Origin of the sequence: Tunturiibacter lichenicola (assembly GCF_051013355.1) — a bacterium.
GTDB lineage: Bacteria > Acidobacteriota > Terriglobia > Terriglobales > Acidobacteriaceae > Edaphobacter > Edaphobacter lichenicola_F.
Map to the genome: position 1 here is coordinate 346,029 of NZ_CP132944.1, position 115,343 is coordinate 461,371.

Annotated in this window: 100 protein-coding genes and 2 tRNA genes (2 of these 102 cut by a window edge); 50 read left to right on the plus strand and 52 right to left on the minus strand. The window is 56.4% G+C overall.

Translation table 11 applies throughout. The annotated features are described in order from the left end of the window. On the plus strand, positions 1-1,790 hold the 3' portion of the coding sequence (locus RBB82_RS01410; RefSeq protein ID WP_433973333.1) for a TonB-dependent receptor. 1,645 nt of this gene lie to the left of the window's left edge; only the last 1,790 of its 3,435 coding nucleotides appear in the window; its start codon lies off the left edge, out of view; it ends in the stop codon at positions 1,788-1,790. Between the two features lie 68 nt (positions 1,791-1,858). Here the strand turns inward: RBB82_RS01410 and RBB82_RS01415 are convergent, their stop codons facing one another. Both RBB82_RS01415 and RBB82_RS01420 read right to left on the minus strand, forming a co-directional pair. Continuing rightward, positions 1,859-3,643: a CRTAC1 family protein gene (locus tag RBB82_RS01415; RefSeq protein ID WP_433973334.1), complete on the minus strand. Its 1,785-nt coding sequence runs from the start codon at positions 3,641-3,643 to the stop codon at positions 1,859-1,861. Positions 3,644-3,701: 58 nt separating this feature from the next. Continuing rightward, positions 3,702-4,925 (minus strand): tetratricopeptide repeat protein, encoded by a 1,224-nt coding sequence (locus RBB82_RS01420; RefSeq protein ID WP_433973335.1) that lies wholly within the window; start codon positions 4,923-4,925, stop codon positions 3,702-3,704. 252 nt (positions 4,926-5,177) lie between these two features. Here RBB82_RS01420 and RBB82_RS01425 point away from each other — a divergent pair, with 252 nt between their 5' ends. The 7 genes from RBB82_RS01425 to RBB82_RS01455 all read left to right on the plus strand — a co-directional run bounded on the left by RBB82_RS01425 (position 5,178) and on the right by RBB82_RS01455 (position 15,790). Next, positions 5,178-7,865, plus strand: coding sequence for a glycoside hydrolase family 3 C-terminal domain-containing protein (locus RBB82_RS01425; protein WP_433973336.1), 2,688 nt, complete (start codon positions 5,178-5,180; stop codon positions 7,863-7,865). A gap of 224 nt (positions 7,866-8,089) precedes the next feature. Beyond that, entirely contained in the window at positions 8,090-9,661 is a 1,572-nt protein-coding gene (locus tag RBB82_RS01430) for an aldehyde dehydrogenase (NADP(+)) (RefSeq protein ID WP_433973337.1), read from the plus strand. Between the two features lie 58 nt (positions 9,662-9,719). Then, positions 9,720-11,720 carry a YjhG/YagF family D-xylonate dehydratase gene (locus RBB82_RS01435; RefSeq protein ID WP_433975457.1) on the plus strand — a complete coding sequence of 667 codons (2,001 nt, stop codon included), beginning with the start codon at positions 9,720-9,722 and terminating at the stop codon, positions 11,718-11,720. Then, positions 11,717-12,544, plus strand: coding sequence for a fumarylacetoacetate hydrolase family protein (locus RBB82_RS01440; protein ID WP_433973338.1), 828 nt, complete (start codon positions 11,717-11,719; stop codon positions 12,542-12,544). Before RBB82_RS01435 ends, RBB82_RS01440 begins: the two co-directional genes overlap by 4 nt. 69 nt (positions 12,545-12,613) lie before the next feature. Continuing rightward, positions 12,614-13,879 (plus strand): MFS transporter, encoded by a 1,266-nt coding sequence (locus tag RBB82_RS01445; RefSeq protein WP_433975458.1) that lies wholly within the window; start codon positions 12,614-12,616, stop codon positions 13,877-13,879. 67 nt (positions 13,880-13,946) lie between these two features. Continuing rightward, positions 13,947-14,990: a galactitol-1-phosphate 5-dehydrogenase gene (locus tag RBB82_RS01450; protein ID WP_433973339.1), complete on the plus strand. Its 1,044-nt coding sequence runs from the start codon at positions 13,947-13,949 to the stop codon at positions 14,988-14,990. Next, positions 14,990-15,790, plus strand: coding sequence for an SDR family NAD(P)-dependent oxidoreductase (locus RBB82_RS01455; protein WP_433973340.1), 801 nt, complete (start codon positions 14,990-14,992; stop codon positions 15,788-15,790). The genes RBB82_RS01450 and RBB82_RS01455 overlap by 1 nt, the downstream gene beginning before the upstream one ends. A gap of 9 nt (positions 15,791-15,799) precedes the next feature. Here RBB82_RS01455 and RBB82_RS01460 read toward each other — a convergent pair whose 3' ends face one another. Both RBB82_RS01460 and RBB82_RS01465 read right to left on the minus strand, forming a co-directional pair. Then, positions 15,800-16,870, minus strand: coding sequence for a ComEC/Rec2 family competence protein (locus RBB82_RS01460; protein WP_433973341.1), 1,071 nt, complete (start codon positions 16,868-16,870; stop codon positions 15,800-15,802). Positions 16,871-17,018: 148 nt separating this feature from the next. Next, on the minus strand, positions 17,019-18,494 hold the full coding sequence (locus tag RBB82_RS01465; RefSeq protein WP_433973342.1) for an RNB domain-containing ribonuclease: 1,476 nt from the start codon (positions 18,492-18,494) through the stop codon (positions 17,019-17,021). Between the two features lie 209 nt (positions 18,495-18,703). Here RBB82_RS01465 and RBB82_RS01470 point away from each other — a divergent pair, with 209 nt between their 5' ends. After that, positions 18,704-19,738, plus strand: a complete 1,035-nt coding sequence (locus RBB82_RS01470; protein ID WP_433973343.1) for a polysaccharide pyruvyl transferase family protein — start codon at positions 18,704-18,706, stop codon at positions 19,736-19,738. Between the two features lie 8 nt (positions 19,739-19,746). On the opposite strand, the gene RBB82_RS01475 is transcribed toward RBB82_RS01470, so the two are convergent. The 4 genes from RBB82_RS01475 to RBB82_RS01490 form a co-directional block, all read right to left on the minus strand. Then, positions 19,747-20,802, minus strand: coding sequence for a LacI family DNA-binding transcriptional regulator (locus RBB82_RS01475; RefSeq protein WP_433973344.1), 1,056 nt, complete (start codon positions 20,800-20,802; stop codon positions 19,747-19,749). 214 nt (positions 20,803-21,016) lie between these two features. Further along, positions 21,017-22,675: a hypothetical protein gene (locus RBB82_RS01480; protein WP_433973345.1), complete on the minus strand. Its 1,659-nt coding sequence runs from the start codon at positions 22,673-22,675 to the stop codon at positions 21,017-21,019. 522 nt (positions 22,676-23,197) lie between these two features. Continuing rightward, positions 23,198-25,291 (minus strand): glycoside hydrolase family 127 protein, encoded by a 2,094-nt coding sequence (locus tag RBB82_RS01485; protein WP_433973346.1) that lies wholly within the window; start codon positions 25,289-25,291, stop codon positions 23,198-23,200. A gap of 210 nt (positions 25,292-25,501) precedes the next feature. After that, complete coding sequence (locus tag RBB82_RS01490) at positions 25,502-27,079, minus strand: ribulokinase (protein ID WP_433973347.1); 1,578 nt, start codon at positions 27,077-27,079, stop codon at positions 25,502-25,504. Positions 27,080-27,628: 549 nt separating this feature from the next. Between RBB82_RS01490 and RBB82_RS01495 the strand changes: the two genes are divergently transcribed. Then, positions 27,629-29,566 carry an alpha-L-arabinofuranosidase C-terminal domain-containing protein gene (locus tag RBB82_RS01495; protein ID WP_433973348.1) on the plus strand — a complete coding sequence of 646 codons (1,938 nt, stop codon included), beginning with the start codon at positions 27,629-27,631 and terminating at the stop codon, positions 29,564-29,566. Between the two features lie 131 nt (positions 29,567-29,697). Here RBB82_RS01495 and RBB82_RS01500 read toward each other — a convergent pair whose 3' ends face one another. From RBB82_RS01500 to RBB82_RS01520, 5 genes are all read right to left on the minus strand, one after another. Beyond that, positions 29,698-30,744 carry a UDP-glucose--hexose-1-phosphate uridylyltransferase gene (locus RBB82_RS01500; protein ID WP_433973349.1) on the minus strand — a complete coding sequence of 349 codons (1,047 nt, stop codon included), beginning with the start codon at positions 30,742-30,744 and terminating at the stop codon, positions 29,698-29,700. Then, positions 30,745-31,917: a galactokinase gene (gene galK, locus RBB82_RS01505; RefSeq protein WP_433973350.1), complete on the minus strand. Its 1,173-nt coding sequence runs from the start codon at positions 31,915-31,917 to the stop codon at positions 30,745-30,747. Between the two features lie 35 nt (positions 31,918-31,952). Further along, on the minus strand, positions 31,953-32,492 hold the full coding sequence (locus RBB82_RS01510; protein WP_433973351.1) for a glycoside hydrolase family 88 protein: 540 nt from the start codon (positions 32,490-32,492) through the stop codon (positions 31,953-31,955). A 192-nt stretch (positions 32,493-32,684) separates the two neighbouring features. Further along, positions 32,685-35,267, minus strand: a complete 2,583-nt coding sequence (locus RBB82_RS01515; protein ID WP_433973352.1) for an ABC transporter permease — start codon at positions 35,265-35,267, stop codon at positions 32,685-32,687. Beyond that, positions 35,267-35,989, minus strand: coding sequence for an ABC transporter ATP-binding protein (locus RBB82_RS01520; protein ID WP_433975459.1), 723 nt, complete (start codon positions 35,987-35,989; stop codon positions 35,267-35,269). The genes RBB82_RS01515 and RBB82_RS01520 overlap by 1 nt, the downstream gene beginning before the upstream one ends. A gap of 68 nt (positions 35,990-36,057) precedes the next feature. Between RBB82_RS01520 and RBB82_RS01525 the strand changes: the two genes are divergently transcribed. Further along, complete coding sequence (locus RBB82_RS01525; protein WP_433973353.1) at positions 36,058-36,774, plus strand: arylesterase; 717 nt, start codon at positions 36,058-36,060, stop codon at positions 36,772-36,774. Between the two features lie 3 nt (positions 36,775-36,777). On the opposite strand, the gene truB is transcribed toward RBB82_RS01525, so the two are convergent. The 5 genes from truB to RBB82_RS01550 are packed head-to-tail and all read right to left on the minus strand — an operon-like array spanning position 36,778 to position 40,277. Beyond that, complete coding sequence (gene truB / locus RBB82_RS01530) at positions 36,778-37,650, minus strand: tRNA pseudouridine(55) synthase TruB (protein WP_433973354.1); 873 nt, start codon at positions 37,648-37,650, stop codon at positions 36,778-36,780. Between the two features lie 19 nt (positions 37,651-37,669). Beyond that, a complete protein-coding gene (gene folE, locus RBB82_RS01535) occupies positions 37,670-38,278 on the minus strand; it encodes a GTP cyclohydrolase I FolE (protein ID WP_433973355.1) in 609 nt (202 codons plus the stop codon). Positions 38,279-38,292: 14 nt separating this feature from the next. Next, positions 38,293-38,721 (minus strand): 6-carboxytetrahydropterin synthase, encoded by a 429-nt coding sequence (locus RBB82_RS01540; protein ID WP_433973356.1) that lies wholly within the window; start codon positions 38,719-38,721, stop codon positions 38,293-38,295. Next, on the minus strand, positions 38,718-39,128 hold the full coding sequence (locus RBB82_RS01545) for a 6-pyruvoyl trahydropterin synthase family protein (RefSeq protein WP_433973357.1): 411 nt from the start codon (positions 39,126-39,128) through the stop codon (positions 38,718-38,720). Before RBB82_RS01545 ends, RBB82_RS01540 begins: the two co-directional genes overlap by 4 nt. A 57-nt stretch (positions 39,129-39,185) precedes the next feature. Further along, positions 39,186-40,277, minus strand: coding sequence for a glycosyltransferase (locus RBB82_RS01550; protein ID WP_433973358.1), 1,092 nt, complete (start codon positions 40,275-40,277; stop codon positions 39,186-39,188). Positions 40,278-40,307: 30 nt separating this feature from the next. On the opposite strand from RBB82_RS01550, the gene RBB82_RS01555 reads away from it, so the two are divergent. The 4 genes from RBB82_RS01555 (at position 40,308) to RBB82_RS01570 (ending at position 42,405) form a co-directional block, all read left to right on the plus strand. Beyond that, positions 40,308-40,790: a TlpA family protein disulfide reductase gene (locus RBB82_RS01555; RefSeq protein WP_433973359.1), complete on the plus strand. Its 483-nt coding sequence runs from the start codon at positions 40,308-40,310 to the stop codon at positions 40,788-40,790. A 301-nt stretch (positions 40,791-41,091) separates the two neighbouring features. Further along, positions 41,092-41,430: a hypothetical protein gene (locus RBB82_RS01560; protein WP_433973360.1), complete on the plus strand. Its 339-nt coding sequence runs from the start codon at positions 41,092-41,094 to the stop codon at positions 41,428-41,430. A gap of 65 nt (positions 41,431-41,495) precedes the next feature. Continuing rightward, positions 41,496-41,572 (plus strand) — tRNA-Arg (locus RBB82_RS01565). A 503-nt stretch (positions 41,573-42,075) separates the two neighbouring features. Then, positions 42,076-42,405: a PEP-CTERM sorting domain-containing protein gene (locus tag RBB82_RS01570; RefSeq protein ID WP_433973361.1), complete on the plus strand. Its 330-nt coding sequence runs from the start codon at positions 42,076-42,078 to the stop codon at positions 42,403-42,405. Between the two features lie 121 nt (positions 42,406-42,526). On the opposite strand, the gene RBB82_RS01575 is transcribed toward RBB82_RS01570, so the two are convergent. Continuing rightward, the gene (locus RBB82_RS01575; protein WP_433973362.1) at positions 42,527-43,012 is read right to left on the minus strand and encodes a hypothetical protein; all 486 of its coding nucleotides are present in this window, start codon (positions 43,010-43,012) and stop codon (positions 42,527-42,529) included. Between the two features lie 203 nt (positions 43,013-43,215). On the opposite strand from RBB82_RS01575, the gene RBB82_RS01580 reads away from it, so the two are divergent. Beyond that, the gene (locus tag RBB82_RS01580) at positions 43,216-44,085 is read left to right on the plus strand and encodes a 3-keto-disaccharide hydrolase (protein WP_433973363.1); all 870 of its coding nucleotides are present in this window, start codon (positions 43,216-43,218) and stop codon (positions 44,083-44,085) included. 25 nt (positions 44,086-44,110) lie between these two features. Here RBB82_RS01580 and RBB82_RS01585 read toward each other — a convergent pair whose 3' ends face one another. From RBB82_RS01585 to RBB82_RS01605, 5 genes are all read right to left on the minus strand, one after another. Further along, on the minus strand, positions 44,111-45,427 hold the full coding sequence (locus tag RBB82_RS01585; protein WP_433973364.1) for a glucuronyl esterase domain-containing protein: 1,317 nt from the start codon (positions 45,425-45,427) through the stop codon (positions 44,111-44,113). Positions 45,428-45,614: 187 nt separating this feature from the next. Beyond that, positions 45,615-48,038, minus strand: a complete 2,424-nt coding sequence (locus tag RBB82_RS01590; protein ID WP_433973365.1) for an ABC transporter permease — start codon at positions 48,036-48,038, stop codon at positions 45,615-45,617. Between the two features lie 208 nt (positions 48,039-48,246). Further along, a complete protein-coding gene (locus RBB82_RS01595) occupies positions 48,247-48,945 on the minus strand; it encodes a PEP-CTERM sorting domain-containing protein (RefSeq protein ID WP_433973366.1) in 699 nt (232 codons plus the stop codon). A 485-nt stretch (positions 48,946-49,430) separates the two neighbouring features. Beyond that, the gene (locus RBB82_RS01600; RefSeq protein WP_433973367.1) at positions 49,431-50,864 is read right to left on the minus strand and encodes an APC family permease; all 1,434 of its coding nucleotides are present in this window, start codon (positions 50,862-50,864) and stop codon (positions 49,431-49,433) included. Beyond that, complete coding sequence (locus tag RBB82_RS01605; RefSeq protein ID WP_433973368.1) at positions 50,864-52,483, minus strand: phytoene desaturase family protein; 1,620 nt, start codon at positions 52,481-52,483, stop codon at positions 50,864-50,866. Before RBB82_RS01605 ends, RBB82_RS01600 begins: the two co-directional genes overlap by 1 nt. A 269-nt stretch (positions 52,484-52,752) precedes the next feature. Between RBB82_RS01605 and RBB82_RS01610 the strand changes: the two genes are divergently transcribed. Continuing rightward, positions 52,753-52,829: transfer RNA gene (locus tag RBB82_RS01610), tRNA-Arg, on the plus strand. Positions 52,830-52,911: 82 nt separating this feature from the next. Here the strand turns inward: RBB82_RS01610 and RBB82_RS01615 are convergent. Beyond that, the gene (locus RBB82_RS01615; protein ID WP_433973369.1) at positions 52,912-53,604 is read right to left on the minus strand and encodes a GNAT family N-acetyltransferase; all 693 of its coding nucleotides are present in this window, start codon (positions 53,602-53,604) and stop codon (positions 52,912-52,914) included. 28 nt (positions 53,605-53,632) lie between these two features. Further along, on the minus strand, positions 53,633-54,226 hold the full coding sequence (locus tag RBB82_RS01620; RefSeq protein ID WP_433973370.1) for a hypothetical protein: 594 nt from the start codon (positions 54,224-54,226) through the stop codon (positions 53,633-53,635). Between the two features lie 197 nt (positions 54,227-54,423). Here RBB82_RS01620 and RBB82_RS01625 point away from each other — a divergent pair, with 197 nt between their 5' ends. Genes RBB82_RS01625 through RBB82_RS01640 form a run of 4 tightly spaced genes read left to right on the plus strand, consistent with a single transcriptional unit; the run spans position 54,424 to position 58,879 of the window. After that, positions 54,424-55,698: a Fe-S-containing protein gene (locus tag RBB82_RS01625; protein WP_433973371.1), complete on the plus strand. Its 1,275-nt coding sequence runs from the start codon at positions 54,424-54,426 to the stop codon at positions 55,696-55,698. After that, positions 55,698-57,005 carry an ABC transporter permease gene (locus RBB82_RS01630; RefSeq protein ID WP_433973372.1) on the plus strand — a complete coding sequence of 436 codons (1,308 nt, stop codon included), beginning with the start codon at positions 55,698-55,700 and terminating at the stop codon, positions 57,003-57,005. The genes RBB82_RS01625 and RBB82_RS01630 overlap by 1 nt, the downstream gene beginning before the upstream one ends. Continuing rightward, positions 57,005-58,108 (plus strand): ABC transporter permease, encoded by a 1,104-nt coding sequence (locus RBB82_RS01635; RefSeq protein ID WP_433973373.1) that lies wholly within the window; start codon positions 57,005-57,007, stop codon positions 58,106-58,108. Before RBB82_RS01630 ends, RBB82_RS01635 begins: the two co-directional genes overlap by 1 nt. A gap of 6 nt (positions 58,109-58,114) precedes the next feature. After that, the gene (locus tag RBB82_RS01640; protein WP_433973374.1) at positions 58,115-58,879 is read left to right on the plus strand and encodes an ABC transporter ATP-binding protein; all 765 of its coding nucleotides are present in this window, start codon (positions 58,115-58,117) and stop codon (positions 58,877-58,879) included. A gap of 169 nt (positions 58,880-59,048) precedes the next feature. Here the strand turns inward: RBB82_RS01640 and RBB82_RS01645 are convergent, their stop codons facing one another. The 3 genes from RBB82_RS01645 to RBB82_RS01655 all read right to left on the minus strand — a co-directional run bounded on the left by RBB82_RS01645 (position 59,049) and on the right by RBB82_RS01655 (position 61,347). Next, entirely contained in the window at positions 59,049-59,429 is a 381-nt protein-coding gene (locus RBB82_RS01645; protein ID WP_433973375.1) for a DUF3592 domain-containing protein, read from the minus strand. Positions 59,430-59,438: 9 nt separating this feature from the next. Then, positions 59,439-60,296, minus strand: a complete 858-nt coding sequence (locus tag RBB82_RS01650) for an NAD(+)/NADH kinase (protein ID WP_433973376.1) — start codon at positions 60,294-60,296, stop codon at positions 59,439-59,441. 175 nt (positions 60,297-60,471) lie between these two features. Next, positions 60,472-61,347 carry a neuromedin U gene (locus RBB82_RS01655; protein ID WP_433973377.1) on the minus strand — a complete coding sequence of 292 codons (876 nt, stop codon included), beginning with the start codon at positions 61,345-61,347 and terminating at the stop codon, positions 60,472-60,474. Positions 61,348-61,570: 223 nt separating this feature from the next. On the opposite strand from RBB82_RS01655, the gene RBB82_RS01660 reads away from it, so the two are divergent. Beyond that, a complete protein-coding gene (locus RBB82_RS01660; protein WP_433973378.1) occupies positions 61,571-63,805 on the plus strand; it encodes an AsmA family protein in 2,235 nt (744 codons plus the stop codon). 12 nt (positions 63,806-63,817) lie between these two features. Here RBB82_RS01660 and RBB82_RS01665 read toward each other — a convergent pair whose 3' ends face one another. Beyond that, positions 63,818-64,612, minus strand: coding sequence for a TlyA family RNA methyltransferase (locus RBB82_RS01665; protein ID WP_433973379.1), 795 nt, complete (start codon positions 64,610-64,612; stop codon positions 63,818-63,820). A 231-nt stretch (positions 64,613-64,843) separates the two neighbouring features. Between RBB82_RS01665 and RBB82_RS01670 the strand changes: the two genes are divergently transcribed. Together RBB82_RS01670 and RBB82_RS01675 are read left to right on the plus strand one after the other, a co-directional pair. Then, complete coding sequence (locus RBB82_RS01670; protein WP_433973380.1) at positions 64,844-65,410, plus strand: RNA polymerase sigma factor; 567 nt, start codon at positions 64,844-64,846, stop codon at positions 65,408-65,410. After that, positions 65,407-66,276 (plus strand): anti-sigma factor, encoded by an 870-nt coding sequence (locus tag RBB82_RS01675; RefSeq protein ID WP_433973381.1) that lies wholly within the window; start codon positions 65,407-65,409, stop codon positions 66,274-66,276. The genes RBB82_RS01670 and RBB82_RS01675 overlap by 4 nt, the downstream gene beginning before the upstream one ends. Before the next feature lie 195 nt (positions 66,277-66,471). Here RBB82_RS01675 and RBB82_RS01680 read toward each other — a convergent pair whose 3' ends face one another. Further along, complete coding sequence (locus RBB82_RS01680) at positions 66,472-67,950, minus strand: YncE family protein (protein WP_433973382.1); 1,479 nt, start codon at positions 67,948-67,950, stop codon at positions 66,472-66,474. A gap of 159 nt (positions 67,951-68,109) precedes the next feature. On the opposite strand from RBB82_RS01680, the gene RBB82_RS01685 reads away from it, so the two are divergent. Beyond that, positions 68,110-69,072: a DUF92 domain-containing protein gene (locus RBB82_RS01685; protein ID WP_433973383.1), complete on the plus strand. Its 963-nt coding sequence runs from the start codon at positions 68,110-68,112 to the stop codon at positions 69,070-69,072. Here the strand turns inward: RBB82_RS01685 and RBB82_RS01690 are convergent. Next, positions 69,069-69,743, minus strand: a complete 675-nt coding sequence (locus RBB82_RS01690) for a YdcF family protein (RefSeq protein ID WP_433973384.1) — start codon at positions 69,741-69,743, stop codon at positions 69,069-69,071. The two genes, RBB82_RS01685 and RBB82_RS01690, sit on opposite strands and share 4 nt — an antisense overlap. A gap of 152 nt (positions 69,744-69,895) precedes the next feature. Continuing rightward, on the minus strand, positions 69,896-70,540 hold the full coding sequence (locus tag RBB82_RS01695) for an L-threonylcarbamoyladenylate synthase (protein WP_433973385.1): 645 nt from the start codon (positions 70,538-70,540) through the stop codon (positions 69,896-69,898). A gap of 95 nt (positions 70,541-70,635) precedes the next feature. Between RBB82_RS01695 and RBB82_RS01700 the strand changes: the two genes are divergently transcribed. Together RBB82_RS01700 and RBB82_RS01705 are read left to right on the plus strand one after the other, a co-directional pair. Beyond that, positions 70,636-71,610 (plus strand): TrmH family RNA methyltransferase, encoded by a 975-nt coding sequence (locus RBB82_RS01700; protein ID WP_433975460.1) that lies wholly within the window; start codon positions 70,636-70,638, stop codon positions 71,608-71,610. Then, the gene (locus RBB82_RS01705) at positions 71,607-72,944 is read left to right on the plus strand and encodes a replication-associated recombination protein A (RefSeq protein ID WP_433973386.1); all 1,338 of its coding nucleotides are present in this window, start codon (positions 71,607-71,609) and stop codon (positions 72,942-72,944) included. Before RBB82_RS01700 ends, RBB82_RS01705 begins: the two co-directional genes overlap by 4 nt. A 15-nt stretch (positions 72,945-72,959) precedes the next feature. Here RBB82_RS01705 and RBB82_RS01710 read toward each other — a convergent pair whose 3' ends face one another. From RBB82_RS01710 to lnt, 7 genes are all read right to left on the minus strand, one after another. Beyond that, positions 72,960-73,571, minus strand: a complete 612-nt coding sequence (locus RBB82_RS01710) for a redoxin domain-containing protein (RefSeq protein WP_433973387.1) — start codon at positions 73,569-73,571, stop codon at positions 72,960-72,962. A gap of 163 nt (positions 73,572-73,734) precedes the next feature. Next, positions 73,735-75,849 carry a protein-disulfide reductase DsbD family protein gene (locus tag RBB82_RS01715; RefSeq protein WP_433973388.1) on the minus strand — a complete coding sequence of 705 codons (2,115 nt, stop codon included), beginning with the start codon at positions 75,847-75,849 and terminating at the stop codon, positions 73,735-73,737. Positions 75,850-75,890: 41 nt separating this feature from the next. After that, positions 75,891-76,307 (minus strand): CoA-binding protein, encoded by a 417-nt coding sequence (locus RBB82_RS01720; RefSeq protein WP_433973389.1) that lies wholly within the window; start codon positions 76,305-76,307, stop codon positions 75,891-75,893. Between the two features lie 40 nt (positions 76,308-76,347). Beyond that, positions 76,348-76,872, minus strand: coding sequence for a DinB family protein (locus RBB82_RS01725; RefSeq protein ID WP_433973390.1), 525 nt, complete (start codon positions 76,870-76,872; stop codon positions 76,348-76,350). 48 nt (positions 76,873-76,920) lie between these two features. Further along, positions 76,921-77,679 (minus strand): class I SAM-dependent methyltransferase, encoded by a 759-nt coding sequence (locus RBB82_RS01730; RefSeq protein WP_433973391.1) that lies wholly within the window; start codon positions 77,677-77,679, stop codon positions 76,921-76,923. Positions 77,680-77,788: 109 nt separating this feature from the next. Beyond that, a protein-coding gene (gene prfB / locus RBB82_RS01735; RefSeq protein ID WP_433973392.1) for a peptide chain release factor 2 occupies positions 77,789-78,923 on the minus strand; the annotation gives its coding sequence in 2 pieces (ribosomal slippage) (positions 77,789-78,853 and positions 78,855-78,923; 1,134 coding nt in all). Between the two features lie 7 nt (positions 78,924-78,930). Further along, entirely contained in the window at positions 78,931-80,592 is a 1,662-nt protein-coding gene (gene lnt, locus RBB82_RS01740) for an apolipoprotein N-acyltransferase (protein WP_433973393.1), read from the minus strand. Between the two features lie 73 nt (positions 80,593-80,665). Between lnt and RBB82_RS01745 the strand changes: the two genes are divergently transcribed. From RBB82_RS01745 to RBB82_RS01755, 3 genes are all read left to right on the plus strand, one after another. Continuing rightward, a complete protein-coding gene (locus RBB82_RS01745; protein WP_260740193.1) occupies positions 80,666-80,797 on the plus strand; it encodes a hypothetical protein in 132 nt (43 codons plus the stop codon). A gap of 141 nt (positions 80,798-80,938) precedes the next feature. Further along, the gene (locus tag RBB82_RS01750; RefSeq protein WP_433973394.1) at positions 80,939-83,338 is read left to right on the plus strand and encodes an APC family permease; all 2,400 of its coding nucleotides are present in this window, start codon (positions 80,939-80,941) and stop codon (positions 83,336-83,338) included. 129 nt (positions 83,339-83,467) lie between these two features. Continuing rightward, complete coding sequence (locus tag RBB82_RS01755; RefSeq protein ID WP_433973395.1) at positions 83,468-83,728, plus strand: hypothetical protein; 261 nt, start codon at positions 83,468-83,470, stop codon at positions 83,726-83,728. A 93-nt stretch (positions 83,729-83,821) separates the two neighbouring features. On the opposite strand, the gene RBB82_RS01760 is transcribed toward RBB82_RS01755, so the two are convergent. Together RBB82_RS01760 and RBB82_RS01765 are read right to left on the minus strand one after the other, a co-directional pair. Further along, a complete protein-coding gene (locus RBB82_RS01760) occupies positions 83,822-84,460 on the minus strand; it encodes an SAM-dependent methyltransferase (protein ID WP_433973396.1) in 639 nt (212 codons plus the stop codon). A 20-nt stretch (positions 84,461-84,480) separates the two neighbouring features. Continuing rightward, complete coding sequence (locus tag RBB82_RS01765) at positions 84,481-84,903, minus strand: bactofilin family protein (RefSeq protein ID WP_433973397.1); 423 nt, start codon at positions 84,901-84,903, stop codon at positions 84,481-84,483. Between the two features lie 44 nt (positions 84,904-84,947). Here RBB82_RS01765 and RBB82_RS01770 point away from each other — a divergent pair, with 44 nt between their 5' ends. Next, entirely contained in the window at positions 84,948-86,021 is a 1,074-nt protein-coding gene (locus RBB82_RS01770) for a hypothetical protein (RefSeq protein WP_433973398.1), read from the plus strand. A 12-nt stretch (positions 86,022-86,033) separates the two neighbouring features. Here RBB82_RS01770 and menC read toward each other — a convergent pair whose 3' ends face one another. The 3 genes from menC to mazG form a co-directional block, all read right to left on the minus strand. Continuing rightward, the gene (gene menC, locus RBB82_RS01775; protein ID WP_433973399.1) at positions 86,034-87,164 is read right to left on the minus strand and encodes an o-succinylbenzoate synthase; all 1,131 of its coding nucleotides are present in this window, start codon (positions 87,162-87,164) and stop codon (positions 86,034-86,036) included. Between the two features lie 98 nt (positions 87,165-87,262). After that, a complete protein-coding gene (locus tag RBB82_RS01780) occupies positions 87,263-88,030 on the minus strand; it encodes a GNAT family N-acetyltransferase (protein ID WP_433973400.1) in 768 nt (255 codons plus the stop codon). After that, entirely contained in the window at positions 88,027-88,908 is an 882-nt protein-coding gene (gene mazG, locus RBB82_RS01785; protein ID WP_433973401.1) for a nucleoside triphosphate pyrophosphohydrolase, read from the minus strand. The genes RBB82_RS01780 and mazG overlap by 4 nt, the downstream gene beginning before the upstream one ends. Before the next feature lie 45 nt (positions 88,909-88,953). On the opposite strand from mazG, the gene RBB82_RS01790 reads away from it, so the two are divergent. Further along, positions 88,954-89,193 (plus strand): DUF3311 domain-containing protein, encoded by a 240-nt coding sequence (locus RBB82_RS01790; protein WP_433973402.1) that lies wholly within the window; start codon positions 88,954-88,956, stop codon positions 89,191-89,193. A gap of 123 nt (positions 89,194-89,316) precedes the next feature. On the opposite strand, the gene RBB82_RS01795 is transcribed toward RBB82_RS01790, so the two are convergent. Next, on the minus strand, positions 89,317-90,084 hold the full coding sequence (locus RBB82_RS01795) for an OmpA family protein (RefSeq protein WP_433973403.1): 768 nt from the start codon (positions 90,082-90,084) through the stop codon (positions 89,317-89,319). 247 nt (positions 90,085-90,331) lie between these two features. Between RBB82_RS01795 and uvrC the strand changes: the two genes are divergently transcribed. Next, positions 90,332-92,317 carry an excinuclease ABC subunit UvrC gene (gene uvrC / locus RBB82_RS01800; protein ID WP_433973404.1) on the plus strand — a complete coding sequence of 662 codons (1,986 nt, stop codon included), beginning with the start codon at positions 90,332-90,334 and terminating at the stop codon, positions 92,315-92,317. A gap of 18 nt (positions 92,318-92,335) precedes the next feature. On the opposite strand, the gene ypfJ is transcribed toward uvrC, so the two are convergent. Further along, the gene (gene ypfJ / locus RBB82_RS01805) at positions 92,336-93,244 is read right to left on the minus strand and encodes a KPN_02809 family neutral zinc metallopeptidase (RefSeq protein WP_433973405.1); all 909 of its coding nucleotides are present in this window, start codon (positions 93,242-93,244) and stop codon (positions 92,336-92,338) included. 215 nt (positions 93,245-93,459) lie between these two features. On the opposite strand from ypfJ, the gene RBB82_RS01810 reads away from it, so the two are divergent. After that, positions 93,460-94,815: an APC family permease gene (locus tag RBB82_RS01810; protein ID WP_433973406.1), complete on the plus strand. Its 1,356-nt coding sequence runs from the start codon at positions 93,460-93,462 to the stop codon at positions 94,813-94,815. On the opposite strand, the gene glgA is transcribed toward RBB82_RS01810, so the two are convergent. Then, on the minus strand, positions 94,812-96,260 hold the full coding sequence (glgA, locus tag RBB82_RS01815) for a glycogen synthase GlgA (RefSeq protein ID WP_433973407.1): 1,449 nt from the start codon (positions 96,258-96,260) through the stop codon (positions 94,812-94,814). The two genes, RBB82_RS01810 and glgA, sit on opposite strands and share 4 nt — an antisense overlap. A 72-nt stretch (positions 96,261-96,332) precedes the next feature. On the opposite strand from glgA, the gene rsmA reads away from it, so the two are divergent. Next, a complete protein-coding gene (gene rsmA / locus RBB82_RS01820) occupies positions 96,333-97,160 on the plus strand; it encodes a 16S rRNA (adenine(1518)-N(6)/adenine(1519)-N(6))-dimethyltransferase RsmA (protein WP_433973408.1) in 828 nt (275 codons plus the stop codon). Between the two features lie 33 nt (positions 97,161-97,193). Here rsmA and RBB82_RS01825 read toward each other — a convergent pair whose 3' ends face one another. The 3 genes from RBB82_RS01825 to RBB82_RS01835 all read right to left on the minus strand — a co-directional run bounded on the left by RBB82_RS01825 (position 97,194) and on the right by RBB82_RS01835 (position 99,256). Next, entirely contained in the window at positions 97,194-97,910 is a 717-nt protein-coding gene (locus tag RBB82_RS01825) for a hypothetical protein (RefSeq protein ID WP_433973409.1), read from the minus strand. Continuing rightward, on the minus strand, positions 97,907-98,416 hold the full coding sequence (gene ruvC / locus RBB82_RS01830) for a crossover junction endodeoxyribonuclease RuvC (protein WP_433973410.1): 510 nt from the start codon (positions 98,414-98,416) through the stop codon (positions 97,907-97,909). The genes RBB82_RS01825 and ruvC overlap by 4 nt, the downstream gene beginning before the upstream one ends. Before the next feature lie 69 nt (positions 98,417-98,485). Beyond that, positions 98,486-99,256 (minus strand): thiazole synthase, encoded by a 771-nt coding sequence (locus tag RBB82_RS01835; protein WP_433973411.1) that lies wholly within the window; start codon positions 99,254-99,256, stop codon positions 98,486-98,488. Between the two features lie 402 nt (positions 99,257-99,658). Between RBB82_RS01835 and RBB82_RS01840 the strand changes: the two genes are divergently transcribed. Further along, positions 99,659-99,880, plus strand: coding sequence for a DUF3185 domain-containing protein (locus tag RBB82_RS01840; RefSeq protein WP_433973412.1), 222 nt, complete (start codon positions 99,659-99,661; stop codon positions 99,878-99,880). Between the two features lie 58 nt (positions 99,881-99,938). Here RBB82_RS01840 and RBB82_RS01845 read toward each other — a convergent pair whose 3' ends face one another. Next, on the minus strand, positions 99,939-100,214 hold the full coding sequence (locus RBB82_RS01845) for a metal/formaldehyde-sensitive transcriptional repressor (protein WP_433973413.1): 276 nt from the start codon (positions 100,212-100,214) through the stop codon (positions 99,939-99,941). Between the two features lie 370 nt (positions 100,215-100,584). Between RBB82_RS01845 and RBB82_RS01850 the strand changes: the two genes are divergently transcribed. The 14 genes from RBB82_RS01850 to RBB82_RS01915 all read left to right on the plus strand — a co-directional run. Continuing rightward, a complete protein-coding gene (locus tag RBB82_RS01850; RefSeq protein WP_433973414.1) occupies positions 100,585-102,030 on the plus strand; it encodes a carbohydrate porin in 1,446 nt (481 codons plus the stop codon). Positions 102,031-102,125: 95 nt separating this feature from the next. Next, positions 102,126-103,085 carry a prepilin peptidase gene (locus RBB82_RS01855; protein WP_433973415.1) on the plus strand — a complete coding sequence of 320 codons (960 nt, stop codon included), beginning with the start codon at positions 102,126-102,128 and terminating at the stop codon, positions 103,083-103,085. Positions 103,086-103,147: 62 nt separating this feature from the next. Beyond that, a complete protein-coding gene (locus RBB82_RS01860; protein WP_433973416.1) occupies positions 103,148-103,555 on the plus strand; it encodes an NADH-quinone oxidoreductase subunit A in 408 nt (135 codons plus the stop codon). Then, entirely contained in the window at positions 103,555-104,046 is a 492-nt protein-coding gene (locus RBB82_RS01865; RefSeq protein ID WP_433973417.1) for an NADH-quinone oxidoreductase subunit C, read from the plus strand. The genes RBB82_RS01860 and RBB82_RS01865 overlap by 1 nt, the downstream gene beginning before the upstream one ends. Further along, entirely contained in the window at positions 104,046-105,314 is a 1,269-nt protein-coding gene (gene nuoD, locus RBB82_RS01870) for an NADH dehydrogenase (quinone) subunit D (RefSeq protein ID WP_433973418.1), read from the plus strand. Before RBB82_RS01865 ends, nuoD begins: the two co-directional genes overlap by 1 nt. A gap of 6 nt (positions 105,315-105,320) precedes the next feature. After that, a complete protein-coding gene (locus tag RBB82_RS01875; RefSeq protein ID WP_433973419.1) occupies positions 105,321-105,623 on the plus strand; it encodes a transcriptional regulator in 303 nt (100 codons plus the stop codon). Further along, positions 105,616-106,125 (plus strand): NADH-quinone oxidoreductase subunit NuoE, encoded by a 510-nt coding sequence (gene nuoE / locus RBB82_RS01880; RefSeq protein WP_433973420.1) that lies wholly within the window; start codon positions 105,616-105,618, stop codon positions 106,123-106,125. Before RBB82_RS01875 ends, nuoE begins: the two co-directional genes overlap by 8 nt. Beyond that, positions 106,125-107,441 carry an NADH-quinone oxidoreductase subunit NuoF gene (gene nuoF / locus RBB82_RS01885; RefSeq protein ID WP_433973421.1) on the plus strand — a complete coding sequence of 439 codons (1,317 nt, stop codon included), beginning with the start codon at positions 106,125-106,127 and terminating at the stop codon, positions 107,439-107,441. Before nuoE ends, nuoF begins: the two co-directional genes overlap by 1 nt. 3 nt (positions 107,442-107,444) lie before the next feature. Continuing rightward, positions 107,445-109,847, plus strand: coding sequence for a molybdopterin-dependent oxidoreductase (locus RBB82_RS01890; RefSeq protein WP_433973422.1), 2,403 nt, complete (start codon positions 107,445-107,447; stop codon positions 109,845-109,847). Positions 109,848-109,894: 47 nt separating this feature from the next. Further along, positions 109,895-110,953 carry an NADH-quinone oxidoreductase subunit NuoH gene (nuoH, locus tag RBB82_RS01895; protein ID WP_433973423.1) on the plus strand — a complete coding sequence of 353 codons (1,059 nt, stop codon included), beginning with the start codon at positions 109,895-109,897 and terminating at the stop codon, positions 110,951-110,953. Positions 110,954-111,059: 106 nt separating this feature from the next. Further along, the gene (locus RBB82_RS01900; protein ID WP_433973424.1) at positions 111,060-111,566 is read left to right on the plus strand and encodes an NADH-quinone oxidoreductase subunit J family protein; all 507 of its coding nucleotides are present in this window, start codon (positions 111,060-111,062) and stop codon (positions 111,564-111,566) included. A 2-nt stretch (positions 111,567-111,568) separates the two neighbouring features. Continuing rightward, on the plus strand, positions 111,569-111,880 hold the full coding sequence (gene nuoK, locus RBB82_RS01905) for an NADH-quinone oxidoreductase subunit NuoK (RefSeq protein ID WP_433973425.1): 312 nt from the start codon (positions 111,569-111,571) through the stop codon (positions 111,878-111,880). A gap of 5 nt (positions 111,881-111,885) precedes the next feature. Continuing rightward, positions 111,886-113,928 (plus strand): NADH-quinone oxidoreductase subunit L, encoded by a 2,043-nt coding sequence (nuoL, locus tag RBB82_RS01910; protein ID WP_433973426.1) that lies wholly within the window; start codon positions 111,886-111,888, stop codon positions 113,926-113,928. Between the two features lie 59 nt (positions 113,929-113,987). Then, a protein-coding gene (locus RBB82_RS01915; protein ID WP_433973428.1) for a complex I subunit 4 family protein crosses the window boundary here: on the plus strand, positions 113,988-115,343 show its 5' portion. The gene runs 216 nt beyond the window's last position; only the first 1,356 of its 1,572 coding nucleotides appear in the window; its start codon is at positions 113,988-113,990; its stop codon lies off the right edge, out of view.

Sequence of the window (115,343 nt, forward strand, 5' to 3'; positions counted from 1 at the left end):
GGAGTTCAAGCTACTATCCGTGGAAGAACTCGTATGAGGGTTATGAGTGGCGCGACGATCTCTCATGGACGAAGGGACGTCATCAGCTCAAGTTCGGCTTTAGCTGGCTGCACGATCCCAAGAATCAGCAACTACAGGCGAATACCCAGGGGACCGCGCAGTTCAACAACAGCTCGTTCACCGACGACTCTTATGTAAATTTCATCCTCGGCGATGCTGCCACCTTTACCCAACTCCAGTTTCTCTCCGGCAAACATTGGGTCAACAACAACTACGGCTTTTACGCCAATGACAACTGGCATATCCTTCCCCGATTGACTCTCAACATGGGACTTCGATATGACGGGTTGCCTCATGCCTTTGAGCGTTTCAATCAGTTCGCGAACTTCCTTCCAGGAGACTACGACACTGGGCTGGCTTACCCTCTGAATCCGGACGGTACATTGAACCCCGGTTCGCTGACACCTTTCGGCAGCCAGTCGTTCTACCTCAATGGCATCCGCGAAGCTGGGGTCAATGGTTTTCCCCGCGGAGTGGTCGAGAACAGGTACTACACCTTCCAACCGAGGTTGGGGTTTGCTTACAACCTGTCGGGTAAAGGAACTACGGTCGTCAGAGGTGGCTTTGGGTTGTTCTATGAACGTGTTCAAGGTAACGACGTATATAACGCCGCTTTGAATCCACCCTTTGCCTATCAACCTTCGGCCACCAACGTTTACTTCTCTAATCCCAACACCAGCGCGTTGACTGGAAACACTACATCTCAGGCCTTTCCTTCCACGCTTACTAACCTGTCCTATAAATATCCCCCCCCGGGAACTGCACAGTTCAGCCTGGGAGTTCAACAACAGGTCGCTCCAGCGATTATCGCGGTGGTGCAGTATGTTGGCTCTTTAGGTTGGACCCAAAGCGACACTCGCGCGATTAACACCCTACCTTTGACCGATGCAGCCAACCCGGCGAATCCCTACGACCTTCGTCAGGGAGTCGCTACCGGCAAGCTGAACGCGAATCTATTTCGAAACTACCCGGGTTATAGCGGTATTAACCAGGAAGAAAACAGATCTAACTTCAGCTATAACTCCCTCCAGGCAGGTCTCCGCATGGAGAACATACACGGACTTACCGTGCAGTTTGCTTACACCTATTCTCACCAGATCGATGCAGGGAGCAATGATCTTGGAGGCGTCTCAAATCCGTACGACATTGGGTATGACCGTGGGTCGGGAGCACTCGACCGACGCAATATCTTCAACGTGAACTATATCTACGCGCTTCCACTCTACGCTCATGGCGGAACGACGCTGCAGAGATTAGCACTGGGAGGCTGGGAGATCTCCGGCGTGACGTTCGCTCAATCGGGGACGCCTCAATCTATCACTTATAACGGTGCCGACACCCTCGGCCTTGGCGGCGGCACGACAAACCGTCCTGACTTAGTGGCACATATCTCCTACCCCAAGACGCAAAAAGCATGGTTCAACAAGAATGCTTTTGCGGCTCCACTCGCACCTTGGAATGGCGGCACAAATCAGGGTTTTGGCAACGCCGCAAAAGACGTGGTTGTTCTGCCGGGACTCTTCAACTTCAACATGGCTCTCTTCAAAACCTTCGCATTCACCTCCGAATCAGCAGGCCCGCAACTACAACTAAGGCTTGAAACCTTCAACACGTTCAACCATACAGAATTTCAAAACATAGACTCAGGCTCGACGGATGGGAACTTCGGACAGGTGACCTCTACCTACGATCCCCGTACGTTGCAGCTTGGCGCGAAGTTCTCGTTCTAACGCAATCGCTGCATGAAAAGGGCGCCGAGGCTTCGTTGTCTCGGCGCCCTTTCATTTTTCTAAATGCTTTATGTTTTGTTCGATCTATCCTTCATGCCTTGCAGCGGTGACGTCGAGATACCCTTACCTTCTTTGACAGTTACTAACTGATTGCTTTCGATACCCGGAAAGCGCTCAATGAGCCCGTTCGTCCAGTGGATCTCAAGATCAGCATGTGTATTGTGCCCAAGGCCGAAATGAAGTCTACGATCGTTCACAGAGTAAAAGCTGGACTGCCCCATGACCGCTTGAGCCTGTATCTTGCCACCATATTTCGCTACGACCCTCGAACCGATCGCGCTACGGTTCGACTTCGTCCCAACAAGAAAAACCTTGAGCCAGTTCAGGTCGCTCTTGAGATCGTTTCTTAGCAGAGAGGGCGGCTCGTTCAAATTGATAACGACCATATCAACGTCTCCGTCGTTGTCAAAATCTCCGAAGGCACAGCCTCGACTGCAATGCGCCGCCGAAATTCCCGGCCCAGCTTCTTCGATCAACTCTTCGAACTTCCCATTGCCAAGGTTTCGAAAGATGAATCGTGGTGTCTTCAGCGGGTACTCAGGAAACTCCGCTTCAACCTCTGGATAGACAGAACCCGTTACGACCGCCAGGTCTGGCCAGCCGTCGTTGTCGAAGTCTGCGAACCCAGTTCCCCAAGAGATATACCGAGTCTCCACACCGAATCCAGCGGGTATCGTTACATCGGTGAAGTTTCCGGTCCCATCATTTCGATAGAGCACGTTGGTATCGTCAGAAAAGTGCGTCTTAAAAATATCCAGACTACCGTCGAGATTGTAGTCGCCGACCGCAACGCCCATGCCAGCCTGCTCTGCACCATCTGCACTAAAGGCTATGCCTCGCTCAGCACCTTCTTCTGTGAAGGTGGAGTTATGTCTGTTTTTGAGGAAGAGGCTGGGAGTCGAATCCGAAGCTACGTATAGATCCGACCAGCCATCGTTGCTGAAGTCCGCGGCGATACTGGTCATCGAGTAAGTCCGCTGCGCCGTCGCGATGCCACTCTTTTGAGCGACATCTCGAAACGTCCCATCGCCTTGATTGCGATAGAGATAGTTGCGCGGCATCGGCAACCCTCTGGGTCCGCAGTTGACCGCCACACCTTTGAAGTTGCAGAACGGGTTTGCACCAGGCTTCGGTAGGCGATCTAAATGCAGATCGACATAGTTCGCAACAAAGAGATCCAGATACCCGTCGCGATCATAGTCGAGAAAGGTACATCCCGAGCCCCATCGGGTATTGCCTTCATAGAGCAATCCTGCCTGCTGAGTAACATCGGTGAACGTACCGTTTCCGTTGTTACGGTAGAGCACATTCTGACCGTAATACGTGATAAAGATATCTTCGAAGCCGTCGTTGTTATAGTCTCCAACGGTCACTCCGCTTGCCCATCCAGTCCGCAGTAATCCTGCTTTTTCGGTGACATCGGTAAATGTTCCATCCCGGTTATTTTTGTAGAGGCGGTTGCTGGAATCCTGAACAGGACTTTCCATGCGCGTACCGCACAGTACGAAGATGTCCAGCCATCCATCGTTGTCAAAGTCTAGAAAAGCTACCCCGCAACCAACTGTCTCAATGATGTAGTTCTTATGCTTGAGTCCACCGTAGATGACAGGAAAGCGCAGTCCAGCCTCTGAAGCGACGTCGGTGAAGTGGGCAAGAAAAGGGATGCCGGACGGCTTCCCTCGGGGCAGCGGTTTCAGGTTTCGAGTTGTTACACCCTGCGCCAAAGCAGCTGTCGATGCAGCAGACATCCATAAAAAATCACGGCGCGAGATGCTCGTCTTCGCTCTGCTCATGTTTGGTTCGAGCCTGTGGTTATCTTCCGCATCGTAGCCCCTGTTCAATGAGTCCGCTCTACTTCGGCGCTGCAGCTTCGCCGGACACCTTCTGGATCAATGAGTCTTCTGTCTTCGTGTGCAACTCTTTTGTCTTGGCGAACTCCTGAGCCGCTTTTTCTTTTTGCCCAAGCAGCGTATACAGCCTCGCAAGACGGTAGTGTGCATCAGGTTGTGAGGGATCCAACTTTACGGCGTGCTGAAGCGCAGCAATGGCTTCCTGATTCTTGCCCTGGTTAGCGTAGATGACACCTAGATCGAAGTAGGCCAAACGGCTTTCATTTTGTAATTGAATCGCCTTCTGCAATAACGGCTCCGCTGTCGCGTCGTCATTTGAGTGAAGTGCAATATCGCCAAGATATAAATACGACTGCGCGTAGCCCGGGTTGTTCTGAACCTCCAGTTGAAGCTCCGGCAGTGCTTTATCGTAATCTCGCTGTTTGTAGTACAAGTAGCCAAGCTCAAAGTGGAGGACAGGCTCCTTTGGCGAGATGCTTGCCGCTGTTTCCAACTCCTTGATCGCGTCCTCAGTCTTTCCCATTCCGTCGAGCGCCTCGGCCATCAGCATATGTGCCTGAACCGCATCAGGATTGACGGCAATAATGCTCTTGAACTCAGCCAAAGCACAGTCATATTGATTGCTCCACAAGCAACTCTGGGCAAGGACATTGTGCAGTTCCAGGTTGGAGGGATCATCTCGGAGCGCCTTCTCCAAATATGGCGTCGCCTTCGCATATTGGCGCAGACCAAAATGACTCATGCCCAGCAGTATCGTACTGCGATGGTCATCGGGTCTCTCCTTTGCAAACAACTCGAACGGCGGAATCGCTGCAGAAAAATGTCCCTGCTTGAACTCCGCAAGACCTAGATTGAATGAGACGTCAGGTTGGTTTGGCTTCAAGGCCAGCGACCTACGATATTCGACAGTGGCAGGCTCTAAATTGTCCTGCTGAGCGAGTGCTACGCCCAAACCGCTATGTATCAAAGCATCATTTGGATGCTGCTGTTCCAACTGACGCCATAACAGTTCCGCGTCATGGAATTTGCCGGCTTGCATAAGCTGGGTAGCCTGGAGAGCCTGGTCGTTTTGCCCATAGAGCGAGATCGTCGAGGTCAAAAACAGAGAAATCGTTATCACGCCTCTGAGGCGCTGGCCGTTCCACATAGCATGTTGCTTCCAGAGCTTCCAAAGAGCATTTTGTATCGCCACCCAGTTCAAAGACATCTCGAATGCGAAAGACACGGTAGGTGGATTATCCGCCAAAATTCGGATAGTTGAAAGGCTTGCTTGCGGCAAAGGACGCATTCATGCCAATGCCTGATCAGCCTCGAGCCGCTTCATCGCCTTCAAATAGGAATCGCCGTCCAAGTAATCATTTTTGTGGCGAAATCAATCGATCGATAAAACGTTTTCAGATAGGCAACCTCAACTTGTAAACCATATAATAGCTGCCCTCAGCACTTTCCTCCGACGATTGCAGGAGTACGCCCACGTATGCTTCATCTCCGGTTTGCTAGCGTCTTCTCTCCTATTTTTGCGGCCGTCATATTAGTGCCGCTGTATCTTCACGCACAGCAACCCACCGACAATCAACCGTTGCCGTTCATGAATACAGCACTTCCTACAGACCAGCGCGTCGCGGATCTCATCGGCCGAATGACCCTTGAAGAAAAGGTTTCCCAGATGCGTGACCACGCCGTTGCTATTCCTCGTCTCGGCGTTCCCAAATACGACTGGTGGAACGAAGGTTTGCACGGTGTCGCCTTTTCCGGCTATGCAACAAACTTCCCGCAGGTTATCGGCATGGCAGCCACATGGGACACCAACTTGGTTCATCACATGGGCGATACCATCTCCACCGAAGCGCGCGCCAAATACAACCAGGCGATGCGTGAAGATCATCATGAGATGTTCTTCGGTCTCACCTTCTGGGCTCCAAATATCAATATCTTCCGCGACCCACGCTGGGGCCGTGGCCAGGAGACATACGGAGAAGATCCTTTTCTTACCGCTCGCATGGGCGTCGCATTTGTCACTGGCCTGCAGGGTGACGATCCGAAATACTTGAAATTAATCTCGACCCCGAAACACTATGCCGTACACAGTGGTCCCGAACCTTCGCGCCATCAGTTCAACGTTGACGTGTCGCCGCACGACCTTGAGGACACCTACCTACCCGCCTTCCGTGCCGCTGTCACAGAGGGACAAGCGCAGTCCGTGATGTGTGCTTACAACGCCATCGACGGAGCTCCCGCCTGCGCCAACACGATGCTCCTGCGTGATCACCTGCGTGACGCCTGGCACTTCGGCGGCTATGTCGTCAGCGACTGCGCTGCTGTCGCCGACGTCAACACGGGCCACCACTACGCTACAGACATGGCTCACGCCGCCGCTGCTGCCGTCAGGACCGGTACGGATCTGGAGTGCGGCTTTGGAAAAGGTCAGGCTTACCCGGCTCTTGTCGATGCGGTGCACCAAAATCTCATTACCGAAGCAGAGATCGACACGGCACTGCGTCGCCTCTTCACCGCTCGCTTCCGTCTCGGCATGTTCGACCCTCCTTCCAGCTACGCGTACGGCCAGATCCCGCGTACCGAGAACAACTCACCGGCACACCGCCAACTCTCCCTCCAGGCTGCGCGTGAGTCCATGGTGCTCCTCAAAAATCAAGATCACACGCTTCCACTCAAGTCAGGCGTCGGCCGCATCGCAGTTGTTGGCCCAACCGCAGAGCTTATCCAATCCCTACAAGGCAACTACAACGGACCTCCGCCGTCACCTTCCTATCCACTCAACGGAATAGAAAAGCGCTTCTCCTCATCGAAGATCTTCTACGCCCAGGGCTCAAGCCTCGCCGAAGGCTTCGCTATGCCGATCGAACACACTGCGTTACACCCCGCAAGTGGCTCCGGCAACGGTCTCACCGGCGAGTACTTCAAAACCAAAGACCTGAGCGGCAAGCCAGTCCTTACGCGAATCGACCGCAACATAAACTTCAACTGGGACAAGGTTATTCCCATCAAAGGCCTCCAGCGAGACGATTACTCAGTTCGCTGGACTGGTACCTTCACGCCCCCCGCTGCTGGTGACTACAAACTCGGCGTACGTGTGAACTATTGCTACGCCTGCGAAAACGCGGAAGGCTTCCGCCTCTATCTTGACGGCAAAGTCATCGTCGAGAGCGACGCCAAACACACCGGCGAACGCGGTGCAGTAATCGAGACCTCAGTGCATTTCTCCGGCGTTGAACCGCACACGATTCGGCTGGAATACCTGCACGGCAGCGGTAGCGCTGGCATCGATCTCACGTGGAATCCGCCTGCGGCCGCCCTGCGCGATCAAGCGGTTGACGTGGCAAAACAGTCCGACGTTGTCATTGCCTTTGCCGGGCTCTCCCCGTCGCTTGAAGGCGAAGAGATGCCTGTGAAGCTCGAAGGGTTTAGCGGCGGTGACCGTACAGCCATCAATCTGCCGGCCGTACAAGAAGAGCTACTGAAGGCTCTTGCCGCCACCGGCAAGCCGCTAGTCGTTGTCCTGCAAAATGGAAGTGCTCTTGCCGTCAACTGGGCACAGCAGAACGCCAACGCCATCCTTGAAGCCTGGTATCCCGGCGAGGAGGGAGGAACCGCCATCGCTGAAACCCTCGCAGGAGACAACAATCCGGCCGGACGACTTCCCGTGACCTTCTATTCATCGCTGAGCCAGGTACCGTCTTTCGACGACTACTCCATGAAAGGCCGCACCTACCGCTACTTCGCCGACAAACCACTCTACGGTTTCGGATTCGGTCTCAGCTACACCGACTTCGCTTACGGCAATCTCAAATTCCCCACCTCAGAGATCAAGGCAGGAGACCCAATCACAGTGGAGGCCGACGTGAAGAACACCGGCACCACGGCTGGCGACGAAGTCGTCGAACTCTACCTCACACAACCAAAAGCCTTCGAAACGCCAATCCGAGTGCTCGCCGGCTTCACACGCGTTCATCTCGGCCCAGGTCAGTCTACCCATGTAGGTCTCACCCTCGACCCACGCTCGATTGCTCAGGTTGACGCAAAAGGCGTTCGTGCGATTCTTCCGGGCGAATACACCGTCTCGGTAGGCGGCGCTCAACCCGGCGACGCCACCTCGATTCAAACCGGTAAATTCACCATCCTGGGTAAAGCGGAGCTCGCGAAATAACCGTCTGTAGCGAAACTTTCGTGAAGCCAGCTCATCGAGTTGACGAGAGAAAGCATTGAATCTTTTCCATCAATTTAACGATGCGAACGATACGTGAAGCAACCTATTCATGAGTTCCATGAAAGGGAGATATAGAATCAGGATTCGCAGAACCAGACATGTCGCCAGTCACTGAACGTTCGGACGGCGCCCATAATCAGCAGAACAGTACGGAGAGTAAAGAGATGAAAGTGGAGCAAGTATGGATCGCCGGTGAATGGCGGGATGCAACGTCAACCTCATCTTTTGGCGCGGTGAATCCATCAACCGGCGCTGAACTTCCCGAAAAATTCCCTATCAGTGATTGGGCCGATTGCGACTCTGCACTCAACGCGGCCGTCGAAGCTGCACGAGCGCTTCGCACCGTATCGAACGAAGACATCGCATTATTCCTGGAGGCCTACGCAAATGAAATCGAACGCTCTGCCGGCGATATCGTAGCGATTGCGCACGCTGAAACCGGCCTGCCCGTCAAACCAAGACTCAGTGAAGCCGAGCTTCCGCGCACGGCAACCCAACTCCGACAGGCCGCTGCAGCGGCTCGCGAAGGATCCTGGCAGGACGTCGTAATCGACACAAAGACGAACATCCGTTCGCACTACGCTCCAATCGGTCCCGTCGTTATTCTGGGGCCAAACAACTTTCCCTTTGCCTTCAACGGCGTCTCAGGAGGGGACTTTGCATCCGCAATCGCAGCGGGCTGTCCGGTCATCGCCAAGTCACATCCACTCCACCCAGGCACCAGCAAAATCCTCGCCGAATGCGCTATGCGAGCACTGAATGCAAGCCGCCTTCCCAAAGCGACCGTGCAGATGCTCTATGGCATCTCAAACGAGGATGGCTTGCGGCTCGTCGCCGATCCCAGAGTCGGCGCAACCAGCTTTACGGGGAGCAGGGCTGGGGGATTGCGCCTCAAAGCCGCAGCCGATGCAGCCGGCAAGCCAATCTATCTTGAGATGTCGAGCCTAAACCCAGTGGTCCTACTGCCGGGAGCGATCGCCGAGCGTGGAGAAAAATTATCTGGCGAACTTGCAGACAGCTGTCTCGCAGCCTCCGGACAGATGTGTACCAGCCCAAATCTAATTCTGGCCATTGCAGGTGATGCCACCAGCAATCTTGCGCGAGCACTCGCCGAAACGCTGCAATCGCGCCCTTCCGCGCCTCTGTTTTCCGAGGGTGGACTCAAGGCTTTGGATGAAGGAGTGAAGTGGATCGCCAGTGCCGGTGCGGAGATCGTCACCGGAGGCGCCCGAGTTGAAGGAGAAGGTTGGCGCTACAAAAACACAATGCTGCAAATCACTGGAAAAGACTTTCTCGCCGAACCGGAAAAGCTTCAGCGTGAGGCTTTCGGCAACGCGACACTATTCATCACATTGAATGACGTCCCACAACTTGTCCAACTGCTCGAGACGCTGGAGGGAAATCTGACCGGCAGCATCTACTCCAGCAGCACCGGCGCAGATGACCATCTATACGACGAGGTCGCGCAGGCACTCCGGTTCCGAGTAGGTCGTTTACTCAACGACAAGGTGCCCACAGGCGTCGCGCTTTCTCCTGCGATGGGGCATGGCGGGCCCTTCCCTTCTACCTCTCATCCAGCTTTCACCGCTGTCGGGATCCCGCGCTCGATACTTCGCTTCGGAGCATTGCACTGCTACGACAACGTGCGTGAGGAGCGTCTTCCCGACGCGCTTCGCAATCAAACAACTTTGCCTCAAATATGGCGTACGGTGGATGGCACCATGATCCGAGGATAGCGAAACGATTTGAAATCGCCGGTAATTGACCGCATAGTGAGGGGCTTCAATTCAGGACATATCACTCACCTCCGTACTTGAATCTTCGGACTTCGAACTCAGCGCCGTCGCCACGCATGCGCCAGGCCCTTCCGGCTTTCTCCCCATTACGCCGGAGATGCTGCTCAATCAACCGTCCGGCAATCTCTTCGGCCTAAGCCAAAACGTAGGCATGGGATGGGATCCTAAGCACCTTCTCGGCCCTGAGATTCTCATCCTTAGCACGCACGGCGGCTTACGCGCCGAAGACGGTAGCCCCATCGCACTCGGTCTCCACACTGGCCACTGGGAGGTCGGCTCTCTCGTCGCCGAGGCCGCACGCGAACTAAAAGCCCTCGACGCCGTTCCATTCGCTGGTGCCTGCACCGATCCTTGCGATGGCCGTACGCAAGGCACAACCGGCATGCTCGACTCCCTCCCCTTTCGCAACGACGCCGCAATTGTCCTGCGCCGACTCATGCGTTCGCTGCCGACCAGCAGCGGAGTTCTTGGCATCGCCACCTGCGACAAAGGCCTGCCCGCAATGATGATGGCTCTTGCTTCCGCAGCCGATCTACCCACCGTCCTCATCCCCGGAGGCGTAACGCTACTACCGGAAGATGGTGAAGACGCCGGCAAGGTCCAAACCATCGGCGCGCGCTACGCCCAAAAACAGATCACTCTCGAATACGCGGCAGAAATTGGCTGCCGTGCATGCGCCACTCCCGGCGGAGGATGCCAGTTCATGGGAACCGCCGCCACCGCACAGGTCGTTGCAGAGTCCCTGGGCCTCTCCTTACCGCACTCTGCGCTCGCCCCCTCAGGCCAACCCATCTGGCTCGATGCCGCTCGCCGGTCCGCTCGCACTATTTTGCGCCTAAAACAGTTACAAATTACAACCAGCGAAATCCTCACGGATGCCTCCATCCAAAATGCCATGACCCTCCACGCTGCTTTCGGAGGGTCCACGAACCTGCTCCTCCACATCCCCGCCATCGCCCACGCAGCGAAGCTCCGCCGCCCCACAACCAGCGACTGGGCTCATACCAATCGTCAAGTCCCACGTCTGGTTGACGCTCTTCCCAATGGCCCCTCAAACTACGCCACCGTTCAGGTCTTTCTCGCTGGCGGGACACCCGAGGTCATGCTTCACCTTCGCCGCGCCGGACTGCTCGACACCACAGCAAAGACCGTCTCCGGCGAAACTCTCGACACCTGCCTCGACTGGTGGCATGAGAGCCCTCGCCGCCATACACTTCGCAAGAACCTTCGCGACCAGGACGGCATCGACCCCGACGATGTCATCATGTCACCCGACCGCGCGCGCTCACGCGGCCTCACGTCCACCATCTGCTTTCCCGTCGGCAACCTTGCTCCTGAAGGCTCCGTTATCAAGAGCACCTCCATCGACGCCTCCCTGGTCGATCCCGGCGGACGGTACCGACACCTCGGTCCTGCAAAGGTCTTCACAACAGAAGCCGCAGCCATCCACGCCATCAAGACCGGCCTCATCGTCCAGCACGACGTCATCGTCCTCATCTGCTGCGGTCCAGCCGGGGCTGGTATGCAGGAGATCTATCAGGTCACCTCCGCGCTCAAAGTTCTCCCCTTCTGCAAACACGTTGCAGTCCTCACCGACGCGCGATTCAGCGGTGTATCCACTGGTGCCTGCATCGGTCACATCTCCCCCGAAGCACTCGCAGGCGGCGCCCTTGGCAAGATTCGTGACGGCGACCAGATCGAGATCGTCATCGACCGCACAGCGTTAACCGGACAAGTAAATCTCGTCGGCGATTCGAGCAGTATCTTCAGCTCCGAGGAGGCCGCACAACAGCTCTCTCAACGAAGCCCACGCTCCGACCTAGCCCCTCATCCCTCCTTGCCCGACGACACTCGTCTATGGGCGGCTCTCGTTCAAGCCAGCGGAGGCACCTGGGGCGGCTGTGTCTATGACGTCGACGCCATCACCACTCAACTAGAACGTGGCCGCCAAACCACCAAAGCCACAACAGTCGCAATGCAGAAAGGAACTGCTCTGTGATCCTCTACCGCACCATTCAAGGCCATTTTGTTGAACACGATGGCAGCTACTATTGCATCGACGAACTCTCCTTCGACACCCTCGTCGCCCACGAAGATCTCCAGGCCTACCTGACCTCAGCGATAAAAAGCACACCAGCAGTCCCACCGCCTCCGCCCAACACGATCCTCGCCCCCATCGACCACCAGGAGGTCTGGGCCGCCGGAGTGACCTACTACAACAGCCGTCGAGCGCGCATCGCCGAATCCAAAGACGCTGGCGGCGGCGACTTCTACGACCGTGTCTACTCCGCCGAGCGCCCTGAGCTCTTCTTCAAAGCCGCGGGCCATCGAGTATCCGGCCCCAACGCACCCGTAATGATCCGCCGCGACGCCACCTGGTCTGTGCCAGAGCCGGAGCTCACCCTCCTCATCAACCCTCGCGCCAGGATCATCGGCTACACCATCGGCAACGACATGAGCTCCCGCGACATCGAAGGCGCAAACCCGCTCTATCTTCCGCAAGCCAAGGTCTACGACCGCAGCTGTGCCCTCGGCCCCGGCATTCTCATCCAATCCACTCCCATGCCGACCTCCACGCAGATTCACCTTGATATCCTTCGCTCCGGTCAATCCCAATTCACCGGCTCCATCGCCCTCACCGAACTTAAACGAGATCCTCAGTCCCTCGTCGAGTATCTCTTCCGCGATCAGAGCTTCCCTCACGGCTGCTTCCTGCTCACCGGCACCGGCATCGTCCCACCCGACACCTTCACCCTCCAAAGCAAAGACGAGATTCGCATCACCATCGACACCATCGGCACTCTCGTCAACGAGGTCGCCTAAGCGCCACCAATCGAACCAAGCCTCCACCATCAAGGACCTCTTATCGCGATCCCATCCACGAAGACGCCAATCCCACGCCGCCGATGGCGCATCGCCTGGCTGCTCGGCTTCGGCGTTCTGGTCAACTACTTCGACCGCGTCAACCTCTCGGTCTCTCACGCCGCCCTCGTCACAACCTTCGGCATCTCCACTGTCACCTTCGGCTATCTCTCCGGCGCCTACAACTGGACATACGCCATGTGCCAGCTTCCCATCGGCGTCCTGCTCGACAAGTTAGGAATCAAACGCGTCGGCCGCATCAGCATCTTTCTCTGGAGCATCGCCTCCTTCGCCGCCGCCGTCACCCCCAGCATCGGCGGCTTCTTCGGAGCACGCTTCCTCCTTGGCGTCGGCGAGGCACCAACCTTTCCCTCGAACGCGAAAGCCATCGGCCTCTGGTTCCCTTCGCGAGAGCGCAGCTTCGCCACAGCCATCTTCGATGGCGCAGCAAAGTTCGCCTCCGCCATCGGCGTCCCTCTCATCGGCATTCTTCTCATCAAGGTAGGCTGGCGTTGGAGCTTCGCTGTCACCGGCTTCATCAGCCTCTTCTACTTCGCTCTCTTCTGGCGAATCTACCGCGATCCTCAAGACGATCCCGCACTCACCACAACCGAACGCGACTACATCGCCACCGACGACCGCATATTCGCCGCGAACGAGTCTGGCCACGCCTCTCTCGGCTACCTCATGCGCCAACCCAAGGTCATCGCCATGGTCCTGGGCTTCGGCTCGTATAACTACATCTTCTATCTGCTTCTAACGTGGCTCCCCAGCTACCTGTCATCCGCGCTCCATGTCGATCTCCTGCACTCGTTCCTCTACACGGGCGTACCGTGGCTCGTAGCGACAGCGGGTGACCTTATCGTCGGTGGCTGGCTCGTCGACTTCCTCATTCAACGCGGATGGGACGCAAACCGCGTTCGCAAAGCAACCCTCATCCTCGGAACCGCCTGCGGCCTCGGCATTCTCGGCGCAGCCAACACGCACAGTTCACTCATAGCACTCATCTGGATCAGCGTCTCAATCGGCGGTCTCTCATCCGCTGCCCCCGTAGGCTGGTCCATCCCATCGCTGATCGCGCCCCGCAGCAGCGTCGGCAAGGTCGGCGGTATCATCAACCTCTCAAACCAGGCCTCGGGAATCGCCGCTCCGATCATCACCGGATACCTCGTCGCCGCCCGCCAATCCTTCGCCTTGGCCTTTGGTGTCTCAGCCATCTATCTGCTCATCGGGATCGCCGGATACGCCTTCCTCCTGGGCAGAATCGAACCAATGCCTTCAGAGACGCAACCGTAGTTCGCCGTCGTTACGCAAAGATCGCCAAAGATATACCCTTATTACACGAGGTTTTTAAACACTTACGATGAACGCTCTCCTCCTCTCGGAATACAAACATCTGGCAGTAACGACGCTCCCCGTTCCTGTTCCCGCACCGACGGACATTCTGGTGCAGGTCGCTGCCTGCGGCATATGCGGCAGCGACGTTCACGGATTTGATGGCACTTCGGGACGCCGTATCCCACCTCTAGTAATGGGGCACGAAGCAGCGGGAGTCGTCGCTGCAGTCGGATCGGAGGTCAGCAAGTTTGTCGTAGGCGATCGCGTGACCTTCGACTCCACGGTCTACTGCGGCGTCTGCGCCTTCTGCCGCAAAGGCGAGATAAACCTGTGCGACGACAGGCAAGTCGTCGGTGTCTCCTGCGGAGACTACAGCCGAGCCGGAGCATTCGCAGAGTACGTGGCCGTTCCGGAGCGAATCGTCTACAAACTCCCGGACACTCTGGGTTTTGCCGAAGCAGCTATGCTCGAGGCCGTCTCAGTGGCTCTCCACGCTGTGGCCGTCTCGAAACTGGAAGGCGGCGAAACAGCACTGGTAATCGGAGCAGGCATGATCGGCCTGCTCACTCTTCAGGCCGCTCGCGCTGTTGGCTGTTCGCGCGTATTTGTAGCGGACATCGATGCCACTCGCTTGAAGTCTGCCGCCGAACTAGGAGCAGATAAAACCTTGCTTCTGTCTGGCGCGGAACTGACGAAAGAGATTCTCAATCTAACTGGAGGCCGCGGCGTCGATGTAGTGCTCGAAGCAGTCGGACGAAATGAAACGATTGCCACCGCGATAGATTCCGTCAGAAAAGGCGGAACAGTGACGCTGATTGGCAACATCACACCACAGGTCAATCTGCCTCTACAAAAAGTCGTCTCACGTCAGATTCGCCTACAGGGCTCCTGCGCTTCGTGCGGTGAATATCCAGAGGCGATGAAGCTAATGACGTCAGGAGAGATCCGCGTCGACAAGTTGATTACTGCAGTTGCACCGCTCAGCGATGGGCCAAGCTGGTTCGATCGTCTGCACTCAGGAGAGCCAAACCTAATGAAGATCGTGCTCGATCCACGGATCGGTGCGTAATGAGCAAGAACTTCTTCGATCTAACTGGGCAGGTCGCACTAGTCACCGGTGCCAGTCGCGGCCTAGGCCAATACTTTGCGCGTGCTCTGGCCCGGGCTGGAGCAGATCTCATCCTCACCAGTCGCAAGCAGGAAGACCTCGCCTCATTTGTAGCCGAGATTGAAGCGCTGGGCCGCAAAGCCACGCCGCTGGCTCTCGACGTGCGCGATCAGGGCAGCATCGAACGGATGGCCGTCGCAGCGGAAGAAGCCGTCGGTCAGGTGCATATCTTAGTCAACAATGCTGGTTGCAATGCAAGGAAGCCCGCGCTGGACGTGAGCTGGGATGACTGGAACTTCGTTCTCGACACGAATCTGCGTGGGAGCTTCTTCGTAGCGCAGAATCTCGCCCGACGAATGGTGAAACATGGCTACGGCCGCATCATTAATATAGGTTCGGTCACCAGCGTCTTTGGATATGCAGGGCTGGCACCCTACGGAGCCAGTCGCGGCGGCGTGCGCCAACTCACCATGAGCCTCGCCGATGACTGGGGCAGACACGGCATTACCGTCAACTGTCTCGCACCTGGCTGGTTTCGCACCGAGCAGAACAAGGTCCTCTATGAGGACAAAGAGTGGGTCGCGTACCTGGAAGATCGCATTCCCGTAAAACGCGCCGGACAACCCCACGACCTCGATGGCGCCGTCGTCTTTCTCGCCTCCGAGGCCAGCAGGTACATCACCGGGCAGACTCTACTGGTGGACGGAGGCATATCCACCGGCGCTATGCGCGCTACCGTGGCAAAGCCTCCGAAGACCTAATCCTGGCAACTAACGCGCAGCGTACTTTTGGACAAATCCGGTTCTGGAGTTCACGACCTCGAAGCTGCCGTCCGAAGAGCCTTCCAATTCGAGAAAATGGCCGGCATCTGGACCTTGTGGATTGGCGATGTATTTATCCAACGTGTTGTTTTGGACTCCACCTTCCTCGGAGAAATGAAGTTGCCACAAGGTTTCGAGCCCGGGAGCCTTGGCGATCGTCTGAAGGATCGGAGTCGAGCCGCCCTTCTTTGCACCGTTATCCATAATCGCCACCCGCGCGTGAATCGCATTCACCAATGCGGGGCTAGAGCTCTGAGACCACCCGTGATGCGAGACGATGTAAACATCCACATGACCTAGTTTGTTGGCCGGACACATCAACTGCATCTCCTTGTCCCAAGTGAGGTCTCCAAGATCAAGGAGTTTCAGCTTGCCAAAAGTAATTTCGATGCCAAGAGAGCGTGAGTTTTCCGTCTGATCATCCGGGCGCTTCTCTGAGGCCGCACAGTACTCATTGGGCTGTCCCGCACCGGATAAAGCGCTCGATATCAAATTGCCATCCGAGCTGATCACTGTGGCCTTCATGCCCGTTATCGGCAACACATCGCCCACATGAGCGAGGATTCGCTGTGACTTCCCCGCCGCCAGAACCTTTTGATACTCCGAGTAATCTTTTTCAGTGATTCCATGGTCCAGTTCGCGATTCGGTCCATGGTCGATGAACGTACCAACAGGAATACGCGAGACAAGCTGAGGAACCCCTCCCGCATGATCCTCATGGTAGTGAGTAAGCAGGACATAATCGATCTTAGTAAGTCCAGCCTTCTTCGCCACACTCACAATACGATCCGCATCACGAGAATCGTTGCCAGGCCAACCCGTATCAATAAGCAGCGACTGGCCGGTCGGAGTAACAAAAAGTGTGGACTGGCCGCCCTCAACATCAACGAAGTAGACCTTGAGCCGGCCGTCCCCGGCAGGGCTGGCAGCGTGCGCCATCGACGCAGCCGAAAGCGTCAGGCCGGTCGCTGCAAAAAGCACGGGAACAATGCATCGCAAGAGGAACTTCACTGACGCCATCTTCATCTCCTGATTCTTACTCGTTGACTATCGTTCTATCGAATCTGGCTACCATCCACCGCAACCTTCCATTCTGTAGGGCGTGTATCCAATACTCATCAATACTATTCCGAAGATTCGAGTTGGCCGCGGGAGAAGAAGGACAAACCTATGTTTTAGCGAAGTCGATAAAAGCATGTTCAGGATTGGTGTGAACAAGCGTGACATTAACCCTGTCCCCTACATCCAAACCTGCCGCTCCACGAACCAACATCCCTTCGACCGGCGGATCCAGAACTCGAACGAATGTTCCCTTGTTTGTCACTCCAGTAATAACTCCCCGGAACTGCTTCCCAATGCTGCCAGAGAGAGCAATCGCCGCAACACGCTTGACCATGGAACGCTCAACCTTGCGTGCATCCTTATCGCGCTCATTGCAACGTTCAGCAATAGCTGAAAGTTCGTCATCCGTATAAGGCGGCGGCTCATTGGCGAGCATCGCCTTAACCACTCGCTGGGTAACCAGATCGGCGAAGCGGCGGTTAGGCGCGGTCGAATGCGCGTAGTCCGACGCCGCAAGCGCAAAATGCCCAAGCGGATACGGGTCATCCCCACGAGCAAGAACATACTCTCCCGCACCAATAAGCTTGATGATAGCCAGCGCAAGGTCCGCGTAGTGATCAGGGTCCGCCGCGCGCTGCGCCGTAAGAAAGTTGTTCAACGCCGCAGAATCCGGAGTTGGCGGGAGATGCCCATTATGCAAAGCAGCGAGATCGACAATACGCTGCCACCGTTCCGGCGATCGAACGATCCTGCGAAGACCAGACCGACGCGCCTGATGCAGCTTGAACGCAACAGTCTCGTTGGACGCAATCATCAGGTCTTCGATCAAAGTCATCGCACGATTATGCGTGCTGCTGGTAAGCGACTGAATCTTACCGTCGGCAATCACAGGAACAGCTTCGCCGCGCTGAAAGTCGAGCGCACCATCACGATTTCTCTGCTGCCGCAACGCATCAGTTGCTTCTTCCTGCAAATGCAGCTGTTTCTCCAAAACCTCGCTGGCAGCGACCTTCGCATCCGGCGCAGCATGCCCTTCAAGCCAAGGCCCAACCTTGTTGTAAGTCAGTTGAGCCGTGTTACGAACCATCGCCGAATAAATCGTCTGCTCCGCAAGTTTCCCCTCCAGCGTCACAACGAACTCCGTAACAATAGCCGCCCGGTCCTCATTCTCGTTAAGCGAAGTAAGCCCCGTCGAAAGCTCATTCGGCAACATCGGAAAATTATGGACAGCGGTATAGATCGTCTGCGTCTGATCGCGCGCAAAGTTGTCTAGTGGAGAGCCTTGAGCAACAACCGCCGCAACGTCAGCAATGGCCACCTTGATCCTGATACCGCCGTCAGCCCGTTCAGCAACTTCGATCTGATCAAGATCACGCGAGGTGTCGTTGTCGATAGACGACCAAGGCAGCCCACGCAGATCCTGCTGAGTAGAAACAGGGGCGACGCGCCCGGCAAGAATCGCGGCAAGCTGTTCATCGCTGCCCTTGGGCCGTTGAAGCTGAAAGTGTTCGCGAGTTAACTCCGCAGAAGCTGCTGCTGCCAGATCAAAATGGTTTGTCGACATGCGAAGTAAGGCTAGCATGTTCACCGAAACAACATGATTTGATCAGTTTGTATTGACGCCGCTAAAGCCAATGAAGTAGCCTTAAATAGCTCGTGAAGAATGCATTAAAGTTGGTTACAAAAGGTCACCGAACTCAAAGAGCCAGCAATACTTCGACCTTCCCTTTGTATGCCAGATGAGCGCTTCGGAACGTCAAAGCCACAGAAAAGACTGGATAAACGTCCCTGATGGAAGTTTTCTATTATCGCGATCCGACCGGGAAACTCAACTTTGGCGATGACCTGAACGAGGTCATCTGGCGAGAGCTCCTACCCAAACATCTCTTCAAGGATGACAACGTCATTCTGTTGGGAATCGGCAGCATCTTCAACGCAGACTTCGTGCCATTGTCCCGCACACGCGGCAAACGAATGTTCGTCCTCGGTTCTGGCGCCGGATACTTCGCACTCCCTCCAGGATGGGAGCACTGGACGATTCTCGCGGTCCGCGGCCCTCTCACGGCAGAGTTGGTCGGCCAACCCAAGGTCGCCGCAACTGATTCGGCCGCGCTGCTCTCTGTGCTGCCTCAGATCGTGCGCCTCGCGCCGGAAAGAAACGCAACCCTGTTTATTCCGCATCACTCATCCGCAGACTACGGACAGTGGGATAAGGTAGCTGCAGCAGCCGGGATGACTCTCCTCGATCCGCGCTGGCCAGTGCCAGTTGTCATGGAACACTTCTCTCGTGCAAAGCTCGTCGTGACCGAGGCCATGCACGGCGCGATTGTGGCCGACACACTTCGCATCCCCTGGATTCCAATCACGATCGCTCCCGATACACTGCCCTTCAAATGGCGCGACTGGACTCTTTCGCTTGACCTCCCCTACGAACCGATAACCGTCTCCGCCAGCTCTGGGTGGGAGATGTTGCATCACAGGGTATTGAAAAAAATTGCTAAGAAAAACGGTGTGGTTGCATCCGCATTGGTAAAAGACCTCAACTGCAAAGATGGCCTGATAGCCGATTTCAAAGAACGGTACAAAACCGTGCCTGAGAAGACGTCAGCGCAGATGCCAGTCAAGAAAGCCCCCGGGAAGAAACAAGTTATATCTCTAGCTCGAACTGCATCGTCTCCACTCGACGAGATATTCATCAGCAACGCGGCAAAACAAATACGTCAGATCGCTTCCGGCAAAAGCTACTTAAGTAAAGATAGTGAATTTTCACGCGCCGTCACTCAACTTCAGGAAGCGGTTCACAAATTCATAACCGCGGCAGGCTAGAAGAGACGTCAGCGTGTGGCCTTTGGCTTGTCTTTACTTATCTGCAGATCCGCCATCGTGCCTCGCGGAAATCCCGTTGACTCTCTCACAATAAGATTCGTTTGAATACTGAATTCGCGGTTCTGGGCGGAGTCAGCAGCCTCTTCAACGTGGGCTCGCAACGCCGTGACAGCCGCACGAGCCAACTCAAACCGCGACATCTGAATGGTCGTAAGCGGCGGAATTGTCACCTCCGCGATGTGAATGTCATCGAAGCCGATAACAGAAAAATCGTCCGGTACTCTTAGCCCGGCGCGGTAGAGCTTGTGCAAAACACCTATCGCCGTCATGTCATTCGAGCACATCACTGCGGTCGGCGGCAGCTTGGCATCCAATATCTTCCCCATCGCAGCGATACCGCCCTCCATCGTGTGATCGCCTTCGATGATCGACTGCGGGTCGGGTGTAATTCCACACTCCTGCAACGATTGAGAAAAAGCCGACACGCGCGACTGCGCCGAGTGGAGCTTCATCGGGCCGCTCACAAACGAAATGCTTCGGTGTCCCAACGCAGCCAGATGCTGAACACCTTGCCGAATTCCATGGTGATAGTCCACCTTCAACACACTGATGCTCGGACGCCGAGGCCCTACATCAATAAACACCAGCGGCACTTTACGTTTGGCCAGCTGATCGAGCAATGGCTCTTCAATACCGAAGGTCATCACCGCAACCCCTTCGACCTTGCGCTCCAGCATCCGGCGAATGCAATGCGACATCCTCTTCGGATCGTAGTTTGTGGAGCTGACCAGGATTTCATATCCGTTTTCAACTGCGATGTCTTCAAAGCCCTGAATCAGCTCTGGGAAGAAGGGATTAGTAATCTCCGAGACGATCAGACCGAAGAGTCGGCTTCGGCCCGACACCAACGCACGAGCCTGCGTATTCGGAAAATAATCGAGCTCGTCGATCACCTCCCACACTCGTTTCGCCATCTTCGGATTCACGGTGGGAACGTGATTCATGGCGCGAGATACCGTGGCGATCGAAACATTTGCCGCTCTCGCTATCGTGCGAATATCCATTCGCTCCGGAACTTTACCTTCTGGCTTCGATGTTCGAGTCGTCTTCTTATTGGCCACGCGTCGTCCCTGGGTATGCGTTTACAGCATAACTTAGATACTCGCCCAATCCGCGACCCAATATGAGGTCAGACGCTCAGGCATTTCAGACTTCTCCGGCAAGCGCGCACTCCGGGCAAGCCGTCTGACCTGCCCGTTACTCCCGGCAGTCACGCACTCATCGTTGCGCTTCCTCTTCGTCGTCGTTCTGCTTGGGCAGGTCATCCACATCGAACACCAGCAAATGACGCCCATCCGCATGCACATAGTCGGCTACCGGGGGTACGCAGATGTGGCCTGCCATGACGGGGCTGCGATCGCCCGCCATCTCCGGCTCACGCAGGTCGTAGCAGTTGCCGTGGACGTGGCCGCTTACACTGAGCAACATCGTAGCGTAGTAATCGACCTGAAGGTCGTTCAGCGCCTTCACGAGAGGCTCTTTGCGCTTGATAACCTCTACGAAAGCCGCGTCGCCGGTAAGCCCCTCAAGTTGTACCATCGGCGACGACATAAGGTAGGATGGCATGCCAGCTCCGCCTCCCATCGCATAGCGGCCTGGATGTGCCTTTGCGAAACTCTGCAGCTCGGTAGCCTGCTGGTACAGCAGAAGCTCGGTCGCATTCGGCCGCATCAGGTTGATCAAAATCAGCATCGCAAAGCCAGCGGTAGCCGCCGTAAGCCCTCTCATGACGATCTTGCTCTTTAACTGCTTCCAATCTTCGATCAGCTCTGGTCCAAGGAGCGCAGCAACCGGCACGAGAGGATAGAGGTACCAAGTCCAGATCGGCCAGTCACTCGTGATGGACAGAACGGTATAAAAAAGCAAAGGGTGCAACAGGACGCAGAGTTGTACTCTACGGCCGCCCACTCCGGCGGAGTCATCCTCTCCCGGTCTGCGCAGTAAACGCAGCAGGAAGACTATTCCCATCACGCAGGCGGGCCACGTCAGCAGTACATTAGCCGAACGCACCGCGAGCAGGCTCTTTATCGTGCTCGCCGACGGACTTAAGCCCTCTTTGAGATTCTTGGCGATACCCGAAATCGGCAGGAACGCGCCGAACTCCACACGGTTGAATACAAAGTACGCCGCAACTGGGAGAAGCCCAACACCAAACCATAGAAGGTTTTGAAGCGCCGTCTTCCGCTTCCCTATTGGCTGATACAGCGTCAGCGCGCCGTACATGGCGACCACCATCAGGGCGTCAACTCGGCTCAGAACTATCCCTGAAGCCAGCAACCCGCTGAGCATAGCGTTGCGGGGTGTCTGACTCTCGAGCGGCTGAACAGCCATCCTCTGCCAGAACACCGCAAGAAAGAACAGAGTAAGCGAGATCTCCATTCCGGTTCGGCATGCGACAGCCATGAATGTTATCGAAAACACGGCGAATGCAAGACCATAGCCGCCAGCGAGATGAAGTGTGCTCTGGGTGCGACGCAACGCATAGTAAGCTCCGCACACAAGCAGCCAGACGAGCAGAATTAGCACGACGAAGAGCGATTCACGATCTCCGAAGATGCGATACAGAAGAGCATTGATCAGCAGCCAGAGGGGGTGATAGCCGTTCGTGGGCTGAATACCGTTGAACGTCGATACACCATGCAGAACCAGATTCTTCGCGACAACCAGATAGTAGAAGAAGTCATCTTCGAAAAACGGAAGGTACCGGTTGCCGCCGTGGGCAAACCGGGACAACAGCACAACAAGGTAAGTCCCGAGCAAAGCCACGGGAAGAATGCGGGTCCATCTCGGCAGCACCGCTTGGCGAAAAGAATGTAGGCTGGAGGCACCAGCCGCCTGAGATCGATTTTTTTGTGAGGCGGTCTCAGTTTTCTTCAAGCATTTTCTCCTAAAGACGTTTAGAAAGACTTCTCCCTGCCCCTTTTTAGGAAGTTCAGGGGTCTTCCTCTGCACTCTCGGCTGTTTGCTTATCCCTAAGCTAACATTGGAGGCTTCAATCTCCTCACCAAATCCTCAAACGGTTACCGTTGTGCCTTTGCGGCAAAACTTTGGCACTAGAGTGAAGTGCTCTCGCAATCATTTTATATGCAAATATTTGCATAGGTCCAGATGTTGAAGTTAAAAGGGTTCTTCCGAATCAAAGCGGGATGCATTTGACTCAGACAGGACAAATCGCCACTCAGCACAAAAATAAAGTTCTAAGAGTTGGCGTATTTTTCAGCGTCGAAAAAATGGCCGTTAAGAAACCATCTTTACCATGCAAAGCACCACAAAATGACCACAAAAACACCACAAATTGCACCCCGTTTTCGCAAAAAACCCAGCAAAAACGTCGATTCACCTCGCCATAAAAAAACACGAAAAACAGTCTACAAATCGGCCCATCGCAGGTCCGAAACCCTAAGCGTCCTTATACGGGATCCAGACCTGCATTGGTGCAGGCTTACGATTCGCCCATGCATAGTAAGGAATCAGCCTCACAGTCGTAGGACTCGCCGGCGCCTTTGGCGTAGAAGACTGAAAATACAACGTAGTATCCGTAGCAGTCTTGCTGATCGTCGCCGGATGCGTCAAAACCATGATCCCGTCCAACAGATGCGGCTCAAACTGCGCAGTCGTCTCTCCATCCTCCAACACCGTATATCCGGCGAGATTCACTCCACCGTCATGCTCCGACTGGTCTAAATCTTCCATACAAAACACGATCGGCCCGCGCTGGAAGGCCACTCGACCGCGGTCCTCCGTCACAGCGGGATTCGCCTTCAACAGGTGCGTCGTCATATCAAAGTTCAGGTCTATCGTGTCATCTTTCGACCAACGCCTGCGAATCGCCAGATACTCACCAGGCTTAGCGCCGGCGACCTCCTCACCATTCATCTTGACGCGATTCTTCGTCGACCATCCCGGAATACGGACATACATCACGAAGTCGCTCGGAGTCGCTGGACTCACGGTGATCTTCACCTCTCCATCCCATGGATAATTCGTCTTCTGCTGCACTCTCAGCGCCGTACCGTCATGCAGATGCCAGTTCATCTCCGAGTTGTCGTACAAATGCACAAAGACCCCGTCATCGTTGGTGCTGTAGAAGTACCCGGAAAGCGAAGCGAAGGTGCGCTCCAGGTTCGGAGGACAGCACGTCGTGTCGTACCACGCATTTCGAATCTTCCCATCCACTTGATCTCCATCCCTGCTCTCCCCTGTCGGGTCAAACGCTAGCGGATTTCGATAGCAGTAGGTCCTGCCATCAAGTGACATCCCGGAATTAATGCCGTTGTAGAGCGCGCGTTCGATCACGTCAGTGAACTTCGCATCTCCCGACGCAGCCAGCATGCGCCAGTTCCACATCATGTTCCCGATTGCCGCACAGCTTTCTCCGTAAGCCTGCGCGTTCGGTAGTTCGTATGGATCACCAAAGGCCTCCCCCTCGGCACGAGCACCAACACCACCGTTTACATAGAGTTGATGCGCCGTCAGGTCATTCCAAAGCACATTCAGGGTCTTCCAGTATGCCGGATCGCCGGTCTCCAGATAGTAGTCAGTCGCACCGCAACATGCATACATGGCTCGAACGGCATGCCCTTCGAGCTTTGTACGAGAGGTAAATGGAATCCCGCAGTACATGTAGACGATCTGTTCTGGCTTCAACGGAACGCGTTCGTCGCCATGCAAAATGTATCCCGCCAAAGTGATGTACTTGGGATCTCCGGTTGTGCGCGATAGTTCAATCAATGCCATCTCAATCTCTGGATGACCAGCGACAATGGCCTTCTGATTCGCCCGAGGACCATAATCAGGAATTAGAAAACTGTCCACGAATCGAATCCCCGCGTCGAGGAGCGTCGGATCACCAGTCGCTCGATAATACGCAATTGCACCTTGGAGCAAGTGGCCGATGCAATACAGCTCGTGGCCGGTCGTCTGGGTATCGTACCTCATCCGCAATGGCTTTCTATCGCTGTTGTAGTAGGTATTCAAATACCCGTTCGGTTCCTGGACTGCAACAACATCGCGGATCATCGCGTCTGTCGTCGCTCTTAATTTCGGCTCGTCGGCAATTTGCAGCTGAAAGCCCACAGCCTCGGTCCACTTGTATATATCCGAGTCTGAATAGACAGGCCCCTTCTGCGGTTCTGACAACTTTCCCTTGAGCCGGAGATAGTTATCCATCCGTCCGTGCTCCAAAAGCTCGTCGTGCATACTTGGGATGCTTGCCACTAAGTTCGTCGTACGACGTTGGGACCAGAAACCCGGTTGAATAACCACCGCCCTCACCGGTACCGTTTTCAACTTGGCATGAGGCGAGTTGGAGAGATCGATGACACCAGCATTCTTCCAATCGGGTTTCGGCAGTTTTTGCGATTCACTCGATTGTTCGTCGGTCCCCATCGTAAATAAGCTGATGCCCTTAGGTTGGGCGATCGCAACTGCGGAAGGAATCATCGACACTGTTGCTGAAGCGATAAATCGACGGCGGGATAGCCTGTGTTTCATTTTGGTGCATCTCCTCTCCAAGTTCAGGCGACCGTTTTACCTATGTCAAACCGTTCATCAAATATCACTTAGCCGTTTTGTTGGATTTCTCGAGTTTGCAACATTTGGGCCAACCTTCAAACTTAAAATTATCGAAAACTGCATGTCCACAACTTGGAGGTGCCTATAAAAAATTGGATAGCAATGTCGTGTTCCAGCGGCGCTTCGCAGTTATTTTCGGACGGCAGCAGCAATTCGTCGAAGCTCTGGAAGAATCGCACCTAAAGCGGTTGGAACAGATTCTTCCCGACCCAATGAGAAGTATGCACTTTTATAAAGCACGAACAATTGATCGTAGACTGCGACAGCAGCGGGCTGCGGCAGGTAGGTCTTGTAAGGAAGGCATAACTGCTTTTGTGCCTCTTCAATGCTGTCGTATATCCCTGCGGACAACAATGCAAAGATTCCCGATCCAAGGCTTGTTGGTATTCCAGCTGGTACCAGCAACGGCTTGTTCAATACGTTTGCGTAAATCTGGTTCAAGACCAGGTTGCTTTGAGGAATACCGCCAGCATTAATAACTCGCTCCACAGGTACACCATGGGCAGCCATTCGTTCGAGGATAATGCGCGTGTGCAGCGCAGTACCTTCGATGGCCGCGTATAGTTCGTCCTGTGCGGTATGCAGGAGGTTCCAGCCGAAGGTTACTCCTCCAAGCTCTGGATTCACGAGCACAGTGCGGTCCCCGTTGTCCCAGCTCAATCGAAGTAGACCCGTCTGGCCTGCAGCATAATTTTCTAGCCCATTTGCAAGCTCAGCTACCTTCATTCCAGCGCGGCGAGAGATCGCTTCGAAGATGTCGCCAGTTGCAGACAGACCAGCTTCGATGCCAGTGAAATGTGGATGGACGCTGCCTGGAACTACACCGCATACGCCTGGGACAAGCTCGGTTCGAGTGGCCATCGCGATGATGCACGTGGAAGTGCCGACAACATTCACAACATCACCCTCACGGCAGCCGGCGCCGATAGCATCCCAATGAGCGTCAAACGCACCGACCGGGATTGGGATACCCGGTCTCAGCGTCAACTCCTGTGCCCACTTCTGGGAGAGTGTCCCGGCAGAATGATCGGAGGTGAAGCAGTCTCCGTTGAGCTTTTCGCGAACTCCCTCGAAGAGCGGATCTACCTTCAACAGGAACTCTTGCGAAGGAAGACCACCCCACTTCGGATTCCACATCCATTTGTGGCCCATGGCGCAGACGCTGCGTCGTACCTTGGCAGGATCAGTTACTCCTGCAAGCGTTGCCGCAACCATATCGCAGTGCTCAAAGGCACTGGCGAAACGTTCTCGCTTGTCTGGATTGTGTCGAAGCCAATGTAGGAGCTTCGCGAAACCCCATTCGTGCGAGTAAACGCCTCCGCACCAGACGATGGCCTCCAGCTTTTCTTTGTGTGCGAGCTCAGTAATTTCACGCGCCTCCCCGTGCGCACGGTGATCGCACCACAGGTAATAGTCATCGAGTGGTTGCATTTGAGCATCCACCGGAATGACGCTGGATCCTGTGGTATCGAGTGCGATAGCAACAATATCTTCGCCGCTAACGCCGGTCTCTTTGAGCACCTTGCGTGTCGCTCGTACCAGCGCCTCCATTTGTTTGTCGTGTGATTGTGTGGCAAAGTCGGGATCCTCTCGCCTGCGCTCCAAAGGGTAATCGGACGAGGCCGTTCCAAGTCGGCCACGCTCATTGTCCAACAGCGTTACTCGGACGCTTAAGGTTCCGAAGTCAACTCCTGCAGCTATAGCCACAACTCCATCCCTCCAGAGCCTCTTTCAGCTTCCATTCTGCGCCCATCAAAGGAATCCCTTCCACGAAGATATCTCGCAAGGGCTTCATTCGAAGCCCTACATCGGAGATTGCGAAGAAGCGCACCAAAAAGCCCCTTTTCAGATATGTTTTATTCAACCGGCCAGCACATCGGCTAAAGTCACTAGCTTCACCGTATAGAGCGCTAAGGAAAACGTTTTCACGTTACTCGAACCTCTCGGCAACTGTCAATCATAAAGCGGACTTTTACCCTCACAAGCATGTGCGGCTATATTTGGAAAACTTGTCGAGATGCTTATTGACGATGGTAGTTCAAGTCTAGTATGTTGCTTTTTCACTGTCGACTTTCTGTTTTTGCCCCACCTATTGAACTCGCCTCATCTAAAGGTCCTTTCGTAAACTGATCCGCCGTAATGACACAATGCGCTGCAATAATAAACAGTGACGAAAACGTTCCCGGACAGTAAGCGTTTTCACAACTTATTCCGAACCACGGAGAGAGCCTGACAATGAACGTAGCTTCGATGACCATGAGTTCGAAAGTTGAGCATCTACAGCGAATCTTCCTGAATATCGGATTGTTATTGTTTACCGGCACTCTCATGACAATGCCTTGCGGCGCGCAGCAGGCAGCGGCAACACTCAATATTCAGATCGACCATCCCGCTCATCCGGTTAGTCCCACGCTTTATGGCTTAATGACCGAGGAGATTAACTACTCTTACGACGGCGGATTATACGCAGAGATGGTGCGAAATCGCACGTTTCAGGACCGAGGCTTTGGAGGGGTAGCTCACTGGAACATCGAGCATTTGGGAACTTCGGATGCAACGATGTCGGTCGACGAGACGGAAGGTCCGAGCGCTGCGCTGCCCCACAGCCTGCTAATTGAAATCAAGCAGGCCGATTCGGCGAGTCTAGCAGGCGTGCGGAACGAAGGCTATTGGGGGATGGCTTTGCGTCCCAATACAAATTACAAAGGATCGCTCTACGCGAAGGCGGGTTCCTCCGAACTTGGCCCGCTGAACATTGCGCTGGTAAACGACAACACAGGCAAAACAGTGGCTAGCACCACGGTACAAGCACTTTCGACGGAGTGGAAACGCTACGAGTTCTCACTGACCACGGGAACTATAGCAACTTCGTCGGAGAACCATCTTTTGCTAACGGTTGGGCATGCGGGCAAGGTTTGGCTCGATCTGGTTTCGCTCTTTCCCCCGACGTACAAAGATCGCGTCAATGGGAATCGACCTGACCTGATGGAGATGATGGCGGCTATGCACCCGAAGTTTTTGCGACTGCCAGGCGGCAATTATCTTGAGGGAGATCAGATTGACGAAAGGTTTGACTGGAAGAATACGATCGGTCCGCTTGTCGATCGACCGACACATCGAAGTCCGTGGAACTATCAGTCGTCAGATGGAATGGGCTTATTGGAATTTCTGGAATGGACTGAAGACCTGAAGATCCAGACCGTACTTGCGGTGTACGCGGGATACTCCCTGAAAGGTGACCATATTCATCCCGGCCCTGCGCTGACGCCGTTCGTCGAGGATGCCCTGGATGAGATTGAGTTCGCTACCGGAGACACATCAACAAAGTGGGGGGCTGTGCGAGCAAAGCTGGGCCATCCGGAGCCATTCCCCATCAAGTACGTCGAGATTGGCAATGAGGACTGGTTTGACCGTTCGGGCAGCTACGAGGGACGTTACGCGCAGTTCTACAAAGCCATCAAGGCAAAATATCCGCAACTCGAACTAATTGCGACTGCACCTCTGAAAGGGATGAAGCCGGATGTACTCGATGATCATTATTACAAGCGCGCCGACGAGTTCTTCGAAGATGTGAAGCACTACGACACTGTAGACCGGAACGGACCTAAGATATTCGTTGGTGAGTGGGCGACACGCGAGGGATCACCGACCACGAATATGGGCGCGGCACTTGGTGATGCAGCGTGGATGACGGGCATGGAGAGAAACAGCGATTTGATCGTCATGGCTTCGTATGCCCCCTTGTTTGTCAACGTAAACCCGGGGGGGATGCAGTGGGAATCGGATTTAATCGGTTATGACGCGCTGAACAGTTATGGAGCTCCCAGTTTCTACGCGCAGTCGATGTTTGCGGAGTTCCTTGGAACTGAAGTGCCGGTTTCAACCGTTCAAGGTGGAGGCCCACGCTTCTTTTACTCAGTAACGCGGGATGCCGCAAAAGAAGTGATCTACCTGAAATTAGTCAATGCTTCGTCAATTGCTCAATCCATCGACGTCGAAATTACGGGCGTAAACAGTGTCGACAAGAATGCAACCCTGGTGACGCTCGATGCCGAAAACCTTGCCAAGACGAACACGATAACGGCTCCCACCCGTGTTGCTCCCGTGAAGTCGGCAGTCAAGATTACGGGCGCAAAGTTCAACCATACTATGCCGCCCTATTCCATCCAGGTGCTTGAACTACACGCCAAGTAGCTTGTTGCTTGAGGTCTGCAGTTTCTCTCACGAACAGTATGCCGAGCTAATCGAGTGTCGATCTGGATCGACACTCGATTGATGGATCGCGAAGTCTGGATGATGCGGTTGCTCGTCAGTTCCTCCGCAACTTAAGCTTTCGAAACTCGCGAACTTGCTTGTCGCAAAGTCTCAGCTGCGGATTCAGGGGTGATATCTCTTTGAGGCGATCCAAGCAACTCATATCCAACCATAAACTTGCGAATGCTGGCCGATCGCAGTAGCGGAGGATAAAAATGGGCATGAAATTGCCACTCCGGATGCTCTTCCCCGTCGCATGGCGCAGGATGGAGTCCCATCGAATAAGGAAACGGAGTGTCGAAGACCTCGTCATAGGTCGAAGTAACTGCTTGTAAGACTGCAGCGAAATCAGTCCTCTCCTCTTCCGTCAAAGCTTGGAGTTCGGTGACATGACGTCGAGGGAGAATCATTACTTCGAAGGGCCAAACCGCCCAGAACGGAACGACTGCGAGGAAACTCGCGTTTTTCGTAACGACACGCTTGCCGAGCGACTCTTCCAATTTCTGGTACTCGCACAACAAAACAGAATGGCTGTTGGCATGGTACTCTCGCTGGCCAGCCAACTCTGACACCACTTCATTCGGGATCGACCGACTGGCCCATAGTTGTCCATGTGGATGCGGATTGCTAGCCCCCATCATTGCCCCACGATTTTCAAATATCTGTACATAGGAGATGTCTTCCCGCGCACCTAACTCCTGATATTGCTGTGCCCATAGGTCTACTACCACACGTATGTCTGCTACCGACATCTTCGCTAAAGTGAGATCGTGGCGCGGGGAGAAGCAGATCACACGACAGATCCCGCTCTCACCCTCTGCCACCAGCAATCCCTTATTATCCTCATCACTTGAAAAGCGAGGAGAGTCTAACTTGAGGGCCGCGAAGTCATTTTGAAAAACGTAGGTGCTCGTGTATTTGTCCGTTCGGACGCCACCTGCACGAATATTTCCAGGGCACAGGTAACAATGAGGATCGTATGTCAGGGCGACCTCTGCAGCCTTGGCCTCGGTCTGCCCTTGCCAAGGTCGCTGAGTGCGGTTCGGTGAAACGAGCACCCATTCACGTTTTAGGGGATTAAACCGCCGATGAGGATTTTGCTGAGCTAATGGATTCACTTATGCACCGCCCTTAGCGGCAAGCTCGAGGGCTCCATCTGAAGGTTCACACACAAAACATTCCGCCTGAATTCCCGTACTCGTCGAGTACTCCCGTTTTAGCGTCTCGACAAATCTTTCAGCTTTATCCGCACGCACCACATTCACCGTACACCCGCCGAATCCACCACCGGTGATTCGCGCGCCAAAACAACTCTGCTGCTCCATTGCGATGCGGACGAGTCCATCAATTTCAGGACAACTTGCTGCGAAATCATCCCTCATACTCTCGTGGGCGAGGACCATTAATTCTCCAAATTTACCCATATCACCATCCAGAAGAGCTTTCCGCGCATCGAGAACGCGCTCGTTTTCAGTGATGATATGCCTACATCGCGAAAAACTTTCCTCAGTCATTTTTCCTTTACAAACTTCAAGGTCTTCAAGCGTCGCGTCACGAAGTAGCTCTATTCCAGGCCGCTCACGCCGCAAGATGTCCTGCCCCACTTCTACCTCGTCGCGTCGATTTCCGTACTCACCTGTCGCCACTGCGTGTTTTACCATCGAGTTGCAGATGACAACCCGTACCTGGTCAGGCAGTGGCAGCAGTTCGAAGGAAAGCGATCGACAGTCCAATAACATCGCACGATGCGCAACCGCGCCAGCGACAACAAACTGGTCCATAATGCCGCTTTTCGCGCCAACGTACTCGTTTTCTGCCCGTCGGCACAGCGTTGCAACCTTCTCAAGCGGCAATTCGATCCCGGAATGGCCGAGCAACGCCATAGCCGTGGCGACCTCTATTGACGCAGACGAGCTTAATCCGGCCCCCAACGGTACATTGCCCATTAGGCTCACATTACAGCCTGCCATAGAAATTCCAGCCTCAAGCAGAGACCACAGAACCCCGGCAGGATAATCACTCCAACGCCCGCTAGCGGCACGCGCTAAAGAAGCAATTTCGAAGGAAACCTCTTCTTCATAGTTGGCTGAGTAAAAAACAGCGAGTCCATCCTGCCGTCCGCTGACCACAGCGATGGTTTTAAAATCGATCGCCATCGGCATCACCAAGCCGCCGGTATAGTCAGTGTGTTCCCCGATCAGATTTACCCGCGCAGGCGCGGCATAGATAAGTCCTTCATGTCCAAAGCGTAGCCGATGCTCCTGCAGCGCCCGCTCTTTCTCCACCTTCATTCACGACACCAGTTATTTGGAATTACAAGACAGGATTATCCTACAACGCCGGAGCCACTATCTCCGCTTGCGCCCGTTTCCGGCGGCAAGTGGAGCGACTCCCAAGCGGCGGATCTCGCTACCAGCCAAGAGAAACGCACCCACGCCATAGGTGTAACTCGCAGTCGCTTTAAACGGGGCCGGCTCGGCGCCCGTTTGCTGAATGCATCCCAAACGGCCATCCGAATAGATGTGTTCAACCATGCCAGCCCAGGCTTTTTCAACGACTGGCCGGTACATCTTCGCGTCCAAACACCTTGATTGATTCCCCAGGCCAGCGCGTAGGTAAACAGTGCTGATCCTGACACCTCGGGTTGAGAGTAGTTGTCAGGATCGAGCAATCCGGCCCGCCAAAGTCCGTCCACCCCTTGAAGCGAAGCCACCCGTTCTGCCATCGCCTTCAACTGTGTTGCGTACTTTCGTCGCGCTGGATCGTCCGGCGGGAGATACTGCAATGTCCGTACAAGACCGCCCATCACCCACCCGTTGCCTCGCGACCAGAACATCTTCTTGCCGTTCGCCTCGGTCCTAGTCAAGAAATCAGCGCCCTGAGCGTAGAGATTTCACCGCAGTTCTGGGCAGTCTGATTCGCTGACACTCCTTCGTCCATGCGAACCAACCCTCGGTCTGCGGCCCAGGCCGCCGCCTACGATTTTCAAAATGATCAAGGGATTGATGAACAATCTTTCGAATATGGAACTACACCTAGCTGAGAAGCTCTATAGGGTTTATTCCTCCCGGAGAACTTCAAGAGGCTTTCGTCCCAGAATGCGGTGACTTGCGATCCAACCCGTAGCAACCGTCAGAGCGGCGGTCCCCACCAGAGCTCCCACCGCCCAACCCCACTGGAAATGGTAAGCGACCGTAAGGCGCGTCAGCAGCACCCGCGCAATGATGTTTGCAAAAAGCACACCAACAAAGCCAGCGACTAGCCCCAGCACAGCGAATTCGATGGAAAATACAGTGGCGATGCGCCCTCGCGTCGCACCCAGCGTCTTAAGCACGACGACCTCTCGAATTCGGCGATATCGCGTTCCTGCGATCGAACTGGCGAGAATAATAATGCCGGCAAAAATGGAAAACGTGGCGAGAAACTGAATGACATATGTAATTTGAACGACTACCGCACGTACCGTTTCGAGAGCCTGAGCGACGTTGATCACAGTAACTGTTGGATACGCATTGTAGAGAGCGCGCTGCAGTTGGTCGACATGATTTGGGTCCGCATGAACGCCACCGTACCAGACGACAGGCAGGCCAGCGAGAGCAGGCTGAGGCAGAATGAACTCCGCCCGCGAGTATGCATGCTGGCCATCGGATTTGGTAAGCGCCACGACGGAGGCAATGAACTGGGTGTCCTGCGCGGCGAAGGTGATGTGCGAGCCAACATGGACTCCTAGTCGCTCAGCCTGCCGCTGTTCAACCGCTACGACCGGACGTCTTTCGTCAGCGACCCACCAGTTCCCTTCTACCGTTTTTGTGCCGGGAGGTGCTGTATTCGACCAGGTGAGATTAATTGAGCGCAACATTCGCTTGGGAAAGTTCTTCAACTTTGCCTCGTTTGCCGGCACACCATCGATCTCCATGATCCGAGATGAAACCACGGGAAGCAACTCGGGCGGGGCCGTCACACTTTGCTGCGATGTCAGCAGCTTTCGGATGCCAGCAACCTCGTCGTTCGTAATGTCGATCAGGAAGACGTTCGGCAGATTGGGAGCCGCCGATACATGAAGTTCCGAGACGACAGCCTGCTGGACAAGATAAACAGTCATGATCTGCATCACGCCTAACCCAAGTGCAGCGAGCAGTGCGGCAGAAGGGTTACCTGGGCGGTAGAGGTTTGCCAGACCATGTCGAACCGAGGACGTTAGATGAAGTCGGGTCTTTGAAAGAAAAAGTCTCAGCCCCGCGAGGACAGCAACAGACGCAACCAACAAAACTATAAGCACGGCGACCAGACCCGCTGAGAAGACCTCGCCAACAACGACAGAGTCGCTCAGCGTGGTCGCAATCGCTGCGAGGCCGACGAGAATCAGCAGGGCAGCTCCCAGTTGTGCCAGATTTTTTGTGATCTTGCGCCAGATCGCGGTCACAAAGGGATCATCGTTGTCTTCAACGGCTCTGCGGAGAATCAGAATGGGGCGCACACCTCGTATGTCGAGCAACGGGGGCAGCGTGAACAGAAGAGTTGTCAGGATACCTGCGGCAAGTCCGGTAATGACAGTTCGAAACTGCACATGAAGCTCAGTATCGACATGGATGAGTTTAGCCAAAAGATAAGGAAAGCTAAGCTGCACACCAACTCCGAGAGCAACGCCGAGTAGCCCCCCGGCCAAGCCCAGCAGCAGCGTCTGCAGAAGATAGATCTTTATAATCTGGCCGGACCGTGCTCCCAGCGACTTCATGATGGCGATCGTATCCAGACGCTGTTGAAGGTGGGCTCGCATGGCCATTGCCACGCCAATGGCACCAAGCACCAGTGCCACGAGACTCATGAGTGACAACAAGCTCGTTGCCCGATCCAACCCTTGAGTTAAGGCCGGGTTCGTCTCTCGGTAATCAATAATTTGTGCCTCTGGTAAGAGCTTCTCCAGGCGTAGCTTCAGATCAGCCACAGCCTTATCGGAGATGGGTGCCCCATTGCTCGGCTTGGGAACTCGGAAGAGGTAACGCTGTCCCGCATGGCTTCCGGGTGCCAGCAGACCGCTGGCGTCCAGCCCTTCGCGCGAGATCAGCACACGCGGGCCAGCTGAAAAGTTGCCTGACAGTCGATCCGGTTCGTTCACCACAATCGACGCAATCCGAAAGAGCTGGGTGCCGATCTTCAGATCGTCGCCAACTTTGAGATTGAGTCGCACGAGAAGATCGTCCGCGACGACCACAGTATTTGCGGTGAGCACGGTCTTCAATGGACTAGCGGTAGCCAGTTGTACCTCGCCGTAAAACGGATACTTTGCTGGATCAACTGCTTTGAGCGAGACCAACAGAGGATCAAGGGTCTTCGGCGAGGAGGCCATCGAGAGCAGTTCCGTGACCGGTGTAATCTCAACTCCGCTAACCGTAATCTCGTCCAGCGCCTTCTGCTCTTCAAAGGTAGGTTGCTGAAACATCCGCGCTGAGAGATCGGCCGCCATGATGCTGCGTGCTCGATTCAGCAGCGAACTGCGGAATGAGGCAGAAAAGCCCCGCACCCCGGTTAACGCAGCTACGCCAATCGCAACCGAGAGGAGGACAAAGAAAAACTTACCCCGAGAGGAGTGCATCTCGCGGGCGGCAATCTTTGCAGCAGAGCGAAAGGAGAGGGCCGCCATCAGCCATCCGCCAGTGCAGCTTCACGTGGACCTTCGGTCGGGGCCGGATTGATCTCATCTCCGATGATCAATCCGTCCCGCAGAGTAATTCGTCGGTTTGCGTAGGTTGCCAGGACGGGGTCGTGAGTGACCAGCACCAGCGTGGTGCCTTCTGAGCGGTTTAGATTCAGCAATAGTTCGAGCACGTGAGCGCCGTTGGTGGTGTCGAGGTTTCCAGTCGGCTCGTCTGCAAGAACTATGGGGGGCCTGAGAATGAATGCTCGTGCCAGAGCCACTCGCTGTTGCTCGCCTCCGGAGAGCTGTACTGGATAATGATCCATGCGGTCGCCGAGGCCGACACTGGATAGCAGTTCCTGCGCCCGCGGGAGACCGCTCTCCTTCGTGTCAGTGTTCAATTCATGCGGCAGCAGAACGTTCTCAAGCGCTGTGAGCGTTGGAATTAGCTGATATGACTGAAAGACGAAGCCGATCGTTTTGCCTCGCACCTGCGCAAGCTTGTCTTCCGCGAGATAACTGATGGCGGTCCCGTTCAGAAAGACATTTCCTTCGGTGGGGGTATCAAGTCCCGCCATCAAACCAAGTAAGGTCGACTTGCCGCTCCCGCTCGACCCCATGATTGCAGCAAACTGTCCTCGCGGGATGGTAAAGTCCAGCCCCTTCAGAATATCCACTGTGCGGTTGCCGTTACGGATCGACTTGCGAAGGCCTTCAACAGAGATCATGGGAGTGATTGGCGCCAACTTCGGGTTCTCCTTCTTTGGCAACAGCTCGCTTTTGTTACTTTGTAGAGATGCGTGGAACGAATTCAATAGTTATTCTAGCGGTCGTGGCGCTTTCGCTTCTTGGTTGCCGAGCCAATACAACGCCAAAGCATGTCGACACTTCGGACTCCAACCAGTCGATCCCTGAAACCGCTCCTCCTACGCCTGCGCCACAGGCGACGCCAGCGACGGATAAGAGGCCCCTTGTGGTCTGCTTTGGCGACAGTCTTACTGCAGGTTACGGAACCGACCTTGGCCAGAGCTACCCTGACTATCTACAAAAAGATCTGGACGCAGAGGGTTATAACTACCGCGTCGTAAACGAGGGCATCAGCGGCAATACCACCAAGGATGGCGCCAACCGACTCGACAGCATTCTTGCGTTGAAGCCCGCGGTTGTCGTAGTTGAGTTTGGCGGTAATGACGGCCTGCGCGGTCTCCGAATTGAAGACTCACGCGCCAACATGGACAAGATTGTCGGCACACTGAAGGCAAGTGGAACGAAGGTAGTGCTTGCTGGAATTACGCTCCCCCCCGATTACGGCCCCGACTACATCATTCAGTTCAACGATACCTATGCGATGCTTGCGACGAAATACCGGGTACCGTTGCTCCCATTCTTGTTGAATGGAGTCTTTGGTGTCGATGGAATGATGCAGGCTGACAAAACCCACGCCACAAGCAAAGGGAATGAAGTCGTTGCGCGAAACGTCCTTTCGCTTCTACTTCCACTTCTCAAGAAATGAGCCTTAGCCGAGAACGACGATCGGTTGCATCAAAGTCCCGGCTATGCGGCGAGCTATTGCCAGAAGATCCGTCGGAGTCGTAAACACTTTGATCAACGGAGCTTGTGAAAAATCAGGCAGGTTCACCTGCATTCCATTCCGCAAGCGCCCGGCCAACTGATCGTCCACCGTAACCGACGGCATCTCAGTCAAAAGCGTCCGTGGATGCGGCAGCAGTGCTTCCAAATCGACAGCGGATGAGTTCTTGAGCTGATCGATCGTCATCGATTGCTCAAGTGTGAATGCGCCAGCACAGGTGCGCCGCAAGCTTGAAAGATGTGCTCCGCATTGCGCCAACTGACCGAGTTCGTGGGCCACCGAACGAACATACCCCCCGGCGGAGACGGACATTGAAAAAGTGGCTATATCGCCTACCAAAGATGTGAGTTCGAAACTGTGGATTGTGATCCGGGCAGGCTTGACTGCGACTTCCACCCCTGCCCGCGCAAGCTTATGAGCAGCAACGCCGTTTATCTTTTTTGCAGAGAAGATGGGAGGTACCTGGTCCAACTCTCCTCGAAACCTGCGGCTAAGTTCGCGCAACTGATCGAGCGATTGGGTGAGCGGTCGTGTCTCAGCCGCAGGTACGCCGTCGGCATCGAAGCTGTCGGTGACGAAGCCAAAGCGAATATGCCCCGTGTAATGTTTGTCTGCCTGTCCAAAAAATTGAGCCAACCGTGTGTATTTACCGAGAAGGAGCGGCAGAACGCCGGTGGCCATGGGATCCAACGTTCCCAGATGTCCGATCGATTTTTCACCGGTGGCTCGGCGGACGATAGCAACTACGTCGTGCGAGGTGATGCCGGAGGGTTTATCAAGAACAAGAAGACCATTCATGCAGTCTCTAGTTTACCTGCTATACACCACTTCCCTGCCGGCGAACTAACGAAAGGAACTCATTCCGCGTCTGCAGTTGGGACTTGAACACTCCAAGCATCGCCGAGGTGACTGTGGATGAATGTTGCTTTTCAACGCCACGCATCATCATGCATAAATGTTGCGCTTCGAGAATGACGGCCACCCCCTGGGGATGGATCGCCTCGGTGATAGCATCACCAATCTGGCGGGTCAATCGTTCCTGAACCTGTAGCCTCCTGGCAAAGACATCTACAAGACGTGGAATTTTGCTCAACCCGATCACCTTTCCATTCGGAACGTAAGCGATATGGGCTTTGCCAAAGAATGGCAATAGATGATGCTCGCACTGTGAGAAGAACTCGATATCTTTCACGATGACCATCTCGTCGTAGTCGACATCGAAGAGAGCATCGTGGAGTACCTCGGTGACATCCATCGTGTAGCCGCGAGTAAGGAACTCCATGGACTTCTCCATGCGCTCCGGGGTGCGCAGCAGACCATCTCGCATAGGGTCTTCGCCGATGCGCAGTAGGAGTTCGCGATACAGATCCTGGGTCGAAACGCCATCCAGCAAGGGTGCTTCGATCGTGGCCGAGTTACGTGGCATAGGAAGGGCCTCTCTTAAAATGAGCCTGACGCCAGAGCAGCTTCACCAGCGTAGTCAAATGAATTGTTGCTCGTCTCTTCAACATGAACCCGCTCCAGATGGGCAGCGGTGAAACCTTGGAAGATTCGGTAGATCTCGATACTTAGATTCTCGGTCGTGGAGACAATATTCGCAAAACAATCCAGCGTGTTCAGATTTGTATGATCGAAACGTGCCAGAAGGTTTGCTTGTGCAAAGGCATCCAACTCCGAAAGGGAACAGACCATACCTGTCGCAGGATCTACCTGACCACTCAGCGTTACCCGCACGGTGTAGTTATGGCCGTGACCGTGGGGATTATTGCATTTGCCGAATACAGTCAGGTTCTTCACAGCGTCATAGGACTCCGTGTGCAGGCGATGAGAGGCACTGAAGTGGTAGCGGCGATTGAGATGCGCTCTCATAGCTCACCATAGTAGTCCGCGAACAGGTCCGGCAACTCATAAATTCGTACACGGTGCAGCTTCGCATGAGAAATCTTGCCGTCAAGCCGTTCCCAGATCGTGATCGCAATGTTCTCTGTCGTGGGTATTCTGTCTTTGAACTCCGGAACTTCCAGGTTCAAGTGCCGATGGTCATAGATGCTGATGACTTCGCGCTCCAGGATCTCTTTAAGTTCCTTCAAGTCGACGACGAAGCCTGAGGTCGGATCTATCTCGCCTGCGACAGTAACCTCCAGCGTGTAATTGTGACCGTGGCCGTTGCGATTCGCGCATTTACCAAAGACGCGCTGGTTCTCTTCTGGCGACCACGCTTCGTTCCAGTAGAAGTGGGCTGCAGAGAACTCGGCTTTTCGGGTAAGAAAGATCATGATTATTCCTGTGATTAGACGTGACGACCGCTTTCAGGGATTCAAAGCTCAAAGTGACTAGGTACTCGTAGTGTAGTTGCGTCCCTTCCAGACAACGGTATGTTTGACACGATGGTAGATAACGCTACGAAGGAGCAGGTAGACGAAAAGAGGAATGCCCAAGATGGAGATCGCCACGTCGAATGCGGGAAAGTTCGAGCGCGCGACGCGAGAGTAAAAGCGCCACAGCGTTCGGACCCATATCAAAAGGATAACGCTTCGCTGCCAAGGCTGCAGCCAATAGAGGCTGTATGCGATCAAAGGCAGTCCGAAGAAGAGCAGAATGTCCAGAATTCGCCAGAGCGCTAGAGCGACCGGCTTTGGGAAGAGAAGGGCGAGATTTTTTGTCCAGCCTTCGATCATCTCCGAGGTCGTCCAGTACATCCGGGTGGCAAGGGCTTCGGGCGCGTAGCGGAGGCGGATGATGCGGGGCCCGCGTTTGATGTTGTGAGCGAGGGCGACGTCCTCGAGTACACTCTTGCCGACGGCGCGGTGTCCTCCGACTGAAAAGTAGGCGTCGCGTTCGACCAGAATGAATTGGCCATTGGCGGCGGCCAGGCGGCGTGTGGGATCGTTGACCTGCTTCGGTGGGTATACCGAGGCGAGTTCCGAGAAGACCAGAGGCATGACGGCGTGCTGCCAGAAGCCGGTGACGATCTGTCGCGGGGAGTAGGAGAGCAGGACTGCCTCGTGCTTCTCGGCCTCTCGGAGGGAGCGCGAGATGTCGTTGGTCTCGTGAACTGTATCAGCATCGGTGAAGAGGAGATGACGTCCGCGGGCGGCTTGTGCGCCGGTCCAACAGGCGTTGCTCTTGCCTGTGAATCCTCCGCTGCTGCTGAGGTCCAGCGGCGGCGCGTCGAGCACGATAACGCCTTCATGGTCAGCAGCTGCCTGAGCTGCGATCGCTCGGGTGTTGTCGGTTGAGTCGTCGTTGACGATGATCAACTCCCATTGCTTGCCGAGGGCAAATCCAGGTTCAGACTGGCTCAGCAGCGAGTTGAGACAGACGGAAAGCGACCTCTCCTCATTGCGAGCAGGAATAATGACCGAAAGTTGCAGGTCAGGCGTTTCGGTCAAATTCAGATCCTGCTCCGGTTCCGTATCGTTCACGACTTCGTATTATAGGAAGTGGAGCGTATTGTGCGTAGAGTCTGGGCGAGTCTGTTGTTGGGAATGATGTTGGCGGCGGGGTGCGACCGGGGAAGCCACCCTGGGAACATCGACAAGCCAGCACCACAGTTTGTGATGGGAGACGGCACCAGAACAGTGGATCTAAGCAAGCTGCGGGGGCACGTCGTCGTGCTGAACCTGTGGGCTACGTGGTGTGCTCCGTGTATCGAGGAGTTGCCGAGCCTGCTTGCTCTGCAAAAGAAGATGCCCGAACTGGCAGTTGTGGCGGTGAGCATGGACCAGGATCCCGATGTTTACCGGCGTTTTCTAGCCGACCATCATGTGGATGTGCTGACCGTTCGCGATGAACAGCAGAAAGTCAACGCGCTTTACGGTACAGTGCAGATTCCTGAGACTTACATCATCGACAAACAGGGAGTACTACGTAGAAAGTTCATCGGTGCTCAGGATTGGACCAGTTCCGAGATAACCGGCTACCTTGCCAAGATGTAATCCTTCCCTACGTTGTTTTCTTTCTAAGGGGGCACCCCCACCCCCCCAGTACCTGCGTGCAACCCGTTTGTTTTAAGTAACTTACACTTCTTTGACCTTTGCAAAATAGTCATAACAAATGGGTTACAGCTAAATTCGTGCAATGAAAAGAGTTACGGTTGAATCGACCCACGACAGGCTGATCGTGGCCCCTTTATTGATCCTGTATCCAGTATATCTGCCGGAGGATAACTCATACGCCACGCTTATCCTGTTGATTGCAGGTAGTTTATTGAGATTCAGGGCTTGACAAGTTTCAGCGATGCCAACGCCTTCAGGCAAGATCAGGATCGGGCATCGCGTTCGTCGCGAGTACGCCGCTGGTATTATCGAATTTATGACACAGCTTGATGTTCTTTACCGGTATGGTGTTGCTCCAACGGAAGCCTCCGTCCTTGCCATGGCGAAGGTGCGCGAGGTGTACGGGGTTCGCCATATGGCGCTCGATGAGGCCAAGAAGACGGTACGGATCGAGTATGACGCCAGCCGCCTGACGGAGCCGGTCATCTACGAACTGCTGCGTCGCGCCGGTTTGGACATCGTTGAGACGATGCCGATGTTCGCCCCTCCGCCGCCGCCAGAGCCGGTTGCTGCAACCTAGTTGCCGGAGTTCGCTTTATTGGTTATTTTTAGGATGCTTCTGTAGTTCCGAGTTCCCTGTTTTGCGCGCCTGTAGCTCAGCTGGATAGAGCATTTGGCTTCGAACCAAAGGGTCGGGGGTTCGAGTCCCTCCGGGCGCACCATAAAATCCTTTACGCATTCCAAGAAAAGTCCAACCCCGCACAGCGAGTAAACTGCGTTCGGTTCGGCTGTCTGCACCAATCGGCTGTCTCCACCAATCAGACAGCGGTGCGCTGTTAAGAACGTTCCGAGAGAACTTCAGCTTCCGACTCGTTCCGGAGATCTTGCTTAACTGCTATCTGCGTGTCTAACGAAGGTTGCGAAGTGGCCCGTATCATTCCGTGCCTAGGGTTACCGCAAGCCGGGCATGGTTCGGCTTTTAAACTAATCTTTGCTCCACAGCACGGACAAAAAGCTGCCATCTCATTCAGCCTCCCCAGCTGGCTTGAAGTCTTTAGATGGCCCCGAAAGTGCAAAGATTCGAGAAGGGTTCATCAGGGAGATGCGTACGTAACGACTTCAGTATCCCTACGATTGATGAATATGCTTTGAGGTGCGCTCTTTGTGCGTTCCAGGTGAGCGTGAAGGGTTTTACAGCCCCGAATTGACAGATGGAACTGATAAGTTGCTAACCATTGCGGGCGGACCATTTGGCGGCGACACCGGGCCATCCGGGCTCTGCATGACCTACCTGATCTTCGATGACTTTCTGATCAACGATCTCACCTCGGGCGACCCGTACATCGCTGGAACGCATACTGGAACATTTTCAGATTATGACGGCTCCAGTTGGCCTCCTTTACCCGGCAGCCTTCCCGTCACTCTCGTTATCACTCCAGATGCATCGACTGTGCCGGAACCATCTAGTTTGTTACTGCTGGCGACAGGAGTTCTCGGGCTGGGCATAGCTGCATCTCGTAAGTCTCATACACCGCTTAACCGTAGATCTCTGTAAGTAACTTCTATCAACGAAGAAGCCCCTCCCTATTCGGAGGGGCTTCTATTTCATCTCTCGTGAGTTCATTGGCCTGTACGGTCAACTGAACTTTCCGACAACTGACTTTTTAGGAACCTTGCTAAGAGACGGCAACAAACGTCCGGCGAAGCTCTTTTTCCTTTTTTGTGCTGAACTCCATCACGAAGCACTCGCTGCAACCAGTGAACATTCGGACTGTGGGCGTCACTGTGACCGTTCCCAAATCGCCCCATGGTTCGCTCCCAGGGTCGAATAAATACAGCGAAGGCGGCGTCCAATCGATTTGTTCAGACAATTCATTCGGCGAACGAGGAGCGACAAGTTCACTATCATCGTTGGTCAGGGCACACATTATCGCGAGAATTTTCTCCGGGGCGATGCTTGTCTTGAGTCCCTTTGCGAGATCGATAGCTTCTGAGCTTCCATCGACCCAAGATTCCCGGCCTCGCCATGCGGGGTCGATCTTGTCGATGTGAAGATCGTCGAATCGTTCGATTCCACCAGTGGCCAGAACCATTCGCATCCAGCCTTCGATGATGGTGCTACGGGCATTTTCTAGTTCTACGTCGGAGTGCTTCTCATCCATCGGAATGTTCCTCTCAGTGTGTGATCATAGCCTTGCCCCAATTCCCACGAACGGGGTCATCGGAGACTTCGATACTGACGAGTGAATGTAGACCACGCACAAATTGCTGATGCACCTTAGTATGGAATGGATCGCTTGCGAGAAAGTTCGCCGCCTCCTGACGAATCTAGCGGCTGTCACTACCTTTGAATTGAGGAAACTGCATGATCAATCGCCGACACGTGTTGAAGGGGATGGGTACGCTTGCGCTGGGTCCCACGCTGCTGCCTCTTACAAGTCTTGCGCAGGCTACACCGCCGAAGCTGACGCTGCCTGCGCCGGGCGCTGACGGATGGATCTCGCTCATCAATGATCGCGATCTGACTGGCTGGTATTCCATGCTGCAGAAGAGCGGTAAGGGCGTGGCGGAGAAGAAGCGCATTGTCACGGTGGAGAACGAGATGCTCCACATTATGGGCGCTGACGTGGATGATACCGAATACGAAGCGGGCTACCTGGCGACGCACCAGGAGTTTGAAAACGTGCGCATCCGCCTGGAGTACAAGTGGGGCGTCAAACAGTTTGCGCCGCGCACGATCAGCAAGCGCGACAATGGGCTGCTGTATGGGTTGGTCGGTGAAGATAAGGTATGGCCGCGCTGCGTGGAGTGCCAGATCGAAGAGGGTGATGTGGGGGACTTCTTCCTGGTGGACGGAATTCGTGGCGTGCAGTCTCCGCATGGCGCGGGCCTGTTCGGTCAGGGGTTGAGTCTGACGCATGGCTGGCCTGCGCCCGATAGCGATGCCGCCAAGGCGGCCGGCAAGCCCAGCACGGAGGAGCCGAGCACGGGCCGCATGATCAAGGACGGAAACTTTGAGATGCTGGACGGTTGGAATACGGTCGAGGTGCTTTGGCAGGGCGACCGCGCCGCGCATATTATCAACGGCCGCTGCGTTAACACCATTACACAGCTGCAGCAACCCGACCCGGCGAATCCCGGTAGATTCATTCCTCTAACGCGTGGCAAGATCGCTCTCGAGATTGAATACGCCGAGATCTGGTTCCGCAGGCTCGAGGTGAAGGCCATTGGCTGATCGCACCACACCCACACTGGCTTGCTTATTGTTCTGGGTGGAGTGCCTTCTTTAGAAACTCGACGTAGATCTGCCAGTCTGAGGGGACGACGCCATGACCGCCGTCGTGCATGTAGTAGCTGATGTCGTGAAATATGGGTTGTTTGGCTGAGGGCCAGATGTCTGTGCCGAGATCCTCTTTTCCCAAGAGCTTGTAGACGGGGCCGGCGGCGACTGCGGCGAGGAATTCTCCTTTGGGATCGGACCAGTAGTCGGTGTTGCCGGTCTGCAACAGGAGTGGGCGTGGAGCGATCAAGGCGATGAGAAGATTCGCGTCCATGGGCGCTTTGTCGGGGAAGCCGCCGTACTTCGCGTAGTTTGCGGCGAATTGATACGGGTAGCGGCTGGGGGCGGTGAGGTGGGCGATGGTCTCGCCGTAGTCGCGGTGACTGAGCGCGGCACCGCCTTCGCCTGAACAGCTTTCGATGACGGCGGCGAAGCGCTGGTCGTGCGCTCCGGCCCACATGACGGTCTTCCCGAGGCGTGAGATGCCGTGGATTGCGACGCGCTTTGCATCGATACTGTTGTCGGTTTCGAAGTAGTCTTCGACGCGGCTCATTCCCCAGGCCCAGGCTGAGATGGTTCCCCACTCGTCGGGTGCTCGCTGGGTCTGTCCCGGCTTGAAGTAGCGAGCGCGAATGCCGTTGGAAAAACCTTCGGGATAGTCAGGATCGACGTCGCCGTAGTAGAAGGTCGCGACACCGAAGCCAGCGTCGAGGAGGGCTTCGGCGTCGATGTGGCCGAAGTTGTGGGCCGCCGGCGGCGTTATGCGGGTATTGGTCTTCGGATCCCAGACGGTCTCGGGTTTTATTCCGGGATCGGCGACGGCGTTTTGTATGACGCCAAAGTTGATGCTCAAGAGCATTGGCACGGGCTTGTGCGCGGCGGGGGGGAGATAGATGAGCAGATTGATCGACGGGCCAGCTTTTTCTTTATTGAGATAGATCGTGACTTGTTTGCGAATCGCTTTGCCGTTGAGCGCGGGCGTTCCCTTGTCGACAACTTCAAAACTCTCTCCGGGAGGACGGCCGGGCGCTCGACCATATTGCTGGGTTTCGAACATTTCGACGATCTCGGGACGTCTTTTGGCGTACCAGGTGGCGGCGTCGCGGACGGGCTTGCCGTTGTTCAGCTTGAGCGGGTCGGGCAAGATGTAGGTGCCGACCTTCGCTTCGTCGTAGTTGACGGGAATACCGGCTACGACTTCGGGGGGAGCCTTGGGTGTTGCGGGCTGCGTCTGCGCGTGTAGCGTGAGTGCGGGAGTGATGAGGACGAAGGACAGAAATCGAGCTCTGAGGGACATGGTAGTTTCCTGACTTGTTTGCAGAGGTACAGTCTGTTTCGTCGGGGAAATAAATTCCCACTCGGAACACTAGAGTTGTTCCGAGTGTCCTGTCAAGGGTGTCTGATTCACTTCTGGTGCGAGCGCAGCGATTTGCACCCGTAGGTTGTGGCCAAATTGGAGAAGAAGAACTGGCTCAGATTTCGATTTACTCGGATCGAAGGGCCTGCATGGGATCGACAGAAGCTGCGCGACGGGCGGGAACAATACAGGCGACGATCGCGGCTAGGAGCAAGACGAGCGCAACAGACGCGAACACGGAAAGATCGATTTTTCCGACTCCGAAGAGTGTGCTTTGCATTCCTCGCCCGACGAAATAAGCGCCGATGAGGCCTAGCGTGAGGCCTATGCCGGCGAGAATGAGGCCCTCGCGAACGATGAGGAAGACGACCCGGGTGCGGTTCGCTCCAAGCGCCATACGGAGAGCGATCTCGTGCGAGCGCTGAGCCACGGAGAACGACATGACACCGTAGACTCCGAGTGCTGCAAGGAGAAGCGCGACGACGGCGAAACTGGCAAAGAGAATGAGAGAGAATCGGTCGTTGGATAGGACCAGATCGTGTACTTCGTTCAGAGAACGTGGTTCGGCGAGGGCTACCTCGGGGTCGACGGAGTTGATGGCAGCGGCAACGCTCTTGGCCATGGCGTCAGGGTCGTTGACGGTGCGGACTCCCATGGCTACATCGGACCAGGGAATCTGCCAGAAGGAGACCAGCGTTTCGGGGCGGTCCTCGCGCAGGTTGCCTCCGCGAACGTTGTGATAAACCCCGATGATTTGCCATTCGACCGGAGGGCCGAGCTTCGTGACTCCGGGAACGAGTTGTTCGATGGAGAGGCGCTGCTGGAGTGGATCCACGTCTTTGAAGTACTTCTTTACGAAGGCTTCGTTGATGACAGCTACTTTGACGCCGGCGATGTTGTCCTGATCGGTGAAGATGCGGCCCTTTATGAGTCGAATTCCGAAGGTATGAAAGAAGTCTGGAGTGACCATGCCGAAGCGCGTGTCCGGGCGCAAGGAAGGATCGGTGAAGGCGGGTTGTCCAACGATGGTGAAGGGCATACCAAAGCCTGGACCGTAGAGGGGCATGCCAGTCATAGCAGAGACAGAGGTGACTCCCGGAACAGAATTAACCTTCGAGAGTATCTGCTTGTAGTAGGCGATGATCTTCTCGGGTTCTTTTGAGCGCGAGTCGGGGACCGGAAGGAAGAAGGTGAGGACGTGGTCGGTGCGGAGGCCGAGGTCGACACGGAGCAGATTGAGGAAGCTATGGATGGCAAGACCGGCACCTGCGAGCAGCGATAGGGCTAGGGCGAACTCGCCGATGACAAGGAGTTGGCGCAGGCGGTGACGACCTGCTCCTACACCGGTGCGACCGCCTTCCTTGAGGGTTTCTGCGGGATCGACGCGGGATGCGTACCATGCGGGCGCGCTGCCGAAGAGCAGACCGGCGAGAGTGGTGGCGGCAAGGGTGAAGAGCAGAATGGGGATGTTGAGGTGAAGGTCGGCCTCGTTGGGAAGAGTGTCGCGCGGCATGATGGCAAGAAGCGCGCGAAGCATGCCGTACCCCACTCCAATGCCGAGAAGACCGCCTGTGATCGCGAGGACGAGACTTTCGGTGAGAAGCTGGACGAAGATGGATCTGCGAGTGGCGCCGAGTGCGCTGCGGACGGCTAGCTCCTTCTGGCGGGCCAGGCCGCGGGCGAGGAGGAGGTTGGCTACGTTGACGCAGGCGATGAGAAGGATAAAGGCGACGGCGCCGAGCAGGAACCAAAGAGTCTGCTTGCGTTCGCTGGGGAGAAAGTCATTTTTGAGCGGCTCGACGAAGACGCCCCAGCCTTTGTTGCTTCTGGGATTTTCCTGTGCGATGTGGAGGGCGACCGAATCCATGTCGGCCTGAGCCTGCTGAATGGTGACGCCGGGTTTAAGGCGGGCGACGGTGAGAAGCCAGTGGAAGTCGTGGTTGATCTGGTCTGGCTTGAAGACGAGAGGCACAGTAAGTTGTTCACGGCCGCGGTCGTCGAGGCCCGGAGATAAAACTCCAACAATGGTGTAGGGCTCTCCGTCGACGCGCATGGATTGGCCGATGATTTTGGGATCGGAGCCAAGGTGCATCCAGAGCTTGTGGGTCAGAATGGCGACGTGGTCTCTGCCTTCGACGCCTTCTTCCGGCAGGAAGTCGCGGCCGAGGTAGAAGGAGCGACCGAACATCTTGTAGAAACCAACGGTGGCTTGTCTGCCGTCGATGTTCTGAGGCTGATTGTTAGTCGAAATGTTGAATGTTCCACTGCTGAAGGCGTTGATGTCCTGAAAGCTGGAGTTAAAGCGCTTCCAGTCGAGGAAATCGCCGGCGGACATGGGGTTGTGGAAGGTTTGAATCTTGGACCAGATAACGACCAGCTGGTCGGGTTGGGGATATGGCAAGGGCGCGAGGAGTGTTGCGTAGTCCACGGTGAAGATGGCGGTGTTGGCGCCAATGCCTAACGCAAGCGTAAGGAGGACCGTGAAGGTGAGACCGGGGCTCTTCCACAGAGTGCGGACAGTATATTGAATATTACGAAGGATACTCGACATTGGACACCTCGTAGTGAAGCTGGCTCCGTGTTTAGCTTGAAATTACTGTTGCTGGCAGCATACTCGATTCGCGCAACTTCCTAAAGATCTGCGGACCAAACTGGCTCGATGAAGTCACGGTGGCAGTTTGAGTTACGCGCGATGGCACTAGCGGCCTAAAGCCGGCGATGCGCGGGAGGGCGTTGAGTGTCTTTACCGAAAGAACAGATTAATTCCTTCTGTTCTGGGAGACAAGAACTCTGCGGCGGACCACTCCCGCCAGACCCAGAACTCCGGTGCCAATCAGGGCGATGCTCGACGGCTCTGGAGTCAGAGCGACACCCTTCACATTCGGAGTCAGCGAGACGTTATCGATGTACTCGTCCGGTGTGTTTGGTCCAGTGCTTAAGAACTGTCGGCTGATCTCGGTCTCGAATACGTGTGATCCCGCCGTCAAATTGAAGGTTTCATTGAAGCTGCCTCTCAGAAGCTGGCCGGCCATCGCAAAAGAACCGAGATCGTCCGACGCGACAGTGACTCCATCGATGAGTATCGAGAACGTTCCTGCATCCACGTTTTTACCGACGTTATCTTGAGACGCAAACTCCTCAGTCAATGTATAAGCACCGCTCACCGGCGCGATGATGGTCTGAGACAAACCACCGCCCTGCTGAGTGAAGTCGAAGTTTACCTCGCCGACGTTGAAGTGCGCAGCATCACTTGTACCGCTCGTTGCCGTAGTGAAAGGCGTGACGCTCGGAAGACCTGCGCCGTCACTACCATTTGATGTTGTAAAGACTGTCCATCCGGCCAGGGAGCCGGTCTCAAAGTTTCCGTTTGTTATTGTGTCTGCCAGGGCAGGTCTACAGAGTAGATAGCCAATAGAAAACAGTACGCCCGCAATCGCCGATACACGTCGCCTAATCATCGAACTCCTCCAAGACAGAAGTGATTTCATGGTTCAAGTCTTGCCATGGCGATCTGAGCTGACTTATTTGTTTTCCGCAGTACGACGCAGGGTCGTGCTGCAATTCTTGTCAACCGCCATGTGGTAAAAGAACGACCGGGGAGACGTGCTCTGCATTTTGTTGCAGATACTGCTCATTGTTTGCATGTACTTCCCAACATTTGATCGTCAGATATATACGTCATCACCCCAGACTCAGCTGGACGATCAAATATTGAAGCCCCCAAAAAACAAGATAATGGCTAACTTACACCTCTTCCAGACTTAGCGCCATACTAAAGACTTCAGATAATTAAGCCCACAAACGGCTACTCGCCTGGGGCGCTTCGTTTACAGACACTTGTGCCACATAGGATGAACGCAGAAATGTGCAGCTATGTGATGGAAGTTGCAACTGATCTCTTCAGTCGCATGCCTAGTCTGGGTATGAGATTTATCTGTCGACGCTAATTGGGCAGTTGCGCACGACTTTCTGTGTTTCTGTTCCGCCAGGCCGTGCCCCAGAAGACAGCTACTCCGGCGCCGATTAGAAGTAATGTCGATCCCAGGACTTTGGCGATCGCAATCGTTTTGTGAGGCTCATCGCTTGATGGAATGACGGCCAAAACGATGGTCAGCGATGTGGTGATAAGACCCACAACGGCTAGAACGATGGCGACCGGCTTCCCTCCAGGGACTCGCGCCACTCCCTGGGGAAATGGTTCGCGCTGCAGCCGGATCATTGCGAGGAAGAGATACAGGAAAGGGATGAAGTACGTGATGATGGACATGCTGACGAGCAGGTCGTATGCGCTTTGCACTGTGCTGCCAGCCTGGCTCAGCAATGCGCAGAGCATTCCCGCGACGCCATAGCAGATCACCGCGATCCATGGTGTGCCCCACTGTGGGTGAACCTTCCCGAACGCCTTTGGCAGGTAGCGATCGATTCCGGCTACAAAGGGCAGGCGCGAGGTGGAAGACAGAAAGGACGCGGCTCCGCCGACGCTGTTAAGAGCGACGAGCAGAGCTATCGCGAGGACGATCCACAAAAGACCAAGACGGGCGCACATGACCTGGATGGCACTGACGAAGCCGCCCAGACCGCTGATCTCAGCGCTTGGCAGAGCAACGAGCAACGCGATGGTTCCGGCGATGTAGCTGCCTGCAAGAAGTATTCCGGAGACAATGAGGGCGCGGGGAATGGTGCGTCGTGCGTTTTTTATCTCCTCGCTCATGAAAGAGCCGGTCTCGCATCCACCGAAGGCGAAGAAGACTGTCGACCAGAAGATCGCGTTTCTCAGGCTTGCATGAGGCGTCATGGTCGCGACCGTGAACTTCGTCGCGGACCCGAATCGGAAGACGCTGACGCCAGCGAGGATCATCAGGATGATGATCGGACCCCAACTCCCGAGTGCTCCGATACTGTTGAGCCATTTTCCAAACTTCAGTCCGCGTACGTTGAATAGCGTAATGACCGCGAGGCATACCAGCGCGAACAAGAGGTAGTAGTTGCTGGTGTTTGTAAGCTTCTGACCGTGGGGCAAGGCGAAGAGGAGGCTGCCTGCTCCGAAGTAGAGCACCGCAGGAAAGAACGGCAGGTTGCTCATCCAATACATCCACGCAACGAGGAAGCCGGAGAAGTCACCAAAGGCCCGTTGGGTCCAGACGTAGAGGCCGCCCTCTTGTGGGTAGCGCGCCGAGAGTTCAAGCACGCTTGCAGCGAGGGGCACAAAGAAGAAGAGACAGGCGAAGATCCAGACAAGAATTGTGCTGGGGCCGGCTGCTGCCGCAGTTGCGATCCACCGCAGGCTCAATCCGCCTGCGATGTAGAAGAGCGTGAGATCGAAAAGGCCTAACTCGCGTTTGAGTAGTTGCTTCTCGCCCGGCTGGGAGTTGGTCATCAGGCTTGGTTCCGATCACGCAGGATGGCCATCGCAGCGTTTCGTCCGTTGATTCCGATTACGCTGCCGCCGGGGTGCGTGCATGCGCCGCAGAGGTATACGCCTTGCATGGGAGTTCGAGGGGTGAGGCGGTTGCTCCACATGTAGGCGGGAAGGCATTCGCCCTGAAATATGTGGCCGCCGGTGAGACCGACCTTCTGTTCGATGTCGGGTGGTCCTAGAACTTGTGCGTCGACGACGGCCTCTGGCAGATTGCTGCAGAAGCGGCCAATCGAACTTAGTGCCAGTTCCTTTGCATCGTTGCGGTGATCGTCCCAACTGCCTGATGCGAATGCGTAGGGCACGTATTGCGCGAAGACGCTCATGGTGTGCAGACCGGCGGGAGCTACGGTTGTGTCATGCACACTCTGGAAATAGAGCTCGCACCAGAGTTTGTCTGGCAGGTGGCCTGCGCGGGCTGCGGCATAACTGGCCTTCCACTCGGCCTTCGTCAACGGAGCATTGATCTGGCCGTAGTGATGGGGTTCCTGCGTTCCAGGACGTGCGGTGAAGTTTGGAAGTTCGCGGAGTAGTACGTTTAGTTTGACCGTGCATCCTTCGATTGGCACGGAACGCACTTTTTTTTCCCAGGTGGGATCCGCGTCTGCGTCCAACATGCGAAGTGTGCGGATTGGATCGGCATTCGAGACGACGACTGGCGCGGTGATGCGCTCTCCACTCTCGAGCAAGACTCCCTCTCCGGGGAGGATGCGCGCGACGCTGATGCCTGGAGCCACGACCGCTCCGGCTTCGCGGGCAGCATCGCAGAAGTAGAAGGAGACCATTCCCATGCCACCCTTTACGTAGCCCCACATGCCTGGCATATCGCCGAGCCGGCCTGAGGAGTGATGAAAGCGGATGGAGGCGGTTCCAGCGTCGAAGGGACTTGCGTTGGTGCCGATTACGCCCTGGCCCAGATATGCGGATTGCAGGCGTTCGTCGGTGAGATAGCGTTCGACGAACTCGGCCATCGACCAGTTAAAGAGAAGACTGTGTGCTTCGGCGTCGCCTGAGAGGAGCTCTTCTAGGCGCTCTTTCGTGGGTGCGTCGCCGATCCATAGATCTCTTGCGCCGCTGTGCGGGTCTGCGTCGGACGATCCGCTTGTGGGCCGCAGCGCATCGCGCAATCTGCGGATTACATCATTCATCGCGCGCCAGCCTTCGATGTCTTTGGGCGAAAAGCGGCGAACCTCTTCTTCGCAGCGAGCGTCATCGTCCCAAAGCTGGATGCTGCTGCCGTCGAGGAACGGCACAAAGAGGCCGTTGACAGCAGGTGTCCAATCGAAGCCGCGTTCGGGTAGTCCGAGCTCCTTGATCACGAGGGGATGGAGGAGACCTGCAAGATAGGCGCAGGGCGACATACGAACATCGGGAAATGGCTCTTCGACCGTGCAGGCACCACCGACTCGTTCGCGGCTTTCAAGTACCAGCACACGTTGGCCGGCTCGTGCAAGATATGTGGCGCAGGCTAATCCGTTATGACCAGCCCCGACGACGATTACATCCCAGCGACGACCAGCGATTTCCTTGAGTGGGGCTGGGAGCCCGACCTTTCCCAGGACTGCTGCCGTTGCGGACATACTGGGAGTATCTACGCCCGGCTTCAGATAACAAAGAAGAAACGACGGCGGTTATTTACCTATATCGAACTTGTGCGCCGGATCCGCCGCTATCCCTAAGTATTCGACTTCTAAATCGAGAACGTTTTTTGCGCGCGGCAAAATAGTACTGTGGGTGAATACCCTTTGCTGTAACGGAAGGAAGTCAGCGGACTATTCGCTGTGGGGTCAGAAGCTTGCTCCCGAGAGCAAATTCCTATATCTTTAAAAGGTTGCATCCCATCAAATGTGCGCCCGTAGCTCAGTTGGATAGAGCATTTGGCTACGAACCAAAGGGTCGGAGGTTCGAATCCTTCCGGGCGCACCATCCTTCGATTGAGCTCAAGGAATCGAGCTCTCGACTCTAAATTTTCCAAACAAATACTGGCGCCACTAATCGAGTGGATACGTCACTGTTTGCGGGAGATTCGATGCAGTATGATCCTGCGGACTTCTCTGAATCCCATCCGTTCGTAGAGTTCGATGGCTCGAGAGTTCGTGGCACTGACGTGGAGCCAGGAGATCAGGCCATCGCGGCGATGATCTCGCGCCAGCTGCCACATAATGGCTGCAGCGTAGCTCTTGCCACGATGTGCCGGGTGTGTGCAGATGCCGCTGATTTCGGGGTAGCCATCGATGATCAAACGCTCCCCGCCCATCGCGATCAACTCGCCCTCAGACCGAATGCCATAGTAGTTGCCCATCTCGCAGGTTCTGCTGCGAAAGAAGCCGGGGAATGCGAGGGTCGTGAGCGCAACCATCTCTGGCGCGTCGGCGTTAGAGAGCGGCAGGATCTCAATCGTTGGAGCGGGTTGGGTAATTTCTGCGGGAAGGACCATCTGGAGACACTCCAGTGATTCTTCGAAGACGAGTTCAGGCGGATGTGGGTAGGTCTCACCGGCGATCCACACCGACTCGTCAGGCGCTAGAAGGGAGTGGAGTTGGAGCAGCGAGGCGACGGACGGCGAAGCGACTGCAGCGAACGGAGCGACATCCGCGGGATATCGGCAGGCGTCTCCCACTGAGACTGAGAAGTGGCGATGCCTGGTGTGGAGAGCGTGCCACACGGGATCTGCGAAGAGGCTCTCTGGTAGGTCAGTCATTCTTTTAGAACATACGCGATGTGTCGTTTTACTTCGAATCGCCGGGCAGAAGCAAGTAGGGAAGGTCGTGTAGAGTGACCTTGCCGTTGGCGTAGTCGATGCGCCAGATGCGGTCGTACTGCTGCTCTGGCCAGGGGGAGTAGGGCGGCGTTGCCCCGAGGGCCCTGGCAAGATTCGGGATCTCCCCGTGATGCCAGACCACCAGTACGACCTTGCCGGCGTACTTTCCGCTGAGCAGAGTGGAAGCAAGGGCGGCATAGTCATCGTTCCTGAAGCTATCGTCGATGGGCAGATGAAGCGCTTCGGCGAGCGGAGTGACGGTTTGAACGGGGCGGTTGGAGTGGGCGCTGATGTGAGTGGCGAAGAGCACCTGCGGTGTCGGCACGTCGGGCCGTAGGGAAGGGCCAAACAGCCTAGGCAACAGGCGAGCGCGTTCGAAACCCGTGGGAGAGAGGTCGATTCGTCCGCCGGTCAACTTTTCCGCGTGGCGGATGAGAAGGATTGTGGCGGGGGGCTGTGTCCCTGTCTCAGCGATCTTCTCGGTCTTCCGTGCGCATGCTCCTAAAGCGACGACCAGCCAGGTAAGAACAAAGAGGCGGAAGTAGGGGCGCGAGCGGACCATTTCGTAAGCATAGCTTTTGGTTTGGTTGTTGGGCGGGTGAATTCTGCTGAAGTTTCAGACGTTACGGATTGACGACCAAAATAGTCCTCAATACACTAGAGTATGAACGAGGGGCTGCTCCGACCCTCGAGGAGACAAGTTAAGAGGGCGGCGTTTGCCGTTTCTGCTGAGTTACCTCCAGGGAAGAGAAAGACCTTATGTTGCAAGCATTTATCATTACGCTCCGCGAAGGGGTGGAAGCATCGTTGATCGTGGGCATTGTGTTCGCGTACCTGTCCAAGATCGGCAGGCCGGAGCTGAAGCGGACGGTCTTCTGGGCTTTGGGCTCAGCGATTGCCGCCAGTGTGGCAGGCGCGGTTGTGGTGGCACGGACCCAGTTCAACACGGACATCTTTGAAGGTTGGGTGATGTTGGGGGCGGCTGCCTTTGTCATCAGCATGATCTGGTTTATGCACAAGACTGCACGGACCATGAAGGGTTCGATTGAGGAGAAGGTTGCGCAGTACGCCGGTGCGGCGGGGGTATCGAAGGCTGGCCTGTTCTTCTTTGTGTTTCTGCTGGTGCTCCGCGAGGGCGTGGAGACGGTGTTGATTCTTTCGGCGGTGACGCTGAACTCGACGGAGTTGCTTAGCTTTACCGGGACACTGCTTGGGATCGCGGTTGCAGTTGTGTTTGGTGTGCTGTTCATTCGCGGCAGCGTCAAGATCAATCTACAGCGATTCTTTCGCGTTACGACGGTCATACTTTATTTTGTTGCATTTCAGTTGATCGTCAGCGGATTGCATGAGTTGAGCGAGAATGGCGTGCTGCCATCGAGTCCGACGGAGATGCGTTTGATCGGACCTATCGTCCGCAATGATCTCTTCTTCTTTGTCACGATGCTCGCGCTGGCAGGATTGATGATGTTGATGGAGTACAGACGCCGCGCGCCAGTTGTACTCGCTACGACGGCGACACCCGCGGATAAGCGCCGCGCTGAGTGGACGCAGCGACGCGAGAAGATGTGGATGACTGCGGTCGTCGCTACGAGCTTTGTGTTTATCTTCCTTTCAACGGCAGAGTTTATCTATGCGAAAAGTTCGACGGCGCTCTCTCCCACAGCCGCTGTGACGCTGGTGGGTTCTCAGGTGACGCTGCCTACCGCTGAAATCAATGACGATAAGCTGCATCGTTATGGGGTACATCTGGACGATGGGAAGGGCGGCAACGTCGAGATACGGTTTCTGCTGTTCAAGAAGCCGGATGGGAACATCGTTTCTGTCGCCGATGCATGCCAGATCTGTGGACCGGTTGGTTTTTACATTGGCGATCAGGGGATCACTTGCAAGATGTGCGCATCGCCGTTGAACGCGGCTTCGATGGGGACGAAGGGTGGATGTAATCCGATCCCGCTGAAGTCGACCGTGGGTGGTGGGCAGCTGGTGATTCAAGCGGAGGACCTGCGGGCGCTTGCGCCGGTGTTTGAACGGTAATGTTCTTTCGCCTGCTCATGGAGAGCTTTGTCAGACAGCGTCGGCGCAAGATGCTGGCGGGTGTGGCGATTCTGCTTGGTACTACTGCGGTGACTGCGATGCTTGCGCTGGCTACTACGATTGGCGATCGAATTCATAAAGAGTTGGCGGTGTATGGGGCGAACATCGTTGTGTATCCGAAGGCCGATCTGCTGGATGTGAAGGTGGGTGCGGTGGATGTGAAGCCGGCGTCCGGTGGGGCTTATCTGAAGGAAAGCGATTTGACGAAGCTCAAGGGGATTTTTTGGGCGAACAACATTACTGGGGTTTCACCTGAGCTGCAGGTACAGCTTGCAATGACTCATCGGGATGGAGATCCGGTTGTGGCCGTCAACGGTGTGGGGTATTGGTTCGATCATGACTTTAGCGGTTTGAAGACGGGAGCGCCTGCGCTGCATCCGTGGTGGAAGTTGCAGGGGTCGTGGCCTGCCTCGCACTCTGGTGGGAACGATATAGATGTTGCTGTTGGAGCCAACGTCGCGAATAGGCTTCAACTGAAGATCGGCGACAGCTTCTTCCTGCAAGGGATGCGTGGGACATCTACGTCATCGACTGCGAAGGTGAGTGGGCTTGTTACGACGGGCGATGCGACCGACGATGAGATCCTGCTGCCGTTGCGAGAGGCGCAGGCTTATTCAGGGATGAGCGATGCTGTTCGTCGCGTTGAAGTGAGCGCGCGGACGAAGCCGGAGGATGCGTTTGCACGGGTTGATCCCGATTCCCTGCCCCCGAAGCAGCGGGAGATTTGGTACTGCAGGCCGTATGCGAACTCGATTGCTTATCAGATTCGCGAGGCGATTCCTGGAGCGCAGGCGGAGCAGGTGAGGCGCGTGGAGCAGAGTGAAGGCAATGTGCTCAGCCGAATCAGCGGGTTGATGTGGCTGATTAGTGCGGCCGCTCTTCTTGCTGCGGGGTTTGCTGTGAGCGCGGCGATGGCTACGGCAATTCTGGAGCGGCGCGGAGAGATTGGGTTGATGCGTTCGCTCGGTGCGAGTAAGGGAGCCATTGCGTTGCTCTTTTATGCGGAGACCGGTTTGCTGGCTTTATTTGCAGGGACGCTTGGCTATCTTCTTGGATCTGGGCTTGCGGCGTGGTTGGGGGCGCGAATCTTTGCCGGTGATGGAGGGAGTGCGCAGGCTGTCTTGATTCCTGTGCTGCTGCCAGTGGTGGTTGCGTTGGCGCTCGTGGTGGCAATCGCGGGGAGTACGCCGTCGATACGTGCGGCTCTGCGTATGGAACCATCCGCAATTCTGAGGGCGGATGCCTAATGCCTACTCTGAGCCTGGTCGGGATGCTGCAACGGTCGCTGGTGCATCGCAGAGCGCGGAGCTTTTCTGCATTGGTTGCGATGACCGTCTCTGCGGGTGTGGCGACGGCACTGTTGACGTTGTATGCCGATCTGGATGCCAAGCTCCACAAGGAGTTTCGTAGCTTCGGCGCAAATGTGGTGATCACAGCGCCAGCATCTTCGCCGCTTCGGCCAGATGCGCTGGCACGAGTTCAACAGGCGGCCGGTGCGGACGCACTTGCGGCAGAGTTTGCGTATGCTGTCGCAACTACGGATACAGGTACTCCGGTTGTTGTTGCTGGGACAGACTTTGCGGCGGTGAAGCGGTTGGATTCTTGGTGGCAGGTGGATGCGTGGCCTGATGCTGCGGCTGCGAATGACGCACTGCTTGGGCAGCGGGCGACGCAGTTTGTGGGGAACGAACGTGCGGTTGCGCTGACTTATGCTGGGCATTCTGTGACGTTGCAGGGCGTGGGACGCATCAAGACTGGTGGCGATGAGGATAGCCGTATCTACATGCCGCTCGCTGCGTTTACTAACTGGACGGGCGTGGGACCAAGTGTGATTGAAGTGCAGGTTCCGGGTGGGGCGGCGAGCGTTGAGGCTACGATGACGCGGCTGCGGCAGGAGTTGCCGGAGGTGCAGGTACAGCCGGTGCGGCAGCTCGTTGAAGGCGAGTCGAAGATCGTGGACCGGACACACGCGCTGATGTATGGCGCGGTTCTGCTGATTGCGCTGACGGTTGCGGTGAGCGTGTTGGCGACGTTGTCGGCGAGCGTACTGGAGAGGCGGAGAGATTTTGCGCTGATGAAGGCGCTGGGTGGGTCGCAGGGTCGGTTGATGGGGATGTTTTTGCTGGAGGCGCTGGTGCTGGCGCTGGCTGGTGTGGCTGCCGGTTTTGTTGTTGGGTCGGCGGCGGCGTGGGCTATCAGCGAAGGGAACTTTCATACGGCGACGTTGCCGCATCTTTCGGTGCTGCCGCTGGTGCTGCTGTTGAATGTGGCGATTGCGGCGATGGCTGCACTTCTCCCACTACGAGTGCTGCGCGGGCTTCAACCCGCTGCACTGTTGAAGGGGGAATGAGAAGATATGAGTGTGAACGAAGCTAAGGTACAGACCGGGCCGCTGCCTGATTTTGGCGAGAATACGCGGGATGACTGCGCCGTTATCGCTCTGAAGCATGTGACGCGTGACTACGCGGGCCACGGCAACACAGTGCGGGCGCTGGCGGATGCTACGTTCTCGATTGTGGCTGGTGAGTGGGTTGCGATTACCGGGCCTTCTGGTTCTGGCAAGAGTACGCTGGTGAATCTGATCGGGTGTCTGGATCGGCCTACTTCGGGTGAGTTGAAGATTGATAACGTTGATGTTGCTTCGATGACGGCTACGGAGTTGGATCGGTTTCGCGCGGACAAGATTGGGTTTATCTTTCAGCAGTTTCATCTGATTCCCTACTTGTCGGCGATTGAAAACGTAATGCTGGCGCAGTATTTTCACTCGATGACGGATGAGGCTGAGGCACGGGCGGCGCTGGTTAGGGTGGGCTTGGGTGAGCGGGTGTCGCATCTGCCGAGTGAGTTGTCCGGTGGGGAGCAGCAGAGGGTTTGTATTGCGCGGGCGCTGATCAATAATCCGCCGATTTTGCTGGCGGATGAGCCTACGGGAAATCTGGATGCTGCGAATCAGACGATTGTGGCTGAGTTGCTGCAGGATTTGCATAGGAATGGCCATACGATCGTGATGGTGACGCATGATCCGGAGATGGCGGGATTGGCGCAAAGGAAGATTGCGCTGAGCCATGGGAAGGTTTTTTGTCACCCGGTCGGTGGGCCGATGGTCACTTTGCGGCGTTAATTTCCGGATTTTTATTTTGTGGTGGACAGGCGTTTTTGCTGGGGGTTTTGGCGAAAATGCTTGTTTTGTTGTGGTGTTTTTGTGGTGAATTTGTGGTGTTATGCGTGGTGGATGTGGTGCTTTGCAGCCACTACTTTGAAGGCTAAAAAATGCGCCACGATTTTCAACTTTATTTTGGGTGGAGCTCTACACGGTTTGCGCTGGCCTCGCGGTGTGCAAGCTGATCGCCGTCGCGGAAGACGGATATTTCAGGTTCGCCGGGCTTGACTCGTATTTTGAGGCTACTGCCCTTTGGAAATCGACCTAGATACTGTTTCGCAGATGCCCGAGATATAAAGGGTTTGTCGGTCCCCCCTTCAAAGCTGTTGCCATCGAATTCGTAGCTGTAAGCCACGGTTGCGGTTGGATAACTTGAGTTGGCCGCGGATTCGTCTGTAAAGAATACTGTGGCTGTCGTAATTGGCCATTTGTCGCTTCCAGACATTCTGAACGCCCAAATTATGAGCTTGATCAGATAAATGACATACACATCAAGGAATAAGCCAACCATAGTTCGCTCCTAGCGTTCTCCCCACTTGAGCTTGGAGCGGAGGACGCTGAAGAGGCCGTTCGGGCTGTGGCGGAGGAGGCGGACGCTGGCTTCGGAGCGTTGGAGGTGGACGTGGTCGTTGAGTTTGAGTTGGACTGCCTCCTGGCCGTCGACGGTGAGGTAGATCTCGTTGGGGACGCCGACGACCTGAATGCTGACGGTCGAGTCGCCTGGGACGACAATGGGCCGGATGGTGAGCAGGTGGGGACAGATGGGGGTGACCAGCATGGCGTTGACGCTGGGCATGACGATGGGGCCGTTGGCGGCGAGGTTGTAGGCGGTGGACCCGGTGGGGGTGGAGACGATAATGCCGTCGGCGCGGAAGGTGGCGACGAGTTGCTGGTCGATCTCGACGGAGAAGTCGCCCATGCGGGCGATGGTGCCTTTGGCGACGACGACGTCGTTGAGGGCGTCCCACTCCTGAATGGTTTTGCCGTCGCGGATGATCTCGGCGTGCATCATGCTGCGGACTTCAATCTCGGCGCAGTTGTCGCACCATGCTTCGAGGGTGGGGTAGAGCTCGGCGAGGGGGATCTCGGTGAGGAAGCCGAGGGAGCCGAGGTTCACGCTGAGGATGGGGGTGGTGGTGCGGGCGAAGGCTCGAGCCGCGGCGAGAAGAGTGCCGTCGCCACCGAGGACGATGACGAGGTTGGGCTTGTGCTTTGGAAGATCGACGCGCGGGACGCCTTGAGCGCCGGGGACGTAGGCAGCACTGTCGGGGTCGAGGAGGTAATGGTAGTTGCGGGCTTCGAGCCACGCGATGAGGTCGCGCAGGATTCCCGGGAGTTCGGGCTTCTGGGGCTTGGAGATGATGGCTGCCTGGAGCATTGGTTTCTAGTGTAACTGCAGGGAGATATTGAAATGATAATGTCCTGCCGGACGGGCCTCCTGCGCGGAGAGCGGTCACTTCGTGACTTGTATACCTTGTCGTGGCAGGGCTGTCGGCGTCGGTCCTCCCGCTGGTCGGAGTGAGCTTGTGCCTGCCAACGATGGGCCGAGTGATCTAGGGCTTCTTTGGGAAGAGGAGCGCGATCTGGAGGCGCATGCCCCAAGAGGATGCGCCCGGTGGATGGATGGCATTGCCGTAAAAGTTTGCCGAGATGTTGACCGGTTGGAAGCCGAGACGTGTGACGCGGCCGACGCCGCCGCCAAAGGGCACCGTCCATCTGCCTCCTGGGGGTGTGTCATCTCCGTCGGCGGACTCGCCGCCGGCCTGGTTGTGCCAGTTTGCCGTGACGATTGGTCCGCTGTTTATGTTCCAGCCCTTTTTCAGGTTGTAGGTGATGAAGTATTGCAAGGTCATCTGGTTTACCGAAGGGCGGTGAGAGGAGCCGGCGACGGACCACACATTATTGACCAGGAAGCCGAGCGTCCAGTGGCCTGGTTGAACGAGGGCTACAACAGATGGGCCGAAGCTTAGCTTTCCCTGGCCGAGGACTGTGCTGGTTGCAGTCGGGAAGACCATCGCTGGACCAGCGCCCCATATTATTTTTGTGGGCTTGGCGGGAGACAAAAAGAAGGTGGGGTTCATGTCGCCGATGCCGTATTGGCCGCCAGTGTTCTGTGTGGCGTCCGGCTGCCAGACGATTGGTTGGATGATTCGTGAGATGAGCATCCAGTTTTCGCTGATGCGTGAGGGGATGACGGGCTGGATGTTGAGAACGTCCTGGGTTCGGTTGTAGGGGCCGACGCCGAAGTTCGAGTTGTTCTGGATGGGAACGCTGATGAGGCTGGCGACGGGTTTTGTGTGGCTTTGGCTAAGGCGTCTGCGTCGTCTACTGGCGCAGCGGGAGGGGATGCGGCTTGAGCCGCGGGCTTGGAGCCAGGAGGGGCATTTTGTGCGACGAGTACGGCGGGAGACAAGAGAAGGCCAGCCCAAAGGAGGCGGCGTCTCGATTGCTTCATCATCCCAAGGGCCCTCTGCAATCGACCTTAGTCGGGCGAGGAATGACCGCACACTAGTAGAAGTACTAGTAGTTCAAAAGTGCGCCGTTTATTTGATGAATCTGAAACCTCACATCGATCAACACTTGCGAATGCGCGTGCAACATCGATTTATACTGCGGCATCACAATTAGACGCGGTTTACACGGGGTGAGGCTATGAGCAAGTCTGCACGGTTGGTCGTGATTGCAGTTGGCGCCGTGGTGGCGCTCCTTATCCTTGTGGCGGTTGCGGTACCGCTGTTTCTGAACACGGATAGCTTCAAAGCAAAGATTGAAAAGACACTGACGCAGTCGCTGGGACGAAAGGTGACGATTGGGAAGCTTAGCCTGTCGGTGTTGTCGGGTGGGCTGGTGGCGGAGAATACTACGGTCGCAGATGATCCGGCGTTCAGCACGCAACCGTTTATCCAGGCAGACAGCATCAAGATCAACGTGGCGTTGCTTCCACTGATATTCAGCAAACAGCTGGAGATCCATGGGTTCTCGATGGAGGCTCCTAAGATTCAGTTGCTGCGTGCGGGAGACGGAACGTGGAATTACTCGAAGATCGGGTCGGCCAACCAGGCGGCTAGCCAAAGTGCAGAGACCAAATCGGCTTTCCCGAACCTGACGGTGGGTGAGGTGAGTATTGAACATGGGCGGATTTCGGTGGGAAATGGCCCGGGCGTCGCGACGACCGTTAGTCATGTGTACGAGGATGTCAATTTAAAGGTGAAGGACTTTGCTTTTACGAAGTCGTTTCCGTTTACCGCCTCTGCCAAGCTTCCGGCAGGCGGGACGGTGATTGCGAATGGCACGGCGGGGCCGTTGAATCAGCAGGACGCTTCGGCAACACCTTTCGCGGGACATGTGGATGTGAAACGTCTTGACCCGTTGGCGATGGGGTTGATGGATAAGTCGGATGGGATCTCGGGTACGGTGGACAGCGTGATTCTGGATGCGTCGTGGAATGGGACGCAGCTGCATGTGAGCAAGCTGCTGGTCGATAGTCCGAAGTTGACGGTGGTGAAGACCAATGTTCCGAAGACGCCGAAGCCCGCGAATGCGAGTGCGGAGTGGAAGACGATGCTGGAGAACCTCTCGGTGGACGACGCTGAGGTGAAGAATGGAACGGTCACGTTGATGACGGCTGGACAGAGTGGACCGGGGTCGGTGTATCAGCAGGTGAATGCGAAGGTGACGAATGTGACGCCGAAGAGCTTTTCTCCGTTCAGCGCGAGTGCGGTGCTGCCCAATGGCGGGAGCTTGAGTGCAAATGGGACCGCTGGGCCGTTCAATCAATCGAATAATGCAGGGACGCCGCTGAATGCGAACGTTACGCTGAAGCATTTTGAGATTGGAACCGCGGGGGTGCTGCCTCCCGATGCGGGGATCAGCGGGATGACCGATCTGCAGGCGAAGATTACGTCGAACGGGCAGACGCTGAATGCAGCGGGCACGGCAACGGTTGCGAATATCAAGCTGGCGAAGGATGGTGTGCCGTCTGCGAAGCCGGTGCAGCTACAGTTTACGGTGGCGCAGAATGAGCAGGCGGTGTCGGGTGAGGTGCAGCAGGCGGTGATAACGATTGGCAGCGCAGTGATTCGCGTGACGGGAACGTATCAGGGAAGCGGAGCTTCGACGGCGATCAATATGAAGGTGGTGGGAGATGCGATGTCGATCAATGAGCTTGAGGCTTTCCTACCGGCGGTAGGAGTGCATCTGCCGCAGGGCTCGCGGCTGCAGGGAGGGACGGTGACGACGTCGCTGGCGGTGACGGGGACAACGGCGGCTCCGGTGATCAGCGGGCCGGTGAAGGTGAACAATACGCAGCTTGCGGGATTTGACCTGGGCTCGAAGTTGTCGGCGCTGTCGTCGTTTACCGGTGGAAGAATTGGCTCTGCGACCGGGCCGGGAACGAATATACGCTCGCTGAGTATGAACATTCGCGAGGAGGGTGGAGGAATACGGACGGACAACATCGCGCTGGATGTGGCTGGCGTGGGAACTGCGACGGGATCTGGCACGGTGAGCCCGGGGGGAGCGCTGAACTACAACACGGTTTTGAAGCTGACGGGGCTGACAGCGGGTGGGGGTGGTAGTGCTCCTCCGACGAACACAGGTGGCGGCGGCAAGGCTGCGCTGGTTGGGGCTTTGGCGGGGTACATTCCTGGTGGATCTGGCGGCGGGGCTGCGGGAGGCATCGCAAGCAGTGCGATGAAGAATGGGATACCAGTGGCGATTGGTGGGACTACGAGCAATCCTACGTTCACGCCGAATGTTGCGAGCCTTGCTACCAGTGTGGGTGCGAGTGCGGCGCAGGGTTATATCAATGGGAAGACGGGGCAGAAGGGTGGAAAGAATCCTACCAATCTGGGGAATACGCTGGGTGGCCTGCTTGGAAAACACTGACGGGTGGGGGCGCTAGAGAAAGCGGGCGTGGAGGAGGTACTCGTGGTTGCCCTCCATGCCGAGGATGGGAGAGTCGATGATGTCGATCTCTGCGCCGTGTTGCTCGATGACACACTCGCGAACGCGTTCGACGGCGGCTTGACGGGCGTCGGGGTCGCGGACGATGCCGCCTTTGCCGATGTTGGCGCGACCTGCTTCGAATTGGGGTTTGACGAGGATGACGGTCGTGCCGCGCCATGGCTCGTCGGGATTGCTGAGCGCGTTGAGGACTGCAGGAAGGACAAGGGTGGCGGAGATGAAGGAGACGTCCATCGCGATGAACGCAGGAGTGGGTTTGCCGGGGGTGAGGAGTTCGCCGGGGGTGAGAAGGCGGGCGTTGGTGCGTTCGCGCAGGGTGACACGTGGATCGTCACGAAGCTTCTGCGCGATCTGACCGTAGCCGGTGTCGACTGCGAGGACAGTGGCAGCACCGCTTTGCAGCATGCAGTCGGTGAAGCCACCGGTGGAGGCTCCGATGTCGACACAGTTGAGGCCGGTGAGGTTGATGTTCCAGTGAGAGAGAGCGCGCTCGAGTTTGAGTCCACCACGACTGACGTACTTGAGATCGGAGCCGAGGAGGCGAATGACAGCATCAATTGAAACGGGGGTGCCTGGTTTGTCAACACGCTGTTCGTTTACGAGTACTCTGCCTGCGAGTATGAGAGCCTGCGCGCGTTCCCGTGAAGCAGCGTGGCCTTTATCGACGAGAAGTTTGTCGATGCGATACTTTTGTGATTCCTTGCGCTGAAGTGGTATTGAATTGTTCATGCGTGTGGGTCTAGCGTGTGAATGCGGATGAACGATATCTGAGGATTTGTTTGTGAGAGTTCAAATTCATTTCGTAATGGGAGAGATGATGAAATCTGCACAGTATCAACTTTTCGAGTAGAGTTAGCTCTGGTAAGTGGAGAGTAACTTATCTGAGATTACATTTGGTTGCCTGAGTCAACCTAAATACTTCATGGTATCTGCAATCTGTAATTGTAGTAGGTGCGTTTTATGTATAGAGAAACGGGACTCGTAAATTCACCACCACCCTCGGGTCAGGATGATTCAGTCCTACTTGGACTTGTGCAGAGGGGGGACGAGTACGCCATGGCGGCGCTGTTCGACCGCTATTCGAAGGTTGTGTACTCAGTTGCCCTAAGGGTCCTCAGAGACCCAGCCTCGGCGGAAGACGTACTCCAGGAAATCTTCATGCAGATCTGGCGTAACCCTGATGGTTTTGTGGCAACTCGCGGTAGTCTTGGCGGCTGGCTCGCTGTTGTATCGAGAAATCGGTCGATCGATGCGCTTCGTAGAAAGCGTCCGATGGAGTCAGTCGAAGAGATGGCCCTGGCATCGAATTACAACCTTGCGAACGAAGCAGAGCGTAATAGTTTGATGGAGAAAGCACGGGCAGTGATCAGTATGCTTCCAGTGGAACAACGCAAAACGCTGGAGATGGCATTTTTTGATGGTCTAACACACTCCGAGATCGCAGAGATGACGGGCGATCCACTCGGTACAGTCAAGACAAGAATCCGCAGCGCTCTGACCTCGCTGAGAAAGGCGTTCCCAGCATGAGTGAGCCACGGCGTATCACCTCAGAAGATCTGGCGTTGTTTGCCATGCAGCTTCTCTCGAAGGAAGAGGCAGCAGAGGTCGCGGCATATGTTGAGCGTTCGCCAGAGGCGCGGCGAGAGTTGGCTGAGATTCAGGGCGATCTCGCGCTCTATGCGCATACGGTCGATATGCATACGCCGCCTACGCAGGCGCGCGAACGTCTGATGAAGCAAGTTGGGCGGGAGAAGAAGGCAGTTCCGATCGACCGGCAACCAGTTGCGGAGGCTGCACCAAGCCCGAGCCGCGATGACGGTCGCAGTTCTCTGTCTGAGAACGAGCGGCCTGAGCTCGAGCAGCCGAAACGCGGCGTCGCAGGCAAGGTGCTGCCGTGGATCGGCTGGGCGGCCGCTGCGGGACTAGCTGTCTCGACAGGAAATCTGTATCGCGAGCGGGAGGCGCTGCGCAACGCCGTTACACAACAGGCAGGGCAGATCGATCATTTGACGGCAGATGCAGCGGCAGCGCGGCAGGTGCTGGATACGATGACCGACACCACAGCGATGCGAGTGACGCTGACGACGAAGGGCGCGCCGGCTCTCCCGCAGGGCAAGGCTACCTACGTTGCGAACAAAGGGTCGTTGATCTTCCTGGCGAGCAATCTGGCACCTCTGCAGCCCGCCAAGACGTATGAGCTATGGCTGATTCCGGCTGCGGCTGGACAGAATCCGATTCCGGCAGGAACCTTCCACCCGGATGAACATGGAAACGCCAACGTCATTCTGCCGCAGTTGCCCAAGGGAGTCGAAGCGAAGGCGTTTGGCGTGACGATCGAGGATGAAGGCGGATCCGCGACTCCAACTCTGCCGATTATACTTGTCGGTGCGTAAAATCTGCGCTGGAAGACTACTGCAGTTGAAGACAACAGCGAAAGGCCCTCCATGGTGGAGGGCCTTTTTCATTTCGTCAGCTATACAACGATTTTTTAGGGTAATTTTCCTTATGGTGTAGAGATTGCAAACGCAGATTCCCTTCGGGAATGACAAAAAAAGCGACAGCGAATGTACACCAACTGCGGCGTTGCTTTAGGGTGCGGTAACACGTACCGAGACTCCGTTGCCTTGCAGAGGAATAGTCGTGTCGACGGCGTCTGTATCGGTACGAATGACGGTCATGAAGTTTGATTCGGGCGAGGTGACGTAGACCTTGCCGGTAGGAGTTCCACTGCTGGCGGCGATGTAGTTCGGATGCCCGTTGATGTTCGGGGTGATGCCAACGATCGTAGCTTGCGGAATCGGGATGGTTGCGGTCACTGTATTTGTAGCGAGATTGATTACAGATACAGTGCAGTTGCCGAGAGGAAGAGCTGCCGTTGGAGCGGCGCAGGGGATACTGCGATTGCCGCTATTGACGACGTAGGCACGGCTGTTGGTGGTGTCCTGGAGAACGGCGACCATGACTGGATTGATGCCGACTGATACGTTCGCGAGCACTTGTCCAAAACCAATGGCGTCGACAGGACTGTTGAGGTCGCAGTTGGGATTGTTGGGCTGGGCGGTCGCCGAACAGAGCGGAACACTGATAATGCTTACGGAACCAGGAGTTGTGCCGTCTCCTGCGTTGGCAACGACGATCTCGTTGCGGACCGGCGCCGCGTCAGCCCATAGAGGATTGGTGCCGACGACGATGGGATTTGTCGCTCCCGCCGGAACGTTGTCGAGGAGGTTGGTCTGAGCGTTGATGACGGTCACAGTGCCGTCGGTCTGGTTGAGGATGAAGGCTCGCTTCGCAGCGCTGGAGGCATCGCCGGTCATGATGCCGTAGACAGGACCGTGGCCGACGGGAATTGCAATTGGATCGACGGTGTTGCTGGCTGTTTCAATGGTGTTGACCTGACCGAGGCCGCCGGTGTTGCTCTGGCTGATGGCGAAGACGCGCGGGGCGCCGACGACGCCGACGGTATAGATGGGGCTGAAGGCCGGGTCGACGACAAGCTGCTGCTGCAGGTTCAAGGGCGAGCCTGCGAACTGGAAGATCGCATTCGGGCCGCCGGTGGTGCTGGCGCAGGGGCCGGGGTTCGTGGCGGAGTTGGTGACGTAGGTTGAAAGGCCCTCGGGGAAGATGGCGAGCGGGCAGGCGTTGGGTGGAAGCGTGCTCTGGAGAACCTGGCTGGTCAGCAACGTGGTGTCGATGTCGAAGCTGCTGAAGGTCCGGTCGCTGTTGAGTGTGAAGCCTGTCGTGGCAGTGGTCGCGGCGCCGGTGCTGGTGACGGTGCTGTTGTTCAGAATGAGATAGTAGGGGTTCACGCCGACGTTGGCCGTGATGAGAATGGTATCCCCGGAGAAGTCCACAAAGGTCAGCAGGCCTGCGGTGGGGTTTGTGGGTGTCCCAGTGCTGGAGATCGCGACGGCGAACTTCTGTGGTTGCGCCGCAGGACCGACAGGGCTGATGGCGGTGACGACGGGGCGGTAGTTGTTGCCGCAGCCTGCGATCGATGCGATGACGGCGGCTGCCAAAGCGAACTGGAAGGTGTGCCGGGATGCGGTCCGGATGGTCTGGGCCATGGTCCGAACTACCGACCGAACGGGGCGCCGGGATGGCCGCGACTGGGTACTTGTCTCTGCTTCGATTCTTGCTAAGTGCAAAACTGCTCCCGCGTTGGTGCTGGTGTTGGCTATGCTCAAGGTTTGATTGTAAATCACGGAGAGGTATGAGGCCGGCGGATGGGCGAGGAAATGCAAGAGGGAGCGCGGGATAGGGGCTGGAGGAAGGCTATTCCGGAGGCGCGGGACCGGTTGCAGTCGAAGTGGCTGGTTTGGGTGGTGGGCACCCTCTTAGCTTTGGAGACCGCCTCCGTTCTGAGGCAGAACTACTTCCTGTGGAGTATGGGTACAACTGCTGAATTGGTTCTTCTTGCGGAGATTGTCGGGATCAGCATTGCTTTTGCATGCCTTGTGCTGGCGTTGCGTGCTGCTACGCTGGGGGGCGCATTGGTTGGCGGAATGATCTGCTTGATTCTCCTGTATGGAACTTCTTCTTCAAACGACACGATACTGCGATCCGGGCTTACGCCTTTAGTATTTCTCTTTGTACTTACGTTTCTTTCCACGCGAGCAGGCAGACGAAAAAAGGCGCGGGCAGGGCTCGCTGAAGATCGCCGGGGGCGAAGTGCGTCGCAGGTGATTGCAAATCTTGCGGCAGCAGCGTTGAGTGTCTCGTCGCTTGGCTTTGTTTTTGCGATGGGGGGGGAGGTTTGTTGTGGAGGTTCCTACTACTCGACGTGGGTGCATCCCGTGATGATGATCATGTGTCTCGCGGCGTTGGTGGAGGCTACGGCGGATACGGTTTCTTCGGAGATTGGACAGGCGTTTGGCGGGGTGCCGGTGATGCTTGTGGGGTTGCGGCGGGTTGACGTCGGAACAGATGGGGCTGTGACTTTGTTGGGATCTGGTGCGGGAGTCGTTGCTGGGGTGCTGGTGGCTGCATTGGGGGCCTGGGCGCTTCGACTGAGCGTCAGGGATGGAGCGATTGCGGGGATTGCCGGGGTTTGTGGATTGTTTTTTGACAGCCTGCTCGGAGCTACGGTGGAACGGCGAGGATGGCTGGGGAATGATCTGGTGAACTTTACTTCGACTATGTTTGCGGCGGTGTTGGCTGCGGCTGTCTATCGGCTCTTCATGCACTAGACGTCGGGCTTGCCTTCGAGCCAACTGTGGAGCCAGCTGACGTTGAGGTTGAGGCGCAGGGCAGTGTAGCTGACGATCTCGTGGAAGTAGCGCATGGCAAGGTCGTAGTTGCTGATGTGGCCGACGATGGGGCGGGGTGAGGTGTAGACGTCGAGGCCGGCGTCTTCGCAGAGCTGGCGGATGCGGAAGAGATGCGTGCCGTCGGAGACGACGACGATATGGTGGAGGTTGTTTTCGCGGGCAATGGCGGCGAGGCGGTGGACCTGCTGCTCGGTGTCGATGGAGCGAGTCTCGGCGATGATGTTGCCGAAGGGGATGCCGTTGGCGAGGAGGTAGTCGCGGCCGACGCCGCCTTCGGTGTTGCCGGAGTCTTTGTCGCTGCCTCCGCCGAGTGTGATGACGAGTGGGGCAATGTGTTTGCGGTAGAGCTCGACGGCGTGGTCGAGGCGGGCGTGGAAGACGGGGGATGGATGGCCGGAGTACTCGGCTGCACCGAAGACGGCGATAGCGTCGGCAGGTTGGGCATTGTCCTGTATCGCGAGGGAGTCGATCTGGTTGTAGACCCAGATGCACCATCCGGTCGCGATGAGAAGCAGCAGCGCGAACAGGCGACGAACGACGAGAGCGCGAGTGGTGACGGACGAGCGCAGATTGGATTGAGGAACGGTCATTCGTATAAGGACATCGTTGTCGAAACGAGCGAGAGTTGGCCCAAGGCTTCAGGACATGTGAGACAAGACTTCAACTTTTACATCGAGCAAGTCTACAGGTTAAGACGTGAGATGGCCGCTGCAAAAAATAGTAGTGATGAGCCGTTTTAAGGCTAGTGCTGGAGTGCCAGTGCGATCTCGTGGGTGGGGATGGCTCCTTCGCGAAGGATCATCCAGGAGTTGCCGCCACCGGAGAGATCGACGATGGTGGTCGCGGTAGTGCGGGCGGTGGGGCCGCCGTCGACGATGAGAGGGATCTTGTCGCCGAGTTGTTCGCGGACACCGCTGGCGTAGGCGCACTCGGGATGGCCGTGGAGGTTGGCTGAGGTCGCGGTGATGGGAAGGCCCAGGCGGCTGACGACAGCTCGCGGGATGGCGGCTTCGGGGACACGAAGGGCGAGGTTGCCGGTGTTGGCGGTGACGCGAAGGGGCAGCTTGGAGCCGGCTTTGACGACGATAGTCAGAGGGCCGGGCCAGAACTTTTCGGCGAGGCGGTCGAAGGCGGAGTCGAGCTGACGGGCGATCTCATATGCTTGGGCTACCTCTGCGATGAGGAGCGAGAGGGGCTTGTGGCGAGCGCGGGTTTTGAGGTCGTAGATGCGGTCGACGGCTTTGAGATTGACGGGGTCGACGGCGAGGCCGTAGAAGGTGTCCGTGGGGAGAGCGACGACGTTGCCGTTGTTGAGGCTTGCGACGACGTAATCGATGAGCGATGGTTCTGGCTCGTCGGGGTGAATGCGGAGAGTTTCGGCCGTCAAATCTGGCTCCTGTGGCGTTGGCCGGTCCGCTTGGGGCCGGTGGTGCAAAGTAGTGCTGCAGTCTCGCACCTTAGCATACCGCCTCTGTGGGCTCAATGACAGTGGAGAGGGGCGCGGCAGGGGACGGCGTAAGATTTGTTGAGATGCAGACTCCGGAGATAGTGGTTTCGAGCAGGGCGAATGCGCGGGTGAAGCAGCTGCGAGCTGCGTTTCAGGGCCATGCGCGGTTGAGTGGCGGGATGGTCGCGATTGAGGGCGATCATCTGCTGGAAGAGGCGCTGCGAAGTGGGATGGTGCTGAAGACTGTCTTTGTAAGCGAAAGGCGTGCAGTGCCGAAGGTCGTGCCGCGTGGGGTGGAGGTGCTGCGGTTAACCGAAGAGGTGTTCGGGAGTGTGGTGGAGACGCAGTCGCCGCAGGGTGTGGCTGCTTTGGTGGTGCCTCCGGTACGAACGTTGGCTGATTTGTTCGAAGGCGCGGGGGCGGCTTTGATTTTGATTGCTGTGGGGCTGCAAGATCCGGGGAATATGGGGACGCTCGTGCGGTCGGCAGAGGCGTTTGGCGCTAATGGCGTTTTGACTACGGCGGGGACGGTGAGTGCCTGGAACCAGAAGGCGCTGCGAGCTAGTGTGGGGAGTGTTTTTCGTGTGCCGGTGGCGGGAGTGACGGCCGAAGAAGTTGCGGAGTTGAAGGGGCGTGGGGTTCGGTTGATTGCTGCTGTGGGGGCGGATGATTTTGGTGTGGTGGCTGCGCGCGAGATGGATTTTACGACGGCTTGCGCTGTGATGATTGGCAATGAAGGGAGTGGGTTGGCTGCGGAGTGGATGGAGATGTGTGATGCTCGGGTGACGATTCCCTGCCCTGGGCCTGTGGAGAGTTTGAATGCTGCGGTGGCTGGCAGTCTGTTGTTGTATGAGGCGAGTCGGCAGCGTAGTGGGGGCGGCCTAGAGGACGAAAAGCAAAAACGAAATACAGGGATCCTTCGCTCGGCTCAGGATGACGACTTCAATTTAGATGACGGCATCAAAGAAGTAGAGATAACTCGAGCGGTATTGAAGCAGGGTGGGCGATGAGTTTGTTTGATGCAAGTCCGATGAGTGCTCCTGCTGCTTATGCGCGGCAGGCTCCGCTGGCGGAGAGGATGCGGCCGCGAACGCTTGATGAGTATGTCGGGCAGGATCATCTGTTGGGGCCGGGGAAGCCGTTGCGGTTGGCGATTGAGGGCGATGATCCTACTTCGATGATTTTTTGGGGGCCTCCGGGAACTGGGAAGACTACGCTGGCGAAGATTATTGCGCAGATGACGGAAGCTAGCTTTATTGAGTTTTCTGCGGTGCTGAGTGGGATCAAAGAGATCAAGAATGTGATGGTGGAGGCGGAGAAGGCTGCGAGCTTTGGGTCGCGGACGATTCTGTTTGTGGATGAGATTCATCGTTTCAATAAGGCGCAGCAGGATGCGTTTTTGCCTTATGTCGAACGCGGGACGATTCGGCTGATTGGGGCGACGACGGAGAATCCTTCGTTTGAGATTAATGCGGCGCTGCTGTCGCGGTGCAGGGTCTATACGTTGGTGGCTTTGACGGAGGAGCAGGTTGTCGGGCTGCTGCGTCGGGCGTTGACGGATGTTGAGCGTGGATTGGGTGCTAGTGGCGTTGAGGCGGATGAAGAGGCGCTGGCTACGATCGCTTCTTACTCGAGCGGCGATGCGCGGAATGCGTTGAATGCGCTGGATGTGGCGGCGAAGTTGGCGGAGGGTCGCGGTGAGGGGCTGATTACGAAGCCGCTGGCTGCGGAGGCGATGCAGCGGCGTGTGCTGCTGTATGACAAGAAGGGTGAGCAGCACTACGACATTATTTCGGCGCTGCATAAGAGCGTGAGAAACTCGGATCCGGATGCGGCGATGTACTGGCTGGGGCGGATGCTTGAGGCTGGAGAGGATCCGATGTACTGCGCTCGGCGGATTGTGCGAATGGCGGTGGAGGACATTGGGCTGGCTGCTCCTGAGGCTTTGAATTTGTGCTTGAGTGCGCGGGATGCGATGCACTTTCTGGGGCATCCGGAGGGTGAGTTGGCGTTGGCGCAGGCGGTGGTTTATCTGGCGCTGGCTCCTAAGTCCAATGCTATTTATACGGCTTATGGTGCGGTGAAGGCAGACATTGAAGCAACGGCTGCGGAGCCAGTGCCGCTGCATCTGCGGAATGCTCCGACGAAGCTGATGAAGTCGCTCGACTACGGCAAGGAGTATCAGTACGCGCATGACGTTGAGGGGCGCGTGGCGGATATGGAGTGTCTGCCGGCGGGTTTGGCGGGACGGCGTTACTACCATCCGACGAATGAGGGGCGCGAGAAGCTGTTGGCGCAGCGGATGGATGAGATTGCGCGGATCAAGGCAAAAAAACGAAAGTAGCCGAGGACTGCTTTATCAGTGGGAGTATTTCACGGAGCAGCCGTATGGGCGAGTGCTGGCGACCTGCAACGGTTTACCGGCCATTGCGGCGGTTAGAGTTTCATCGAGATAGTTGCGTGCGCCCTTGAGGTCTTCTTGTTCGGTAGTGGGTTTGTCGTCGATTGCGCCTTGATAGATGAGTTTGCCGGTTGGATCGATAACGAAGATGTGGGGTGTGGTCTTGGCTCCGTAGATTCGGGCTATTCTGCCGTCTGGGTCGAGGAGCGCGGCGGTGGGTGCGGCGTGCATGGTCTTGAGGTAGGTGTTCTCTTCGGCTGGGGTGACGTAGCCTTGTTCGCCGGGCGCGGAGGAGATGACCGATAGCCAGATGACACCTTTGCCCGTCCACTCGCGTTGCTGGGACTCGATGCTGCCGCTGAGGTAGTGCTTGCGGTCGTAGGGACAGCCTTGGTTGGCCCACTCGAGGACGACGAATTTGCCGCGGTATTCGGAGAGGGAGTGCTGGGCGCCGGTGGAGTCGGTGCCTTTGAAGTCTGGAGCCGAGGTGCCGGGGAGTACAGCCAGTGCGGGTATGGCGAGGGCGGCTAGTATGACGGCGAGGAGTTTGCGAGGGGACAGGAGATTCATCGGATCACCTCCACGGCTGCGTGCTTTTTGATATTTTGCGACGGCAGAGTGACAGATGCAAGCGTGCGAGGACACGGGTGCCTCCATCACTGGCACTGCTGTCCCTGCTTCCAACGTCGGTTACTGGCGGCTTGACTGGCCGCGGGTGATTACCGGCGAGCCGTCATTGTTTTGTGTCCTTTTCGAGAGCTGTGAGGACGATGCTCTTCGTGAGGAGTTCGGGCAGGACGTCGGGGGTGGAGTTTTTCGTGGCGGGATAGATGACGTAGGTTGGGACGCCGCTGCGGTTGACTGAGGCGAGCTGTTTGGTGATCTCGGGATCGTACTGGGTCCAGTCAGCGCGGAGGAGGGTGACCTTGTTTTTGCTGAACTGATGCTGGACGTCGGCGGATTTGAGGACTGCGCGCTCGTTGACCTGGCAGCTAAGGCACCAGGCGGCGGTGAAGTCGATGAAGACGGGGTGGCCAGCGGCGCGGGCTTGATCGAGAGCCTGTTGGGAGTAGGGGGTCCAGACGAGGGTGGTGTCTTTGGGTTGGTAGAGCGGGATGGCGAGGCCGAGGGCAGCGATGACGATCGCAGCGATGGTGCTGGACCAACGGGCTGGCCATTTACCCAATACCCAACCGGCGATCGCGAGGGTCAGGAAGCAGCCTAGGAGTAGAGCGACGCGATAGATGCCCTGGCCGCCGCTTGCTCCGCCTGCGAAGAGTGAGCCGTAGACGTAGGTGAGCCAGATGACGGTTGCGAAGAAGATGACGGCGGTGATCTGTTTGAAGATCTCCATCCATGCGCCGGGACGGGGGAGGATGCGTGTCCATGCGGGCTGGAAGCTGAGGAGGAGGTACGGGGTGGCGAGGCCGAGGCCGAGAGCGGTGAAGACGGCGAAGGTGATGCCTGCCGGTTGGGCAAGAGCGAAGCCAATGGCAGCGCCCATGAGTGGGGCGGTGCATGGGGTTGCTACTACGGTGGCGAGGACTCCGGTGAAGAAGCTGCCGGTGTAGCCCTGTTTTTGTGCGAGTTCGCCGCCGACGCTGGTGAGGGATAGGCCGATGTCGAAGAGGCCGGCGAGGGAGAGAGCGAAAAAGAAGATGCCGGCGGCGAGGAGGGTGAGGAAGACCGGGGATTGAAGCTGGAAGCCCCATCCGGCCTGGCTGCCACCTGCGCGAAGAGCGAGGAGTACGCCGACGATGGCCCAGAATGAGACCAGGATTCCAAGGGTGTAGACGATGCCGTGGCTGCGGAGGCGGCTGCGCTCTTCGCCGGAGGATTGCAGGAGGGCGAGGCCCTTGAGGAAGAGAACCGGGAAGACGCAGGGCATCAGATTGAGAATGATGCCGCCGACGAAGGCGAGGCCGATGGCTCCGAGGACGGTGACGCTGCTGGTATCTGGTGCGCCTGGGGCGGTGCTGCCGGGAGCTGGGGCGATTTCGCCTGGGGTGACGGGGGCGGTGACGTCGTAGGCTACGGTGTCGGAGAGTTTGAGGACGCCGTGGAGTTGGGCGGGGAGGGTCTTGAGGTCGTCGGAGTGATGGACGCGGAGGCGGATTCCGTCGGGGAGAGGCTCAACGGGTTGAGGCGCGGCGTTGGCGATCTGATCCTGGTCTACCGGGTAGAATTCGGCGTCGGTCTCGCGCTTGCCTGTGATGAGGGTGAGGACGAGGTCGGTTTTGCCGCCGGTGACGGTGAGCTTGGCGTTTGCGGGAAGCGGCGTTGGGATCAGGGACAGGGCTTCGCCGAGGGCGCCGACTGGTTGGGCGGGTGCAGCGTCGGGCGAGACGGTGAGGTTGAGGCCGAGGTGAGCTTTGCCGGGGATGCAGACCTCGCGGCAGACGAGCCAGTTGACCTTGGCGTCGAGATGGATGGGGCCGGGTTTGACGGAGGCGGCGGCGGTGAGTTTGACGGGAAAGGCTACTGAGTCTTCATAGCCGAAGTCCATGAGCGGGCCGAGCGGGAGGCGGCTGGGGATGGGAAACTGCATGGGGCCAGCGGTGACGCCGTCGGGAAGGGTCCAGATGATTTTGGGTGGTTCGCCGGAGTCTCCGGCGTTGAGCCAGTAGACGTGCCAGTGCTCTTCGAGGGTGAGGACGAGGCCGACCTGAAGGGTTCCGCCTGGGGCGATGCTGGGTGAGAGAGAGACGAGTTCGGCAGTGAGATGCTGGGCCTTGACGGGGCCGGGCCCGCCGTCGCCGACGACCTGAAGCTGCGAGTGCGCGGGGATATGAATGAGTAGGGCGCAGGCGAGGAGCAGGAGCTTGGAAATTCGGCCGTTAATGTTCATCTGTCTCAATTGTAGGGCTTGGAGAGTGCTGGATGTCACGGTCAGGTCAAGTGGCGATGCTCCACCATGATGCAGCGGTCCATGACGACGTGAATACCGGCGGCTTCGGCGCGATTGGCGGCTTCGAGGTTGATGATTCCCTGCTGAATCCAGATGTTTGGGAGGCTGAGCTGGATCATCTCTTCGACGATGGCCGGGATGAATTTGGGTAGGCGGAAGACGTTGACGATGTCGGGTTTTATGGCTAGCTCCGACAGGGATGCGCAGGATTTTTCGCCGAGGACTTCGGTAATGGAGGGGTTGACGGGATAGATTTTGTAGCCGTGCTGCTGCATGTAGGCAGAGACGTAGTGGCTCGGTTTGATTGGGTCTTCGGAGAGGCCGATGACGGCGATCGTTCGCGGCTGAGCGCCGGTGGTGGTGCCCAGCATCTCGCGGATGGTTTCGGGTTCGTTCATCGTGGATCCGTTTACCTAGCGTTCGATGTTTTGAGGCAGTTTACTTATGCCAGATGTTGAGTAAGCGACGAAGGACTACGAGCTCGCCGAGGTGGTAGGAGGTGTGGTCGGCGATCAGCATGGCTTCGCGTAGAAGGTTTTGACCTTCACCCCAGCGGAAGGGTTTGTAGAGGTCGGACTTTGGATTCTCGATAAGGGCGATGAAGTGCTCGAGGTCGGAGCGCATCGCGGCAATGGATTGATCCCAGGCGTTGGCCGAAGTTGGCAAAGGGGATTTGGGCCAGAAATCGTCAGGCCATTTGATGGCGTGGTAGCCGCCGGTGGGGGGTGCGGAGAAGTTGAGAATGTCGCGTTGCACGATGCGGAGGTGCTCGAGGAGCTGCCACGCGGAGTATGGGAGATGGGGTGGTACGACGCCGCGATGGTCGGGTGGCAAGTCTTTGATCACGTCGTCGAAGGTTGAGTGCGCCTGGCCGCCTTTCAGGAGGGCGACTATTTCCTTGCGCAGAGGTTGCTGTTCGTCGGGGCCGGTATGGAATTTATCTGCTGCCTTCGTTGAGGTCATTGCTCTCCTGTTCGCTCACGGAATTGGATGCCGAGAGGGACAGGAGAGTTACATTGACTTTCGTGCGACGACAACGGTCAATGGGGGAAAGGTGGTGAGGATGCTGCCGCGACGTTTTTCGACGACGAGACCAGCGGAGGTGAATTCTTTTGCGTATTCGCCGGTGAGTTTGTAGTCGGAGATGAGAGCGAGGCCACCGGGCTTGAGGACGCGGACGATATGGTGCAGGGCCTGACGGCGGGTGGGTGCGTCGTAGATATTGTGAATGCAGAGATTGGAGACGATGACGTCGAAGGTGCCGTCGGGGAAGCACATTGTCTGTGCTGGCTCGCTGCGGAGGGTACAGAGATTGGAGATGCCTTCGAGTTCGAGGTTGTGTTGGGTGGCAGCGGCGGAGTTTCCTCCCATGTCTACGTTGGACCAGACATCGATGCCGGTAGCGTGGCCGGTGCCAGAGAGAGCGGCGATGCGTTTTGCTGCGCCTGCGAGAAGAAGGCCGCGACCGCAGCCTACGTCCAGGACGTTCTCGTCGCCTCGCCAGGTGTGGAGGCTGAGCATGAAGTCGCGATGGCGGAACTTGCCAACTTTCACGTAGAGGAGGAAAAGAAAACCTTCGCCGATGAGGAAGGCGGCGGGCCAGTAGAAGCTGCGAGCGTTGAGTCCGACAGGCCCGATGTGAAGAACAGGCGGGCAGAAGATAGCTGCCAGCAGAAAGGCAGCGCCTATGAGAAAGAAGTTACGCATGACGGCTGGCGCATCGACGCCGTAGTCAGGTTTGGTCAGCTTGGTTACGGGAAGTGTAGCCACGGTTGCTCCTCCGAAAGCGTGTCTTTATCAGGACATCAGCTTACAGTGAGTATTCCTGCTCTTCTCTCACGACGATAGTGCTGGTTGTCATCCGCGAGGATGACAGATGTCACGCGACATCGTCATCCTCGACAGCTTCGGCTGGGAAGTTGCCTTCGCGGCGCATGCGCAGATAGCCGCGAATAAATGGCTCGAGATCGCCGTCGAGAACCTTGTCGACATCGCCTAGTTCCACGCGAGTGCGAAGGTCTTTCGCCATACGGTAGGGTTGCAGGACGTAGCTGCGGATCTGGGAGCCGAACTTGATGTCGAGTTTGGAGTCTTCGAGCTTGCGAGCGGTGGCTTTTTTCTTGTCGAGTTCGTACTCGTAGAGCTTGGAGCGCATCATCTTCATGGCGCGCTCTTTATTTTTGTGCTGCGAGCGCTCGTTCTGACAGCCAGTAACGAGGCCGGTTGGGATGTGGGTGATGCGGACTGCGGAGTCGGTTGTGTTGACGTGTTGACCGCCTTTGCCGCCAGAACGATAGGTGTCGATGCGAAGGTCTTCCATCTTGATGTCGATGACGATGGTGTCGTCGATCTCGGGCGAGACGAAGACCGAGGCGAAGCTGGTGTGGCGGCGCTTGGCAGAGTCGAAGGGTGAGATGCGGACGAGGCGATGCACGCCGGTTTCGCCGCTGAGCAGACCGAAGGCGAAGTCTCCGGTGATGGTGAAGGTTGCGGACTTGATGCCGGCCTCGTCGCCATCCTGAATCTCGTTAATCTCCACCTTGAAGTTCTGGCGCTCACCCCAGCGGATGTACATGCGCATGAGCATCTCGGCCCAGTCTTGAGACTCTGTGCCGCCTGCGCCCGGATGCACAGTGACGATCGCGTTGAGCGAGTCAGTTTCGCCGGAGAGCATGGTTTTGGATTCGAGCTTTTCGGCGAAGTCGACTAGGGCTGGAATCTCACGGGTCAGGTCAGGCTCGGTATTTTCGCCTTCGCGGGCGAGTTCGAAGTAGGCTTCGATGTCGTCCGTGCGGCGGGCCAGTTCGGTGTCGTCGGCGAGGAGAGTTTCGAGGCGCTTGCGTTCTCGCATGAGGGGCTGCGAACGTGAGGCGTCAGCCCAGACGGTTGGGTCGGCTATCTTTTCCTCAATGACGGAGAGTTCGCGGCGGAGTCGGGCCGAGTCAAAGATACTCCCGCAGATCGCGTACTTTGTCGCGGACCGGGGAGTAGGAGTATTCGAGATCGCTAAGCATATGAACTTTAGTTTACGGCAAACCGGCTGCGGAGGCTCAGAGCGAAGGCAACTATGGTGACAAGAGCGCAGGCGTAGGCGAAGAGGTCGCCGTGGGCGGCGTAGAAGGTGACGTCGTGCTCGAAACCGAAGTGGACGCGAAGACTGGACCGCAGATGGCGCGGGAGAGCGGCGGTAACTCGACCGTAGGGGTTGATGGCGACGGTGACGCCTGTGTTGGTGGCGCGGAGAACCCAACGGTGATTTTCGATGGCGCGCATGCGAACCATGTTGAGGTGCTGCCATGCGGCGCTGGTGTCGCCATACCAGCCATCGTTGGAGATGTTGATGAGGACGTCGGCTCCCTGCTGGGTGAGATGGCGGATTTCGTCGCCAAAGATCGATTCGTAGCAGATGAAGACGCCGTAGGTGTGGCCGCCTGTGGCGAAGACGGTTTGGTGCTTGCCGGGCTCGAAGGTGCCGACTTCGTTGAGGAGATTTTTTGCGAAGAAGAAGAGATCTTTGAAGGGGACGTACTCGCCGAAGGGGACGAGATGCATCTTGTCGTAGTGGCCGTCGAAGGTGCCGTCAGGATTAATGAAGGAGGCGCGGTTGTAAGGGGTATAGCCGGACTTATTCGTTGGGCTTGGCTCGAAGCCCGTGTTACCTACAATGACAGGGGCCTGCGTTGCGATGGCGAGGTTTGACATAGCGGCGCGGAACTGTGGGTCAATGTCCTCGAACGGCGCGGGGGATTCGGGCCAGACGATGAGGTTGGTTGCGGTCGGGGCCGGGGTTGCCTGAACGGAGTCGTTTGGCCGGATGAGAAAAACGGCTTGAGTGTCGGTCAACTCAGGGATTCCCAGAAGGTACTTTCGTGATGGATAGCGGCTGAGATACGAGAACGAATCCAGAAATTGCTGGGTGGTGGGTTGAGGCCCCTTATTGGCAGCACCTACTTCGAGATTTTCCTGAACGAGAGTCGCGGTGGCGGTGGTAGGCCCGGGCTTAGGGTTCGCAATGAGGCGAAGGCCGAAGATGTATACGACGACAATGACGACGCCGCCGATGGTTAACGCTGGCCGAGTAAATCGACGCTCGCGGAGGCGTATTCGGACCAGCCAGAGAGCATTGATCAAAGCGACGATGAAAGAGAGTCCGTAGGCTCCAGTTATTGGAGCGAGGCGTGTTAGTAGCGGATTGTCGACCTGTGCGACGCCGAGCAGGTCCCAGGGCAGGCCGGTAATGCGCGCGCGGGCGAGTTCGACGGCAACCCAGGCGAACGGTACCAGCAACAGAGTGGTTTGACGGCCGAAGCGATTGTGGAAGGCGGCAATCAGCGCTCCAAACATGGCGTGATAGAGGCCGAGATAGAGGCTGAACAGGATTAGGATTCCGAAGGCGATGGGTCGATCCAAGCCACCGTAGAGATACATGGTCTGGTAGATCCAGTAACAGTTGCCCAGGTACCAGACAAAGCCACAGGCGTAGCTGATAGCTGCTCCCTGACGGATGGTAAGTGGATTGCCTGTCTTTGTCTTATCGAGGAGAGCCCAGATGAGGGGAAGTAGAGCGATCCAGCAGAAGGCGGTTCGCCAGAGTGGCGTAGGGCCCGCGATAGAAAAGGGCAAAATCTGTAGGATGCCGGACAGCACGGCCATGGCCCAAAGTCGCGGGGGGATTCTTCGCATCTCGTCTGAAGTCTAACATTGAGCCAGCAATTTCCAGCGAGGTTCGGGCTAGTGAGAGATACAATAGAGCCGCATGGATTTCGTCATTCATCTCGTTGCAAAGATTGTCGTGCCGCTCTTTTTCATCGGAATGGCTGGGTCCGCAGTGGTGATCGTTGTGAGTTTTGCAGAAGATTTGAAGGAGTTGCTGGGAGATGAAGATTAGCTGTCAACGACGGAAGCAAGATCGCACTTTGCTCTCGCTGGCGGGTCTTGGCAGTGTTTCACTCAGGGTGATGAGTGACAGCCGGAGCACCGAAGTTGTCCGGTATCGCTGTCGGCAGGTGGGATTGAGCATCAAACCATAATGGCATCTAAACAGACGATCACTAAGCCGCAATCGAACCGCGTCCGCCTGGTCGTGGCGTCGTCGGTGATGCTTACCTTTATCTCTTTCTGGCGAGCAGCGGCGATTGTGTTGAACGATCTGGGCTCTTCGGCGTTCTATGCGGGTGGAATTGCAGAAGAGGCGGTCGGTAAAGCCGCGCCATGGTTCATCCTCGGCGTGATGCTGTTCAGCTTTGCCGTGCGGGCGGTGTATGTCGAAAGCTGCAGCATGTTCACGCGCGGTGGCGTCTATCGGATCGTCAAGGAGGCGCTGGGCGGAACATTCGCTAAGTTGAGCGTCTCGGCGCTGATGTTTGATTACATCCTGACGGGACCGATCTCGGGGGTTTCAGCAGGGCAATACATCGTCGGGCTGATGAATGAGTTACTGCGACTCTGCGCTGCTCACCACTGGATCAGTGGACTAGTGATGCATCCGAGTGGAGTTACTCGCCAACTTCCGGTCAATGGCACCTCGGCAGTAATTGCAAGCATGGTTACGGCCTATTTCTGGTGGCAAAATACTAAGGGGATTGAGGAGTCGAGCGACAAGGCTCTGAAGGTGATGAAGATCACAACTGTAATGGTTGTGATTCTACTTTCGTGGGGAGTCTTTTCGGCGATTCACACAGGGGTGCATCTGCCGCCGTGGCCTACGCCGGACAATCTACACTTCAGCACAGACGCGCTCGGATTTCTGAAGCACACAGGATTCATGCGGTCGCTGGGATTATTCGGCGTACTGATGGCGTTTGGGCACTCCGTGCTGGCTATGAGCGGCGAAGAGTCCCTGGCACAGGTGAACCGCGAGATCGAGCATCCGAAGCTGAAGAACCTGAAGCGCGCTGCTATCGTAATTGCGATCTATAGCTTCATCTTTACCGGCATCGGCACCCTGTTGGCTGTGATGTTGATTCCCGACTCGGTGCGGGTTCCGGTGTATCGCGACAATCTGATTGCCGGAATGGCGATGTACATGGTGGGGCCGCTGGCGTTGCGAATAGGATTCCGGATCTTTGTTGTGATCGTCGGCTTCCTGATTCTTGGCGGAGCTGTAAATACTGCCATCGTGGGTTCAACCGGCGTGCTGATGCGTGTTGCTGAAGATGGCGTCTTATCGGATTGGTTCCGCAAGCCGCAGCGGAAGTATGGAACCAGCTATCGCATTGTGAATCTGGTTGCCGGGCTGCAGATGTTTACGATTTTAGTAACTCGCGGCAACGTCATCATGCTGGGAGAGGCGTACGCGTTCGGCGTGATCTGGAGCTTCACCTTCAATGCGCTAGCAATGTTGGTGCTGCGGTGGAAGTATAAGGGCGAACGTGGCTGGAAGGTTCCGCTCAATATTCGACTTGGTAAGACTGAAGTACCTCTAGGATTACTCTCAGTTTTTCTAGTTTTGCTGACGACTGCCATCGTCAATTTATTTACAAAGTCGGTAGCGACTGTAAGTGGAATTATCTTTGCGGCTGCATTCTTTGTGATCTTTTCGCTTTCGGAGCGAGACAATAAACGGCGTCACGATCTAACAACGCTTCAGATGAAAGAACATTTCCAACTGGAGCATCAGGATAATGTGGGACGCGAGGCGTTAGAGATACGCCCGGGTGCGGTGGTTGTAACTATGCGGGATTCTGCCGCGCCGTTTGCGCTGAAGTGGGCTTTGACCCACACCAACACAGATGATCAGGATTTAGTCGTACTGGCAGCGCGAATGATGGGTGCCGGCGGTCCAGAGTATGTCGATGCTTCGGAGCAGTTATTCAGCGAGCACGAGCAGATGCTGTTTACCAAAGCGGTGTCGGTGGCCGAAAGCTTCGGGAAGCATATTTCGCTGCTGGTAGTTCCTGCCGGCGACATCTTTTCAGCTCTCGTTCAGACGGCTAATTCCCTCGATGCTGCAGCGGTGGTCTCAGGGCTCTCTACTAAGCTAACTGCAGAAGAGCAGGCTTACCATGTTGGCCAGGCATGGGAGGCACTCCCTGAACCGAAGCGACAATTTACGTTTTACGTGGTCAAGCCTGACGGTGACTCGCTGAGCTTTCACATCGGACCGCATGCACCTACTATTGAACCGCACGAAGTACAACTGGTCCACCGTCTGTGGCTCAATTTGCGCCGTGCGCCCGATATGCAGGATCTGCACCATAGCGACATCCTGACCTATGCACTAACACGCATGGCTACCGAGTTTGCGCGAGATAAGCAAGGAACTCTCAGAGACTTGCAGAAGTGCATCGATGAATCTCATCATCGTCGCATACTGGGAGGTTTGCGGCACGAGGAGTTAGACGAAGCTGGACCCGGTTATGCGATTCGGACTCCACGTGCGGGAGTTAGGGTCGAGAGCGATGAACCTGCTTCGACTAAAACAAAGTAAGCCGTCTAACTTACATTTATTTGCATGATGTTAAGGGCTTCTGTATCGTCGTACTGTGGCGAAAAGAATTGGTCTATGCGAACCTGACAACGAGCTACTAGACCTACTAACGCCAAATGGAGGTAACACGTGGAAGTAAGTCGCATCATTTCCGAAATTGATGCCCAGATCTCGAAGCTGCAGCAAGCACGCGCGCTGTTGGCTGGGACAACGGCCGCAGCCGGCCGCACCGGCCCTGGTCGTCCGAAGGGCAGCAAAAATACTGTCGCTGCAGCGCCGGCAACAAAATCGGCTCGCAAACGTAAGCTGAGTCCCGAGGGCCGGAAACGTATCGCCGATGCAATGAAGAAACGTTGGGCCGAGCGACGGAAACAGAGCTCGAAGGGCTAATTCCAAGATCTGTGAAAGAAATATGGGCGCCTCCAAAGTGGAGGCGCCCATATTTCTTGTGCTGGTGGATCTTGCCGACCATCGTCAAGCTATTTATCGAGTAATAATGACCTCGCGCAGGCTGTCTTTCGCAAGGAAGAATCGATAGTTGCTGAACTCACTTAACATGTTCTCGATTTTGCGATTGTTAAAGACATTAACCAGCGGGTAGTTCCCTGCACGTTGCATCTCAACGACGTCGGTATCGGTGAGATGGTATCGGCAAAAGAACGTGTCTGGGCTGGTTGTCTGATGGAAGAAAGCCAGCATCAGGCCTCCGGGCTGCAATACTTTGTGAATCCGGGACAACACAGGAGCAATTAAAGGCTCCGGCAGGTAATCTGCGGTGTCCCAGAAGATCACGACATCGAACATACGACCGGAAAAGTTAAGATTGCTCTCCAGAAAGCGTTCGACGTTGAAACTAGGTTCTTCGCCCGTCTCGCCGGGAGTGAGCCACTCCGGCTTGGACGCCTCTTCGACTACGCTGGCCATGTAGATACTGTGGCCGAGGCTGGTGATGTAGTTAATGTTGGTGGAGGAGGTAGGCCCGATGTCGAGGATGCGAAGCGAGTCCTGCGTCTGCAGATGCTTCATCAACTCCTTCCACCCACTCGAATGACGAGGCACCCGTCCAAGGTCGTTTCCTCGTGGACTGCTTGTACTGTCGCTACCGCCGAAAAGGCTGCGCATGAGCCCGCTTCCCTTCTGGTCTATGCCTGTGGTTGAGAGAAGAGAGGAGCGCCCGCCTCAGCCGGTGTGGAGGTCGCTGCAGTTACCGTTGAGGACTTTGGTAGCGCCTCGGAGGTAGCTTTGAGCTCAACACGTCCCTTCAAAACTGCGCTTTCTTCGATGCAGAGTCTGCCTGCAAGAATGTCTCCACTTACGGATGCAGACTGGCGAAGGTCAACGCGGCCTGCGGCCTGCACGTTTCCAGTGAGATGACCGAAGATGACGACATCTCGAACATTGATATCGGCGCGAACGCGCGCGTTAGGCCCAATCGTCAAGAGGTTCTCCTTGAGGGTGATGGTTCCTTCTATATCTCCGTCGATGTAGAGGTCTTCATTGCCGGAGATCTCTCCCTGAATGACGACCGACTTACCGATGACGGTGGAACCCTCTGCTGGTTTCATAAGCTTTTTGTTCTCCTTGCGGTCCTGTGGGCTGCATATGCGCCTTGCCCGAACTATACCCAAGCTCATCGCTGGAGGCAAACGGCGCAAACTTCAACGGTACTTCAACGGTCTACGTAAGACGCATAGAATGGGTAGATGAGAGGTGTGGGTTGGTAACAATTGCGACGGGGGGGCATGAATCGGTTTCGTGCGGCGCCCCGCGACTTAGTGGGGTTGCAGCGCGTCGGAGATTATGGCCTCGGGCCGTCCTGGGAGCTGTTCTCCTGTCGGCCGGTATTACGAATCTGCATGCGGGTGCGCAGAGTGAGCCTACGACAAAAGATGTAGCCGGTCAGGGGCTGCTGTCGATCCCTCCGCGCTCCTGGGTCGTCGATGCAGCAAAAAATGAGTTGATCGCGCTTCATCATACCGATTCGTATCTGCGGTATCGGACGCACACGATCAGTGAGAAGGGCGATGTAGTCCGAGACGTCGTTGAAAGTAAGGATGGAACCGTGGCGCGCCTGATTATGAGGGACGGAAAGCCACTGACCGAAGAGCAGGACAAAAACGAGCGGCAACGGCTGAACGATATGATCGCGTCGCCCTCAACCTACTTCAAGCACGTAAGGAATGGGGAGTCCCAGCAGAAGCTGGCTGACGCGATGGTGCCACTTATGCCCGATGCGGCACTCTATAGCTACACTCCGGGGCAGCCTCAATCCGGGAAAAACGGAGGGGCACTGGAGATCGTGCTCGACTACAAGCCAAATCCCAAATTCAATCCACCAAGCACGGAGGCGGAGGCGCTTACCGGGCTTCAGGGAAGGATATGGATCGATGCGAAGACGCATTATCTCGTACGAATGGAAGGGACGATCGCGCGCGGAGTCAACTTCGGTTGGGGAATGCTAGCCCACATCTATCCAGGCGGTAAATTGTCGTTAGATCAGACCAGTGTCGGCGGCAATCGGTGGATATTCACTAATTTTTCGATGCAGCTAAGTGTGCGCGCGCTGATGGTTAAGACACTGAACGTCCGCACGACCTCAAGCGGCAGCGGCTTCCAGGTGATCGGTCCGATGAGCTACCAGGATGCGATTCGTCTCATGCTGGGTACACCTTTACCCAGATGATAGTGCGAGGTTTCACGCGGTCACGCGGGCCTTCGCTTGGAGCGTCTGCCGACGAACGGTGAGGGCGTCGATGCGATCTCGCTGTACCTCGAAGCCACGTCCGACGGCGGTTGGAACGACGATCTCGCCCTTGTCGTTGACTGTGACAGCGGGCTCGATAATGTCCTGCGACCAGTAGCGGCTGGACGCGGAGACATCTCCGGGGAGAGTGAAGTTGGGAAGCGAGGACAAGGCAATGTTGTGGGAACGACCGATTCCGGTCTCCAGCATGCCACCGCACCAAACCGGGACGGCGCGCTCTTCAGCTATATTGTGCACACCGATCGCTTCGCTGAAGCCTCCGACGCGCCCGACCTTGATATTGATGATGCCGCATGACTCCATAGCGATAGCAGCCAGTGCGTCACGGCGATTGCGAATGGACTCATCGAGGCAGAGGGGGGTTTCGAGCCGCTTCTGCAACAAAGAGTGGAAGTAAAAATCGTCCCACCAGAGAGGCTGCTCGATCATGAGCAGGTTGAAACGGTCCCAGTCAACGATGCAGTTAAGGTCTCTCATCCGGTAGACCGAATTGGCATCACAGCTCAGGGTGATATCAGGCCAGCGGTTGCGCACGGCTTCGAAGACGTTGGTGTCCCAACCAGGCTTGCACTTTAGTTTGATGCGTTGATAGCCGGCGGCTAGTTCGGTCTCGATCTTATCGATCAGGTGCGGAATCGAAGACTGGATACCGATCGAGACTCCACACGGAATGACGCTGCGGGTTCCTCCAAGGAGTTCGGAGAGTGAGACGCGCTTGACTTGAGCTTCGAGATCCCAGACGGCGTTCTCAAGGGCAGCCTTCGCCATGCGGTGGCCGCGGATTTGACCGAAGATTTTAGCGCAGCTTCCGCCACGTTCGACATCGGCATCGAGAAGACGAGGCCCGAGCTCTGCTTCTGTGATGATCCAGGCTGTATCGATGGTCTCGTCGCTGAAGTAAGGGTGCTCACCAGCGACACACTCCCCCCAGGAAGTAAGACCTTCGGATTCGAGTTCGATCAGCAGAATGCGCCGGCTTGTGGTCATACCGAAGCTGGTCTCGAAAGGATGAGCCAGCGGCATATTGATCTCGCGAAGGTGAATCGCATCGATGTGGAGCATGTCAGTCCTGTCTTTCCGATCGTCCGAAGTTACTGGTAGTTGCGGAATCTGGCCGGCTTCGCTCTCCGGATGATTGTCAGGTGTCTCTTACAAGATTGTCACTTGTTCATAGCTTCCGTCCAGTGACCGAGAAGAAAAGCGCCATTACCTTCGGCATCGCGTTCGTAGCCGACGACCGCAAGACCACGCTGGAAGGCTGATTCAAGTGCCGTCCTGTTGCTGCTCTGTAAGGTTTGCGCGAGGTTTCGCTGTTGAGCGTTCTGCTTCCATTGGTAGATGGAATGCGGAACGGTAATTCGTTCCAAAATCTGCTGGGGTTGAGCTTCGCCGTGCAGGATGCTCGCCACACGGGCAGAGCGCAACCACCACTCCGCGTATAACCTGTCCGTCGGAAGGCCTCCCTGCAACGGGGAAGACGAAGGGCCATAGAAGTCGGGCTGGTAGCGGCGGACGATGGCGCCAAGCCGATTGATGTTCAGGTGAGAGTTTCTGATCTCCAGCGGGTCGAAGGTCCACTCCATGAGATCGAAGCCGCGGGCGATAGCGTCGTCGCGCTGGGCGAGCTTGAGGCAGCGGCCAATGCCCGCATTGCGGTACTGAGGCAGGACTGCAAGCATGTGCGAGTGGAGGTATGGGAGGCCTGCACGGTAGCCGGGTAAAGACATGGCAAAGCCTACCAGGGTGTCCCCGTCGAAGGCACCGATGACCTGGCCGCCGATGCGCTGTGCGACGACGAAGACACGCCGGGGGATGACGTCGCCGTCGCTGTAACCCCAGACCTCGAGTTGGAGGACGACACAACGTTCAAAGTGTTCGAGGCTGGTAAGGGGCTGAATCTGAATGTCGTTCTGTGTGCTTGCGCTCATGACCTCCTCGGCTCGTTGGCCGCTGTCTTGATCTCGCTGTTTGCCTCGTTCTTGGCCTGATTCCATAGCAGGTCCAGCTGCGATGGCGTGGAGGCTGCCAGAGCGTCCGCCCCGCCCGCGGCAGACTCCATCGCGACGAAGCGACGGCGGAATTTTGCGTTGGTGGCACGCAGGGCCGACTCCGGATCGACCTTGAGGTGCCGGGCGAGATTGACGGCGGTGAAGAGAATATCTCCAAGCTCCGCCTCGACTGCGGTCGTAGAACTGTGGCCGGAGGAGGGGGGCAGTTCGGCCTTTAGTTCGCCAATCTCCTCTTGAAGTTTGTCGAAGAGACCATCGGTATCTGGCCAGTCAAAGCCTACTTTTGCAGCGCGTGAACCGAGTTTTGCAGCCTCCATCACGGCAGGCATGGAGCGCGGGATTTCGTCGAGCATTGAACTCTGCCGATGTGCAGACGCTTTCTTCTCGGATTGCTTGATTTGCTCCCAGTTGCGTAACACTGCGTTTGAATCAGTCGCTTCGGCGCCGGCGAAGATGTGAGGGTGGCGGCGAATGAGTTTCGCGTTCAGGTTGGAAGCGACGTCTTCAATCGAAAAATATCCCGCCTCGGAGGCCATCTGAGCGTAGAAGAGAACCTGCAGGAGAAGGTCGCCGAGTTCGTCCTTTAGATCGGGCCATGCGCGACGCTCGATCGCGTCGAAGACCTCATAGGTCTCTTCGAGCGTGTGTCTCTTGATGGAGTCGAAGGTTTGCTCGCGGTCCCACGGGCAGCCGTTCGGAGCGCGCAGGCGCGCCATGATCGCAATGGACTCCGCGAGTGAGTCTGTGCCCGGCTGGACGACGTTCAAATCGATTTTTTCAGGTGCGGACTCGGCCATCCTTCAACTTTACCCGATGATATCGACTTCCCCACAAGAGCAGAGATGAAGTATGCTTTGCTGCATATGGCACCAAAACCCGAAGCAAATGCTAAGCAGGTACGACGACGGAGCGGTTGGATTCTGCTGTTGATACTGCCATATCTTGGGCTTTGTTTCCCGAAGGTCTACGCTCGTTCGTTGCCAGTCCTGTGGGGCTTTCCCTTCTTCTATTGGTATCAGTTTGCATGGGTCATTGCCGCTTCTCTGCTGCTGGCGATCGTATACAAAAAACTCAAAACTTAGGCCGCAGGTTCGAATCCGACTAGGTCCACTCTGCTCGTCAAGTTTTCCGGTTTTAAGCGAAGAACAACGCGCCCAGGGACTACAGGCGCGTTGTGAGGAAGAAGAATCGGACGAGCGTAATTGCTACATCTGGCCGTTCGGCCCGCTTGACGATGCCGTCGTCGGCTTATCTCCGCTCATGTTCGTCATCAGCTTGATGTCTACACGACGATTTTTCGCGCGACCAGCAGCGGTGCTATCGCTTGCAACCTGCTGATCTTTTCCGATGCCGATGAGATAAAACTTGTGAGGCGGGATGTTGTACTTCGAAGAAAGATAGTTGACCACCGCATCGGCGCGTCGCTGGCTCAGTTGATAGTTGTATGCTGCATCACCCACTGAGTCGGTGCCACCGGTCACTTCCAGGATGTAACCGCGGGTACTGGTCAGATTTGCAGCCAAATCATCAAGCTCTTTTTTGTCGGAGGCCGTCAAGACGTACTTGTCGAAGCCAAAGGTCACGCTGACGTCGGAGAGTTGCTTATAGTTGTCGAGGTTGGCGACTACGCCGCTCAGACTGTCGACGCGGTTGTAAGCTTCCTGCGCGGAGTGATTGGCAGCATCGGCGGACTGTCCGGCAGCCAACGCATGCTGATCCGCAGTATTGGCGGCGCTCTGTGCCCCGGCAATGCCAGTCTTCGCTCGCTCATCAGTGTTAACGATGTTGCGGTGATCTGCAGCGGTCTTTGTATCGAGGTCATTCGTCTGTTGAATGATCGGGGCCGTCTGCGACTTTACGTAATTTTTGGTCGAGCATCCAACCGTAAAGGTAAGCGCAAGAGCACTGGCGAGGGCAGCGGTACAAGCAGACTTCATCTTTGTATTCGTATCTATGGGACTTGTCGTACTCATGGTTCACTCTCCGAGTTGCAGGTGCTGCAACGTTGAGTTAGATGCAATCAGCTGGCCAAAACGTTTCCCAAGTTCAACTGATTTGTTTACATAAACTTACGCAACAGCAACCAGCTACTTTTGCGCTTGTGGGATTGCACGCCCGGGAACTTTTGTTGTGTTCGAGCGTCAAATCTACCGAGCAAAGGTATGCACAGTGCAGCCTAGGGGTTCCGTCTACACTGAGACGTAAGCCCTGATATTCGGCATGGATCTCCATCAGAAAATTCGAACACTCCCTACTCAGCCGGGCTGTTATCTCTATAAAAATGCTGACGGAGAGGTTATCTACGTCGGCAAGGCGAAGAACCTCCGAGCCCGCGTGCGCTCCTATTTTTTGGAGGCCTCTCAGGCAAACGCGAAGACCGGGTCGCTCATGCGCGAGGCCGTCGATGTGGAATACATCACGGTTGCGAACGAACATGAGGCTCTGGCACTGGAAAACAACCTCATCAAACAGAAGAAGCCGCGCTTCAATATCCTTCTTCGCGACGACAAGACCTATCCGTACATCAAGTTGACGATGAACGACCGTTATCCCAAGGTCTTTGTGACACGCAGGCTGCGCAAAGACGGAGGTGCTTACTTCGGTCCGTATTTTCCGGGCAACCTGGCGTATCGGCTGGTCGACCTGATTCATCGGAGTTTTTTGATTCCAAGCTGCAAGGTCGATCTGTCCCGCTACCATCCGCGAGCGTGTCTCCAGTACTACATCAAGCGTTGCCTAGGCCCTTGCCTGGAAGGCTTGACTACACCGGAGAGCTACAGAGAGACCATTCGCGATGTACAGCTCTTTCTAGAAGGGCGGCCGAATGAACTTGAACAATCGTTGACGAAGCGCATGGAGGCTGCGGCGGAGGCTGAGCAGTTCGAACTTGCAGCGCGTCTTCGAGACCAGATTGTTACCGTGCACCAGATGCAGGATAAGCAACGCATGGCGACGACTGACAACGAAGATGCGGACGTCTTTGGCTACCATTATGAGAACGAGATGCTGGCGGTGAATCTTTTTCACATGCGCAGCGGCAAGATCGTGGATCGTCGCGATTTTTTCTGGGAGGATCTGCCGGAGTCACTACTGGATGCTGCGACCGAGGCTGTAGCAGAGGTGGATGAGTTGGAGGCTATGCCTCGTATCGAGCCAGACCCTGCAGCGGCGGCGCCCGAGATTGGGGAAGGAATTCCGGTAGTGCAACACTCGGCAGTGTCTGAGCTTGGAGGTGCATTTAGCCCGGCAGTATTTTTCTCAGCACTGTTGAAGCAGCTCTATCTGGATCAAAGCTATGTCCCGCGATCGATCCTTGTGCCGGTTGAATTTCCCGATCGCGCACTGCTGGCGGAGATTTTGACCGAGCGCACCAGTAAGCGCATCGAGATCCTTGCGCCACAGCGAGGGGAAAAGCGTTCGCTTGTTGATCTCGTGTGTCAAAATGCAAAGCAGTCTTACGATCAGCGCTTTCGTGTGCTGCAACCCGGGATGAAGGCCATCCAGGAGGCTCTGCAGGACGCACTTACGCTGGAGGAGTTGCCGCGACGCATCGAGTGTTTCGACATATCGCACATTCAGGGCTCTGAGACGGTCGCCTCTATGGTGGTGTGGGAGGATGGCGCGATGAAGAAGTCAGACTATCGCAAGTTTCAGGTAAAGACTGTCACAGGTGTCGACGACTTTGCAAGCATGCGCGAGGTGATTCAGCGTCGCTACAAGCGACTGCAGGAAGACAAGAAGCCATTCCCTTCCCTGATCCTGATTGATGGTGGCCTGGGCCAGTTGCATGCGGCGTATTCGGCACTGGAAGAGATTGGCGTTACGCTGCAGCCTCTGGCGTCGATCGCGAAGCGGGAGGAGATCATCTACGTGTACGGACAGGAGAATGAACCGGTTGTGCTGGACCGCCGCTCTCCTGTCCTTCATCTGATGCAGAAGATCCGCGACGAAAGCCATCGATTCGCTGTGACCTACCATCGTAAGCGACGGCAGATGCGCGATCGCGATAGCGAACTGCTCTCTATCCCAGGAGTTGGGCCGAGGACACGTCAGCGGTTGATTGAACACTTCGGAAGCGTTCGCGGCATCAAACAAGCTGGATCTGACGCACTGACTGCCGTGGTAAACGCAGCCACCGCCGAGCGCATTCGTAAGTACTTTGAGACTGAGGCTGAAGAGAAGCCTGTACTTCCGGTACTGAATTAACCGTGGATAACTCTCAATTTAGTATTGGCTACTGCTGCCAGACGTCGGGACGGCACCGGCAGCTTTGAATGTGTTGCATGCGGCGATGGTTCCCTCCTGCAATCCACGTTTGAACCAGCCAACACGCTGCGCCGAACTGCCGTGGGTGAAGCTCTCAGGGCTCACCGTACCGCGCTGCATGCGCTGGAGATGATCGTCACCAACTGCTGCGGCAGCTTGCATGCCAGCCTCGATATCTGCATCGTGGATGATATTGCGCTGCGCGGTGCTATGCGCCCATACGCCGGCGAGGCAGTCTGCCTGAAGTTCAAGATCGACGGAGAGGCGATTTCGCTGAGAGGGGTTTTGCGCTGATAAATTTTGGACCTGCGCTTCGATCCCTAAGAGATCCTGCACATGGTGGCCAAGTTCATGAGCCACGACGTACGCTTGAGCAAAGTCTGCATTTGTGCCCCCGAGACGGCGAAGTTCGTTCCAGAAACTCAGGTCGATATAGACTTTCTCATCTGCCGGGCAGTAAAAAGGGCCGGTCTGTGACTGCGCAACTCCGCAACCGGATCGGGTGTAGTCGCGAAAGAGCACAAGCTTCGAGCGCTGATAGTTTTTTCCGGTTTGCTCCGGCAGAAGGGTGGTCCAGGTCTTCTGAACATCGTCGAGCGTCCACGAGACAAGCTGCGCGGCGCGATCCTCCTGCGGTGAGACAGCTCCGGGCCCAGAGGGTGCCATGCTCTGCGAAGTCTGGGAAGGCGCTCCGGTATGACCGGAGAGGTAGCTGCCGATGTAATTTCTTCCAGTTACCAGGCTGATGATCAGCAGGAACAGAAAGCCGACAATGCCGAGACCTCCGCCGCTAAAGCCGCCGCCACCTCCAGAGGAGCCACGTCGGTCCTCGATGTCGCCACTTAGTCCACCAGGCGTCCAATCCATAGTTTGCTCCTGTGATTTCGTCTCTATCTTATAAGCGCAATCTAGTATCGCTTGCCAATTTGATGCAGGAATTTCACGTTTTTACAGGCTCAAATATCGACTCCTCCCCGGTTGCATGAAGATGATCGGGAGCGTTGGATAGAGACTGTCGTGATTTGAACAGCCTTTTAGTAGTTGCGGGGTTGCGGCGAAGTTGTGCTACTCTCCGTGAACCGATGCCGGAATCACAGAATGAACTACCACGCGTTCTGAACGCATCTCACGCAACGTCTATCGTTGTCGGCATCATTATCGGCAGCGGTATCTTTCTGGTGCCGCGCGAGATGATGGCCGCGGTTGGTTCATCGCGGACCGTCTACGCGGTATGGATCGTCGGCGGTCTACTTTCTCTATTTGGTGCGATGACCTATGCGGAGATAGCTGCCGCACGACCGCGGTATGGTGGCGAGTACGCTTTTCTCCGCGAGGCATACGGCGATCTTGCAGGCTTCCTCTACATGTGGACTCAAATTACGGTTGCCAAACCTGCGTCGCTGGCGACCATCGCTGCCGGACTGGCACGCGTCCTTGGGACCTTCGCGATCTTCAGTTCATTTTCTCGGCCGGCTTTTTTTCATCTGTCCTGGGGACAGATCTTTGCCATCGCGATGACATGGATGATTGCCGGTCTCAATATCGTCGGGACACGTAAATCTGCCAATGTCCAGCTTTTGCTGACCTGGTTGAAGGGTGTTTTAATTGTTGTGATTGCCGGCTTCTGCTTTGGAGCTGCGGGAAGTCACGGTTCCTGGCACAACTTTGCAACTAACTTCACTGGCGCCCGCGGCGGCTTCTCCGGCTTCATGATCGCGCTGGTCGCAGCGTTATGGGCCTACGACGGATGGAGTGACGTTGTGACCATGGCTGGAGAGGTGCAGCGTCCGCAACGCAGCATGCCGCTGGCACTCGTGGGTGGAGTCGTTATCGTCGGTGCGCTCTATATGCTGACCAATGCGGCCATTCAATACGTACTGCCTGCGGCCGTGATCGCCACTTCGGAGCGGCCTGCTGCCGATGCAATGCGTCTGGTTGCAGGGCAGTGGGGAGCTACGCTTGTCTCGATAGGCATGGCAGTTAGTATCTGCGCGACATTTGTCGGATCGTCGCTGTCAGGGGCGCGAGTTCCATTCGCAGCCGCGCGCGATGGACTATTTTTCAAGCAACTGGCGCACGTTCATCCACGCTTTCAAACACCGTCGACAGCACTCATCCTCCAGGCCGTTCTGAGTTCCCTGTTGCTGCTTGCAATTGGCAGGTTTCAGGCTCTCTTTTCGTTGGCTATCTTCGGCGAGTGGCTTTTTTATGCCTTGACCGCCAGCACTATCTTCGTCTTTCGACGCCGCGAGCCCGACGCATCACGCCCGTACAGCATTTGGGGTTACCCCGTGCTGCCTGCCCTCTTCATTCTGGCAGCGGCGGTCCTGCTGGTCTTTTCCTTCGCAGACCAGCCGCGGAACTCCCTCGTCGGGACAGCCATCATCCTGCTCGGAGTTCCGCTGCATCTTTTGTTGCGGCGAAGAGCGACGAGCTAATTACGGTTCTCGATGACTCGCTCATAGACGCGAACGTACTCACCGGCTGGCTTGTCCCAGGAGAAGTCCTGCGCCATGCCACGCTCCATCATCGTCTTCCACTCAACCTTGTTTCGGAAGGTTCCGAGGGCTCGCTGCAGAGCATCCAGCAGGGCAGATGAGTCGTAGCCCCAGAATTTGAAGCCATTGCCGGCGCCAGAAGGCTGCTCATCGATCGTGTCGTCAAGGCCGCCTGTCGCTCGCACCACAGGAATGGTGCCGTACTTCAAGCTGTGGATCTGTCCCAGACCGCCCGGTTCGTACCGTGATGGCATCAGGAAGATGTCGGCGCCCGCTTCGATCTTGTGAGCCATGACATCGTCAAATTTTATCTGTGCTCGTAACTTGTCAGGATGGCGATTCGCAATCTCGACGAGCACGCGCTCGTAGTACTCCTCGCCGGTGCCGAGCACCACCATCACCATGTCTTCCTTGACCAACCGATCCATGATGTCGACGATGAAGTCGAAGCCCTTCTGGGTTGCGAATCTGGAGACGACTCCAATGATGGCGGTTTCGTCGCCGACTCCTTCGAAGCCGTAGGCGTGGAGCAGATCACGCCGACACTCTTTCTTGCCGGCAAGGTTTTCGGCTGTGTAGTGCGCTGCAATATGGGGGTCGGTGGCGGGATTCCACTCTTCATAGTCGATACCGTTAAGGATGCCAAAGAGGTCGCCGCTGCGTTGACGCAAAACGCTGTCGAGTCCATTGCCGAACTCTGCCGTTTGAATCTCCTCGACATACTTGCGGCTAACGGTCGTAATGGCGTCAGAGTATGCGATGCCACCCTTAAGAAAATCCACCGTGTTGTAGTGTTCGAGTTTGTTGGGAGTGTACATGTTCCATGGCAGTAGTAGCTTTTCCATCGTCTCGGGTGGAAACCAACCCTGGAATCCGGCGTTGTGGATGGTTAACACGGCCGGTACATGACGAAGCACCGGATCGAAGTAGTAGACAGACCGAAGCATGACCGGAACCATTGACGCCTGCCAGTCGTGGACATGAAATACGTCTGGGACGCCGATAATCTTCGATGCCTCAATGACCGCGCGACAGAACAAACCAAAGCGTTCGGCGTTGTCGGGATATCCACCGGAGGGAGTGCCGTAGAAGTTTTCGCGGTCGAACAACTCTGCGCAATCCACGAAGTAGGTCTGCACTCCCTTCGCTACGCTGCCGTCCAGTATGCGAACAAACCGGTTATAGGTCGGAAACGGGATGGTCACACTCGGCAGCACCACGGCTGGATTGGGAATAGCCTTCGCAACCTGGCGGTAGTACGGAATGAAGACGCTGGTGCGGTGGCCGAGTTTAGCCAGTGCCTTCGGGAGGGAGCTCACTACATCCGCCATCCCACCCGTCTTGGCCCAGGGGGCACACTCCGCTGCTGCAAAAACAATATGCATACTGTCGTCCTTTATCTTTCCAGCCAAACCGTTAGTCTATAGAAGAGCACATGAAGAATCAGCAAACATTGGATGCAGATGAAGCGTAAGCCGAAGCTGGGGCAGAATTTTTTGGTTGACGACCCCGCCCGCCATGCAATCGTGGACGCTCTTGGTGATCTTAGCAAGCGCACCGTGATCGAGATCGGCCCGGGCCATGGAGCTATCACCGAAATCCTCGCATCACGCTGCCGCAAGCTGGTCGCGTTGGAACTCGACCGGGGGCTTGCGGCAGAGCTGACCTTTCGTTTTCGCGATCAGCCACAGGTACAAATCGTCGAAGTTGATGTTCTCAAAGCGGACTTTCGTGCGCTCATTCCTGCAGGCGAGTCGGCGGATGTCATTGGCAATCTGCCGTACTACATCACGTCGGACATTCTGCTGAAGCTGTTTGCTGCGGGCAGCGCTGGATTGATTACTCGTGCAGTACTCATGATGCAGCGCGAGGTGGCGGATCGTGTCTCCGCTGAACCTGGAGTTCGTGATTACGGTTTGCTCTCCGCCACCGCACAGATGAATGCGCAGGTCGATCACCTCTTCACGTTGCCGCCGTCCGCGTTTTCGCCGCCGCCGGAAGTCTACTCCACTGTTTTGCGGCTGCACTTCGCGCCGCGGTTTACAGAGTTGGGCGTCGATCCGAATGGATTCAACCTTTTTTTAAAGCGATGCTTCGCCCAAAAACGGAAGACCCTGCAAAACAACCTTCGCGCCACAGGATACTCTGCGGAACAACTCATCAAGGCATGGCCTGGGAGCATCCCTGCACAGGCGCGTGCCGAATCGCTAGCGTTAGAGCCGATGGCTGAACTCTATCGTTCCTTGTTGGACATCGATCTGCCAGCGGGGAACGCGTCGAAGTAAGCGCTTGCAATTCAATTTTCTACATCAGAGACTTCAATGATCTTCCGCGGCGGACTGTTCCAGCATCTTTGACGCCTTCAGGCGCACGCGCTGGATGAGGGCAGTGTCGTCGGCGATTGAGGCCAGAGCAGGCGAGATTGTACCCAACTCCAAGGCTCGTCCCTCCTGCACTTCCTGCGACAGGTTGGCCATCTCTGCGTCAAGACCGAGCCGGTCGTAGCGATGCAGAAACTCCAGTTTTCGACCTTCATCCATGGTGTAGGCGATCGCCAGGAATGTATTGGTCAGCGTATCGACGTTCTTGTTTTCGGAGTAGTTGTACGTGCACGTCCCCGACCCGTCTGGTCCTGAGTAAGTCAAAATTTTCTTACCGGTGTCTGCTATATTCTTCGCCTTCGAAGCGCATTCGGTATCGAAATGGTTCAGCGACCGCGCTTCCTTGAAGATCTTTGCGACCGTGCCAGGAGTCAGCCTGAGCGCGCGATCTATGTGCTGTGCTGCTTGTCCCCGACCTGACGTCTGCGTAGCCGCCATCTCCGCCTGATCTGCCTGATAGGTGCCGACGCCGTCCTCTTGGATGTGAAGTTTGAAATGCGGAACCTCAAGGCCTGGACGATCAAACTGAAAGGTCACCTCAGCTGCGGTCGGCTTCGAGTCAGTCTTGGGCGTGTCGACCGCCTGAATGGCAGATGCAAGACCAGAACACGTCAGTAGAAGAATGCCAAGTGCCGCCCGTACCGTTGCACTCATCGACGAGCGTCCTGGAGTTCAAGAGTTTGTGCGGTGTGGATGTGGCAGATCGCAATCGCCAGCGCATCCGCGGCATCCGGCGAGTCGAAGGCGTTCTCGTTATCGAGCAGACGTCTGACCATAAACTGAACTTGCTCCTTTGCCGCTAAGCCGTAACCAACGACCGAGCTTTTGATGGACAACGGTGCATACTCGGCGACCGGCAGACCGCAGGTTGCAGCAGCCAGCATCGCTACGCCACGCACCTGTCCAAGCTTCAACGCGGACTTCGCATTCGCCGAGAAAAAAACCTCCTCGATCGCGATAATCTCTGGTTGATGCAGGGCGATAAGAGCAGTCAGCTCCTCGTATACCTGAGCGAGGCGTTGCGGGGTCTTCTCTTTCTTGTTCAAGCGGATCGTTCCTGCGGCAAGATGCACGAGACGCGGCATCCGGGCGTCGCAGTCCACTTCCACCACACCGTAGCCGGTAAACTCTGTCCCACAATCGATACCGAAGACCCGCATGGGCGAAGTTTACTGCATCCCGGGCCACGTGTGGACTATCAAGCTAGAGTCAACCTAATCGGAGCGCAACTAGCGAGAGATCCCTTCAAGCGGCGAACTCGCCGTGGCGTAGAGTTTGCGCGGCATCCGCCCCGCCAGGAACGCCTGTCGTCCTGCCAAAACAGCATGCTGCATCGCTTCGGCCATTAGCAACGGATCTTTTGCGGCTGCAATCGCTGTGTTCATCAGTACTGCGTCAAAGCCCAGTTCCATGGCGAGCGCAGCGTCCGAGGCCGTTCCCACGCCGGCATCCACAATCAACGGTACCTCTGTGATCAGCTCACGCAAGATACGAAGATTCGCCGTATTCTGCAGGCCTAAACCACTCCCAATGGGCGCACCGAGCGGCATGACCGCCGCCGCACCCGCATCGATCAACCGCTTGGCGAAGACAATGTCGTCGGAGGTATATGGCAGCACCGTGAACCCTTCTTTTACGAGAACGCGAGTCGCTTCGAGCGTCGCGTGAATGTCCGGATAGAGCGTCTGCTGATCCCCGATGACCTCAATCTTCACCCAGTCCGAGAGTCCGACCTCGCGCCCGAGTCGTGCGGCGCGAATCGCTTCGTCGGCGGTGTAGCATCCCGCTGTGTTTGGAAGCAGGAAGTAACGCCTGGGATCGATGAAGTCAAGAAGTGACTCGCTCGACCGGTCCAGATTGACGCGACGTACTGCAACGGTCACCATCTCCGCTCCGGAGGCTTCGATGGCGGCCTGGGTCTCCACGCCGTCTTTATATTTTCCCGTTCCGACAATGAGCCGCGATTGGAAGGCTCGTCCCGCAATGACCAGAGGTTTCATGATTAATATCCTACCGTTAGGACGCAGATAAAACGCAAACGGCTCGCACTCTGAAGAGAGCAGCGAGCCGTCTGGCGGTGAACTGTTGAGATTGACCTGAGGCGTCCATACTCGGACTTGGCCTCGGCTAGGACTTTCAACTACAAAGACCGCCAGGACTAGAGCTATGGACGCTCTAAGCCTCAGTCACCTCACGTTGCGTTGAACTACATGTACTGTCAATTTTCATAGGCTGGACCATCCTCCTTTCCCGTGTAAAAGCAGATTACTCCCGACTGAGGCTACAGGCAAGTTGCTTCTGAACAGGAGCTTCGGGACATCTGCAAGGATGCATTCGGCATCGAATCGGTGGTTGAGATCGCCGCTCGAAAGAATTGCCACTTGACAGAAAGGCTCAACCATATGAAGCCAGCAACCATTATCGGAATACTTCTCATCGTCCTTGGAATCATCGGATATGCGACCGGCGGAATCTCTTTCACACATGAAAAGAAGGTCGTCGATGCAGGCCCCGTGCAGATCTCGCATAAGACTCAGGACACACTTCCACTCTCGCCGATTCTGAGCACTATTTCACTCATCGCTGGTATTGGTCTGGTAGTGGTCGGGGCGAGGGCGAAGTAGAAGCTGTCGTGCTGACCGGCACATCACGCTATAGTCAGGAGGCCAGCAACCGAAAGCGCTATTTGAGGTAGGCACGGACGAGGTCGATCAGATCTTCTCCCAGCTCTGGCGTGAGAGGAGCGTGCCCGTCTTTCAGCAGGTGCAGCCTGATATGGTCTTCAAGCACCTCGCCCATCAACCCATTAATCCCGCCGCGTGCAGCTGCCAGAAGCATCAGCACGTCGGCGCAGTCATGGTCGTCCGACCCCAACGCGCGTTCGACACTATCGATCTGACCACGAATTCTCTTCACTCTGTTGAGTAGCTTTACCTTTTCCCGATTATTAGTTGTCATATAATCTCCTGCATACCGTACCGGGGTATACTATACTTGTTGTCAGTCCTCCGCAAAAAATGTTTCACAATCTCGCCCTACGTGCGCAGAAAGGAGAAGTCAGCCGATGATTCAAATGATCCAACGAATACGACCTCGCAGTCCCAAGACGGCCGGCAACAGGCCTCTGATCCAGATCGTCCAGCGCTGGGTTGAAACTGCAGATGAGCGTTGTCCACTTGCCTGCGTCTGGTTCGCTCTGCCACAGATCGCCCCGGAACTGGAAGTTGAGTCTGAATTATCACGGCCTGCCTTCTATCTCTCACGTCCGAAGGCAGGCCGTTTGCATCCTATTCACATTCTTCATGCACCATTAACTTTGGTTCAATCATTGAAGAACTCAATACATATAACGGCAGCACTTCTGCTGTTGACGATCTCCTTCGTCGCGAGGGGCCAGGAGCAAGACCTGATAGATGCTCACCCCAGCCGTCCGGCGAAGCTCCCTGATGCGCCCGCCCTGGCGGACGAGACAGCGCCGACCATGTTTCCGCACTGGGAGCACTCGCGTTTCCTCATCGCCGGGCAGGCCAATATCGTCTTTCAATCGGATGGGCCATTCCACTCCCCTTACGAAGGCACGAACAGCTTCATTGGCCGCGGCGAGTACAAGGTCTCCCTGCTCGGCACGCTCTATCTTGGAGCGAAACTTCGGAGCGACCCTAAGACTGAAACCGACGCCATCTTCAATCTTGAATCGGCTGGAGGACGCGGTCTCAGCGAGGCGCTAGGGCTTGCCGGGTTCACGAATCTCGACGTTGTTCGCAATCCAAATCTCGGGTCGGTCCCCTACATGGCTCGAGCTCAACTTCACCAGACCATCGGCTTCACGGACAAGATGGTTGAAAGCACCCGCACGCCATTTTCGCTCGCGACCGAGGTTCCCGAGCGCCGGCTGGAGTTTTATGTGGGCAAGATGAGCTTGCCGGACTACCTCGACATCAATGACATTGGCAGTGATAGCCACCTTCAGTTCCTCAACTGGACCGTCGACAACAATGGCGCATGGGACTATGCCGCCGACACTCGCGGTTACACCTACGCTGCTGTCACCGAATACGACGACAAGGTGTGGTCCGCCAGATATGCCCTGGCGTTGATGCCTACGGTTGCAAACGGCATCGATCTCGTCTGGAACCTGCGTCAGGCCAGCGGGCAGAACTGGGAGTTCGAACTCCGAAAACCACTGTTGGGCCATCTTGTGTCCCCGGATCGGAAGGGCGTCGTGCGAGTCCTCAGCTTTGTCAATCATGCGCACATGGGCCTCTATCGTGATGCGGTGAACGCTTACCTGTCCGGCGAAGATCCTACGCCGGAGATAACCAAGCATGAGAAGTATGGCGCGGTGAAGTACGGCTTCGGCCTGAACGCCGAGCAGGAGCTAACTCAATACCTGCGCGTCTTTACTCGCTTCGGCTGGAACGAAGGGCAGCACGAGTCTTATGCCTATACGGAGGTCGACCAGACAATGGAGTTCGGCGGCGACTACTCCGGCCGCGCGTGGTCTCGCCCAAACGACAAGGTCGGACTGACCTTCGTATCGAATGGCATTAAGAGCGACCATCAGGAATATCTCAGATTGGGTGGTCTAGGCTTCCTGCTTGGCGACGGAAAACTAAATTATGCGCGGGAGGACATCCTCGAAAGCTACTACAACCTGCATGCCTGGCGCGGAGTCTACTACGCGTTCGATCTGCAATTTGTCGATCACCCCGGCTACAACAAAGATCGCGGTCCGGCGCTGGTCGAAACTGTCCGCATGCATGTCGACTTCTAGGCTTCATCCTCAAACTGATGCCTTCTTACACAAACTATTCGATCTAGAAGGCTTAGATGAGCCAATCCAGCTTTCTGACTTCACTAGAATGACCTGTGAAACCATATACTGATGCTGTGGGTACCCTCGGCATCGTCCAACTGTGCGCCTTTGTCGTCGGACTCCTCTTCGGCAGCTTTCTTAATGTCTGCATCTCGCGCTTACCCCGTAGAGAATCCGTTGCTCGTCCGCGCTCCCACTGCTCCGAGTGTGGAGTTGCGATTCGCTGGCACGACAACATCCCCTTATTGAGCTGGATCTTGCTTCGTGGCCGCTGCCGGGACTGCAATCAGACGATTCCCTGGCGATATCCGCTGGTTGAACTTGCAACCGGCCTTTGGTTCGCGATCGTCGTCGTCGAGGTGACGGCCTCATCGTTGGTTGGCCTGTATGTACAGCTATCGGCGGAGTGGTGGGCTATTCACATTCTGACGGGCCTCGGACTCATCATTCTCGGGTTCCTTCTCATCGGGCTGATGGTGATGGATTGGCGGACCATGATTCTGCCGAACTCCTTTACGCTCGGTGGCATTGCCATCGCCCTATTCCTCGTGTGCAGTCAGGCGATCTTTCTCGAACCGAAGGAAGATGAGGTTATTTTGACCAAACACCACATCCAGCTCACCAGCCCTGGAGGGGTGGTTGACCACGGAAATCTTTTTTTGACTGGTCCGGAGAGCCTCATCTTCGGCCGTATTGCGGCCATCTGCGGCGCGGCGCTTGTGCTGCTGCTGATCCGTTGGATCTACAGAGCAGCCCGCCATCGCGAGGGAATGGGCCTTGGAGACGTCAAGTTGCTCGCCATGATCGCAGCCTTCCTTGGCTTTTGGCCGGCGATTCTCGCCCTTTTTCTCGGAACATTGGTCGCCGCTGTGTATGGGATCGTGCTTCTGGCACGAAATAAAGCCGGTGCGAGCTCCAAATTGGCATTCGGAAGCTTTCTTTGTATTGGTGGATTGGTAGCTGCGCAGTTCGGTGATCGCCTGATCAATATGTACATAACATTACTTCGATAGCCGCACACAGGTGCGCATCCGCTTGACACTTGCCACCCGCAATCTTAGAGTCGAAGATGGCCATGCACAGTTACCCATACATTTGGAACTACCTTCCACTCGTGCTGCAGATTCTGGTCGCCCTTGGACTCGCAGTCGGCATGGTGGGTGCCTCATTTTTCATCGGTAAACATAAAAATTCACGCACCAAGGCCGGAGCGTACGAGTGCGGAATGGAGCCGATTGGCGACGCTCGTGGCCGCTTCACGGTCCGCTTCTACATGGTCGCGATGCTGTTCATCCTGTTCGATGTCGAAGCTGTCTTCATGCTTCCCTGGGCCGTAATCTTTCGCCGTCTGCCCGGGATCACTGGCTCTCGCATGTTTGGCTTCTACGAGATGCTCGTCTATCTCGGTTTCGTTGCCGTTGGCCTCTTCTACGTCTGGAAGAAAGGCATCCTGAACTGGGCGGACGATAAAGGGGACCTCTAATGTACGACCCCACCTCTGCTATTAAGGGCAAGCAAGCTGTCTTCGCGGCGCTTCCTGGGAACGCTGCCGTCAAGGCGTTCGCTGAGCTCGCTACAGATGCCAAATTTGACCGCGCTGAACTGACCATTACAGTGGCTCGCGAAGACATTCTCGCAGCCGGAAAGACCGCTCAAAAGGCAGGTTACAACTTCCTCGAAGATGTAACCGCTGTTGACTGGTACCCCTCCGAGCCGCGTTTTCAGATCACATACCATATCCTTTCGCACTCGCTGAAGGAGCGGCTACGCCTCGTAGTTCGTCTCGATAGCGACGCAGCCTCCCTCGACAGCATTACTTCGATCTGGCCGGCCGCCAACTTCTACGAGCGCGAAGTCTTTGACCTCTTCGGTGTCCACTTCGGAGGTCATCCGAATCTGCGACGCATCATGATGCCCGAGGACTGGAAGGGGCATCCCCTACGCAAGGACTACCCCGTGGAGGGCTACCGCTAATGACTCCCCCAGTTGAAGAGATCACCGGTGCTGCAGCGATCGATCCAGGTATCGATGATGTAATCGCAAACTCTGCCCGCAATCGTCAGAACACACCGCCGAACGACCAGACCATGATCATCAATATGGGGCCCCAGCATCCGTCGACCCACGGCGTGCTTCGGCTTGTGGTCGAAGTTGATGGCGAAACGGTTGTCGCGATGGCTCCCGACATTGGATATCTGCACACTGGTATCGAGAAGACCTGCGAGGCCAAGTTCTACCAGCAGGTCGTCCCTCTTACCGACCGAATCGACTACCTCTGCCCCATGACCAACAACCTTGCCTACTGTCTTGCGGTAGAGAAGTTGCTGGGTCTGGAGATACCTGAGCGGGCGCAGTATCTTCGCGTTCTCTTCAACGAACTGACCCGTATTCAGTCGCACCTCGTCTGGCTCGGGACGCATGCCATGGACATCGGCGCGCTCACCGTCTTCCTCTACTGCTTCCGCGAGCGTGAAGAGCTGTTGCGCATCTTTGAAGCGGTAGCCGGCCAGCGCATGATGACCAGCTACGTCCGCGTCGGTGGCCTTAGTGTTGAACCACCGCGTGATATTTACGAGAAGATCCGCACCTTCCTCAAAAACTTCCCCGCACATGTGGATGAGTATGAGGGTCTGTTGCAGACGAATCCCATATGGATCAACCGTCTCAAGGGCGTAGGCTACCTTTCGCCCGAAGATGCGATTGCGCTGGGCGTTACCGGACCGCCGCTGCGGGCCTCTGGGATTGACTTTGACGTTCGGCGCGACATGCCCTACTCGGGCTACGAAAAGTTCCAGTTCAATGTACCTGTCTCGAATATCGGCGACGTCTGGGCTCGCTATATCGTTCGCATGCAGGAGTTCCGGGAGTCGGTCAAGATCTGTTTGCAGGCACTGGATGGCCTTCCCGAAGGACACATTGTGGCCGATGCGCCGAAGATCATCCTTCCGAATCGCGAACAGATGAAGACCCAGATGGAATCGCTCATCCATCACTTCAAGATTGTGACCGAAGGCTTTGGTGTACCGGCAGGCGAGGCTACCAGCTCCGTCGAAGCGCCGCACGGCATGATGAACTATTATGTCGTCTCGGACGGTACCGCCAAGCCGTACCGCGTCCACATGCGGAACCCGGGATTCGCAACACTGCAGGCGTTGGAAACTATGTGCAAAGGCCGTCTCCTCGCCGATGTCGTCGCCGTCATCGGATCGATCGATATCGTGCTCGGCGAGATCGACCGCTAACCTCTGATGCTCGATGCACGCCTCAGAGCTGAACTTTGGACCTCGTGGGCTTCGCTGCTTCGCTCTTACGCAGCGGCCCACGGATTGAATAGCCGGCATCATGCAGTGGTCGAAGTCGGCGCAGAGGAGATTACGCTTCGGGTTGCCAGCCGCTGGCTTCGCTTTACCCACGAAGCGATGGAGTTGAGTGATGGAAGCCGTTCTGCTTTCCACATGGAAGAAGATGGAACGGTTAAACTGAATGGCGTCACCGAAGAGATGGACCTTGCCGCCGAACGGCTGGCGCGGGAGATGATGCAGAGTGAGTGAACTAGCCAATACGATCTTTTCGCCGGAGCTGGCCGCGCGCTTCGACAAACTCGTCACCATCTACCCACTCAGGAGGTCGGCGCTCGTCCCCATGCTGCTGTACGCGCAGGACGAGGTCGGATACGTCTCTGACGCAGTGATCGCTGAGATTGCTCAGCGCATCGGCATTCTTGAGTTGGACGTCCGTAACGTGCTTTCGTACTACTCCATGCTGCGCACCAAGCCGGCTGGCAAGTACAACGTGCAGGTGTGCACGAATATCTCCTGCATGCTGCGCGGCGGGTACGAAATTCTCGACCACTGCAAAGATAAGCTGGGGATCGGTCATAAAGGGGTGACCTCGGATGGCATCTTCTCTTTAGAGGAGGTTGAGTGCATCGGCGCCTGCTGCTGGGCTCCCGCAATCCAGATCAACTACGACTTCCACGACGATCTCACCACGGAAAAGGTTGATGTGCTCTTCCAGATGTATCGCGACGGCCAGGGAAAGGACGTGAAGTAATGCCAGCACTCGTCTCTCATCCCGATGAAGTAAAAGTGGTCTCGCGCCGGTTCGGCATGGGCGCAGCCGATATCGAAAAATATATTGAACTTGACGGCTATAAAGCTGTTCAGCAGGCTATCGCCGAGGGCCCCGACTGGATCATCAACCAGATGAAGGCTTCTGGTCTGCGCGGCCGCGGGGGAGCAGGATTTCCTACGGGAATGAAGTGGTCTTTTGTTCCCAAGCAAGCCGAAAAGCCGAAGTACGTCCTGGTCAACGGCGACGAATCAGAGCCCGGCACCTGTAAGGATCACGTTATCTTCCTGCACGATCCGCACGCTGTCATCGAAGGCACCATGATCGCCGGCCTCGCCATCGGGTCCAAGCTGGGCTTCATCTATCTGCGGGGCGAATATCGCTACCTGTTGAAAGTCGTCGAGAAGGCTGTCGCTGACGCTTACGCCAAGGGCTTTCTCGGAAAGAACATCTTCGGGACGGGGGTGGACTTCGACGTCATCACGCAGACAGGTGCAGGAGCCTACGAGGTTGGTGAGGAGTCGGCGTTGATGGAGTCGCTCGAGGGCAAGCGCGGAGTGCCACGCATCAAACCTCCCTTCCCTGCAGTCGTCGGGCTCTACGGCGGGCCAACCGTCATCAACAATGCCGAGACTATTGCAAATGCACCACACATTCTTTTGATGGGTGGCGAGGCTTATGCGAAGCTTGGCAGCGAGCGCAACGGCGGAACGCGACTCTTCGGCATCAGTGGCCACGTCGAGCGCCCAGGCGTCTACGAATTGCCCATGGGCTACAACCTCAAGCGTGCAATCTATGAGGTCGCCGGTGGGATCAAGGACGGTAAAAAACTGAAGGCAGTCGTTCCCGGCGGCTCAAGCTGCCCGGTCATGTTGCCGGAAGAGATCGATGTTGGCCTTGACTTCGACCAGATGGGCAAAGCTGGCACGATGCTTGGCTCGGGCGGGATCGTTGTGCTCGACGAGACCGTGTCTATCGTCGAATTCGCTCTTCGTACGATCGCTTTTTATCAACATGAATCGTGCGGCTGGTGTATTCCCTGCCGCGAAGGCACGGACTGGATCAAGAAGACTCTAACCCGCGTCTATAACGGTGGCGGCAATAAGAAAGACGTCGACAACGTTCAATACCTGGCGGAAAACATGCTGGGCCGCACCTTCTGCCCGCTCGGCGATGCGGCCGCGATGCCTACCATCGCTTTTGTCAAAAAATTCCGCAAAGAGTTTGAAGACTATATTGAAGGCCACAAGGCCGGGACCCCCATCATCACCGTTGAACAGCTGGTTGGAGCACATTAAGCCATGGCAGACGTAACTTTTACTGTAGACGGAAACAAACTCACCGCCCCGGCAGGCACTCTTCTCCTTGAAGCTTGCAAGTCCGCGGGTATTGAGATCCCCGCCTTCTGCTACTATCCTGGCTTGTCGCTCCAGGCAGCCTGCCGCATGTGCGTCGTGCGCATCGAGAAGATGCCCAAGCTTCAGACCGCTTGCACTACACCCGTCGCAGAAGGAATGGTCGTTCAGACCGAGACCCCCGAGATAGTTCAGGCTCGCAAGGCCACCCTGCAACTGCTCCTTGGCAATCATCCGCTCGACTGCCCGGTCTGCGATGCTGGTGGCGAATGCGAGCTGCAAGACATGACCTTCAAGTACGGTGCAGCGGAGAGCTTCTACACCGAGCCCAAAAACCACCGCGAAGAGCAGAAGTGGTCGCCCGTCGTTTATTTCGATCGCCCGCGCTGCATCCTCTGCTACCGCTGCATTCGCATGTGCGGCGAAGGGATGGACGTCTTCGCCCTCGGCATTCAGAACCGAGGCAGCTCCTCGGTCATCGCTCCAAACGTCCCCGCCGATATGTCGCCCGACAACCTCGCGCATGTGGACTGCGAGCAGTGCGGCATGTGCATCGATGCCTGCCCCGTCGGCGCGTTGACCTCTGGCACCTACCGCTACAAGACACGCCCGTGGGAGATGAATCACGTCTCCACTATCTGCACCCACTGCGGCGATGGTTGCAAGACCACCCTTGGCGTACGCAGCACCTCCGACGGGAGCGAGATCGTCCGCGGCGACAATCGCGATAAATCCGGCATCAACGTAGATTTCCTCTGCAATAAAGGTCGCTACGCCTTCGACTTCGCGAATAACGAAGACCGCATCACTCAGCCTCTGGTCCGCCAGCCTAACGGTGAGATGAAGCCCGTTAGCTGGGAGGTTGCACTCGACCACGTCGGCAAGAAGTTTCGCGAGTTGCGCGACACTCGCGGTGGCAAGACTATCGGTGTCATTGGCTCAAACCGCACGACCAATGAAGAGGCGTATCTGCTGCAGAAGTTCGCGCGCACCGTGCTCGGAACCAACAACATCGATCACCATCGCACGGCCGATTACATCTCTTTTGCGCAAGCTCTGGCTGGAACGACCGGCCGCGCCGCCTCGCTGAACGATACCAAGACTGCTCCGGCTATCATGATCCTCGGCGGCGACCCCACCATCCAGGCACCCGCCACTGCGTGGAACATTCGCACCAACGTCCGCAATCATCACGCACGTCTCTACATCGCGAACTCGGCCGAGATCAAGCTGCGCCGTCAGGCCAAGGCCTTCGCGCACATCGCTCCGGACAGCTACGGTGCGCTCGCCAGCTTCATTGCTGGAGACGACAGCGCTGTGGAATCCCTCACGCACCCCGGGGCAGATGCAAGCTCTTTCCACAACTTCCGCAACGCGGTCCGCGCCGAAGAGCAACTCCTCGTTCTACTCGGCTCGGAGTTCACCGGCTCTGACCTCAAACGCCTTCTGGCATTCGGCACTACGATGCCGAACCGGAAGTTCGCCCTCATCTCCGACTACGCCAACTCGCGCGGTGCGGCCGACATGGGCCTTCTTCCCAATATGCTGCCCGGTTACACTCCGCTCGCAGGCAACACCACCTTTGCTGAGTACAAAACTCCCGCTGAGCCGGGCATGGACATGCTTGAGATCTTCGAAGCAGCCGGACGCGGCGAGCTGTCGGCTCTTTATGTCGTCGGCTCGAACCCTGTATCCCGCTATGAGATCGATCCTTCGTCCCTGAAGGACACCTTCGTCGTTGTGCAGGACATGTTCCTCACCGAGACCGCAGCCCTCGCCGACGTAATCCTTCCGGCCGCAAACCTCTACGAAAAATCCGGCTCCGTCACGAACAGCTACGGGGACCTGCAACTGGTCAACAAGGCCGGCGATCGTGCGGGTGTTCGAACCGACTTTGAGTTGATCGTCCGCATCGCCGATAAGATGGGGGCAAACATGCGCGAGCTGGTTCCCTTCGGCAAAGGCACTCACGCGGATATGGGCCAGTCCCGTGGCGCGCACTCCGGCGAGGCTGACCGCCATGCCGTGTGGCTCACGGCCAATAACATGGAGCCCAGGCTCAGCCCATTCGATCCGTTCGCCATTCTCGACGAGATTCAGCGGCTGGTTCCGGGGTACAACCTGCTCCGTCTCCAACTACTCAGCGGGAACGATCAGCATCTGCAGCCAGCAGTCCTGACAGATCTTGTGCAGATCGGTAACCGTCGCGACCTCGTCTTCCCGGCGAAGGATACACTGTTCACCTCGGGCACTCTGGGCCGCTACTCCACCATGCTCTCTGACCTGCAGCACAACGAGAGCCTTCGTCCTCCAACCGGCCTCACTCAGATCCAGACCGCAGCAGACTAAGTAGTTCGACACTGACGAAGATTTAAACAGGAGCCAAACCCAAGACCGTGAGCCACCTCAGCCCATTTCAGACGTTTCTGCTGCTCAGCATCCTCAAGGTTGTGGTCGTCCTCGTCATCACCCTGATGGCGGTCGCCTACACGGTTCTGCTGGAGCGCAAGGTCCTGGGTCGCATCCAGAACCGCTGGGGGCCCTCCCGCGTCGGACCTTTCGGTATGCTGCAGCCGCTGGCTGACGGCATCAAGCTCTTCCTTAAGGAAGATCTAATGCCCACTGCCGTCGAACGCCCACTCTTCCTCCTTGCTCCCGTTATTGCGTTGGCGTGCGCGCTGATTTCCATCGCCGTAGTTCCCTTCGGCGGTGTGCAGACCGTCAAGGGCGTAGAGATGTTCAACATCGCCGACCTCAACATCGGCCTCCTGGTCATCCTCGGCATCACCTCCATCGGCGTCTACGGCATCGCGCTCTCGGGCTGGTCGTCGAACAACAAATTCGCCCTCCTCGGCAGCCTACGCGCAACCTCGCAGATGATTAGCTATGAGCTCGCGCTTGGCCTCTCTCTGGTAGGCGTTGTGCTTCGCGCTCAGTCCCTCAGCCTGCGCGACATCGTCAACAGCCAGGGCGCTCACGGTTTACTCTCCTGGAACTTTTTTGGCGGTTTCCAGTTTGTTGCCTTCTTCGTCTACATCATGGCCGCCTATGCTGAGACAAATCGCGCCCCCTTCGATCTGCCGGAGGCCGAATCCGAACTTGTTGCCGGTTATCACATCGAGTACAGCTCCATGAAGTTCGCCATGTTCTTCATGGCTGAGTATGCCAACATGATCACCGTCAGCTGCGTCGCTACCCTGCTGTTCTTCGGTGGCGCGTCCAGCCCCTTTGGCCACTTGTTCCCCGACTTCAGCAGCCCAATTCTCGCCGCCATCGTGCCAATTCTGTGGTTCGTCGTCAAGGTGCTCGGATTCCTCCTGCTCTTTATCTGGGTGCGTGGCACGCTGCCTCGCTTCCGCTACGATCAACTGATGAGCTTTGGCTGGAAGTTCCTGTTGCCCGTAGCCATGGCCAACATCATCATTACCAGTCTCGTCATCGCACTGCGCAGTTAGTTCAAACGAAGTACGCACCAAGGTGTTTTACAATCAGCAGATAGCCCGATAGTTTCAAAGCGACTTAACAAGGTTCACGAGATTCAAAAAGGAACCGCGAAAGATCATGCAACTCGTACTCTTTCTCATCTTTGGCGTGCTGGCGGTCGCAGGAGCACTCAACCTCCTCCTGCAGCGTCATCCGATCAACAGCGCTCTCTCGCTGGTTGTTGTGATGATGTCACTCGCCGTCCTTTACTGGTCGCTCGGGGCAGAGTTCCTCGCCGCCTCGCAAGTCATCGTCTACTCCGGTGCCATCATGGTGTTTTTCGTCTTCGTCATCATGCTGCTGAACGCCGGCGAAGAGGAACGCACCACTGGAAGCCGTGCCGCCTACATCGTAGGCTTCCCCGGTGCCGCAGCCATCTTTTGTCTGCTAAGCTACGTCTTTCTTTCGGAGCGCCACGCCCTCGGCACAACCAACATCGGTGGCTATCTCAACCACATCACCAGCAACATCTCCGAGATCAGCACCATCCTCTTCACCAAACTTCTGCTTCCGTTCGAAGTCACCTCTATCCTCATCCTTGTAGCAATCCTCGGAGCCGTCGCGCTCGCGCGAAAGGAGCACTAGCCATGTCCACACAGGTTCCAATCGCTGCTTACCTTATCCTCGCAGCCGTGCTCTTCTCCGTTGGCGTTGCGGCATTTCTTATCAAACGCAACCTCATCACTATCTTCATGTCGATTGAGTTGATGCTCAACGCAGTCAACCTGACCTTCGTTGCGTTTGCGCACATGTGGCACCAGGTCTCCGGACAGATCTTCGTCTTCTTCGTAATGGTCGTCGCGGCCGCCGAGGCTGCCGTCGGCCTTGCGATCATCATCGCCATCTTCCGCACACGCCAGACGCTGAACGTCGACCAGATCGACCTGATGAAATCGTGAACTCTATGCCCTCTGTCTCTATGATCTCCGACTATCTCTGGCTGATCCCGCTGCTTCCCTTCGCCGGCTTCCTGATCAACGGAACCATTGGTCGCAAGCTGCCCCGAACCCTGGTCACGGCAATCGCGTTGATCTGCACTGCTATTCCTGCGGCGATCGTTGCGTGGCTCTGGATCGTCATGAAGGCAGATGGCGCTCCGGAGGTTATCCGCGTAGTCTCCCAGCCGTGGATCGCCATTACCGGCCTTCAGATTGACTTTGCTTTCACCGTCGACCACCTAACTCTGATTATGCTCGGCGTGGTTACGGGTGTGGGCTTCCTCATTCATCTCTATTCAGTGGGGTATATGGCACACGAAGAGGGTTACTGGCGATTTTTCGCCTACCTGAACCTCTTCATGTTCTTCATGTTGGTGCTGGTGTTGGCCGAAAGCTTCCTTCTGCTCTTTGTCGGATGGGAGGGCGTTGGTCTCGCCTCGTACCTGCTAATCGGCTTCTACTTCAAGAAGGACTCCGCCGCGAACGCGGGCAAGAAAGCCTTCATCGTCAACCGCATTGGAGACTTCGGCTTCCTGCTCGCGATGTTCCTGCTGGTTGATCACTTCGGCTCCCTCGATTTCACCCATGTCTTTCAAGCGATCACGGTTAATCCTGAATGGCATGGCGGCATCCTGACGGCAATCGCTCTCCTGCTTGTCCTTGGAGCAGTCGGCAAGTCTGCTCAGATTCCCCTCTACATCTGGCTCCCCGACGCGATGGAAGGCCCCACTCCTGTCTCTGCGCTGATTCATGCGGCGACAATGGTGACGGCCGGCGTCTACATGGTCGCTCGCTGCCATGTGCTCTTCGACCGCAGCCCCTACGCTCTAGGCGTCGTCGCCATCATTGGAGCTGTTACCTGCATATTTGCGGCCTGTATCGGCATGGTGCAACAGGACATCAAGCGGGTTCTCGCCTACTCCACTGTCTCGCAGCTCGGCTATATGTTCCTGGCGTGCGGAGTCGGAGCTTACACCGCCGGCATCTTCCACCTCGTCACTCATGCCTTCTTCAAGGCGCTGCTCTTCCTCGCCGCCGGTTCCGTCATTCATTCCCTCTCGGGCCAGCAGGACATGCGCAAAATGGGTGGCCTCCGCAAGCGCATTCCCATCACCTTCTGGACAATGACGATGGGTGTTTTCGCCATCACCGGCCTGCCCCCTTGGGCAGGGTTCTTCTCCAAGGACGATATTCTCTATCAGGCTTTCGTCTCACACAACTCGCTCGGCAAAATTCCCTGGTTTATCGGCCTCGTCACCGTCGGAATGACCGCGTTCTACATGTTCCGCCTCTGGTTCAAGACCTTTTTTGGCCCCGAACACTTCGAAGAGCATGCCGATATACACGACCACGGAGCCGCCGTCCACACTCACGCTGGCAGCCATGCGGTCATGGTGGCCGACCACGAAGAAAGTCACCAGCATGGCGTCCACGAATCCCCTTGGATTATGCTCTTCCCCCTCGTTATCCTCGCGATTCTCTCTGTCATTGGCGGATGGGTTGGTGTTCCCGCTGCTATGGGAGGCCATAACGAGATCGAGCACTTCCTTGATCCCGTCTTTGCCAATAACGCAAAAGACGTTGCAGTCACAACCGGGAGCAGTGGCTTGGAGCTGCTTCTCTCGGCAGTCTCCGTTCTCACTGCCCTCGTCGGCATCTTCTTCGCCTACGTCTTCTACTGCAAAAAGCCAGGCACCGCAGCGGCTCTCGCCGAACGCGCCCCTGCACTTTACAACCTGGTCACAAACAAGTTCTACATCGACGAGATCTACAGCGCTCTCATTGTTACCCCGCTGCTGATGTTCACCCGGCTCTTCCTCGGCGGCGTAGTCGATGGAGGCGTCGTCAATGGCTTCGGCGCAGCTGCTGGCGCGACCACCAAAGGTTTCAGTTCACTTGTCCGCCGTATTCAATCCGGCAATATTCGCTCTTACGCTGGCTGGCTGGCCCTTGGAGCCGCCGCCGTTCTGCTCGTCATGATCTTCGGCCGCTCCATCTGGATGCACTAAAGAATTCGCCTCACGCAGGACCGCGCTTATGTTGCACCAAAGGAAACGATGAACCCGCGATGAATATAGACCACACCATCCTGACCGTCTTGATCTTTGTCCCCCTCGCGGGCGCGGTCCTGCTGGCGCTCATGCCCGATAGAGGCAAGCTGATGCAGTGGGGCGCACTGGTCGTCACGCTGATCACCTTCCTCTGCACCTTACACCTGCCCGCCCATTACGACTACTCCGCAGCCGCAGGAACCTTCCAGTACGAGCAGAACTACGATTGGATCAGATCCCCTGCCATCCGCTACCACCTCGGCGTCGATGGCCTCTCCATGTGGCTCATCGTGCTCACCGGCTTCCTCGCGCCACTCGGTGTCCTCGTCTCCTGGAATACGATTGGCGACCGCAAGAAGCTCTACTACACTCTCTTTCTTCTCCAGCAGGTCGCGATGCTCGGCATCTTCGTCTCGCTCGACCTCTTCCTCTACTATGCGTTCTGGGAGTTCTCACTAGTCCCGATGACGCTGCTTATCGCCACCTTCGGACGCTCCTCGAATCGTCGCCGCGCCGCTATCAAGTACTTCCTCTACACCTTTATTCCATCAGCGATCTTGCTCGTCGGTATGCTCTGGGTCTACGCCCGTACTGGCACCTTCCAGCTTCCTGACCTCGCCCAGCTAGCCGCAAACCACAGCATCTCGAACAACTCCGCGGCACTGTGGCTGGCCTCGATCGCTTTTCTGGTCGCCTTTGCCGTGAAAGTCCCGGTGTTCCCGCTTCACGGCTGGCTCTCGGATGCTATCGCCGAAGCACCCACTGCTGCAGTGATGGTCCTGGTCGGAAAACTTGGTCTCTACTCGATTTTGCGCTTCTCGTTCAGCATCTTTCCCGAACAATCCCGCCACATCGCACCTTTGATGATCGCACTCGGAGCCATCGGTATCGTCTACGGCGCACTCATCGCCCTGGTGCAGAAGGACCTGAAACAACTCGCAGCCTACGGCACCCTTGGGCACGTCAGCGTCGTTGTTCTTGGCATCTTTACCTTCACGATCGCCGGGATCGACGGCGGTATATACGCCACAATCAACGAGGGCATCGGAGCCGGAGCCTTCTTCATTCTTCTCGGCATTCTTTATGAACGCTATGGCACCTATGACATGCGTGACTATGGTGGCCTCGCTGCAAAACTTCCATGGATGGTGACGCTTTTCGTTATCACGACACTGTCGGTGATCGGCCTACCCATGCTGAACGGTTTTGTCGGCGAATTTTTGGTTCTTACTGGTTCTATGCAGTCCGCCGTTGCCCACCACGTGGCGTGGACGGTCCTTGGTACTAGCGGCGTCATCTTCACTGCGTCCTACATGCTCTGGATGATCCAGCGCGTCTTCTACGGCGACCTCAACGAAAACACCGCCGACGTT

What these genes read in the sequence shown, in the direction of transcription:
- RBB82_RS01415 (WP_433973334.1), bottom strand. Translation starts at nt 3,643, where the DNA reads ATGAGCAGAGCGAAGACGAGCATCTCGCGCCGTGATTTTTTATGGATG.
- RBB82_RS01425 (WP_433973336.1), top strand. Translation starts at nt 5,178, where the DNA reads ATGCTTCATCTCCGGTTTGCTAGCGTCTTCTCTCCTATTTTTGCGGCC.
- RBB82_RS01430 (WP_433973337.1), top strand. Translation starts at nt 8,090, where the DNA reads ATGAAAGTGGAGCAAGTATGGATCGCCGGTGAATGGCGGGATGCAACG.
- RBB82_RS01450 (WP_433973339.1), top strand. Translation starts at nt 13,947, where the DNA reads ATGAACGCTCTCCTCCTCTCGGAATACAAACATCTGGCAGTAACGACG.
- RBB82_RS01455 (WP_433973340.1), top strand. Translation starts at nt 14,990, where the DNA reads ATGAGCAAGAACTTCTTCGATCTAACTGGGCAGGTCGCACTAGTCACC.
- RBB82_RS01460 (WP_433973341.1), bottom strand. Translation starts at nt 16,870, where the DNA reads ATGGCGTCAGTGAAGTTCCTCTTGCGATGCATTGTTCCCGTGCTTTTT.
- RBB82_RS01465 (WP_433973342.1), bottom strand. Translation starts at nt 18,494, where the DNA reads ATGCTAGCCTTACTTCGCATGTCGACAAACCATTTTGATCTGGCAGCA.
- RBB82_RS01470 (WP_433973343.1), top strand. Translation starts at nt 18,704, where the DNA reads ATGGAAGTTTTCTATTATCGCGATCCGACCGGGAAACTCAACTTTGGC.
- RBB82_RS01475 (WP_433973344.1), bottom strand. Translation starts at nt 20,802, where the DNA reads ATGGATATTCGCACGATAGCGAGAGCGGCAAATGTTTCGATCGCCACG.
- RBB82_RS01485 (WP_433973346.1), bottom strand. Translation starts at nt 25,291, where the DNA reads ATGAAACACAGGCTATCCCGCCGTCGATTTATCGCTTCAGCAACAGTG.
- RBB82_RS01495 (WP_433973348.1), top strand. Translation starts at nt 27,629, where the DNA reads ATGAGTTCGAAAGTTGAGCATCTACAGCGAATCTTCCTGAATATCGGA.
- galK (WP_433973350.1), bottom strand. Translation starts at nt 31,917, where the DNA reads ATGAAGGTGGAGAAAGAGCGGGCGCTGCAGGAGCATCGGCTACGCTTT.
- RBB82_RS01515 (WP_433973352.1), bottom strand. Translation starts at nt 35,267, where the DNA reads ATGGCGGCCCTCTCCTTTCGCTCTGCTGCAAAGATTGCCGCCCGCGAG.
- RBB82_RS01520 (WP_433975459.1), bottom strand. Translation starts at nt 35,989, where the DNA reads ATGATCTCTGTTGAAGGCCTTCGCAAGTCGATCCGTAACGGCAACCGC.
- RBB82_RS01525 (WP_433973353.1), top strand. Translation starts at nt 36,058, where the DNA reads ATGCGTGGAACGAATTCAATAGTTATTCTAGCGGTCGTGGCGCTTTCG.
- truB (WP_433973354.1), bottom strand. Translation starts at nt 37,650, where the DNA reads ATGAATGGTCTTCTTGTTCTTGATAAACCCTCCGGCATCACCTCGCAC.
- folE (WP_433973355.1), bottom strand. Translation starts at nt 38,278, where the DNA reads ATGCCACGTAACTCGGCCACGATCGAAGCACCCTTGCTGGATGGCGTT.
- RBB82_RS01540 (WP_433973356.1), bottom strand. Translation starts at nt 38,721, where the DNA reads ATGAGAGCGCATCTCAATCGCCGCTACCACTTCAGTGCCTCTCATCGC.
- RBB82_RS01545 (WP_433973357.1), bottom strand. Translation starts at nt 39,128, where the DNA reads ATGATCTTTCTTACCCGAAAAGCCGAGTTCTCTGCAGCCCACTTCTAC.
- RBB82_RS01560 (WP_433973360.1), top strand. Translation starts at nt 41,092, where the DNA reads ATGCCAACGCCTTCAGGCAAGATCAGGATCGGGCATCGCGTTCGTCGC.
- RBB82_RS01575 (WP_433973362.1), bottom strand. Translation starts at nt 43,012, where the DNA reads ATGGATGAGAAGCACTCCGACGTAGAACTAGAAAATGCCCGTAGCACC.
- RBB82_RS01580 (WP_433973363.1), top strand. Translation starts at nt 43,216, where the DNA reads ATGATCAATCGCCGACACGTGTTGAAGGGGATGGGTACGCTTGCGCTG.
- RBB82_RS01585 (WP_433973364.1), bottom strand. Translation starts at nt 45,427, where the DNA reads ATGTCCCTCAGAGCTCGATTTCTGTCCTTCGTCCTCATCACTCCCGCA.
- RBB82_RS01590 (WP_433973365.1), bottom strand. Translation starts at nt 48,038, where the DNA reads ATGTCGAGTATCCTTCGTAATATTCAATATACTGTCCGCACTCTGTGG.
- RBB82_RS01595 (WP_433973366.1), bottom strand. Translation starts at nt 48,945, where the DNA reads ATGATTAGGCGACGTGTATCGGCGATTGCGGGCGTACTGTTTTCTATT.
- RBB82_RS01600 (WP_433973367.1), bottom strand. Translation starts at nt 50,864, where the DNA reads ATGACCAACTCCCAGCCGGGCGAGAAGCAACTACTCAAACGCGAGTTA.
- RBB82_RS01605 (WP_433973368.1), bottom strand. Translation starts at nt 52,483, where the DNA reads ATGTCCGCAACGGCAGCAGTCCTGGGAAAGGTCGGGCTCCCAGCCCCA.
- RBB82_RS01615 (WP_433973369.1), bottom strand. Translation starts at nt 53,604, where the DNA reads ATGACTGACCTACCAGAGAGCCTCTTCGCAGATCCCGTGTGGCACGCT.
- RBB82_RS01620 (WP_433973370.1), bottom strand. Translation starts at nt 54,226, where the DNA reads ATGGTCCGCTCGCGCCCCTACTTCCGCCTCTTTGTTCTTACCTGGCTG.
- RBB82_RS01625 (WP_433973371.1), top strand. Translation starts at nt 54,424, where the DNA reads ATGTTGCAAGCATTTATCATTACGCTCCGCGAAGGGGTGGAAGCATCG.
- RBB82_RS01630 (WP_433973372.1), top strand. Translation starts at nt 55,698, where the DNA reads ATGTTCTTTCGCCTGCTCATGGAGAGCTTTGTCAGACAGCGTCGGCGC.
- RBB82_RS01635 (WP_433973373.1), top strand. Translation starts at nt 57,005, where the DNA reads ATGCCTACTCTGAGCCTGGTCGGGATGCTGCAACGGTCGCTGGTGCAT.
- RBB82_RS01640 (WP_433973374.1), top strand. Translation starts at nt 58,115, where the DNA reads ATGAGTGTGAACGAAGCTAAGGTACAGACCGGGCCGCTGCCTGATTTT.
- RBB82_RS01645 (WP_433973375.1), bottom strand. Translation starts at nt 59,429, where the DNA reads ATGGTTGGCTTATTCCTTGATGTGTATGTCATTTATCTGATCAAGCTC.
- RBB82_RS01650 (WP_433973376.1), bottom strand. Translation starts at nt 60,296, where the DNA reads ATGCTCCAGGCAGCCATCATCTCCAAGCCCCAGAAGCCCGAACTCCCG.
- RBB82_RS01660 (WP_433973378.1), top strand. Translation starts at nt 61,571, where the DNA reads ATGAGCAAGTCTGCACGGTTGGTCGTGATTGCAGTTGGCGCCGTGGTG.
- RBB82_RS01665 (WP_433973379.1), bottom strand. Translation starts at nt 64,612, where the DNA reads ATGAACAATTCAATACCACTTCAGCGCAAGGAATCACAAAAGTATCGC.
- RBB82_RS01670 (WP_433973380.1), top strand. Translation starts at nt 64,844, where the DNA reads ATGTATAGAGAAACGGGACTCGTAAATTCACCACCACCCTCGGGTCAG.
- RBB82_RS01675 (WP_433973381.1), top strand. Translation starts at nt 65,407, where the DNA reads ATGAGTGAGCCACGGCGTATCACCTCAGAAGATCTGGCGTTGTTTGCC.
- RBB82_RS01680 (WP_433973382.1), bottom strand. Translation starts at nt 67,950, where the DNA reads ATGGCCCAGACCATCCGGACCGCATCCCGGCACACCTTCCAGTTCGCT.
- RBB82_RS01685 (WP_433973383.1), top strand. Translation starts at nt 68,110, where the DNA reads ATGGGCGAGGAAATGCAAGAGGGAGCGCGGGATAGGGGCTGGAGGAAG.
- RBB82_RS01690 (WP_433973384.1), bottom strand. Translation starts at nt 69,743, where the DNA reads ATGACCGTTCCTCAATCCAATCTGCGCTCGTCCGTCACCACTCGCGCT.
- RBB82_RS01700 (WP_433975460.1), top strand. Translation starts at nt 70,636, where the DNA reads ATGACAGTGGAGAGGGGCGCGGCAGGGGACGGCGTAAGATTTGTTGAG.
- RBB82_RS01705 (WP_433973386.1), top strand. Translation starts at nt 71,607, where the DNA reads ATGAGTTTGTTTGATGCAAGTCCGATGAGTGCTCCTGCTGCTTATGCG.
- RBB82_RS01710 (WP_433973387.1), bottom strand. Translation starts at nt 73,571, where the DNA reads ATGAATCTCCTGTCCCCTCGCAAACTCCTCGCCGTCATACTAGCCGCC.
- RBB82_RS01715 (WP_433973388.1), bottom strand. Translation starts at nt 75,849, where the DNA reads ATGAACATTAACGGCCGAATTTCCAAGCTCCTGCTCCTCGCCTGCGCC.
- RBB82_RS01720 (WP_433973389.1), bottom strand. Translation starts at nt 76,307, where the DNA reads ATGAACGAACCCGAAACCATCCGCGAGATGCTGGGCACCACCACCGGC.
- RBB82_RS01725 (WP_433973390.1), bottom strand. Translation starts at nt 76,872, where the DNA reads ATGACCTCAACGAAGGCAGCAGATAAATTCCATACCGGCCCCGACGAA.
- lnt (WP_433973393.1), bottom strand. Translation starts at nt 80,592, where the DNA reads ATGCGAAGAATCCCCCCGCGACTTTGGGCCATGGCCGTGCTGTCCGGC.
- RBB82_RS01745 (WP_260740193.1), top strand. Translation starts at nt 80,666, where the DNA reads ATGGATTTCGTCATTCATCTCGTTGCAAAGATTGTCGTGCCGCTCTTT.
- RBB82_RS01750 (WP_433973394.1), top strand. Translation starts at nt 80,939, where the DNA reads ATGGCATCTAAACAGACGATCACTAAGCCGCAATCGAACCGCGTCCGC.
- RBB82_RS01760 (WP_433973396.1), bottom strand. Translation starts at nt 84,460, where the DNA reads ATGCGCAGCCTTTTCGGCGGTAGCGACAGTACAAGCAGTCCACGAGGA.
- RBB82_RS01765 (WP_433973397.1), bottom strand. Translation starts at nt 84,903, where the DNA reads ATGAAACCAGCAGAGGGTTCCACCGTCATCGGTAAGTCGGTCGTCATT.
- menC (WP_433973399.1), bottom strand. Translation starts at nt 87,164, where the DNA reads ATGCTCCACATCGATGCGATTCACCTTCGCGAGATCAATATGCCGCTG.
- RBB82_RS01780 (WP_433973400.1), bottom strand. Translation starts at nt 88,030, where the DNA reads ATGAGCGCAAGCACACAGAACGACATTCAGATTCAGCCCCTTACCAGC.
- mazG (WP_433973401.1), bottom strand. Translation starts at nt 88,908, where the DNA reads ATGGCCGAGTCCGCACCTGAAAAAATCGATTTGAACGTCGTCCAGCCG.
- RBB82_RS01790 (WP_433973402.1), top strand. Translation starts at nt 88,954, where the DNA reads ATGAAGTATGCTTTGCTGCATATGGCACCAAAACCCGAAGCAAATGCT.
- RBB82_RS01795 (WP_433973403.1), bottom strand. Translation starts at nt 90,084, where the DNA reads ATGAGTACGACAAGTCCCATAGATACGAATACAAAGATGAAGTCTGCT.
- uvrC (WP_433973404.1), top strand. Translation starts at nt 90,332, where the DNA reads ATGGATCTCCATCAGAAAATTCGAACACTCCCTACTCAGCCGGGCTGT.
- ypfJ (WP_433973405.1), bottom strand. Translation starts at nt 93,244, where the DNA reads ATGGATTGGACGCCTGGTGGACTAAGTGGCGACATCGAGGACCGACGT.
- RBB82_RS01810 (WP_433973406.1), top strand. Translation starts at nt 93,460, where the DNA reads ATGCCGGAATCACAGAATGAACTACCACGCGTTCTGAACGCATCTCAC.
- glgA (WP_433973407.1), bottom strand. Translation starts at nt 96,260, where the DNA reads ATGCATATTGTTTTTGCAGCAGCGGAGTGTGCCCCCTGGGCCAAGACG.
- rsmA (WP_433973408.1), top strand. Translation starts at nt 96,333, where the DNA reads ATGCAGATGAAGCGTAAGCCGAAGCTGGGGCAGAATTTTTTGGTTGAC.
- RBB82_RS01825 (WP_433973409.1), bottom strand. Translation starts at nt 97,910, where the DNA reads ATGAGTGCAACGGTACGGGCGGCACTTGGCATTCTTCTACTGACGTGT.
- ruvC (WP_433973410.1), bottom strand. Translation starts at nt 98,416, where the DNA reads ATGCGGGTCTTCGGTATCGATTGTGGGACAGAGTTTACCGGCTACGGT.
- RBB82_RS01835 (WP_433973411.1), bottom strand. Translation starts at nt 99,256, where the DNA reads ATGAAACCTCTGGTCATTGCGGGACGAGCCTTCCAATCGCGGCTCATT.
- RBB82_RS01840 (WP_433973412.1), top strand. Translation starts at nt 99,659, where the DNA reads ATGAAGCCAGCAACCATTATCGGAATACTTCTCATCGTCCTTGGAATC.
- RBB82_RS01845 (WP_433973413.1), bottom strand. Translation starts at nt 100,214, where the DNA reads ATGACAACTAATAATCGGGAAAAGGTAAAGCTACTCAACAGAGTGAAG.
- RBB82_RS01860 (WP_433973416.1), top strand. Translation starts at nt 103,148, where the DNA reads ATGCACAGTTACCCATACATTTGGAACTACCTTCCACTCGTGCTGCAG.
- RBB82_RS01865 (WP_433973417.1), top strand. Translation starts at nt 103,555, where the DNA reads ATGTACGACCCCACCTCTGCTATTAAGGGCAAGCAAGCTGTCTTCGCG.
- nuoD (WP_433973418.1), top strand. Translation starts at nt 104,046, where the DNA reads ATGACTCCCCCAGTTGAAGAGATCACCGGTGCTGCAGCGATCGATCCA.
- RBB82_RS01875 (WP_433973419.1), top strand. Translation starts at nt 105,321, where the DNA reads ATGCTCGATGCACGCCTCAGAGCTGAACTTTGGACCTCGTGGGCTTCG.
- nuoF (WP_433973421.1), top strand. Translation starts at nt 106,125, where the DNA reads ATGCCAGCACTCGTCTCTCATCCCGATGAAGTAAAAGTGGTCTCGCGC.
- RBB82_RS01890 (WP_433973422.1), top strand. Translation starts at nt 107,445, where the DNA reads ATGGCAGACGTAACTTTTACTGTAGACGGAAACAAACTCACCGCCCCG.
- RBB82_RS01900 (WP_433973424.1), top strand. Translation starts at nt 111,060, where the DNA reads ATGCAACTCGTACTCTTTCTCATCTTTGGCGTGCTGGCGGTCGCAGGA.
- nuoK (WP_433973425.1), top strand. Translation starts at nt 111,569, where the DNA reads ATGTCCACACAGGTTCCAATCGCTGCTTACCTTATCCTCGCAGCCGTG.
- nuoL (WP_433973426.1), top strand. Translation starts at nt 111,886, where the DNA reads ATGCCCTCTGTCTCTATGATCTCCGACTATCTCTGGCTGATCCCGCTG.